This is a genomic window from Nonomuraea sp. NPDC049141, assembly GCF_040648415.1.
Taxonomy (GTDB): Bacteria; Actinomycetota; Actinomycetes; order Streptosporangiales; family Streptosporangiaceae; genus Nonomuraea.
This window is the reverse complement of the sequence record NZ_JBEZDR010000001.1, coordinates 813239-916282: the sequence shown is the minus strand read 5'-3', so window position 1 is coordinate 916282 and position 103044 is coordinate 813239. Positions and strand designations below refer to the sequence as shown.

The 103044-nt window shown below is 69.8% G+C and carries 96 protein-coding genes, 1 other RNA gene and 2 pseudogenes; 45 read left to right on the top strand and 54 right to left on the bottom strand.

Going from position 1 to position 103044, the window contains the following annotated elements:
* Positions 1 to 87: 87 nt before the first annotated feature.
* From AB0B91_RS04215 to AB0B91_RS04170, 10 genes are all read right to left on the bottom strand, one after another.
* Positions 88 to 3147 (bottom strand): hypothetical protein, encoded by a 3060-nt coding sequence (locus AB0B91_RS04215; RefSeq protein WP_358315231.1) that lies wholly within the window; start codon positions 3145 to 3147, stop codon positions 88 to 90.
* Positions 3148 to 3191: 44 nt separating this feature from the next.
* Positions 3192 to 4169: a porphobilinogen synthase gene (gene hemB / locus AB0B91_RS04210; protein WP_358315228.1), complete on the bottom strand. Its 978-nt coding sequence runs from the start codon at positions 4167 to 4169 to the stop codon at positions 3192 to 3194.
* Positions 4170 to 4174: 5 nt separating this feature from the next.
* Positions 4175 to 4984: an aspartate/glutamate racemase family protein gene (locus tag AB0B91_RS04205; protein ID WP_358315225.1), complete on the bottom strand. Its 810-nt coding sequence runs from the start codon at positions 4982 to 4984 to the stop codon at positions 4175 to 4177.
* The gene (locus AB0B91_RS04200; protein WP_358315223.1) at positions 4977 to 6173 is read right to left on the bottom strand and encodes an NAD(P)/FAD-dependent oxidoreductase; all 1197 of its coding nucleotides are present in this window, start codon (positions 6171 to 6173) and stop codon (positions 4977 to 4979) included. Before AB0B91_RS04200 ends, AB0B91_RS04205 begins: the two co-directional genes overlap by 8 nt.
* Positions 6170 to 6895, bottom strand: a complete 726-nt coding sequence (locus AB0B91_RS04195; protein ID WP_358315221.1) for a hypothetical protein — start codon at positions 6893 to 6895, stop codon at positions 6170 to 6172. Before AB0B91_RS04195 ends, AB0B91_RS04200 begins: the two co-directional genes overlap by 4 nt.
* A complete protein-coding gene (locus tag AB0B91_RS04190; protein WP_358315218.1) occupies positions 6895 to 7191 on the bottom strand; it encodes a hypothetical protein in 297 nt (98 codons plus the stop codon). The genes AB0B91_RS04195 and AB0B91_RS04190 overlap by 1 nt, the downstream gene beginning before the upstream one ends.
* Before the next feature lie 98 nt (positions 7192 to 7289).
* Positions 7290 to 7487 carry a hypothetical protein gene (locus AB0B91_RS04185; protein WP_358315215.1) on the bottom strand — a complete coding sequence of 66 codons (198 nt, stop codon included), beginning with the start codon at positions 7485 to 7487 and terminating at the stop codon, positions 7290 to 7292.
* Between the two features lie 52 nt (positions 7488 to 7539).
* The gene (locus tag AB0B91_RS04180; RefSeq protein ID WP_358315212.1) at positions 7540 to 7869 is read right to left on the bottom strand and encodes a hypothetical protein; all 330 of its coding nucleotides are present in this window, start codon (positions 7867 to 7869) and stop codon (positions 7540 to 7542) included.
* 11 nt (positions 7870 to 7880) lie between these two features.
* Positions 7881 to 9476, bottom strand: a complete 1596-nt coding sequence (locus tag AB0B91_RS04175; protein WP_358315209.1) for an MFS transporter — start codon at positions 9474 to 9476, stop codon at positions 7881 to 7883.
* On the bottom strand, positions 9473 to 10249 hold the full coding sequence (locus tag AB0B91_RS04170) for a hypothetical protein (protein ID WP_358315207.1): 777 nt from the start codon (positions 10247 to 10249) through the stop codon (positions 9473 to 9475). The genes AB0B91_RS04175 and AB0B91_RS04170 overlap by 4 nt, the downstream gene beginning before the upstream one ends.
* A 218-nt stretch (positions 10250 to 10467) precedes the next feature.
* Between AB0B91_RS04170 and AB0B91_RS04165 the strand changes: the two genes are divergently transcribed.
* Together AB0B91_RS04165 and AB0B91_RS04160 are read left to right on the top strand one after the other, a co-directional pair.
* Positions 10468 to 11718 carry a Scr1 family TA system antitoxin-like transcriptional regulator gene (locus tag AB0B91_RS04165; protein WP_358315204.1) on the top strand — a complete coding sequence of 417 codons (1251 nt, stop codon included), beginning with the start codon at positions 10468 to 10470 and terminating at the stop codon, positions 11716 to 11718.
* A gap of 165 nt (positions 11719 to 11883) precedes the next feature.
* Positions 11884 to 12717 (top strand): SAM-dependent methyltransferase, encoded by an 834-nt coding sequence (locus tag AB0B91_RS04160; RefSeq protein WP_358315201.1) that lies wholly within the window; start codon positions 11884 to 11886, stop codon positions 12715 to 12717.
* Positions 12718 to 12802: 85 nt separating this feature from the next.
* Here AB0B91_RS04160 and AB0B91_RS04155 read toward each other — a convergent pair whose 3' ends face one another.
* The gene (locus AB0B91_RS04155) at positions 12803 to 13621 is read right to left on the bottom strand and encodes a DUF4253 domain-containing protein (protein WP_358315198.1); all 819 of its coding nucleotides are present in this window, start codon (positions 13619 to 13621) and stop codon (positions 12803 to 12805) included.
* 131 nt (positions 13622 to 13752) lie between these two features.
* Here AB0B91_RS04155 and AB0B91_RS04150 point away from each other — a divergent pair, with 131 nt between their 5' ends.
* Genes AB0B91_RS04150 through AB0B91_RS04140 form a run of 3 tightly spaced genes read left to right on the top strand, consistent with a single transcriptional unit; the run spans position 13753 to position 16471 of the window.
* Positions 13753 to 15276 (top strand): carboxylesterase family protein, encoded by a 1524-nt coding sequence (locus AB0B91_RS04150; RefSeq protein ID WP_358315195.1) that lies wholly within the window; start codon positions 13753 to 13755, stop codon positions 15274 to 15276.
* Positions 15277 to 15290: 14 nt separating this feature from the next.
* Positions 15291 to 15896, top strand: a complete 606-nt coding sequence (locus AB0B91_RS04145) for a response regulator transcription factor (protein WP_358315192.1) — start codon at positions 15291 to 15293, stop codon at positions 15894 to 15896.
* Positions 15887 to 16471, top strand: coding sequence for an HAD-IA family hydrolase (locus AB0B91_RS04140; protein ID WP_358315189.1), 585 nt, complete (start codon positions 15887 to 15889; stop codon positions 16469 to 16471). Before AB0B91_RS04145 ends, AB0B91_RS04140 begins: the two co-directional genes overlap by 10 nt.
* On the opposite strand, the gene AB0B91_RS04135 is transcribed toward AB0B91_RS04140, so the two are convergent.
* Positions 16468 to 17283, bottom strand: a complete 816-nt coding sequence (locus tag AB0B91_RS04135) for a helix-turn-helix domain-containing protein (RefSeq protein ID WP_358315186.1) — start codon at positions 17281 to 17283, stop codon at positions 16468 to 16470. The genes AB0B91_RS04140 and AB0B91_RS04135 overlap by 4 nt on opposite strands.
* A 239-nt stretch (positions 17284 to 17522) precedes the next feature.
* Positions 17523 to 18554, bottom strand: a complete 1032-nt coding sequence (locus tag AB0B91_RS04130) for a TIGR03118 family protein (protein WP_358315183.1) — start codon at positions 18552 to 18554, stop codon at positions 17523 to 17525.
* Positions 18555 to 18774: 220 nt separating this feature from the next.
* Between AB0B91_RS04130 and ppgK the strand changes: the two genes are divergently transcribed.
* A complete protein-coding gene (gene ppgK / locus AB0B91_RS04125) occupies positions 18775 to 19488 on the top strand; it encodes a polyphosphate--glucose phosphotransferase (RefSeq protein ID WP_358315180.1) in 714 nt (237 codons plus the stop codon).
* A 248-nt stretch (positions 19489 to 19736) separates the two neighbouring features.
* Positions 19737 to 23606 (top strand): ATP-dependent RNA helicase HrpA, encoded by a 3870-nt coding sequence (hrpA, locus tag AB0B91_RS04120; RefSeq protein WP_358315177.1) that lies wholly within the window; start codon positions 19737 to 19739, stop codon positions 23604 to 23606.
* Between the two features lie 117 nt (positions 23607 to 23723).
* Here the strand turns inward: hrpA and AB0B91_RS04115 are convergent.
* A pseudogene (locus AB0B91_RS04115) lies at positions 23724 to 23843 on the bottom strand (Uma2 family endonuclease); the annotation flags it as partial.
* Positions 23844 to 23995: 152 nt separating this feature from the next.
* On the opposite strand from AB0B91_RS04115, the gene AB0B91_RS04110 reads away from it, so the two are divergent.
* The gene (locus AB0B91_RS04110) at positions 23996 to 24649 is read left to right on the top strand and encodes an HAD family hydrolase (protein WP_358315174.1); all 654 of its coding nucleotides are present in this window, start codon (positions 23996 to 23998) and stop codon (positions 24647 to 24649) included.
* Here AB0B91_RS04110 and AB0B91_RS04105 read toward each other — a convergent pair.
* Positions 24642 to 24965, bottom strand: a complete 324-nt coding sequence (locus AB0B91_RS04105; RefSeq protein ID WP_358315172.1) for a DUF5709 domain-containing protein — start codon at positions 24963 to 24965, stop codon at positions 24642 to 24644. The two genes, AB0B91_RS04110 and AB0B91_RS04105, sit on opposite strands and share 8 nt — an antisense overlap.
* Before the next feature lie 46 nt (positions 24966 to 25011).
* Complete coding sequence (locus AB0B91_RS04100; RefSeq protein ID WP_358315169.1) at positions 25012 to 26745, bottom strand: ABC transporter ATP-binding protein; 1734 nt, start codon at positions 26743 to 26745, stop codon at positions 25012 to 25014.
* A gap of 70 nt (positions 26746 to 26815) precedes the next feature.
* Here AB0B91_RS04100 and AB0B91_RS04095 point away from each other — a divergent pair, with 70 nt between their 5' ends.
* Entirely contained in the window at positions 26816 to 27235 is a 420-nt protein-coding gene (locus AB0B91_RS04095; protein WP_358315166.1) for a MarR family transcriptional regulator, read from the top strand.
* A 6-nt stretch (positions 27236 to 27241) separates the two neighbouring features.
* On the opposite strand, the gene AB0B91_RS04090 is transcribed toward AB0B91_RS04095, so the two are convergent.
* Together AB0B91_RS04090 and AB0B91_RS04085 are read right to left on the bottom strand one after the other, a co-directional pair.
* The gene (locus AB0B91_RS04090) at positions 27242 to 28321 is read right to left on the bottom strand and encodes an amidohydrolase family protein (protein ID WP_358315163.1); all 1080 of its coding nucleotides are present in this window, start codon (positions 28319 to 28321) and stop codon (positions 27242 to 27244) included.
* A gap of 64 nt (positions 28322 to 28385) precedes the next feature.
* A complete protein-coding gene (locus tag AB0B91_RS04085; RefSeq protein WP_358315105.1) occupies positions 28386 to 29543 on the bottom strand; it encodes a helix-turn-helix domain-containing protein in 1158 nt (385 codons plus the stop codon).
* A 100-nt stretch (positions 29544 to 29643) separates the two neighbouring features.
* Between AB0B91_RS04085 and AB0B91_RS04080 the strand changes: the two genes are divergently transcribed.
* Both AB0B91_RS04080 and AB0B91_RS04075 read left to right on the top strand, forming a co-directional pair.
* The gene (locus tag AB0B91_RS04080) at positions 29644 to 31752 is read left to right on the top strand and encodes a M6 family metalloprotease domain-containing protein (RefSeq protein ID WP_358315102.1); all 2109 of its coding nucleotides are present in this window, start codon (positions 29644 to 29646) and stop codon (positions 31750 to 31752) included.
* 114 nt (positions 31753 to 31866) lie between these two features.
* Entirely contained in the window at positions 31867 to 34344 is a 2478-nt protein-coding gene (locus AB0B91_RS04075) for a tetratricopeptide repeat protein (protein ID WP_358315099.1), read from the top strand.
* Here the strand turns inward: AB0B91_RS04075 and AB0B91_RS04070 are convergent.
* Positions 34325 to 35197 carry a hypothetical protein gene (locus AB0B91_RS04070; RefSeq protein ID WP_358315096.1) on the bottom strand — a complete coding sequence of 291 codons (873 nt, stop codon included), beginning with the start codon at positions 35195 to 35197 and terminating at the stop codon, positions 34325 to 34327. The two genes, AB0B91_RS04075 and AB0B91_RS04070, sit on opposite strands and share 20 nt — an antisense overlap.
* Before the next feature lie 65 nt (positions 35198 to 35262).
* Here AB0B91_RS04070 and AB0B91_RS04065 point away from each other — a divergent pair, with 65 nt between their 5' ends.
* Entirely contained in the window at positions 35263 to 36054 is a 792-nt protein-coding gene (locus AB0B91_RS04065) for a tyrosine-protein phosphatase (RefSeq protein ID WP_358315093.1), read from the top strand.
* A 6-nt stretch (positions 36055 to 36060) separates the two neighbouring features.
* Here AB0B91_RS04065 and AB0B91_RS04060 read toward each other — a convergent pair whose 3' ends face one another.
* Together AB0B91_RS04060 and AB0B91_RS04055 are read right to left on the bottom strand one after the other, a co-directional pair.
* Entirely contained in the window at positions 36061 to 37110 is a 1050-nt protein-coding gene (locus AB0B91_RS04060) for a Gfo/Idh/MocA family oxidoreductase (RefSeq protein ID WP_358315090.1), read from the bottom strand.
* Between the two features lie 20 nt (positions 37111 to 37130).
* Positions 37131 to 38030: a PAC2 family protein gene (locus AB0B91_RS04055; protein ID WP_358315087.1), complete on the bottom strand. Its 900-nt coding sequence runs from the start codon at positions 38028 to 38030 to the stop codon at positions 37131 to 37133.
* Between the two features lie 94 nt (positions 38031 to 38124).
* Here AB0B91_RS04055 and AB0B91_RS04050 point away from each other — a divergent pair, with 94 nt between their 5' ends.
* Entirely contained in the window at positions 38125 to 38517 is a 393-nt protein-coding gene (locus AB0B91_RS04050; protein WP_358315084.1) for an ankyrin repeat domain-containing protein, read from the top strand.
* A 154-nt stretch (positions 38518 to 38671) separates the two neighbouring features.
* Positions 38672 to 39592, top strand: a complete 921-nt coding sequence (locus tag AB0B91_RS04045) for a hypothetical protein (protein WP_358315082.1) — start codon at positions 38672 to 38674, stop codon at positions 39590 to 39592.
* Here AB0B91_RS04045 and AB0B91_RS04040 read toward each other — a convergent pair.
* Positions 39589 to 41700, bottom strand: coding sequence for an ATPase (locus AB0B91_RS04040; protein WP_358315079.1), 2112 nt, complete (start codon positions 41698 to 41700; stop codon positions 39589 to 39591). The two genes, AB0B91_RS04045 and AB0B91_RS04040, sit on opposite strands and share 4 nt — an antisense overlap.
* A gap of 121 nt (positions 41701 to 41821) precedes the next feature.
* Here AB0B91_RS04040 and AB0B91_RS04035 point away from each other — a divergent pair, with 121 nt between their 5' ends.
* Positions 41822 to 41947 carry a hypothetical protein gene (locus AB0B91_RS04035; protein WP_281428821.1) on the top strand — a complete coding sequence of 42 codons (126 nt, stop codon included), beginning with the start codon at positions 41822 to 41824 and terminating at the stop codon, positions 41945 to 41947.
* 44 nt (positions 41948 to 41991) lie between these two features.
* Here the strand turns inward: AB0B91_RS04035 and AB0B91_RS04030 are convergent, their stop codons facing one another.
* Complete coding sequence (locus tag AB0B91_RS04030; protein ID WP_358315076.1) at positions 41992 to 42561, bottom strand: helix-turn-helix domain-containing protein; 570 nt, start codon at positions 42559 to 42561, stop codon at positions 41992 to 41994.
* A gap of 94 nt (positions 42562 to 42655) precedes the next feature.
* Between AB0B91_RS04030 and AB0B91_RS04025 the strand changes: the two genes are divergently transcribed.
* Both AB0B91_RS04025 and AB0B91_RS04020 read left to right on the top strand, forming a co-directional pair.
* Entirely contained in the window at positions 42656 to 43408 is a 753-nt protein-coding gene (locus tag AB0B91_RS04025) for an enoyl-CoA hydratase/isomerase family protein (protein WP_358315073.1), read from the top strand.
* Positions 43409 to 43431: 23 nt separating this feature from the next.
* Positions 43432 to 44337 carry an NmrA/HSCARG family protein gene (locus tag AB0B91_RS04020; RefSeq protein ID WP_358315070.1) on the top strand — a complete coding sequence of 302 codons (906 nt, stop codon included), beginning with the start codon at positions 43432 to 43434 and terminating at the stop codon, positions 44335 to 44337.
* A gap of 47 nt (positions 44338 to 44384) precedes the next feature.
* Here the strand turns inward: AB0B91_RS04020 and AB0B91_RS04015 are convergent, their stop codons facing one another.
* The 3 genes from AB0B91_RS04015 to AB0B91_RS04005 form a co-directional block, all read right to left on the bottom strand.
* Entirely contained in the window at positions 44385 to 45233 is an 849-nt protein-coding gene (locus AB0B91_RS04015; RefSeq protein ID WP_358315067.1) for an ABC transporter permease subunit, read from the bottom strand.
* A 133-nt stretch (positions 45234 to 45366) separates the two neighbouring features.
* Positions 45367 to 48045, bottom strand: coding sequence for a CocE/NonD family hydrolase (locus tag AB0B91_RS04010; RefSeq protein WP_358315064.1), 2679 nt, complete (start codon positions 48043 to 48045; stop codon positions 45367 to 45369).
* Positions 48046 to 48093: 48 nt separating this feature from the next.
* Positions 48094 to 48501, bottom strand: a complete 408-nt coding sequence (locus tag AB0B91_RS04005; protein WP_358023527.1) for a PaaI family thioesterase — start codon at positions 48499 to 48501, stop codon at positions 48094 to 48096.
* Between the two features lie 25 nt (positions 48502 to 48526).
* On the opposite strand from AB0B91_RS04005, the gene AB0B91_RS04000 reads away from it, so the two are divergent.
* The 3 genes from AB0B91_RS04000 (at position 48527) to AB0B91_RS03990 (ending at position 51991) form a co-directional block, all read left to right on the top strand.
* Positions 48527 to 49894 carry a cytochrome P450 gene (locus tag AB0B91_RS04000; RefSeq protein ID WP_358315062.1) on the top strand — a complete coding sequence of 456 codons (1368 nt, stop codon included), beginning with the start codon at positions 48527 to 48529 and terminating at the stop codon, positions 49892 to 49894.
* Positions 49895 to 49904: 10 nt separating this feature from the next.
* Positions 49905 to 50723 (top strand): class I SAM-dependent methyltransferase, encoded by an 819-nt coding sequence (locus AB0B91_RS03995; protein WP_358315059.1) that lies wholly within the window; start codon positions 49905 to 49907, stop codon positions 50721 to 50723.
* Between the two features lie 80 nt (positions 50724 to 50803).
* The gene (locus AB0B91_RS03990) at positions 50804 to 51991 is read left to right on the top strand and encodes a hypothetical protein (protein ID WP_358315056.1); all 1188 of its coding nucleotides are present in this window, start codon (positions 50804 to 50806) and stop codon (positions 51989 to 51991) included.
* Here the strand turns inward: AB0B91_RS03990 and AB0B91_RS03985 are convergent.
* Both AB0B91_RS03985 and AB0B91_RS03980 read right to left on the bottom strand, forming a co-directional pair.
* Complete coding sequence (locus AB0B91_RS03985; protein WP_358315007.1) at positions 51949 to 52974, bottom strand: CopD family protein; 1026 nt, start codon at positions 52972 to 52974, stop codon at positions 51949 to 51951. The genes AB0B91_RS03990 and AB0B91_RS03985 overlap by 43 nt on opposite strands.
* Positions 52971 to 53609, bottom strand: coding sequence for a copper resistance CopC family protein (locus AB0B91_RS03980; protein ID WP_358315004.1), 639 nt, complete (start codon positions 53607 to 53609; stop codon positions 52971 to 52973). The genes AB0B91_RS03985 and AB0B91_RS03980 overlap by 4 nt, the downstream gene beginning before the upstream one ends.
* Before the next feature lie 157 nt (positions 53610 to 53766).
* On the opposite strand from AB0B91_RS03980, the gene AB0B91_RS03975 reads away from it, so the two are divergent.
* The gene (locus AB0B91_RS03975) at positions 53767 to 54525 is read left to right on the top strand and encodes a class I SAM-dependent methyltransferase (RefSeq protein ID WP_358314952.1); all 759 of its coding nucleotides are present in this window, start codon (positions 53767 to 53769) and stop codon (positions 54523 to 54525) included.
* A 27-nt stretch (positions 54526 to 54552) separates the two neighbouring features.
* Here AB0B91_RS03975 and AB0B91_RS03970 read toward each other — a convergent pair whose 3' ends face one another.
* The 4 genes from AB0B91_RS03970 to AB0B91_RS03955 all read right to left on the bottom strand — a co-directional run bounded on the left by AB0B91_RS03970 (position 54553) and on the right by AB0B91_RS03955 (position 58760).
* Positions 54553 to 55506 (bottom strand): diiron oxygenase, encoded by a 954-nt coding sequence (locus tag AB0B91_RS03970; RefSeq protein ID WP_358314949.1) that lies wholly within the window; start codon positions 55504 to 55506, stop codon positions 54553 to 54555.
* A 66-nt stretch (positions 55507 to 55572) separates the two neighbouring features.
* Positions 55573 to 56172, bottom strand: a complete 600-nt coding sequence (locus AB0B91_RS03965) for a TetR/AcrR family transcriptional regulator (protein WP_358314947.1) — start codon at positions 56170 to 56172, stop codon at positions 55573 to 55575.
* Between the two features lie 11 nt (positions 56173 to 56183).
* A complete protein-coding gene (locus tag AB0B91_RS03960; RefSeq protein ID WP_358314944.1) occupies positions 56184 to 57533 on the bottom strand; it encodes a HAMP domain-containing sensor histidine kinase in 1350 nt (449 codons plus the stop codon).
* A gap of 3 nt (positions 57534 to 57536) precedes the next feature.
* Positions 57537 to 58760, bottom strand: coding sequence for a HAMP domain-containing sensor histidine kinase (locus AB0B91_RS03955; RefSeq protein ID WP_358314941.1), 1224 nt, complete (start codon positions 58758 to 58760; stop codon positions 57537 to 57539).
* A 159-nt stretch (positions 58761 to 58919) separates the two neighbouring features.
* Between AB0B91_RS03955 and AB0B91_RS03950 the strand changes: the two genes are divergently transcribed.
* Genes AB0B91_RS03950 through AB0B91_RS03940 form a run of 3 tightly spaced genes read left to right on the top strand, consistent with a single transcriptional unit; the run spans position 58920 to position 62613 of the window.
* A complete protein-coding gene (locus tag AB0B91_RS03950; RefSeq protein WP_358314938.1) occupies positions 58920 to 60086 on the top strand; it encodes an acyl-CoA dehydrogenase family protein in 1167 nt (388 codons plus the stop codon).
* Positions 60083 to 61129 (top strand): acyl-CoA dehydrogenase family protein, encoded by a 1047-nt coding sequence (locus tag AB0B91_RS03945; RefSeq protein ID WP_358314935.1) that lies wholly within the window; start codon positions 60083 to 60085, stop codon positions 61127 to 61129. Before AB0B91_RS03950 ends, AB0B91_RS03945 begins: the two co-directional genes overlap by 4 nt.
* Positions 61129 to 62613, top strand: a complete 1485-nt coding sequence (locus AB0B91_RS03940; RefSeq protein WP_358314932.1) for an AMP-binding protein — start codon at positions 61129 to 61131, stop codon at positions 62611 to 62613. Before AB0B91_RS03945 ends, AB0B91_RS03940 begins: the two co-directional genes overlap by 1 nt.
* Here the strand turns inward: AB0B91_RS03940 and AB0B91_RS03935 are convergent.
* From AB0B91_RS03935 to AB0B91_RS03905, 7 genes are all read right to left on the bottom strand, one after another.
* Positions 62585 to 63718: a C45 family peptidase gene (locus tag AB0B91_RS03935; RefSeq protein WP_358314929.1), complete on the bottom strand. Its 1134-nt coding sequence runs from the start codon at positions 63716 to 63718 to the stop codon at positions 62585 to 62587. The genes AB0B91_RS03940 and AB0B91_RS03935 overlap by 29 nt on opposite strands.
* A 59-nt stretch (positions 63719 to 63777) precedes the next feature.
* A complete protein-coding gene (locus tag AB0B91_RS03930; protein ID WP_358314926.1) occupies positions 63778 to 64740 on the bottom strand; it encodes a YafY family protein in 963 nt (320 codons plus the stop codon).
* 87 nt (positions 64741 to 64827) lie between these two features.
* A complete protein-coding gene (locus AB0B91_RS03925; protein WP_358314923.1) occupies positions 64828 to 65772 on the bottom strand; it encodes a zinc-binding dehydrogenase in 945 nt (314 codons plus the stop codon).
* A gap of 34 nt (positions 65773 to 65806) precedes the next feature.
* Positions 65807 to 67237, bottom strand: coding sequence for an Nramp family divalent metal transporter (locus AB0B91_RS03920; RefSeq protein WP_358314920.1), 1431 nt, complete (start codon positions 67235 to 67237; stop codon positions 65807 to 65809).
* 70 nt (positions 67238 to 67307) lie between these two features.
* The gene (locus AB0B91_RS03915) at positions 67308 to 68090 is read right to left on the bottom strand and encodes a GNAT family N-acetyltransferase (protein WP_358314917.1); all 783 of its coding nucleotides are present in this window, start codon (positions 68088 to 68090) and stop codon (positions 67308 to 67310) included.
* A gap of 5 nt (positions 68091 to 68095) precedes the next feature.
* Positions 68096 to 69142, bottom strand: coding sequence for a membrane dipeptidase (locus AB0B91_RS03910; protein ID WP_358314914.1), 1047 nt, complete (start codon positions 69140 to 69142; stop codon positions 68096 to 68098).
* A gap of 21 nt (positions 69143 to 69163) precedes the next feature.
* Entirely contained in the window at positions 69164 to 70603 is a 1440-nt protein-coding gene (locus tag AB0B91_RS03905; protein WP_358314912.1) for an NAD(P)/FAD-dependent oxidoreductase, read from the bottom strand.
* A 117-nt stretch (positions 70604 to 70720) separates the two neighbouring features.
* Here AB0B91_RS03905 and AB0B91_RS03900 point away from each other — a divergent pair, with 117 nt between their 5' ends.
* The 4 genes from AB0B91_RS03900 to rnpB all read left to right on the top strand — a co-directional run bounded on the left by AB0B91_RS03900 (position 70721) and on the right by rnpB (position 73972).
* A complete protein-coding gene (locus AB0B91_RS03900; RefSeq protein ID WP_358315729.1) occupies positions 70721 to 71518 on the top strand; it encodes a Nif3-like dinuclear metal center hexameric protein in 798 nt (265 codons plus the stop codon).
* Positions 71519 to 71520: 2 nt separating this feature from the next.
* Positions 71521 to 72261, top strand: a complete 741-nt coding sequence (locus AB0B91_RS03895; RefSeq protein ID WP_358314909.1) for a C4-type zinc ribbon domain-containing protein — start codon at positions 71521 to 71523, stop codon at positions 72259 to 72261.
* Entirely contained in the window at positions 72258 to 73517 is a 1260-nt protein-coding gene (locus tag AB0B91_RS03890; RefSeq protein ID WP_358314906.1) for a bifunctional RNase H/acid phosphatase, read from the top strand. The genes AB0B91_RS03895 and AB0B91_RS03890 overlap by 4 nt, the downstream gene beginning before the upstream one ends.
* 59 nt (positions 73518 to 73576) lie before the next feature.
* An RNA gene (gene rnpB / locus AB0B91_RS03885) (RNase P RNA component class A) lies at positions 73577 to 73972 on the top strand.
* 394 nt (positions 73973 to 74366) lie between these two features.
* On the opposite strand, the gene AB0B91_RS03880 is transcribed toward rnpB, so the two are convergent.
* Together AB0B91_RS03880 and AB0B91_RS03875 are read right to left on the bottom strand one after the other, a co-directional pair.
* The gene (locus AB0B91_RS03880) at positions 74367 to 75029 is read right to left on the bottom strand and encodes a VOC family protein (protein ID WP_358314903.1); all 663 of its coding nucleotides are present in this window, start codon (positions 75027 to 75029) and stop codon (positions 74367 to 74369) included.
* Positions 75026 to 75898, bottom strand: coding sequence for a sigma-70 family RNA polymerase sigma factor (locus tag AB0B91_RS03875; protein WP_358314900.1), 873 nt, complete (start codon positions 75896 to 75898; stop codon positions 75026 to 75028). The genes AB0B91_RS03880 and AB0B91_RS03875 overlap by 4 nt, the downstream gene beginning before the upstream one ends.
* 79 nt (positions 75899 to 75977) lie before the next feature.
* Between AB0B91_RS03875 and AB0B91_RS03870 the strand changes: the two genes are divergently transcribed.
* Positions 75978 to 76391 carry a VOC family protein gene (locus tag AB0B91_RS03870; RefSeq protein ID WP_358314897.1) on the top strand — a complete coding sequence of 138 codons (414 nt, stop codon included), beginning with the start codon at positions 75978 to 75980 and terminating at the stop codon, positions 76389 to 76391.
* 213 nt (positions 76392 to 76604) lie between these two features.
* Here AB0B91_RS03870 and AB0B91_RS03865 read toward each other — a convergent pair whose 3' ends face one another.
* Entirely contained in the window at positions 76605 to 77144 is a 540-nt protein-coding gene (locus tag AB0B91_RS03865; RefSeq protein WP_358314894.1) for a hypothetical protein, read from the bottom strand.
* 521 nt (positions 77145 to 77665) lie between these two features.
* Positions 77666 to 78670, bottom strand: a complete 1005-nt coding sequence (locus AB0B91_RS03860) for a WYL domain-containing protein (protein WP_358314892.1) — start codon at positions 78668 to 78670, stop codon at positions 77666 to 77668.
* Between the two features lie 70 nt (positions 78671 to 78740).
* Here AB0B91_RS03860 and AB0B91_RS03855 point away from each other — a divergent pair, with 70 nt between their 5' ends.
* Positions 78741 to 79541 carry a DinB family protein gene (locus AB0B91_RS03855; RefSeq protein ID WP_358314889.1) on the top strand — a complete coding sequence of 267 codons (801 nt, stop codon included), beginning with the start codon at positions 78741 to 78743 and terminating at the stop codon, positions 79539 to 79541.
* A gap of 2 nt (positions 79542 to 79543) precedes the next feature.
* Positions 79544 to 80230, top strand: coding sequence for an alpha/beta hydrolase (locus AB0B91_RS03850; RefSeq protein WP_358314887.1), 687 nt, complete (start codon positions 79544 to 79546; stop codon positions 80228 to 80230).
* 46 nt (positions 80231 to 80276) lie between these two features.
* Here the strand turns inward: AB0B91_RS03850 and AB0B91_RS03845 are convergent, their stop codons facing one another.
* The 5 genes from AB0B91_RS03845 to AB0B91_RS03825 form a co-directional block, all read right to left on the bottom strand.
* Positions 80277 to 81092: a BtpA/SgcQ family protein gene (locus AB0B91_RS03845; protein WP_358314884.1), complete on the bottom strand. Its 816-nt coding sequence runs from the start codon at positions 81090 to 81092 to the stop codon at positions 80277 to 80279.
* Between the two features lie 32 nt (positions 81093 to 81124).
* Positions 81125 to 81925, bottom strand: coding sequence for an alpha/beta fold hydrolase (locus AB0B91_RS03840; RefSeq protein ID WP_358314881.1), 801 nt, complete (start codon positions 81923 to 81925; stop codon positions 81125 to 81127).
* Between the two features lie 41 nt (positions 81926 to 81966).
* Positions 81967 to 82815: a sugar phosphate isomerase/epimerase family protein gene (locus tag AB0B91_RS03835; RefSeq protein ID WP_358314878.1), complete on the bottom strand. Its 849-nt coding sequence runs from the start codon at positions 82813 to 82815 to the stop codon at positions 81967 to 81969.
* Positions 82812 to 83846 carry a Gfo/Idh/MocA family oxidoreductase gene (locus tag AB0B91_RS03830; protein WP_358314876.1) on the bottom strand — a complete coding sequence of 345 codons (1035 nt, stop codon included), beginning with the start codon at positions 83844 to 83846 and terminating at the stop codon, positions 82812 to 82814. The genes AB0B91_RS03835 and AB0B91_RS03830 overlap by 4 nt, the downstream gene beginning before the upstream one ends.
* Positions 83847 to 84001: 155 nt before the next feature.
* Positions 84002 to 84775, bottom strand: a complete 774-nt coding sequence (locus AB0B91_RS03825) for a DeoR/GlpR family DNA-binding transcription regulator (RefSeq protein ID WP_358314872.1) — start codon at positions 84773 to 84775, stop codon at positions 84002 to 84004.
* Positions 84776 to 84933: 158 nt separating this feature from the next.
* Between AB0B91_RS03825 and AB0B91_RS03820 the strand changes: the two genes are divergently transcribed.
* The 6 genes from AB0B91_RS03820 to AB0B91_RS03795 are packed head-to-tail and all read left to right on the top strand — an operon-like array spanning position 84934 to position 90604.
* Complete coding sequence (locus AB0B91_RS03820; RefSeq protein WP_358314869.1) at positions 84934 to 85875, top strand: ROK family protein; 942 nt, start codon at positions 84934 to 84936, stop codon at positions 85873 to 85875.
* A complete protein-coding gene (locus AB0B91_RS03815) occupies positions 85872 to 87131 on the top strand; it encodes an extracellular solute-binding protein (RefSeq protein WP_358314866.1) in 1260 nt (419 codons plus the stop codon). The genes AB0B91_RS03820 and AB0B91_RS03815 overlap by 4 nt, the downstream gene beginning before the upstream one ends.
* A 1-nt stretch (position 87132) precedes the next feature.
* Entirely contained in the window at positions 87133 to 88023 is an 891-nt protein-coding gene (locus tag AB0B91_RS03810) for a sugar ABC transporter permease (RefSeq protein WP_358314863.1), read from the top strand.
* Complete coding sequence (locus AB0B91_RS03805; protein WP_358314860.1) at positions 88023 to 88868, top strand: carbohydrate ABC transporter permease; 846 nt, start codon at positions 88023 to 88025, stop codon at positions 88866 to 88868. The genes AB0B91_RS03810 and AB0B91_RS03805 overlap by 1 nt, the downstream gene beginning before the upstream one ends.
* 9 nt (positions 88869 to 88877) lie before the next feature.
* Positions 88878 to 90137, top strand: a complete 1260-nt coding sequence (gene nagA, locus AB0B91_RS03800) for an N-acetylglucosamine-6-phosphate deacetylase (RefSeq protein ID WP_358314858.1) — start codon at positions 88878 to 88880, stop codon at positions 90135 to 90137.
* Positions 90134 to 90604 (top strand): ATP-binding protein, encoded by a 471-nt coding sequence (locus AB0B91_RS03795; protein ID WP_358314856.1) that lies wholly within the window; start codon positions 90134 to 90136, stop codon positions 90602 to 90604. Before nagA ends, AB0B91_RS03795 begins: the two co-directional genes overlap by 4 nt.
* A 6-nt stretch (positions 90605 to 90610) precedes the next feature.
* Here the strand turns inward: AB0B91_RS03795 and AB0B91_RS03790 are convergent, their stop codons facing one another.
* Together AB0B91_RS03790 and AB0B91_RS03785 are read right to left on the bottom strand one after the other, a co-directional pair.
* On the bottom strand, positions 90611 to 91039 hold the full coding sequence (locus AB0B91_RS03790) for an MmcQ/YjbR family DNA-binding protein (RefSeq protein ID WP_358314854.1): 429 nt from the start codon (positions 91037 to 91039) through the stop codon (positions 90611 to 90613).
* Positions 91040 to 91078: 39 nt separating this feature from the next.
* A complete protein-coding gene (locus AB0B91_RS03785; protein ID WP_358314851.1) occupies positions 91079 to 91741 on the bottom strand; it encodes a GntR family transcriptional regulator in 663 nt (220 codons plus the stop codon).
* 82 nt (positions 91742 to 91823) lie between these two features.
* Here AB0B91_RS03785 and AB0B91_RS03780 point away from each other — a divergent pair, with 82 nt between their 5' ends.
* From AB0B91_RS03780 to AB0B91_RS03755, 6 genes are all read left to right on the top strand, one after another.
* Positions 91824 to 92597, top strand: coding sequence for a sulfite exporter TauE/SafE family protein (locus AB0B91_RS03780; protein ID WP_358314848.1), 774 nt, complete (start codon positions 91824 to 91826; stop codon positions 92595 to 92597).
* Positions 92598 to 92600: 3 nt separating this feature from the next.
* Complete coding sequence (locus AB0B91_RS03775) at positions 92601 to 93977, top strand: amidohydrolase family protein (protein ID WP_358314845.1); 1377 nt, start codon at positions 92601 to 92603, stop codon at positions 93975 to 93977.
* Complete coding sequence (locus tag AB0B91_RS03770; RefSeq protein WP_358314842.1) at positions 93977 to 95221, top strand: MFS transporter; 1245 nt, start codon at positions 93977 to 93979, stop codon at positions 95219 to 95221. The genes AB0B91_RS03775 and AB0B91_RS03770 overlap by 1 nt, the downstream gene beginning before the upstream one ends.
* Before the next feature lie 3 nt (positions 95222 to 95224).
* Positions 95225 to 95929 carry a fumarylacetoacetate hydrolase family protein gene (locus AB0B91_RS03765; protein ID WP_358314840.1) on the top strand — a complete coding sequence of 235 codons (705 nt, stop codon included), beginning with the start codon at positions 95225 to 95227 and terminating at the stop codon, positions 95927 to 95929.
* Positions 95916 to 96827: a polysaccharide deacetylase family protein gene (locus tag AB0B91_RS03760; protein ID WP_358314838.1), complete on the top strand. Its 912-nt coding sequence runs from the start codon at positions 95916 to 95918 to the stop codon at positions 96825 to 96827. The genes AB0B91_RS03765 and AB0B91_RS03760 overlap by 14 nt, the downstream gene beginning before the upstream one ends.
* Positions 96828 to 96951: 124 nt before the next feature.
* Positions 96952 to 97512, top strand: a complete 561-nt coding sequence (locus AB0B91_RS03755) for an AbfB domain-containing protein (protein ID WP_358314835.1) — start codon at positions 96952 to 96954, stop codon at positions 97510 to 97512.
* 213 nt (positions 97513 to 97725) lie between these two features.
* Here the strand turns inward: AB0B91_RS03755 and AB0B91_RS03750 are convergent, their stop codons facing one another.
* The 4 genes and pseudogenes from AB0B91_RS03750 to AB0B91_RS03735 form a co-directional block, all read right to left on the bottom strand.
* Positions 97726 to 98565, bottom strand: a complete 840-nt coding sequence (locus AB0B91_RS03750; RefSeq protein ID WP_358314832.1) for an alpha/beta fold hydrolase — start codon at positions 98563 to 98565, stop codon at positions 97726 to 97728.
* A gap of 86 nt (positions 98566 to 98651) precedes the next feature.
* Positions 98652 to 98858, bottom strand: a complete 207-nt coding sequence (locus AB0B91_RS03745) for a DUF397 domain-containing protein (RefSeq protein WP_358314829.1) — start codon at positions 98856 to 98858, stop codon at positions 98652 to 98654.
* A complete protein-coding gene (locus tag AB0B91_RS03740) occupies positions 98849 to 99127 on the bottom strand; it encodes a Scr1 family TA system antitoxin-like transcriptional regulator (protein WP_358314826.1) in 279 nt (92 codons plus the stop codon). The genes AB0B91_RS03745 and AB0B91_RS03740 overlap by 10 nt, the downstream gene beginning before the upstream one ends.
* Before the next feature lie 88 nt (positions 99128 to 99215).
* Positions 99216 to 99413 (bottom strand): annotated as a pseudogene (locus tag AB0B91_RS03735) (helix-turn-helix transcriptional regulator); the annotation flags it as partial.
* Positions 99414 to 100038: 625 nt separating this feature from the next.
* Here AB0B91_RS03735 and AB0B91_RS03730 point away from each other — a divergent pair.
* Both AB0B91_RS03730 and AB0B91_RS03725 read left to right on the top strand, forming a co-directional pair.
* Positions 100039 to 100545, top strand: coding sequence for a DUF5946 family protein (locus AB0B91_RS03730; RefSeq protein WP_358314823.1), 507 nt, complete (start codon positions 100039 to 100041; stop codon positions 100543 to 100545).
* Positions 100546 to 100728: 183 nt separating this feature from the next.
* A partial coding sequence (locus AB0B91_RS03725) for an IPT/TIG domain-containing protein (protein WP_358314820.1) occupies positions 100729 to 103044 on the top strand: 2316 nt, incomplete at its 3' end.

The window sequence follows — 103044 nt, the reverse complement described above, 5'->3', positions numbered from 1 at the left end:
CTCGGCGACGACCAGCACGGTGGTGGTCTTGTCCCGTACGGCGGAGCGGCCGGCGGACCGGTCCGCCACCACCTGAGGTTCCTGGAGCTATCCGCAGTTCGTCCAGTAACCGCCGCCCTTTCCGTCGGCCACGTACGCTCCCTTGGCGTTGGCCACGGTCCAGGACAGGCGCAGGTTGAGAGTTCCGCTACTGCGGGCGACGCCCGTGGTGTTCTCGCCGTCGCCGCTGGACGTACCGGTCCACCGTACGGTGATCCGCCCGAACTCGGTGGCGGGCGGCCCCGGACACCCGGGCCGCGAGGCGGGCACGCGCACCCGGAACGCGTGCGCGGAGACCGCGATCCCCTTCGACCCGGACACCGCGGTGACCTTGCAGTCACCCGGACAGACCAACCTGAATGATCCGGTACGGCGGGTGCCCAGGTTGATCGACGACGGCGACAGGCTCGCGACCGGGGGATTGGGACCGGGCAGGGCTATCTTCTGCGGCCGGACCTCGCCGGTGGGGGTGTCGCTCATCTTGGATTCCGGCTTGGACGGTGCTGCCGTGGCACTCGGGTCGCCCTTGGCCGACGGGGTGGGCGCGGGGCCGGTCGCCGTCACGCCGGCCGGTGGTGGGACCACCGTGGGGTTGAGCGTGACGTTGGGGCCGTTGGCCGGTGGTGCGGCCGGGATGGTGCCGGTGTTCGACAGGCGGGTGGTGTGCGTCTCGGACATGGCGGGGCGCTGGCGGCTCTGAAGGCCGGACCAGGCGAGGCTCGCCACCAGCATCCCGGCGCCGACGAGCAGCCCCACCGTGGCCACGGACCGGATGGTGAACCGGCCGTCGGGCCCGAAGTCGTCGGGACGGTTACGCCAGAACTCCGAGTCCGGGTCCTCCGGGCGGTCGCGCCAGATGTCCGCGTCCGGCTCGGCGCCTCCTGGGCCGAGGTCGGTGCTGGGGGTCGCGACCAGGAGGTCTCGGTGCTCGCCGCCGGCGATGATCAGGGCGTCACGGTGGGTTCCGGCGGTGGTGAACAGGGCGTCCGGGCGGTTTGTGGTGAATGGCTCGTTTCGGTGGGTGGTGAGCAGAGCATCCTGGCCCGCTGTGCTGAACGGTCCGTTTCGGCGGGTGGCGGGGGTGGAGGTCAGGGCGTTCTGGCGGGTGCCGGTGGTCGCGATCAGAGTGTCCGGACGCGTGCCTGTCGTGGCGAACGGTCCGTCTCCGCGGGTGCCGGGGGCGGTGGTCGCGGCGCCTCGGTGGGTGTCTGGGGTGGGGGTGTCCCGGCGGTTACCGGACGTGGCCGCGTCCCGGTGCGGGCTCGTGGTCGTGGCGTCCCGGCGGCTGCTCGGGGCCGAGGGGGCCGGGCGGCTCCTGGCGGCGGGGGTTTCGCGGCGGGTGCCGCTGGCCGCTACGAAGACGCCCTGCCTGTCGCGGGCGGTGGCCACCAGGACGTCCCGGTGACGATCGCCGAAGGGGTGCCGGCCACGAGGCCCCGCACCGGCCGCCGGACCACGATCGGACGCATCCGGCGGCGCCTGGCCGGTGGACGCACCCGGCACGGGCGGGTCGTCGACGCCCAGCGCAGGTGGCTCGCCGACGGGGGCGCCCAGAGGCGGCCGGTTGCCGACGGGGGCGCCCAGCGTGGGCGGCTTGGCGATGGGGGCGGTCCGAGGTCGCCGGTTGCCGGTGGGCGCGGTCGCCGCGTGCGGGTTGGCCGGTGGCGTGCCCAACTCGTGGCGACTTTGTGCGGGCACTTCAGGCACCGGAGGCCCACCGATGACCAGCCCAGGCAGCCGCAAGACCGGCTGGGGTGGCGGAGAGGTCACCTCAGGCGGCCGCGACACCGGCGCGAACGGTGCCGAGGTCGCTTCGCGCGGCTGCGACACCGGCGCGGATGGAGCCGAGGCGACCTCGGGCGGTGGTGAGTCAGCTGGGCTCGCATTCCGGTCCTGCTGGCGGTTGGTGGGGGCGCCTTGTGGGGGAGCCGCCGGAGCCTCAAACGTGGGGGCGGCCAGGATGCCGGGAGCGGACGGGCCAGTAGCCGCGGCGCTCCGCGGAAGGACGCCGGCAGCGGGTTTCCGGGCGAGCGGAATGGTGGTCTCGTGATCGCGAGGCGCCGGACTCGCGTCCGGGTCGGACCGCTGAAGCGGAATGGCGGCCGGGGCGTCGTGACGAGGCGGGGCGGCGGGTGGCGCGTCGGGTCGGGCCGGAATGGCGTGCGGCGCGTCGGGCCGGGCCGGGGTGGTGGTTGGTCTGTTGTGTCGGGTTGGGACGGTGGTGGGAGCGCGGTGGCTCCTGTGGGGTTTGCGCTCCTGGCCGGCGGCAGCCGCGCCCGCCGCCGGCCAGGCGCTTCCCCTGGTCGCCGCCGTGGGGTCGGCGATCGGGGAGATCAGCATCGGAGCGGCCTCGACCAGCCCCCGAACCTGCACGGGGAACCCGTCCACGCGCCACAGCTCGCCCGCGTCCGGCAGCGGCTGGGCCCACGTCAGGCGGTCGCGCAGCGTGGGTGGAGCGGTGGCGATGGGCAGCTCACGCAGTAATGTGGCCGCCACCACGGCCCGGGGCGCCGCCCGGCACGTGGGGCAGATGGGGATGTGGCGGCTGATGCGGGCTCGGTTGCGCCGCGTGGGCGTCGTCGCCCAGGCCGAGACCTTGGCGGCGAGCTGGCCGCAGCCGTTGGCGGCCCGGGCGGCGATGACGGCGGAGAACCACCGCTCCACCCCGCGGGCCGCCTCGCTCACGATGGACGTCACGTCCGGGGGCGTCACATCGAAGATCACCGCGATCTCCTGATGCGTGAGCCCGTGCCGTACGGACAGGTCGAGCAGCTCCCGCTGCAGGGTGTCCAGCGCGCGCAGAGCCTCGGGCAGCAGGTCCGGCATCCGGCCGGAACGCGACCACGAGCCGGTGCTCGCGGGGCCGGCCACGGTCGCGCGATGCGCCCGGGCCAGCCCGTAGAGCCACGGCCGCACCAGGGAGGAGTCGACGACCCGGTGCGTGTGACCGTGCGCTGACAGCAGCGCTCCGGCGACCGCCAGTTCGGCCTCGCTCTGGGCGAGCTCCGTCCGGCAGTAGTCGTAGAGGTGGGATCCGTACTCGTCGCACAGGTCGCGGATCTCTTCACGTACGTCCTCGGTCAACGTCCGCCACATCACCTGTGCCACCTCCTTCCAGAGCTGCTGAAAGCCGAAGAATCACCGAAGAAGCCTCAGCCGGGTAACTGCTCCGCGATCTCCGTCGCCCAGTAGGTGATCACGCTCCCGGCGCCCGCCCGCCGGATCGCCGTCAGGCTCTCCCGGATGGCGCGGTCGCGGACGAGCCACCCCTGGGCGGCGGCGGCCTCGATCGCGGCGTACTCGCCGGAGGTCTGGTACGCGGAGACCGGCACGTGGACCGCGTCGGCCACCATGCGTACGACGTCCAGATACAGACCCGCCGGTTTGACCATCACCATGTCGGCCCCCTCCTCGATGTCCAGCAGCACCTCGCGCAGCGCCTCGCGGCTGTTGGCGGGATCCTGCTGGGCGGTCGAGCGGGTGCCGGTCAGCCGCGATTCGACGGCGTCGCGGAACGGGCCGTAGAAGGCGGAGTCGTACTTGGCGGCGTAGGCCAGGATCGCCACCCGATCGTGGCCGGCCCGGTCGAGCGCCTGCCTGACGGCGGCGACCTGGCCGTCCATCATGCCGCTCGGCGCCACCACGTGCGCGCCCGCGTTGGCCTGGGCGATGGCGACCTCGGCGTAGGCACGCAGGGTGGCGTCGTTGTCGACGTCGCCGCTCGCGTCCAGGACGCCGACCTGGCCGTGCTCGGTGTATTCGTCCAGGTTGATGTCGCTGATCACCACGGTGGCGTCGCCCACTTCCTTGGCGACGTCGGCGATGGCCAGTTGCGCGATGCCGCACGGGTCCCAGGCGCCGTAGCCTTCGGGGTCCTTCTCGGCCGGGATGCCGAAGATCAGCAGGCCGCCGACGCCCGCGGTGGCCGCGGCCGAGGCCGCCTTGCGCAGGCTGTCGCGGGTGTGCTGGACCTGGCCGGGCATGCTGGGGATCTCACGGGGTTCGTCGAGTCCTTCGCGGACGAACAAGGGCTGCACCAGGTCGGCCGGATGCAGCCGCGTTTCGGCGACCAGGCCGCGCAGAGCGGATGTGCGCCGCAGGCGGCGGGGACGGTCAGCGGGGAAGCTCATGGGTCCTAGCCTCCGATTACCTTGCCGAGGAAAACACGTTCCGCGTGCCTGACAGCATCCGCGGGCGGGAGCCGATACCAGTAGCCGCTGGTGCTGCGCGCGGTGATGTTGAGCCGGCGCAGGTGGCACAGGTGTTCGGCCGTCTTGACCGCCAGCCCGTCCGGGTCGATCACCGGCAGGCCGTGCAGTTCGTGCACGCCGAGGTGGACGAGGATCTCGTTCGGGATGCCTTCGGCGGGCACCAGCCACTGCGCGCCCGCGTCCGCCGCCCGTTTCGCGGCACTGGTGTACGCCTTGAGCAGCGGGCCGAAGTCCTGGGCCAGGGCTCGCTGGACGAGGGTGGTGCCGTCCTCCACCACCTGATATGAGGCCAGGTCGGCGCCCGCCGCCCGGATGTTCTCGGTGATCGGTTCGGCCAGGTACGGGATGAAGCCCAGCACGCCGAGCCGGTGGCGCTCCATGCGCGCCGCCTGCCAGACCGCGTCGCCGTAGCCGATCACGGGGATCGACACGCGTGAGCGGGCGGCGGCCAGCCCGGGGTCCTGCCCCGCGCCGCTGATCCAGGCGGCGCACCCGTCGCGTTCCGCCGCCACGGCCGTCTGGGCGAAGTAGTTGCCGAACAGCAGTCCCAGCTGCCCGTAGCCGACCAGGTGCTCGGGCAGATCGGTGCCGTATGTGTCGGCCGGCAACGTGTGGATCTCCACCTCGGTGCCGGGTTCGGTGATCTTGGATAAGTGCTCGGCGTACAGCTTGTCCAGCAGGGCGGACCGACCCTCGACGGTGTGTTTCTGGAACCAGATGCGCATGTCAGCCATGCCTCACGTGAGATTGATGGGGCCTTGAGCGATCGGGCATCGTGTCGAGCATCGAGGCTTGCGCCAGGTAGGCGCGGGTGGACTCCGGATCGCCGGCGATGGCGCGCAGCCCCGCCATGGCCGCCGCCAGCTTCGTGGTGTCTCGGTCCTGCACACCGGCCACCCGCGCTTCGCTGCGCGGGATCACCCGGTTGACCAGTACGGTGCGCCGCCGCCACGCCCACGCGTCCAGCGCGGCGGGTGCGGTGAATCCGCCGAGCACGGCCGCGAGCACCTGGCCGATCTCGACGGCGTCGTGGATGCCGGCGTTCATGTTCAGGCCGCCGGCCGTGGAGGTCAGGTGCGCGGCGTCGCCGACGAACAGCACCCGCCCGCACCGGTAGTCGGCCAGCACGCCGCGGGCCAGGCTGTACCGGTCGGCCCCGATCACCCGGATCGGCGTCTTCTCGGTGGGCAGGGCGCGGTGCACCAGTTTGGCGATGTTCTGGGGATTGAGCGGGTCGCGGGCGTTGCCCGGGATCCTGATGATGATCCGCCAGTGATCGGGCAGCGCCAGCAGGCTGCACGACTGGCGGGAGTCGCGGACGTAGGTCAGCGGCGCCAGGCCGGGCAGCAGCGCGTCGAGCGGTGAGTCGGTGAAGACCCGCAGCGCCTGCGTCGGATACTCCGAGCGCGGGAACGGCAGGCCGAGCGAGCTGCGCACGGTGCTGTGCGCGCCGTCCGCCGCGACCACGTAGCGGGCCCGCGCCCATGTGCGGCCGATGCGCAGCCGGACGCCCGTGCCGCCCTCGGCGATCCCGTCGACCGGGGTGCCGAAGCGCACCTCCGCCTCCGGGTAGGCCGACAGCGCCTCCAGCAGCAGCGCGGTGAGCGTGGACTGCTCGGCGTGCAGCCGGAACGGGTGCTCGGTCAGGCCGTCGAGGCTGCCCATCAGCATCTCGGCCAGCACCCGGCCCGCCCGGTCACGCCACTGGACCCGCTCCACCACCCGGCCACGGGCGATCAGCGCGGTGGCGATCCCGAGCTCCTCCAGCAGGTCGAGCGTGGCCGGGTGGAAGGTCGAGGCCCGTGACTGCCGGCCGAGGCCCGGCTCGCGTTCCAGGACCGTCACCGGCACGCCGGCCCGCGCCAGCGTGAGCGCCGCGGTCAGCCCGACCGGGCCCGCGCCGACCACGGTGACGCCGTTCATGACCGCCCCTGCGCGACCGGGCGGTGGGGCACCCGGCTGAGCGTGACCGGCTGACCGGTCGCGTGCGCCAGCGCCCACCAGGCGCTGCACAGGTTCGAGGTGAGCAGGATCCGGTCGTTGCCGGCGCCCAGGGGCCCCAGCGCGGGCAGGGTGGACATCCCGGTGCCGCTGAACAGCACCACCGCGTCGGCCGGCAGGCCGGCCTGTTCCACCTGCTCGACCAGCTCGTTCGGCGTGACGGTGTACGGAGAGAAGCCGCCCTGCGCCCGTACCGGTATCACGCGGGTGACGCGCAGGCCCGTCGCCGCCCAGAACCGTTCGGCGAGTTCGGTGAGCCAGGGCTGATACGGCGAGACGAGCACGAACTCCTGCGCCCCGATGTGCTCCAGCGCCTCCCGCGTCGCCAGTGTCGCCGAGGCGAAGGGGATGCCCGCCTCACCGCTCAGCTTGTCGCACCTCTCACGATCCTCCTCGGGTGCGAACAGATATCGCGAGCCGCTGCACGCCATGACCAGTGCGTCGAGCGGCAGGTCGCCGAACGAGCAGATCATCGCGGGCAGGACCTCGTTGTAGGTCTCCAGCCGCTCGGCCAGCGTCAGGCCGGGCCGTACCGGGAAGCGGCTCACGTACATGTCGGCCCGGGACCCGAACAGCCGGGCCAGCTCGGGCTCCACCGATGGATTCGCCGGCGGTACCAGCACGCCGACCCGGCCGCGGCTCATCAGGCGCTCCTGGCTGGATGGTCGAGTGAGAAAGCAGGCAGTTCGAGGGAGAACAGCTCACATAAGGCGTCCGCGTAGCTCTCTCCCAGAGGGGAGTCGGCATGGCTGGTCACCCGGCTGATCGGCTCGCGCAGGAAGGCGTCGACCACCCGCTGGACGGCGTCCTTGATCTCGGCGCGGGCCGCGGCGTCCAGGCTGGGCGCGCGGGAGGCAAGCCGTCCGAGCTCGGCGTCCGCGACGGCGGCCGCCTTCCGTTTTAGTGCTTGTACGACGGGGACGGTAGGCGGCACCGGCACCGTTGGGACCCTTCTGGAGCCATTAGGGCAGCGGTACGAAGCCCCCAGAGCGTTCCCGCCTTCGCCGGCGGTCGCCCGGCGGGCGAGGGTGGCGGGCATCAGCAACCCGACCAAGCCGCGGCCCAGAACGCCGCCTCCCGACGCGCCCGCGCCTCGTCCCAGTCGGTGAGGACGAGCCGGATCTCGCCGCGCTCCACCCCTAGGAGATCCACCGCTGCCCCGATCACGGTATCGGCGAACTCCCGTTGTCTATCTTCTGCCAGTCCTGCCGGGGATTCGACCTGGATGGTGAGCATGAGTTCCTCCTGCGAGGGAGCCTGGGGGGTTCAAGGAACGGCCTGAGAGGAGTCAGGGAAGCTGGTGGAGCGCCTGGTCGATCACGCTGATCGCCTGGTCCGACACCTGCCGGATGTGGCGAAGCCGGTGGACGGTGCGCGCCGTCAGCTCGGGCGGGGTCTGCGGCGGCACGCCGCCGTTGGCGGCCGCCTGGGTGGGGCTGCTCTGACGGGGGCCGCTCTGACGGGGAATGGTCTGTAGCGGAATGCTCTGGGGTGGAATGCTCGCGGGCTGTGTGTCGTCGGTATCGGGCCTGGCACCTGGCGGCAGCACGTGCCGGACGCTGGGCGAGCGCACTTCGTAGGGATGCGGGTACGGCCTGCGGGTCTCGTTCGCGAGCATGATCACTCCTGTCAGCGCTGGTCAAGGGTCCGGAATGCGGACGGGTCTCGGACGCCGAAGCGGGCCAGCTCATGCTCGGCCTCGCTGCGGACCTGGACGAAGCTGTCGCGGAGCTCGGCGAGCAGGCTGCGCAGCAACACCAGCTCCGCTTCCGCTTCTCGCAGGGAGGGACGGCGTGGCCGGTTGCTGGTGGCCGCGACGGCTACGCGGATCAGTGCCGCGACACCGAGCAGGACCGCCACCGCCAGGCAGGCCACCAGCACCGTGGAGAAGCCCGGCATCGGTCCGGCCAGCATGGGATGGTCGACCAGCACCGAGGCGCCGGCCACGCCGATGGCTCCGCCGAGCATGCGCGCGGTGTTGATCGCGCCGACCGCCGAGGCGTACTGGCTGGGGTCGGCGGCCATCGAGCCGACCATGAACGTTCCGGTGGACAGGAAGCCGAACCCGGTGCCCAGCATGACCGCGCCCAACAGGCACCACAGGTTCGGGTGCGGCTGGGCCAGCATCAGCGCACAGCCCGTGCCGAGCATGAGGGCACCGCCATAGATGACGCCGTTGATGCCGATGCGCCGGCTGATCGGTGCGGCCATCGGGCTTGAAACGATCATGGCGATGGAGATCGGGGTGAGCCAGAGGCCGATGGTGCTCGTGTCGAACTCGGCGTTGCGCAGGTAGAGCGGCCCCATGGCCAGCACGACGAAGGATGCGGCTCCGTACATGGAGGAGGTGGCCCCGGCCCACAGGAAGCCGGGACGCCGCCACAGGCTCATGTCGATCGCTCCGGCGCGATGCCGCCACGAGATCGCGATGGCCCCGGCCAACAGCAGCCCGCCGCCTCCCGCGCACGCCAGCGTGCGCATGGAGGTCCAGCCCCACAGGCTGCCCTGGGAGATGGCCAGCACCGCTCCCGCGACCGCGCCGATCAGCAGGACCGCGCCGAACAGGTCCGGTACGCCCTGCCTGGTGCCGCGGTTGCGGGGCAGCGCCGGGGTGAGCATCAGCAGCGCCGCCGCGAGTCCCGCGCCGGGCAGGAACAGGCCGCGCCAGCCGTACTCGGTCAGCAGCCAGCCCCCGCCCCCTTGCAGGGCCAGGGCCCCGATGCCGGACGACGCGCTCCACAGCGCGATGGCTCCGGCGCGGCGGTTGGCGGGCAGCTCGCCGAGCAGCAGCGCCAGCGAGGCGGGGAACATCAGCGCCGCCCCCACCCCCTGGGCCACCCGCCCGGTGAGGAGCAGGGTCCAGGACGGGGCGGCGATGACCGTCGTCGCGCCCAGGCCGTACAGGGCCAGCCCGAGCGCGAGGACGCTGCGCCTGCCCAGCAGGTCGGCGAAGCGTCCGGCGGTGGCGAGCAGCGCCGCGACCGCGGCGAAGTTGACCGTGCTCACCCAGGTGACCTCGGCCAGCGGCAGGGCCGCCGCCAGCGGGTCTCGGCTGAGCACGGGGATCGCCAACGTCGTCGCGGTGCTGTCCGCCATGATGGCGACCACCACCCCGGAGGCGACCAGCCGCAGTACGGCGAACCGCCCCCGGATCCGGCGAGCCGACGGCATCGCGGGCACCACCATGGGACCGGTGACGCCCTCGCGGATGGGCGTCAAGGTCATCGGGCCGACTCCGCGTAGCTGAGTTCGGGCTCGACCGGGGCCGGAACGGGTTCGGCGGGAACCGGCACCGGGCTGTTGTTCGGCACGCTCGCGGCGACGACCCGTTCGGACAGGCCGATGTCGCGGCTGCTCGTGCGGACCCTGGACGGCACGTCGCCGCCGGCCAGCGTCAGGGCGACCTGCGCGGCCAGGGCCAGGTGCTCGGCACAGCGGCGGGCCACCTTGGCCTCCAGACCGGCGATCTGCGCCAGCCTGAGCCGCAGCGGCTCCACGGTAGCGGTGCGTTCGAGCCCGTCGAGGTCGGCGAGTCTGTCGGGCCAGCGCAGCGACCGGCTGAGCTGCGTCTCCACCTCGAGGGTGATCTCGTCGACGGACAGGTCCCGGTCCTTCAGCGGGTTGGCGATCATGACGGCCATGACCGCGGTCTGGTCGAAGTCGGCCAGCCGGCCCCTCAGCGCCGCGGCCAGCATGCGGGCGCGGTGGTGCAGGCAGTCGGCGCTCCAACCGAGCACCAGCAGGCGATCGGCGCCCGCCTCCGTGTGCCACCCGGCGAGCCGCAGCTCGCGGGCCATGCGGTGTTGCACACTCCACCGGTCGGGGGTGTCGTCCACCCAGACCTGTACGCCGCCAAGTGGCAGCTCGGCTACATGGATCACATTCCTCTCTGGGGCCGCCCGAGCGCAGACGCGTCTGATCACGTTCGCCTGCGCGGGCGGGGCCGGATTCTTCGAGAACCAGGAACGGACCTTGGAATCGACGGAATCGACGGTCACGTCCGGCCACCTCCTCGCCGGAGACTCTCCAGAACCCTCCGGCTGTCAAGTCTCAGTTACCACGATCAGTACGATAGTGGGCGCCCCCCGCTCGTTGTGTCAACTGACAGTTTTCGTATACATTGACCTCCCGCTGCGGAGTTTCGCTTCCCGCGGGGCAGGGGACGGCGAGCCAGGCTTCCTTTACGCTGGAGGCTTGTGGCGGCTGGGAGGTACGAGTGGCGAACTTCGCCGAGCGACTCGATCTCGCTCTGAGCAAGCGCGGCTTTTCGGGGGCTCAACTTGCCGCGGCCCTCACCGAAGCCGGCATCCCGATCACGCGCGCCTACGTCAGCCAGTTGCGCACGGGCAAGCAGACCAACCCGACCCTCCAGGTGCTACGCGCCCTCGCCGCCTGCCTCCAGGTGAGCGTGGGCTGGCTGCTGGGCGAGGACGCCGTGGACTCCGGCGCGGTCGAGGAGCTCCAGTTGCGGGCCGCCGCGATCGGCGCGTCCGCCTCCGGGCTCTCCGACGGGTCGCTGAGTGTCCTGCGTGGCGTGATAGGGCTCGCGCGCGCGGCCGAGGGACTGCCCGAGCAGCCGGAGACCACCGCCCCCGAGATCCCCGAGGCCGCGGCCCCGCTGACCGAGCCGCAACGCGAAGCGCTCGGCGACCGCCTGCGCAACCTCCGGCTGATCGCGCGCATGTCGCCGGAGGAGGTCGAGACCTCCCTGGGCCGGGGCGCCGCCGCCATCGGCGCGATCGAGGAGGGCCGCGTCACGCCCGCGCCCGTCACGGTCGAGCGCCTGCTCACCCTCTACGGCGTGACCGCCCCGCCGACCCGCGAGTACGTCCTGTCGCTGGCTCGCGGCGAACGCCCGCCCTCCTGGTACGACGCCGGCTCCGTGCCCGTCTGGATGGCCGCGACGTACGCGCTGGAGCAGCGGGCCTCGCTGATCCGCACCTACCAGACCCAGCTCGTCCCGCCGCTGCTGCAGACCGAGGCCTACGCGCGGGCCGCCATCGAGGTGGCGGGCAACGCCGGGCTCGGCCAGACGTCGGCCGACGCGGCCGTGGGCCTGATCCGCTCCCGCCAGGCGCTGCTGAACCACGGCGACGGCCCCGTGCTCTGGGCGGTGATCGACGAGAGCGTCCTGCTGCGCTCGATCGCCGACCTCCAGACGCAGGCGGCTCAGCTCGACCGGCTGATCGAGTACGCGAAGCGGCCCAACATCTCGCTGCACATCGTGCCGATCGACGATCCGATCTATCTGCCCCGTAGCGGATCGTTCACCATGTGGCGCTTCCCGGAGGCCTTCGAGCCCGATGTGGCCTGCGCCCACGCCATCGACTCCGATGAAGTGATCACCGATGCGACCGCGGTCGAGGCCTATCACCAGGCATTCACCAAGCTGTCGGTCACCACCACCATGGGCGACGAAACCCACGAGTTGCTGTATGCGCACCGTGACCGTCTGACCCATAGATGATCTGACACTTCCCCGCGCCACAACGGGAAATGGATATTTCCCAACAAATATTGCTCTTTCTATTGTCAGATCCGGGCGTTGATGGATCATTGGTATTGTTGGACCAAATGAGTGGGGTCAGTGGGATCAACTTTCTTCCTGGCGAGGGGAAAGGGGCAACACTCAATGCGTCAGCGTGCCATCCGAAATCTGACCAACCTTGACACCACCCGCGCGAGTGTCACCCGAATACTCGACGCCGCCGCGGGGGGAAAGAACCATTTCGAGGTTGACAGTGATGCGGTGCGCCGTTACGACGAGGCGGTTCCGGTCACCGGCTCCGCCGCACGAGCCGTCCTCCGCTACCTGGCACGGGTGGTGAGCCATCTGGCCGGCTCCGGCATCGACCAGTTCCTGATCATCGGCAGTGGCGTGCCCAGCGCGCTGCCGCCCGGACATCAGTTACATGACGTCGCCCGCGACGCCTCGGCCGCCTCTGACGTTCGCGTGGTCTATGTCGAGAACGACCCCATGGTCCTGGCCAGTGCCCACGTCACCATCGAGCGCGTCCACGACCTGGTACGGGTCGTGGAAGGTGACGTACGACAGATCGACGAGCTGCTCGCCGACGAGGTCGTGGCCCGGTTCATCGACTGGGAACGGCCTGTCGGGGTGTTGCTCCTGTCCACTCACAGCCTCAACGACGACGAGCTGGCGTCCTTCGTGATCAAGCGCCTGCGCCACGCCGTCGTGGACGGCAGCTACCTGGGGCTCCTTCAGACCACCTTCGACGGGATCCCCGCCGAACTGCTGCCCGCCATCAACGACCTGCTCGCGATGACGCTGCCGGGACACGTGATCCGCTCGCGTGCCGAGGTGGCGGCCTTGCTGGACGGTCTCGAACTGCTGGAGCCGGGACTGGTGTGGGTCCCGCTCTGGCGGCCCGACGGCTTGGACTCCCCGTGTGCGGACCAGCCGAGTTCGTCGGGCAATTACGGCGCCGTGGCCCGCCTTCCCTGATACGCCCGGCCATGGCGCCTTCGCGGGTGCCCCCCGCGACCGAGGGTCCGGCCCGGTGCACCGGCCGGACCCTCAGGGTCCAGGGCTAGTCCCACCAGAACGACCAGTAATGCCGGCCGATGATCTGCTCGGCGTAACTGTGCAGATCACCCGGCCCCTGGACGACGTTGTCCGGGCAGAAGGTCCAGTGCTCGGCCGCCACGTGCAGCGCGTGCTCGGGCTCGACCGGCGGCGCGGCGACGCTCAGCTCCAGCGTGTTGAAGCCGACGCCGACCACGCGGACCCCGAACCGGTCCTCCCAGCTGCGTACCACCGCCGCCAGCGGCACCATCCACTCGTTGTGGTGCAGCGCCCCCTGCCAGCCCATCACAGCCAGCGCGTCGGCACCTCGGTGCGCGGCGACCAGGCCGAGCGGCAGGCCCCTGGCCGACAGCTCACCGGCGTACCAGTCGGCGACGGCGCCCGGGTCGGCCCTCAGCACCCCAGGCGGCGCCGGGCCCGGACAGAGCGCGCCGAACGGCTCCAGCTCCTCCAGGGCGTCCGGCGGCATCTTGCCGACCCACTCCTGCCACACCTCGGCCATGAACCCCTCGGCCGTGAAGTGCTCGATCATCAGCACCTCGTCCGGCACGACCTGGCCGATCGACCAGGGCTGCGCGGACTCGTCCAGCAGGACGGGCCACAGGCCGCTACGCGGGTGGGCGGTCCGGAACCGCGCCCAGTCAGTGCCCGCCACGGCCTCGTCGCTCATCCAGAACGCTGGCCTGGCCGCCTCGCCCTGGTGCGTGTAGCCGGGATCGGGCCAGACGACGTCGCCCTCGGGCAGGCCGACCGGCAGGAGCCGCCCTCTGCCGCCGTCGGCGAACAGCTGGCACACCTCACGTGGCAGCTGATGATCGTTCATGCCCTACCGTTTCACTACCGAATCCTGTCTCGGAGATGGTAGTCCCGACGGTTGCTCCAGGACTTTTGTCCTGGGCGATCCCGTACAGGCGAATCTTCTGCCGGCCACCCCGTCTTCGAGACGGTGGAGGCATGAAGATTCTGCTAGCGCTGGCCGTGCTCGTCACCGGGTGCGCCGAACCGGCCGTCAGCAAGCCCGGGGCCGTCGCGGATCCGGCGGTCGTCGAGACCGCGTCGGGGGCCGTGCGCGGCACGGTGACCTCGGCGAACCGCCTCTTCCAGGGCATCAAGTACGCCACGGCGGCGCGCTGGGACTCGCCGAAGCCCGTGCCCGCGTGGCAGGGGGTGCGGGAGGCCACCAAACCCGGCGCCCTGTGCCCGCAGGTCGGCACTCCGTACGCGCCGACCAGCAGCGACAACGAGGACTGCCTGTTCCTGAACGTCACCACGCCCGCCGTTCCGGGCAGCAGGCGGCCGGTCATGGTGTGGATCCACGGTGACGGCGCGGTCGGCGCGGGCCACTTCTCCGACGCCCGGAAGCTGGCCGCCAAGGGCGTGGTGGTCGTGACGATCAACTACCGGCTCGGCGTGTTCAGCGGTTTCGGCTACCCAGGGCTGCGTAACTCCGGCACGTTCGGCCTGCAAGATCAGCAGGAGGCGCTGCGCTGGGTCAAGCGCAACGCGGCGGCGTTCGGCGGCGACCCGGGCAACGTGACCGCCTTCGGCATCTCCTACGGCGCGCTGTCGATCGGCGGCCAGCTCTCCTCGCCGGGGGCCAAGGGCCTGTTCCAGCGGGCGATCATGCAGAGCGGCGAGACCCTGATGGACATGCCCGCCAACAGCATGTTGCCGGGCGTGCCCGCCCTGCCGTCGTTCGCGTGGCGGCCCGCCGCCCAGGTCAGCGCCATCGGGGAGGTGTACGCCAAGCAACTCGGCTGCTCGGACCTGGCCTGCCTGCGCGCGCTGCCGGTCAAGAAGATCCTTGAGGTGCCGCAGATCATGAACGCCTTCCAGTCGTACGCGTACGGGAACGACGTCCTGCCCGAATCGCCGGCCGACGCGATGCGGAAGGGGCACACCACCCCGATGCCGGTGCTGGCGGGCACGACGCGGGACGAACACCGGATCTTTGTCGGAATGAATTACGACGTCCAGGGCACCTCTCCGGTTTACCGGCAATTGCTAAAAGATGCGTTCGGAGCGAACGCTGAGCAAATTGCCCGGAAATATCCGGTAAGTCGCTATAAGTCGCCGAGTATCGCTTGGGCTACCGTGTTGACCGATCGTATGTGGGCCCGGTCCACCCATGAGCAGAACGCGCTGCTGGCCAAGAAGGCGCCGGTCTACGGCTACGAGTTCGCCGACCGGAAGGCGCCGATGTTCCTGCCGCTGGAGGCGGACTTCGACTGGGGCGCCTACCACGCGAGTGACCTGCCGTACATCTTCCCGGAGACCAAGGCCGAGCTGTCGCCCGCCCAGGAGCGGCTGTCCGGGCAGATGATGAGCTACTGGACGAACTTCGCCCGCACCGGCGACCCGAACGGCCGCGGCCTGCCCGCCTGGCCGCGCGTCTCCGCCGGCACCCTGTCCCTGGCCCCGGGGGCCATCCGGCCGGTCGACTACGCTGCCGAGCACAAGCTGGCCTTCTGGAAGTAGGCGAAGGAGGCGTCGTGATCAGGGTCATGATCGCTGAAGATCAGGGGATGATGCGCGACGCCCTGGCGCTGTTGCTCGGGCTGGAGGACGACCTGGAGATCGTCGCCCAGGTGTCCTCCGGCCACGAGATCGTACCGGCCGCCACGGAGCACCGGCCCGACGTGGCGCTGCTCGACATCGAGCTGCCCGGCCGCAGCGGTCTCGACGTGCTGCCCGTGCTGCGCGCCGCGCTGCCGGAGTGCGCGGTGCTGGTTCTGACCACGTTCGCCAGGCCGGGCTACCTCAGGCGGGCGATGGAGGCAGGGGCGGCGGGGTTCCTGGTCAAGGACGGGCCGGTGGAGGAGCTGGCCGCGGCGATCCGCCGGGCGGTGGCGGGGGAGCGGATCATCGATCCCGCCCTGGCCGCCGCCGCGCTGAACGCCGGGCCCAGCCCGCTCACGGACCGTGAGCGGGACGTGCTGGCCGCCGCGCTCGACGGCTCCACGATCGCGGACGTGGCGGCGCGGCTGCACCTTTCCGAGAGCACCGTACGCAACCACCTGTCGTCCGCCATCGGCAAGACGAGCACCCGGAACAGGATCGAGGCCGCCCAGTTGGCGCGGCACAATGGGTGGTTGTGATCCCCTTTGACGCGATTCTCTGTGATCTAGATGGAGTGCTCCGCCAGTTCGACCACGCGGTCCAGGCCGACATCGAGGCCCGTTACGGCCTGCCCCTGCGGAAGACCGCCTTCGACCCCGACCTGATCGGCCCCGCCACGCTCGGCCACATCACCGAGGCCCAGTGGATCGAGTCGATCGCCGTCGCGCTGGGCGGCGACGAGCGCGCCCGCCAGGCCGTCGCCGAGTTCGCGGCGGTGCCGTTCTGGGTGGACGAGGAGGTCAGGGCGCTGCTGGCGCGGGCTCAGGAGCAGGTGCCGGTGGTGCTGGTCACCAATGCCACGGACACGCTGGAGGAGCACCTGGACCGGCTCGGACTCACGTACTTCGCCGACGCGGTGGTCAGCAGCGCCCGGGTGGGGCTGGCCAAGCCCGACCGGCGGATCTACGAGCTGGCGGCCGAGCTGGCCGGCGTCGCGCCCGAGCGCTGTCTGTTCGTCGACGACCGGCTGGAGAACGTGGCGGGCGCCAGGGCCCTGGGGATGACCGGCGTGCACTACCGCGGCATCGCCGACCTGACCGCCGTCCTCAGTTAGAAGGGACCCACCAGGTCGCTCACCGGGGCGTCCGCGGCCGCCGTGGTCAGGTCGGCGAAGAAGACCTGCCGGGGCGGCCCGCTGAACTCCCGCTCGCCCGCCCAGTCCCGCAGCGCCTGGATCGCCCGCATGGAGCCGGCCTCGTCGACCTGCGCCGCGGTCAGCCGCACGTACGCCTCCCGATGCGCGGGATCGGCCCGCACCTGGAGGTCGGGGAACCGGCGGCCGATCTCCCCGGCCTGCTCGGCGGGGATGGGCCGGCACCACTCGACCGGCCCGTCGCTGTCGGCGTCGACCTCCCCGTGGAACACCAGGAACGGCGCCCCGCCGATCCCCGGCAGCACGGGCAGCAGGCCGTTCCCGAACCGCGCCACCTGCTCCGTGGTGAACCCGCCGAGCTGGTCGATCGTGACGCTGCGCTTGGCGATCAGCAGCATCCGCTCCGGTACCTCGCGTACCTCTACCTCGAACATCGAACCGCCCTCTCCCGTGAGCCGCTCGACGAGGAAGGCGACGACGTCCCGGCGGCTCGCGTGCTCGGCCTCGACCCGCGCCCAGTAGGCGCGCAGCTCCTCGGCCGCCGCGGCGGGCTCAAGGTCGCAGACGGTCCTGATCCTGGCCAGCGGCATACCCGCCCGGCGCAGCCAGGCGACGAGCCTGGCCCGTTCGAGCTGGCCCGGTTCGTAGAGCCGGTAGCCGTTGATCGGATCGATCCTGGCCGGTATGAGAAGTCCGAGCTCGTCGTAGAGCCGCAGCGCCTTCGGCGAGAGCCTGGACTCCTTGGCGAACGCCCCGATCGTCAGCAGGCCCATCGCCGCCTCCTTCGTCCTGTCACCCTCCACGCTGAGGGTTGCCCCAGGGACAAGGTCAAGCGCCGGCGATATTCGGTTCGGAGAGCACCACTATTTCGCAGAAATGCGTATGGGCCCGCACGGGATGTGTGTTATCCCCGGCCGAGCCGCATAAAAGTCGCACAGCATTCATATAAAAACAAGTGCTTGTTTCCGGCACGGCTCGCGCCTGCCGTGCCGGAAACGCTCAGCGGGTCCGGTCAGTAACTCCCGTACGGGGACTGACTGGACGTCGTCGTCGGCTTGTGCGACGAATGGTTGGTCGGCGTAGGGCTCGCCGACGGCGTGCTCACCTGCGATCCCGTGCCCGCGGGCCGGATCAGGCCCACCAGGCCGTGCTGGGTCTTCTCGATGCCGGCGGAGAACCACAGGGCGTTCTCGCCGCCGGTGGTCGCGGTGCCCTGCTCAAGGTCCCACAGGCCCGGCAGCCAGATCGTCTTGCCGTTGCCGTCGCGCAGCGCGCCCAGGTGGCGGTTGCCGCGGTAAGCGTGGATCGTCCCGTCGCCGAAGTTGCCGACCAGCACCGATCCGGAGTACACGCCGAACTGCTTCGGTGCTGCGACGACGGCCCACGGGGCGTTGAGCCCGGTGCGTGCGATGCGTCCGAGCAGGCGTCCGCTGACGCTGTAGCGGCTGACGAAGCCCTTGCCGGCGCCCGGGATGGACTTGCCGGTCTCGGAGTCGCGCAGGGCATAGGCGACCCAGACGCTGCCACCGCTGAACGTCACGTTGTACGGCTTGTAGTTGGAGGGAACCGCCGAGTCCCTGAACGCCCGGTGAGACAGGGTGAGCTTCTCGAAGTCCGAGTTCCACGCGGCGAGGCGCCCGTTGGCGAAGTCGGCGGCCAGCAGGAAGTCACCGTCATCGGTGTTCACCATCGCGAGGCCCTTGTAGTCGGCGCCCCGGGTGAAGGCCGCGATGATCGCGTTCTTCGGGTCCACCTCGGCGTTCCAGCCGCTGATCGCGCCGCTCGGGCTGGCGAAGATGAACGTGGCGGGCTTGCCCTTGACGGTGAAGCCCTCGCCTGAACTGTTGAACACCTGGCCGGTCGGAGCGCCACCGGGGATGGCCACCTCGGTCGCTTCCTTCTGTCCCGCTCCCGAGTAGACGGTGGCGGAGCCCGTGCCAGTGTTGGAGACCCACAGGGTCTTGCCCATGGCCAGCCCCCAAGGGTTGACCAGTTTAGGATCGGTGACTGCTGCCTTTCCCTTGATGTCGGAAACGAGATTCACGACGTCAAACTTGGTATTCGTCGCTGCCTGTGCGGGGGCGGTGAGGGTCGTGCTCAAGACGACCGCACCAGCGCAGAGTGTGATGATGCGGAACCGCATCCGTGCCTCCTTGTTAGCGCTTGTGGCCGGAGATACGCGGGAGACGCAAGTGCGGTTCAGTAAGGGCCAGAAATAGTGGCCCGGCATGTCAATGAGGCCGTTTCCGGGGGAGTGGAGAGACATGGAAGTTCTGGGCATTGACATCGGTGGATCCGGGATCAAGGGCGCCCCCGTGGACACCGCATCGGGGCAGCTGACGCAGGAGCGCCTGCGCATCCCCACGCCGCAACCGGCCAAGCCGCAGGGCGTGTCCGAGGTCGTGGTGGAGATCGTCAAGCACTTCGGCTGGACGGGCCCGATCGGCGTCACGTTCCCGGGCGTGGTGCTGAACGGCGTGATCATGACGGCCGCGAACGTGCACCACTCCTGGATCGGCGTCGACGCGACGAAGCTCTTCGACGGCGCGACCGTACTCAACGACGCCGACGCGGCCGGTATCGCGGAGATGCGGTTCGGCGAGGGACGGGGCCGCGAGGGGACCGTGATCATGCTGACGTTCGGGACGGGCATCGGCAGCGCGGTGTTCGTCGACGGCGTCCTGGTGCCGAACACCGAGTTCGGGCACCTGCAGATCCACGGCAAGGACGCCGAGCTCCGCGCCTCCGACCGCGCCCGCGAGGAGCACGGCCTGACGTGGGAGAAGTGGGGCGGGCGGGTGGAGGAGTACCTGCGGCACGTGGAGATGCTGTTCTGGCCGTCGCTGTTCGTCATCGGCGGGGGCGTGAGCAAGAAGGCGGACAAGTTCCTGCCGTACGTGCATGTGGACACCCCGATCGTCCCGGCCCGCCTCCGCAACGAAGCGGGGATCATCGGGGCCGCCCTCGCCGTCAAATGATCATCTTCGCAACGCTCCGACCTGGGTGATCAAGAAAGGTGGGGCCGGAGCGCAACCTGATGGGCTCTTCGGGAGTCTCATTAGTGACCGTGGTCGTCCAAGGCGACAACTCTGGGGAGAGTGGGCCCGTCTTGGGCGATCACGGTCAACGATGGGCGCTCGATATTGAGATGCGCACAGCCGCCGCCGTCGGGCAGCATGGGGCGGTTGGCTCCGGCGACGCGGGGCTCAAATATCCTGATAGCAGTATGGGAACCTCTGCGTTGTCCTCTCCACTCACCGAGCTCCAGTCACGCCTGCCCGACCTGATGCCGCGCGACCAGCGGCGACTTCGGCGCAGGCTCGACGGCGTACGCCGGGTGCGCTCCCGCGAGGCCCGGGAAAAGATCACCGCGGAGATCGTCGCCGACGTGGAGCGTGCCGAGCGACGCCTCGCGCGGCGCCGCGAAGCCGTACCAGAAGTGAGCTATCCGGAAAATCTTCCGGTATCCCAGCGTAGGGACGACATCCTCGCGGCCATCCGCGACCACCAGGTCGTGATCATCGCCGGGGAGACCGGATCCGGCAAGACCACCCAGATCCCGAAGATCTGCCTGGAGCTGGGGCGCGGCGTCAGGGGCCTGGTCGGCCACACCCAGCCGCGCCGCATCGCCGCCCGCACGGTGGCCGAGCGCATCGCCGAAGAGCTGGGCACCGAGCTGGGCCAGACGGTCGGCTACAAAGTGCGGTTCACCGACCAGGCGAGCGACCGCACCCTGGTCAAGCTGATGACCGACGGCATCCTGCTGGCCGAGCTGCAGAACGACCGGCTGCTGGAGCAGTACGACACGCTGATCATCGACGAGGCGCACGAACGCAGCCTCAACATCGACTTCATCCTCGGCTACCTGAAGCAGCTCCTGCCCAAACGCCCCGATCTCAAGCTGATCATCACCAGCGCCACGATCGACCCGGAGCGCTTCTCCCGCCACTTCGACGATGCCCCGATCGTCGAGGTCTCCGGCCGCACCTACCCGGTCGAGGTGCGCTACCGGCCGCTCGACGAGGACGACGACCAGACGCAGGGCATCGTCGACGCCTGCCGCGAGCTGGTCTCCGAGGGCCCCGGCGACATCCTGGTGTTCCTGTCGGGGGAGCGGGAGATCCGCGACGCCGCCGACGCGCTCGACAAGGCCGAGTTCCGCAACACCGAGGTGCTGCCGCTGTACGCCCGGCTCAGCGCCGCCGAGCAGCACCGCGTGTTCCAGCGCCACACGGGCCGGCGCATCGTGCTGGCCACCAACGTGGCCGAGACGTCGCTGACCGTTCCGGGCATCAAGTACGTGGTCGACCCGGGGTTCGCCCGCATCTCCCGCTACAGCCACCGCACCAAGGTGCAGCGCCTGCCGATCGAGGCCATCTCGCAGGCGAGCGCCAACCAGCGCAAGGGCCGCTCGGGCCGGACGTCCGACGGTGTCTGCATCCGCCTCTACGAGGAGGAGGACTTCCTCAAGCGGCCGGAGTTCACCGACCCGGAGATCCTGCGCACCAACCTCGCCTCGGTCATCCTGCAGATGACCTCGATCGGGCTGGGCGACATCGAGGCGTTCCCGTTCGTCGAGCCGCCTGACCGCCGTCAGGTACGCGACGGCGTGAGCCTGCTGCACGAGCTGGGCGCGTTCGACGGCCAGGGCGGCATCACCGGCGTCGGCCGCAAGCTGGCCGGGCTGCCGGTCGACCCGCGCCTGGGCCGGATGGTCCTGGAGGCGGAGAAGAACGGCTGCCTGCGCGAGGTCATGGTGATCGCCGCCGCTCTGTCGATCCAGGACCCACGCGAGCGCCCCGTCGACAAGCAGCAGCAGGCCGACGAGAAGCACCGCCGCTTCGCCGACCCCGAGTCCGACTTCCTGTCCTACCTCAACCTGTGGAACCACCTGCGGGAGAAACAGCAGGAGCTGTCCTCCAGCGCCTTCCGCCGCCTGTGCAAGTCGGAGTTCCTCAACTACCTACGCGTACGCGAATGGCAGGACATCTACAGCCAGATCCGCCAGTCGCTCGGCGCCCAGCCCAACAGCGCGCAGGCCGATCCGCAGCAGGTGCACGCGGCGCTGCTCGTCGGCCTGCTGTCGCACATCGGCGTCAAGGACGTCATGGAGAAGCGGGCCCCCGACGGGCGCCGCCCGATCCAGGAATACCTCGGCGCCCGCAACGCCCGCTTCGCCATCTTCCCCGGCTCCGCGCTGGCCAGAAAACAGCCGCAGTGGGTGATGTCGGCCGAACTGGTCGAGACCTCCCGGCTGTGGGCCAGGGTCAACGCCAAGATCGAGCCCGACTGGGTCGAGCCGCTCGCCCAGCACCTGGTCAAACGCACCTACTCCGAGCCGCACTGGGAGAAGAACCAGGGCGCGGTGATCGCGCTGGAGAAGGTCACCCTGTACGGCGTACCCCTGGTGGCCGGGCGGAAGGTCAACTACGGCCGCATCGACCCCGACCTGTCACGCGAGCTGTTCATCAGGCACGCCCTCGTCGAAGGCGACTGGGACAGCCACCACCGCTTCCTCCAGGACAACAGAAGGCTGCTGGAAGAGGTCGAGGAGCTCGAGAACCGGGCCCGCCGCCGCGACATCATGGTCGACGACGAGGCCCTGTTCGACTTCTACGACCAGCGCGTGCCCGCCGACGTCGTCTCCGCGCGCCACTTCGACTCCTGGTGGAAGAAGGTCAGGACCACCGAGCCCGACCTGCTGACGTACTCACCCGAGATGCTGGTCAACGAGGGCGCCGACGTCAGCACCCGCGACTACCCCGACACCTGGCGGCAGCTCGGCCAGCGGATGAAGCTGACCTACCAGTTCGAGCCCGGCGCCGACGCCGACGGCGTCACGGTGCACGTGCCGCTGGCGGTGCTCAATCAGGTCAGCGCCGACGGGTTCGACTGGCAGATCCCCGGCCTGCGCGACGAGCTGATCACCGCCCTGATCAGGTCGCTGCCCAAGCACCTGCGCCGCAACTTCGTGCCCGCCCCCAACTACGCCAAGCAGGTGCTCGAAGGCGTCCGGCAGGGCGGCGAACCGTTGCTGGAGGCCGTGGAGCGGGAGCTGCTCCGGCTGACCGGCGTCCGCGTGCCGCACGACGCCTGGCAGCTCGACCAGGTCCCCGACCACCTGCGCATCACCTACCGGGTGATCGACGAGCGCAAGCGCACGATCGCCGAGGACAAGGACCTCGACGCGCTCAAGCGGCGCCTGGCGCCGCGCCTGCGCAAGACGCTCTCGGCCGCCGCCGACGACCTGGAGCAGTCGGGCCTGCACACCTGGAGCTTCGGCACCCTGCCCAAGGTCTTCGAGCAGGGTCGCATGAAGGGCTACCCGGCGCTGGTGGACGACGGTGACTCCGTGTCGATCAAGATCTTCGAGACGGAGGCCGAACAACGCCGCTCCCACTGGCCCGGCATCCGCCGCCTGCTGCTGCTCAACGTCACCAACCCGGCCAAGTCACTGCTGGGCGGCCTGTCCAACCAGGCCAAGCTGGCCCTGTCCCGCAGCCCGCACGGCGGCGCCGTGGCGCTGTTCGACGACGTGGTGAACGCGGCGATCGACAAGCTCATGCTCGACCTGGGCGGCCCCGCCTGGGACCCGGTCTCGTTCGACCGCCTCTACCAGCACGTACGGGCCCACCTGCACGAGATGTCGGCCGACGTCCTGGCCCGGACGGAACAGATCCTCATCGTGTGGCACGCGGTCGGCACCCGCCTCGACGCCCTCCGCCAGAGCGACTCCACCTCGGACGTCCGCGACCAGCTCGCCAAGCTCGTCTACCCGGGCTTCGTCACCGCGACGGGCCACCGGCGCCTGCCTGACGTGCTCCGCTACATGCGAGCCATCGACCGCCGCCTGACCAAGCTGCCCGAGGAGCCGTGGCGGGACGAGGAGTGGATGGGCCGGGTGCACAAGATGGAGGACTCGTACGAGGACCTGCTGACCCGGCTGCACCCGGCGCGGCGCTCGGACCCGGACGTGGTGGAGATCCGATGGATGATCGAGGAACTCCGGGTCAGCTTCTTCGCCCAGACGTTGGGCACGCCGACACCGGTGTCGGAGAAGCGCATCACGAAGGCGATGGAGCGGCTCACGCCTTGAAAATGGACGTGTCGAGCTCGAAGTCGATCGGAGCCGGCAGGCGGAGCGGGTTCCGACCTCCACGGTGGACGTCGTCCGGTAGGCGCCGTCTCTGATGTCGCTGTAGACGGTGACGGACGGTGGTTCAGCGACCGTGTCCATCAGCAGGTAGATCGGCACGCCGCCGGCCGCGTAGAGGGGAGGCTTCTCTACGCGGTCTCTGAGAGTGCTTCCGGCGGAGACGACCTCGGCGACCATGATCAGCCCTGAGGACAACAGCTCACGGTCGTCCCAGTGGGGGCAATCGGCCGAAAGTATTCCACCCGGCGTGGCAGAACGCACCCCGAACGGCCCCTCATCGAAGGTCGATGAGGGATCCGTACAGTTGGAGGGACTATCCAGGAGGTTTGATGATCAAGGCAGTGGTGTTCGACGTGGGCGAGACGCTCATCGACGAGACCCGCATCTGGTCCCGCTGGGCCGACCGGCTCGGCGTGAGCCGCTTCGTGCTGATGGGTGCGCTCGGCGGGATGGCCGCGCTCGACCGCTCCCACAGCGAGGCGTTCCAGCTCGTACGCCCCGGCATCGACGTGCGGGCCGAGATCGCCGCCTGGGAACGGGACGAACCCCACAGCCTGCGCAACCACTTCGACGCCGACGACCTCTACCCCGACGTCCGCGAGAGCCTCAAGGCCCTGCGAGAGGCCGGGTACCAGGTGATCGTCGCGGGCAACCAGCCGGCCAGGGCGTTCGACGCGCTGGTCGCCATGGATCTGCCCGTCGATTCGGTGCACACGTCCGAGGGCTGGGGCGTGTCCAAGCCCGCCCCCGAGTTCTTCGCCAAGGTGGCCGCCATCGCCGGGCGGGAGCCCGCCGAGATCCTCTACGTGGGTGACCGGCTGGACAACGACGTGCTCCCCGCCGCGCGGGCGGGCATGCGCACGGCGCTACTGCGCCGGGGCCCCTGGGGATACCTGCACGCCGAGCGGCCGCAGGCGCGGGTCGCCGACGTGATCGTCGACGATCTGCCCGCCCTGCTGCCCGCGCTGGAGCGGCTCACCTGAGTCCGTCGTCGGGGTCGACGCGGACGGCACGCTCCTCGGCGGACAGATCGCCGTCGTCCGCACCCCAATCCTCGGCCCACTCCTCGCTGTCCGTGTCCGGCGCCAGCCCCTCGTCGGGCTGGGTGAGCCGGTGCGACTCGCGGGGAGTGCGCTCCCGATCCGGCGCCTCGCGCCGCAGCCGCTCGTCGAGCGTGTCCTCGTGCGCGGGGTCGTCCTCTTCTATGTCATGGCTCATACCGAGGTCATCGGTCCACTCTTCGACCTCGATGCCCTGTTCGTCGCTGTAGCCGTGTCTGTCCGGAGGTTGTGCGGTCATACGCGCTCTCTTACCCCCTGCTAGGTCCCGAACCCCCGTCAGTGGGTCAAACCGGTTCGAGTGGGCGGTCCCGGTCGACCAGGGCGGCGTAGTGGCCCTCCAGTGACATCAGCGTGTCGTGGGTGCCGCGTTCGACGACCCGGCCGTGGTCCAGGACGACGATCTGGTCCGCGTCGCGGACCGTGGAGAGGCGGTGCGCGATCATGATCGTGGTGCGGCCCTCGGCCAGCGTGTCCAACGCCTCCTGTACGGCCCGTTCCGTCTGGGTGTCGAGGGCACTGGTGGCCTCGTCGAGCACGAGCACCGGCGGGTTGCGCAGCAGGGTGCGGGCGATGGCCAGTCGCTGCTTCTCGCCTCCGGAGAAGCGGTAGCCGCGCTCGCCCACCAGCGTGTCGTAGCCGTCGGGCAGCGAGGCGATGTGGTCGTGGATGCGTGCCGCCCTGGCGGCCTTCTCCAGCTCCTCGTCCGTGGCCGACGGCCGGGCGAAGCGCAGGTTGTCGGCGATCGTGGCGTGGAACAGGTACGTCTCCTGCGAGACCACGCCGACCGTCTCGGCCAGCGTGTCGAAGGTGAGATCGCGTACGTCCACGCCGTCGATCGTCACCCGGCCGCCGGTCACGTCGTAGAGCCGGGGCAGCAGGTAGCTGAGTGTCGTCTTGCCCGAGCCGGTCTCGCCGACGACGGCCAGACTGGTGCCTGCGGGGACGGTGATGTCCACGCCGGCGAGCGTGGGCTCCTCGCCGTACGAGAAGTCGACCCGCTCGTAGCGGACCTCGCCGCGGACGCCGCTCAGCGTGCGGGTGCCCGGGTGGATGTCGACCGAGAGGTCGAGGTACTCGAAGATGCGGCCGAACAGCGCGAGCGAGCTCTGCACCTCGACGCCCAGCCGCAGCAGCGACACCGCCGGCCTGAACAGGCTGACCTGCAACGTCGTGAACGCCACCAGCGTGCCGACGGAGATCACACCGGTGTAGCCGACCGCCCAGTAGACCAGGGCGGGCATCGCGGCCATGACGATCTGGATCGACGACTGCCGCCAGCGCCCCGCCATGCTGGACTGCACGCCCAGTTCGGCCAGCTCGTCGGAGGCGTCGGCGAAGCGCTCGGTCAGCTCGGGCGAGCGGCCCATCGTCCGGCCGAGCAGGATGCCGCTGATCGACAGCGACTCCTGCACCATCGACGAGATCACGGCCAGTTTCCGCTGCCGCTCGGAGGTGATGCGGCGGCGTTCGCTGCCGACCTTGCGGCTGATCCCCACGAACACCGGCAGCAGCAGGAGCGAGATCACGGTCAGCCGCCAGTCGAGCGCCAGCATGGCCACGATCGTGGCGACCACGGTGGTCAGGTTCGAGATGAGCGAGGTGGCGGTGGAGGTGACCACCGACTGCATGCCGCCGATGTCGTTGGCGATGCGCGACTGGACCTCGCCGGTCTTGGTGCGGGTGAAGAACGCCAGTGACATGCGCTGCAGATGGCCGTAGACGGAGGTGCGCAGGTCGTGCATGACCCGCTGGCCGACCGTGGTGGAGACCAGCGTCTGCAGGACGTCGAACACGCTGGTGATCACCGCGACCAGGATCATGCCCAGCGCGAGGAGCGCGAGCAGCATGGCGTCGCGGGACGGGATCGCCACGTCCAGCACCTCGCGCAGCAGGAACGGCGAGGCCAGCGAGACCAGGGACGACAGGAGGATGAGTGCGCCGACGACGGCCAGCCGGCCTCGATAGGCGCGGAAGAGTTTGATGATGCGCCGCAACGGCGCGCGGGGTTCCTCAGCCAAGTAGGACTCCTTTTCAGATGCTCCCTCAAACGGAGGTTAGCTCATAATTATTCCGGTAGGCTGTTCCGACATGGAGGACGTGGAGCTGTCGGAGCTCTTGCACCGGGTCAGCCGCCGTCTGCGGCACGGCTACGTTCATCGGCTCGTCCCCCTCGGCGTCAACCCGGGGCAGGCGCGGGCGCTGCGCGCGCTCGCCGACGCCGACCGGCCGCTCAGGATGGTGCAGCTCGCCGACGAGCTGAGGATCGTGCCCCGCTCGGTCACGCCCGTCATCGACGCGCTGGAGCAGGCGGGCCTGGTGCGCAGGGAGATCGATCCGGCCAACCGGCGCTCCACGCTGGTGGTGCTCACGGAGGCGGGCCGCGAGATGTACGAGCGGTCGCGGGAGGCGCGCAGGCAGGCGGGTCAGGACCTGTTCGCGGTCCTCTCCGAGGACCAGCGCGATCAGCTCAAGGACCTGCTCGGAGCAATCGACGGCCAGTTCGGCTAAGTTCGGCTAAGCGCCGCGGGGCGATCCGTGCTCGATGACCGTGCCGCTGATCACCGCGCCGCCGACCACCGTGCCGCCGACCACGGTGGCGAGGCAGGGCGGCCCGCTGAGCAGGGCGGCGTACGGGTAGCGGCCACGGGCGTCGAACACCGCGAAGTCGGCCCGGCTGCCCGGCCCGAGCGAGCCGATCCGGCCACTCCTGCTCGCCATGCCGAGCGCTTGGGCCCCGCCCAGCGTGGCGGCCTCGACCAGCTTGCGATCGAGGCCCCGGGGCCGCGGCCCGCGCCCCCTGGCCTGCTGCCTGATGGACCTGGCCAGGCCGAGCAGATCGGGCACCCGGTCGGCCGAGGCGGGGGCGCGGGTGCCGAAGGCGACGCGGTTGCCCTCGTCCAGGAGCGCGAGCAGGTCGTCGGGCGGCGACGGGCAGAGGGCGGCCACGCTCCCGCGCAGCCGCAGCAGCTTGCGCTCACCGGGATCGAGCGGCCGGCCGCAGGCCACGTGGCAGTGCGGCCCCAGGATGCCCGCCTCGTCGAGCGTCGCGGGCGAGTGGCGGTCCAGGTCGGCCAGCAGCCGCAGGCCGAACGTCCTGGCCAGCACCGCCACGTCCTCCAGCACCTGCGGGTCGGGCGTGTACGCGGCGATGCCCACCGTACGCGGCCGGTCGACCTCGCGGATCGCGGTGATGACCGCGTCGCGCCCGGTCTCCTCCCAGACCTGCTCGGACTCGTACGACACCTCGACATAGGACACCCCGGGCAGCCGGGCCGACTCGGCCGGGTCGGTGACGAGCCCGGCCCGCGCGGTCACCCCGGGTGGCGGCGGAGCGGCGGGGGCGCAGGCGTCCACCAACCCCGCCACGATCATGCCCGGCCAGCGCTGCTCCCGGGTGACGGGGAAGTAGGCGAGCAGCTCGTCCCGGAGCCCCACCTGGAGGACGCGGTCGCCCCGCACGGCGAGCGCGGCGCCGCGCAGCGGCTCGGCGTCGATCGGCAGCACCAGCGGCGCCGAGTGGAGGACGATGGGCGCGGGCGTGCGCCGGCCGAGCTTCGACCTTCGGCCAGATGCGGCACGCTTCGCGGACGGCAAATCGGATCTCCTGTTCTGGAAATCACCCTCTCGGCATTAAACGTGAGCCCGGCCAGCCGTGCAATCACGGACCGGGCCGCGCGTCCCTGGGCCGGTACCTGCCGGAAAGCCGGGCGAGCTTGAGGCTGAGATGCAGGGCCAGCCGTTCGCCGCCGTCCTTCAGGTCGGTGCGGGCCAGCTCCTCCAGTCGCTGCAGCCGGTAGTACAGGGAGGTGCGGTGCAGGCGCAGCGCCCGCGACGTGGCCACCGCGCTGCCCGCCAGATCCAGGTACGTCTCCAGCGTCTCCAGCAGCGGCAGGTGCTGATCGTCGGCGAGCAGCTCCGCCAGCCCCGGATGCAGCTCGTGGTGGGGGAGATGGGTGAGCATCCGGTAGACGCCGAGCCGGGCCCACTCCACCGACCGGCCGAGCTCTGGCACCCGGGCGGCCACCTCGGCCGCGTGCCGCGCCTCCGCGTACGACCCGGCGGCCTCGGCCAGCGCGGGCCTGGCCCGCCCGATCCCGACCACCACCGGGAGCGACATCGCCGCGTGCAGTTCGTCGGCCGCCACCGGGCCGCCCGCGGTGAGCAGCACGGCGTGGTCGAAGCGGACCAGGTGCAGCGGGTGGTGCCCGCTCAGCCGCCGCCGCAACGTGAGCAGCCCCTGCTCCAGCGCCAGCCGGAGCGCCTCGTCCGGCTCGTCCGACAGCGGCCTGGCCACCAGGACGGTCACCGGCTGGGCCTGGGGGAAGGCCCCGGCCTCGATCAGCTGCCTGGCCGAGTCCGGCTCGCCGAGCAGCAGGCCGGTGACCGCCTCCAGCTCCCGGTGCGAGGCCAGCCCCGTGGCCAGGCTCTCGTGGAAGAGCGCCAGGGCCAGGGCGGGCGCCGCCGCGGCGGCCTCGGCGATCTGCTCACCGGACATGGCCGGGCCGGAGTCGATGAACCACAGGAAGCCCAGCAGCCCGGCCTCGTGCCGTACCGGAACGCAGACCCGGGGGAGCAGGCTCAGGTGCGGCGCGCCCGGGACGCGTAACGGCCCGGGCGCGTCGTGGATCCCGGCGGAACGCACCCACTGGCGGACCTCGGGCGTGGAGTGCCGGCGGAGGATCGAGTCGCGGCGGATGTCATCCATCGTGCCGTACTGCTCGCTGTAGGCGACAACGCGTTGCACGCGGTCCTCCAGCAACAGCGGTCTGTCAAGGCGAGCCGCCAGCTCGTCCACGGTCCGCTGGAGATCCGCCACTACGTCACCTGGACATTTCATCGTTTGTCGGAACGACCACTACAGGTCTTCCCTACAACTGATCGATGATCTCCGTCAACTTCGTCTATAACGTCTATCCGTGAATGCCCCCAAGAAGCTGCTGAAAGGTCTGCTGGCGGCCCTCGTGCTGATTCCGATGAGCCTTGTGGCGACCCCGGCTTCCGCAGCACCCCCCACAGACGATCCCGAGTACCCCTGGCGGCAGAACCACTGGCCGCAGACCCAGCCCTGGCAACAGGACGCATCCTCCGACGCCCAGGCACTCCGCGGCCGTCTGACAGGCGGCATCGAGCCGATCGACCCGCAGAACTGGGAGAACCCCGACCACATGACGTGGGCGGACTACAAGAAGGTGCCGGGCACCCAGTGGAACGACCCGGCGGTCAAGGGCTCCAAGCGCACCTTCAAGGGCGCGTTAGTGCTCCTGGACTACCCGAACCAGCCGTTCGTGGTCACCCAGCCCAAGGGCTCGACGATCTACGCCAACCCGAGCGCCGAGGCCCATGACGTGCCCCGCGACCAGGTGGCCAAGTTCTACCAGGACTTCCTCAACACCCCGAACGCCCTCAACAAGGGTCACACCATCCACGAGTACTGGATGGAGGACTCCGGTGGCCGCTACGGAGTCGAGCTGACCGGCTTCGGCCCGTACACGATGCCGGGCAAGGACCACGAGTACGCCATGGAGTTCCAGGGCGGCACCGCCTGCCCGGCGGGCGACACGTGCGACCGGAACCTGCGCACCGACGGGCACGCCGCGTTCATCGGCGCGATCGGCGAGGAGGCCGCCAAGCAGTTCGACTTCATCTTCTACGTGAGCGCCGGCCAGGACGAGTCGTCCACCTGGCAGGAGTTCGGGATGATGAAGTTCCCCACCAAGGAGGACGTGACGGACGAGTGGGGTCCGCCCGACCCCAACCTGCCGAACTGGGCCCAGACCCGCTACGTCGACTGGACCTCCTGGCAGGCCGGCTCCAACTTCTGGCCCAACGCCAACATCGGCGTCGACTCGGTCCAGGCCGAGAGCTCCGGCATGGCCGTCTACGCCCACGAGTTCAGCCACATCATGGGCGTACTGGACAACTACAACAACCCGTACAGCATCCCGGCCCGCCGCGCCTACACCGGCATCTGGGAGATGCTCAGCCGGGGCAGCTTCAACGGCCCCGGCGGCCCGCACTCCCGCTGGCTGATCCCGCCGACCGCCGGCGCGTCCATGGGCGCCCAGCACATGCTGCGCAACAAGATCAAGCTGCAGATGGTCGACGAGCAGAACGTGCTGCGCCTGTCACGCGAGGCCCTCGACGAGTCGGGCCTGGTGAAGGCCAGGGTCATCGCCCGCGAGTCGCAGCCGGGCAAGAACGAGCTGTCGGGCGTCAACATCGCCTTCGACACCGGCGACAAGAGCCCGGCCTGCAGCACGCAGACCAACCCGCTCTGTGACGGCGGCGGCTACGAGAACTACACGGTCGAGGTCGTCGACCGGGTCGGCACCGACTCCTTCACCCCCGACTCCGGTGTGCTCGTGGCCAAGACCAAGAACCAGGACCGATCGCCGTTCGAGTGGGTGATCGACGCCAACCCGCAGGACATCGGGATGACCGACTACGTCATGCCCGACGGGACCAAGGTGCCGATCACGATCGGCGACTACCGCCAGCTGGCCGACGCCCTCTTCCACGCGGGCACCGGCTCCGGCAGCCAGTACGAGTACGTCGACCAGGCCAACCGCCTGCACTTCTACGTGACCGACCTGAAGCGCGGCCGCGACGGCACCCTGTCGTACACGGTCGCGATCCGCTCGCTCGACGGCGCGGGCCCGCAGAAGCGCGGCGTCAAGGTGCTCCCCGCCGCCGGGATCCCGACCGGCAAGGGCTACTCGACCTGCAAGTTCCCGCTGTTCAACACCGGCAAGGCGGCCCCCGCGCAGGGGACGCACCCCGAGGACGTCAGCGCCTACCTCAACTCCGACGTCTACCGGCTCAAGGCCGAGGTGCAGGGCAAGGGCTGGACCGCCCAGCTGCCCAACGCCCTGGCCGCCGTCGACTTCGGCAAGCAGGAGGTGGTCGCGGTCAACGCCGTGCGCGCCTCGGGCGGTGACCGGCTCGCCAAGGTCACGCTCACCGCGACCTCGGAGAGCGACCCCACCAAGACGGTGACGGCCACCTGTCCGGTGATCGGCCTTTAGCAGAAGGGTGGGGTACGGCTGGCGCAGCCGTACCCCATCCGCTTGAATCACCCCCGGAGGGGGTGTTCGTTGACAGGGCAGCTACCAGACAAGCCGCCGTCGCGGCGTAGGAAGGTGCCACTGGCCGCGCCGGTCTCGGCGGGCATCGCGGCCGCGGCGGCCAGCATCCTGGCCGCCTCCGTCGACTGGGAGATCCCACCCGTCGCCAAGGTGAGCGTGACCATGGCGGCGGCGCTCCTGGTCGGGCTGACCACCTGGGCCACGACCGAGGGGCGGTCCAAACGCGAGGCGGCGGCCGAGCCGTCCGCGCGTGCGCCCCACCAGTGGCCGCCCGTCCCCGAGCACTTCACCGGACGCGCCGAGCCGCTCGCGGAGCTGCGGACGGTCTTCGGCGGGCGGCGCAAGTCCGGCGGCGTCTCGCCGCCGCTGGTGGTCTCCGTGTACGGCAGGGGCGGCGTCGGCAAGTCGGCGCTGGTGGCCAGGTTCGGGCAGGAGATCGCCGGCGCGTTCCCCGACGGGCGCCTGTACGCGGACCTGCGGGGCGGCGTCGACGCCCCGGTGCGCCCGGAGGAGGTGCTGATCGGGTTCCTGCGCGCGCTCGGCGTCCGGCTGACCACCGACCCCGGCGGCCTCGACGAGCTGCGCAAGCTCTGGCTGACCTGGACCAAGGACCGCAGGATCCTCATCGGGCTGGACAACGCGCACGGCGCCGACCAGGTCAAACCGCTGATCCCGGCCGAGCCCGGCTGCGCCGTGCTGGTCACCTCACGCCAGCCGCTGTTCCTGAACGGCACCCACGACACCCAGCTCGGCGTGTTCAGCGAGGCCCACGGCGTGGAGCTGCTGGCCAGGCTGGCCGGCGGCGCCAGGGTGGTCGACGACCTCGACGCGGCCAAGGAGATCGTCCGGATCTGCGACTACCTGCCGCTGGCGATCAACATCTGCGGCGGCCGGCTGGCCACCCGCGAACACTGGACGATGAGGCAGCTGGCCGACCGGCTGGCCGACGAGCGCCGCCGCCTCGACCAGCTCGAACTCGCGCAGACCGTCGACAAGAGCGTGCGCGCCTCCGTGCAGCTCAGCTACGACGACTGCACCGGCATGCAGCGCCGCCTGCTGCGCCTGCTGTCCGCGCTCACCTCGCCCGACGTGCCCGGCTGGGTGGCGGGCGAGCTGCTCGACATCTCCGGGCTCGACGGCGCCGACCAGCTTGAGGCGCTGATCGACACGCAGCTCGCCGAGAGCTCGGGCGCCGACCCGACCGGCGCCATGCGCTACCGCCTGCACGACCTCGTCCGGCTGTTCGCCGTCGAGCTGGCCGAGGGGGACGACCAGGACCGGCGCAGAGCCGCCATCGAACGGGTGCTGTCCGGTTACCGCCGCCGCGCCGAGGAGGCGGCCCAGGACCGCTGGCCACAGGACTGGAGCCGTGGCGGGCGCAGCTCCGGCGTCGAGGGGCAGGTACACGCGGCCGACTGGCTCAACGCCGAGCGGCTCTCGCTGATCGCCATGATCAACCTGGCCAGGCAGCTGGAGCTGTGGGAGCTGACCTCGGGGCTGGCCAGGGCGTTCTGCTCGCTATGTCACTCCCTGCGCGCCTACTGGGCCGACTGGCACATCGCGGCCGAGGCCGGCTGCGAGGCCGCCCGGCACACCGGCGACCGGCGCGCCCTGGCCATCGCGCTGCTCGACCGGGCGGCCGTGCAGGGCGGGCTCGGCGGCCACGAGCTGGGCCGGGTGGGTGCCGAGCAGGCGCTGGAGATCTTCACCGAGCTCGGCGAGTCGTGGTGGGCGGCCAGGGCGATGCGGACGATCGGCATGGGGCTGTTCAACGACGGCCACCTCGACCGCGCGCAGGACTTCCTGATCGGCGCCATCACCGCGTTCAAGGGCGAAGAGGACTTCTGGTGGATGGCCCGCACCCAGCGCAACCTCGCCGAGATGCGGCTGGCCCAGCGGCGGCCCGAGGAGGCCAGGGATCTGCTCGAAGATGCCCTGGAGGTGTTCAAGCAGGCGGGCAACCGCTACTCCGAGGCCCAGACGCTGCGTGCCTACGGTGAGGTGCTCGCCGCGCAGGCCCGCGGCAGGCGCCGCGAAGGCGAGCACCGGGCCGCGCTGGAGGGCTTCACCAAGGCGGGCTTCAGCCTCGACCGCGCCGCCGAGATGTTCCGGCAGCGCGGCGAGCTGTGGGAGGAGGCCCGCTGCCTGCGCGCGGCCGGTGAGGTCGGCGACCCGTCCAACGGGCTGCGCGAGCTCGACTTCGTCCGGCGGGCGGAGGAGATCCTGACGGCCCTCGGCGACTCGTGGGGCGTGGCGCGCACCGCGCTGTCGGCCGGCCGGGCCCTGGCCAGGCTGGGCCGGATCGAGGAGTCGGAGCACGAGCTGCGCCGGGCCGTACACGCGTTCGAGGAGCTCGACGACCGGTGGTGGATGGCGCTCAGCCTGCGCTACCTCGGCGAGACGCATCTCGACTCGGGCGGGCCGCACGCGGCCGTCGAGCCGCTGAAGCAGGCCAGGGACATCTACCGCAGCCTCGGCAACGAGGCCGGCATGCGCAGGACGCTGGAGCTGCTCAGGAAAGTGGAGTCCTGAGCAGTTCCCCGGCGGACTGCCGGGCCTGGTAGATGCTCTCCTCGAACAGCTTGCGCACGTGCGCGGCCTGGTCGGCCAGCTCCCTGACGTGCGTACGGGCCAGGTCGTCATGGACCGTCTCGGCGAGGAGCTGCTGGTAGTCCGGCGTCCGCGCGGCCAGCGCCTCCAGCCGATGGTGGGCGTGGAAGACCTTGTCCGCCTTGACCACCTGCTTGGCGTACTTCTCCAGGTGCCGCACCCGCCGCGACAGCGAGGTCCAGGCCGCGTCGAGCGCGGTGGTGTACGGCTTGAACGCGTCCTCCATGCCGGCGGGCAGGTCGCGAGGGATGAGCCGGCGGTGCTCGGCGTGCATGGACGACAGCTTGGCCAGCCGCTGGGCGATCTGCCACACCTCCTCCGGCAACGTCACCCGGTTGTCGATGGTGTCGATCAGCCCTGCCCTGTTCACCTGGGAGTTCAGGATCGCGTCCACCGCGTCCTGGGCGCGGCGCAGCAGCATCTGGCAGGGATAGTCGAGCTCTTCGGGTAGGACGTAGTGGGCGGCGTACTCGTAGGCGAGCCGCAGCCGTCGTTTGGTCGCCCGGCGCGTCGGCTCTACGGCCATCCACCGCATCAACCCGACCATGCCCATCCCGAGCGCGGCCACGACCGCGACGCCCCGATTGGTGAGCGCCAAGATCATCAACAGCAGCCCGGGAAGAACCAGGAGGAGGGCGAGATTGTACGGGGGGTCCATCAGGCGGCCCGCTCTGGCCATGCGGAGGAAATGCGGGCTGGTTCGCAGCTGGAAGGAGATGTCCGGAGGCAGGGCTGGATCTACCACCAGCTGCGGGGGCAAGGCGCGCGGATCCATACAGTTCATGCTGCGTTATGAACCTCGAATCCGCTCATATTTGAGAGACATATAGGGTCTAAACGATGAACGAGATGACGCGATGGATCGATCTGGAAGGCGCCGTCAATGTGCGTGACCTGGGTGGACTCACCACCCATGACGGCGGCGTCACCCGCTACGGACGGATTTTTCGGGCCGACAATCTTCAGGGGCTGACCGACAAGGACGTGTCCCGGCTGGTCGGCGAGCTCAAGTTGCGGCACGTCGTGGACCTGCGCTCCAACGCCGAGGTCGCGCTGGAGGGCCCCGGGCCGCTGAGCCGGATGCCCGAGGTGACGCATCACCATCTGACGCTGTTCGCCGAGGGAGGCAGGCACACCGACGTCGAGGCCGACACCATCGACGGCGACCGGGTGCTGCCCTGGCAGGAGCGTCAGCTTGACGAGGACCTGCGGATGACCGGGTTCTACTACGGTTACCTGCGCGACCGGCCCGACGCGGTGGTGGCCGCGCTGCGGGCCATGGCGCTGAACGACGGCGCGGCCGTGGTGCACTGCGCGGCCGGCAAGGACCGCACCGGGGTGCTGTCGGCGCTCGCCCTGGAGGTGGCGGGGGTCACCCGGGAGGGGATCATCGCCGACTACGAGGCCACCGGGGAGCGGCTGGAGCAGGTGCTGCGGCGGCTGCGGGGGAGCGCCACCTACCGCGACGACCTCGACTCGCGGCCCGCCGACGACCACATGCCCCGGGCGCGGTACATGGAGCAGTTCCTGTCGGTGCTGGAGGAGCGGTTCGGCGGGCCGATCGCCTGGCTGGAGTCGCATGGGTGGACGGCGGCGGACACGGAGGCCATGCGCGCCCGGCTGCGCGAATAGGCTCGATCAGGTCTCTTCGTTCAGCTGGACGACGACGCGCTCGGTCGCCGACAGGCGGGCCGCCTCGAGGACGGCGAGCGCGTCGACCACGCTCTCGGGGCTCACCGGTGGCGGCGTGCCCGCGCGCAGGCAGGACTCGACGCCGCGGTAGAAGTCGAGGTACGCTCCGGGCTCGGTGGGGACCGCGGCATTGGCGTCCTCCGTCCCCAGGAGCCCCCACATCTCCTCGTTCTCCGCGCCGAACCCCGGCGAGTCGGGCGAGATCCCGGCGCGCAGGCGTTCCTCCTGCACGTCCATCCCGTGCTTGACGTACGCCGCCCGCGAGCCGAGCACCCGGAACCGCGGCCCGAGCTGCGCGGCCATCGCCCCGGCCCACAGGTGCGACCGGGCGCCACCGGCGTGCGTCAGCGCGATGAACGTGTCGTCGTCGGCGGCCACCCCCTCGCGCCGGACGTCGCTCTCCGCGTAGACCTCACGCACCGGGCCGAGGAGTTGCAGCGCCTGGTCGACCAGGTGGCTGCCCAGGTCGTAGAGCAGGCCGGCGACCTCCTCGGCACCACCGCTCTCCCGCCAGCCGCCCTTGGGCACCGGCCGCCAGCGCTCGAACCGGGACTCCAGGCGCAGCACGTCGCCGAGGCGGCCTTCCGCGGTGAGCCGGCTCAGGGTGCGGAAGTCGCCGTCCCAGCGCCGGTTCTGGAACACGGTCAGCATCAGGTTCCGCTCGGCGGCCAGGCGTACGAGCCGGCGGGCCTCCTCGGCGGTACGGGCCAGGGGCTTGTCGACCACGACCGGCTTGCCGCGGGTCAGCGCTTCGGTGGCCACCGGCACGTGGGTCTTGTTCGGTGAGGCGACGACCACGAGGTCGCAGCGGTCCCACAGCCCGTCCAGGCTGGGCACGGCGACCGCCCCGTAGCGGGCGGCCACCTCGTCGGCCCGCACGGGGTTGCCGGTGACGACGGCGGACAGCCGCAGGCCGGGCGTGGCGTGGATCAGGGGCGCGTGGAAGAACGCGCCCGCTGTGCCATACCCGACCAGGCCGACCTCGATCTCGCTCATCGGCCCAGCGTAACGCGGGGCTACTCGTCGTCGCGTTCGGCCAGGAAGCGTTCGAACTGGGCGGCGAGTTCGTCGCCGGTGGGCATCGCGGTGGCCTCGGCGATCAGGTTCTCGCGATCGGCGCCGCCGGCGAACGCGTCGTACTGCTGCTCCAGGCCGGTGATGGCCGTGGACAGCTCGCTCGACGCCTGGATCTGCTCCTCGATCTCGGTCGTGGTGCGCTGGGCCGCCTCGCGCAGCGGGTCCATCGGGAAGAGCAGGCCGGTGCCCCGCGTGACCGCCTCCAGGGCGGCGACCGCGGCGTGCGGATATTCGGCCTGCGACAGGTAATGCGGCACGTGCACCGCGTAGCCCAGCGCGTCGTAGCCCTTGGCGCCCAGGCGGAACTCGATCAGGGCGGCGATGCTGCCCGGCACCTGGACCCGGCCGAACGAGCTGGTCTGGGCGTTGATGAGCTCGGGACGGCTGGCGTGCATGGTGATGCCGAGCGGGCGGGTGTGCGGGACCGCCATCGGGATGCCGTGCATCGTCACCATCTTGCTCACCTTCAACTCGTCGGCGAGGGCGCCGACCGCCCGGGTGAACAGCTCCCACTCACGGTCCGGCTCGGGGCCGCTCATCACCAGGAACGGGGTGCCGGTGTCGTCCTTCGCGGCGTACACGGCCAGCTCAGGGCTCTCACACTCGACCCATCGGTCGGTGTCGAAGGTCATGATGGGCCGCCGCGAGCGATAGTCGAGGAGGCGATCCACGTCGAACGTCGCCACGGTCCGGTGCTCCAGCTCCGCCAGCAGGTGGCCCAGCGCGAGGCGTCCGGCACCACCCGCGTCGACGAAGCCGTCGAAGTGGTACAAGAGCACGGGATCGGCCAGCTCGGGCACATCATCTGCGAGCTTGTAGAGATCCGTCGGGTCGAACACGGTTGGACAGCCTTTCCCTAGGTACTCTCACCAGAACCTACGACGAGCCGCAACGATTCCGTGCAGGGCACCCTATCGAGGCAGAATGGGGGGCATGGACGGGGACCCGGAGCTCGAGGAGTTCGCCGGCAGGATGTTCGACCTGGCCAGGGCGGGCGATACGGAGACGCTGCGCGCCTATGTGGACGCGGGTGTTCCGGCAAATCTCACCAATAGCAAAGGTGACACTTTGCTGATGCTTGCGGCTTATCACGGTCACGCCGCCACCGTCCAGATGCTCGCCGAGCAGGGTGCTGATCCGGGGAGGGCGAACGACCGGGGCCAGACACCTCTGGCGGGTGCCGTGTTCAAGAAGGAGTCTGCCGTGGTCAGAGCGTTGCTCGACGCGGGTGCGGATCCGGCGGCCGGAAACCCTTCCGCGGTGGACACGGCTCGAATGTTCGCGAACGACCAGTTCCTTGAATGGTTCCGGCAAATAGCGCCATAGTATGAAATATGGCGAAATGTCCGGGAAGTTATCGAGTGTGGCCTTTCGAACAGTCCATCGCCATGCTGTAAGTGTGGTTACATCTGCGCACTCCTTCAGTAGGCGGCCGCTTCGCATCCCTCCCTTGCCATGCCCGTTCCCGAACGAGATCAACGTGCACGCCACGGAGATCGACTCGGAAAGCCACGCATGGCTGGCCGCCTCGCACATGCTCGCCGGAGCCGACACGATCGAGCACTTCCGGCGCTCAAAGATCGGCCTGCTCGCCGCACGTACCAACCCCACCGTGCCGCGGGACAGTCTCAGGCTGATCAACGATTGGTACAACTGGCTCTTCGCGTTCGACGACGCGTTCTGCGAGGGCGAGCTGATGGGACACCGGGCCGCCGCACTGGCCCGCGCCCTTCCGCCGCTCCTTGAGATCCTCGACGGCCGCAAGGAACCGGACTCCGCCGATCCCTTCGGGCTCGCCCTGAGCGAGCTGCTGCATCGCATTTCGGACACAGCCACGCCTGCTCAAGTGGACCGGTGGCGCATCACGGTAAAGGAGTATCTCTTCGCCCAGATCTGGGAGGCCGCCAACCGCGAGGTCGACCTGATCCCCACGCCCGAGGACTACGTGCTCATGCGCCGCATCACCGGGGCCACCTACACCTGCCTCGCGCTCATCGACGTGGGTGGCGGCTACCGGCTGGAAGCGGAGGAATGGCATCATCCGGACGTGCGCGTGCTCTCCGACCTCGCCTGCGATCTCATCGGCTGGGACAACGACCTGCTCTCGTACGCCAAAGAACGCGGCAACGACAAGGCCCGGCACAACCTCGTCACGGTGCTGGCCACGCACAAGACGCTCACGCTGCAAGAGGCGCTGCAAGAAGTGGCGAAGATGCACAACGACGCCATCGCGGCCTTCCTCGACAGGCGCGCGGCGCTCGACCACTGGGCCTCGCGCCCGGTGCGCAACTACGTGCGCGGCCTCGAACACTGGGTGCGGGGGCACATCGAGTTCTCGCTCGGCAGTGCCCGATACGTCCACGCCTGGCCGACCGACACTCGCTGGCCGCAAGCCGTCTAGCCGAGATCTCCTGGGGCGTCCAGCTCGCCGAGCGCGAGCGCGGACGCCTCATCGAGATCGAGCCGCGTGCCCTCGTTGAAGGCGTCCCGGTAGACGTCCTCGCCCATCGCCTTCTGGCACTCCTTGACGCACTGCTCGTGGTCGCTGGTCATGAACGGCGCGCCGAGCATCGGCAGGCCGGCCGTCTTCCAGTTCTGGTGGAGCGCGCCGAGCAGCCGCGCCGCGAGCGGCGCCTGATCCATGGCGGCGAAGATCCGGGCCGTGGTCTCCAGCACCAGCAGCGTGCCGAGCGTGTCGTGGAAGTGGCGCTTGATCCGCAGCCCCTCACGCGCGCTCTGCAACGCGTCCCCGGCCCGGCCGGTCGCCAGCCTGGGCAGGCACAGCGCCCACTGCGCGTAGGAGCTCAGCCACAGCTCGCCGCGTTCCCTGCACACCTGCAGGCAGTCCTGCAGCAGGGACTCGGCCTCGTAGAGCTCACCTTGCGCCGACAGCACCAGCGACAGCTCGACGATGGCCGGCAGCAGGCCCGGGTTGAGCTCCTTGTTGTCGGTGTTGAACTCGATCGCCACACCCAGCAGCGCGCTGGCCTTCTGCAGGTCGCCCTGTAGCAGGGCCGCCGTCCCCTGCATCTTGGAGGCCAGGATGACCGCCCTGGAGTCGCCGACTCTGACCGCCTCGGTGCTGCACTGCTCGGCCGCCGCCAGGGCGCCGGCGCTGTCGCCCTGGGCGCTGCGGACGTACGACAGGACCCAGAGAGCCTTGCACCGCTCCTTGCTCACTCCCGGATTGGCCTGCAGAGCACGTTCCAGATAGAGCCGGCCTTCGCGTACGAACCCGCAGCAGATCCACATGAACCACAGCGACGACAGCAGGGTCAGCGCCAGCACGGACTCGCCGGGCGTGCGCAGCGCGTGTTCGAGCGCCACCCGGACGTTGTCGTGCTCCTGGCGCATGCGGATGAACCAGTAGATCTGCCTCGGCCCCGACCAGGCGTCCTCGCTGCGCTGCGCCAGGCTCAGGTAGTACTCCAGGTGCTTGCGGCGCATCTGCTCGGTCTGCCCGAGCTTGTCGAGCCACTCCTCGCCGTACTCCGCCAGCGTGTCGATGAGTTTGTAGCGGACTCCGGCGTGGTTGCTCCTGATCAGCAGGATCGACTTCTCCACCAGCCCGGTGACCAGGTCGGTGATGTCCTCGGACGGTAGCCGCTCGTCCGAGCAGACGAACCTGGCCGCGTCGAGCTCGAAGTCGCCCGCGAACACCGAAAGCCGCGCCCAGAGCAGCCGCTCCGCCGGCTCGCACAACTCGTGACTCCATCCGATGGCCGCACGCAGGGTCTGATGGCGCGGCAGCGCCGTACGGCTGGCGCCGGCGAGCAGGCTGAACCGGTCGGTCAGCAACCCGAGGATCTGGTCGACGGACAGCGCCCGCAGGCGTACGGCGGCCAGCTCGATCGCCAGCAGAATGCCGTCGAGACGGCGGCACAGCTCGGCCACCGCCCCGATGTTCTGCTCGTCGAGCACGAAGTCGGGCATCACCGCGCCGGCCCGCAGGCCGAACAGCTGCACGGACTCGTTGGTGAACAGGCTCTCGGTCGGATCGTCGCCCGGCACCTGCAGCGGCGGGACGGGTATCACGTGCTCGTACGGCAGGTGCAGCGACTGGCGGCTGGTGGCCAGCACCTTCAGATTGGGGGCGCGCTCCAGCAGCTCCTCGACCAGCTCGGCGCAGCCCTGCACGAGATGCTCGCAGGTGTCGATGATGAGCAGCATGTCGCGGTCGCCGACCCACTCCGACAGCGACTCCGACTCGGTCCGCGACGACTGGTCGGCGATGCCCAGCGCCGACGCGATGGTGTGCTTGACCATCCCGGCGTCCTGCAACCGGGCCAGGTCGGCGAACCAGACGCCATCCTCGTACTGGGAGCGGATCTGGTGCGCCAGCCGGAGCACCGTGCGGGACTTCCCCACACCGCCGATGCCGGTGACCGTCACCAGCCGGGAGTCGGCGAGATGTCGCTTGAGGTTGGCGAGCAGGCGAGTCCGACCCACGAAGCTGGTCAGCTCCGACGGCAGATTGCCTTCTCGCCGCCAGCCGGTCGGGGTGGCCATGGGCGACCTCACGGGGGATAGACGACACCTGCCTTCGCATCGTACCCTCGCGGCCCTTGGCGGTCCGGGGTTCGCCGTGCGGGCCGGGAATGGGTTTGTCCCTCTGAGTAGCATGTATGCCGTGAGTGAATTTCTCCCGGAGCAGACGGGCGACGACACGGACCTCGGCTGGGGCGATTGGCGCGACTCCCAGGACACCGACCCGGACGCCTTCTACCTGGACGACAAGCCACCCCATTGGGGCTGATCGTCCGCGCTCTTCCGCGCTCTTCCGCGCTCTTCTAGGCGCTTCTAGGCGCGGAGGCCGTCGAGCAGCAGGCTGAGCAGCTGGTCGGCCTGCTCGCACTTCCCGGGTTCGCCCTCGGTGGCCAGAGCGATGGCGTTCACGAACTTCAGCAACTGCCGCACGGTCACATCCGCCCGGATGTCACCGGCGCTCTGCGCACGCTCCAGCAGCGCCGTGGCCGTGGCGAACACGGCCCCCCGGCACCACGACACATCGGTCTCCGTGACGCCCATCGCCGTCATGAGCGACGCGGCCACCCCGCGGTCGGTGCTCCCTTGGGCGACGACCGCCCTGAGCCACTCCACCAGTCCCTCACCCGGCGACGGGGCGGTCAGCAACCCCTCTCCCAGGTGGCACAACGCCGCGATGTGGTCGCGATAGACCGCTTCGAGCAGCGCTTGACGGGTCGGGAAGTGCCGGTAGAGCGTCGCGTTGCCGACGCCGGCACGCTGGGCGATGTCGTCGAGCGGCGCGTTCGCTCCCAGCTCGGTGAAGGCCGCCCTGGCCGCCGCGATGAGCCGCTCGTAGTTGCGTAGCGCGTCCGCCCGCAGCGGCCGGGTGGTCGGTCGTGTCACTTCTCTCCTGCTGTTGCGAAAGTGGGGACTGTCCCCGTATCGTACCTCGAAGCTAACCGGGGAAACTCCCCGTTTAGCCGTGCGGAGGTCGAAGGTGTTGGGAAAGTCCAGCGGAGTCGTGGGCGGGTACGGTCAGCACTTCGTGATGGAGCGGCGAGACGGTGTGCTCCTCCTGCGGATGCACACGGGCGGCGGCCCGGCCGTCATGTCGCTGGCCCTGCACAACGCGTGGGGCCAGGTGTTCCAGGAGGTGGGGAACGATCCGGACACAGAGCTGCTGATCATCACCGGCACCGGCGACTCCTGGATGGCCGGGCTGGAGCCGGGACTGCGCGAGCGGCGGCCATACCGCGAATGGACGTCCGAAGCCCGCTACGCGACCTACTACGACGGCCTCAAGCTGCTGGAGAACCTGGTTTTCTCGGTGGACGTGCCGACCATCGGCGCCATCAACGGGTCCGGGTTCCACCACGAGCTCGCGCTGGTCTGCGACCTCACCCTGTGCACGCCCGCCACGGTCTTCGACGACACGCACTTCCCCGCGGGCGCGGTGCCCGGCGACGGCCAGCATCTGGTCTTCCAGGAACTCATGGGCCTGAAACGCGCCGCGTTCTCGCTCTACACCGGCGCGGGCATCGACGCCCGGCAGGCGGCGGAGCTGGGCCTGGTCAACGAGGTCGTAGACGCCGACCGTCTGCTCCCACGCGCCTGGGAGCTCGCCGAGACGATCATGGCCGCGCCCCGCACGACGCGCCGCCTCACCCACGCCGTACTCCAGCGGCCCTGGAGGCGGCGCCTGGTCGACGACCTGGCCTTCGGCCGTACACACCAGCTGTTCGACGCGTGATCCAGCCATTCGGAGGAGAAAGCATGAACGAGAACATCATCCTGGTCACGGGCGCCACCGGCACCCAGGGCGGCGCGGCGGCGCGCGAGCTGCTGGCCGCCGGGTGGCGGGTCCGGGCCCTCGTGCGCGACCCGGCCGCCGCCGGCGCCCGCGCCCTGGCAGACGCCGGGGCCGAGCCGGTCCGTGGCGACATGGGCGACCGCGCCTCCCTCGACGTGGCCGCCCACGGCGTGCACGGCGTCTTCAGCGTCCAGCCGACCCTGGGCTATCCCGGGACTCCGCCGGACTTCACCATCGGCGACGAGATCCGCATGGGCAGGAACGTCGCCGACGCGGCCGCCGCGGCCGGGGTCCGGCACTTCGTCTACACGTCGGTCGGCAGCGCCGATCGCGACCACGGCATCCGCCGCTGGAAGAGCAAGCTCGAACTGGAACACTACGCCAGGGGGCTCGGTCTGCCGACCACCTTCCTGCGGCCGGTTCGCTTCATGGAGAACCAGGTCGACCCGCGGCTCGGCGTCCGGAACGGCGTCCTGATCGATGTCATCCACCCGGATGTCCCGGTCCAGCTCATCGCCGCCACCGACATCGGCGCCTTCGCCGCGCTGGCGTTCACCCATCCGGACGAGTACCTGGGTGCGGCGCTCGAACTGGCCGGGGACCAGCTCACGATGACCGAGATCGTCGCCGCCATGGAGCAGGCCATCGGGCAGCCCATCGCCTACCAGGCGATCCCCCGTGAGGCGCTCCTGGACAAGGACCCGGACGCGCTCGCGGGCTACGAGTTCGCCAACCACGGGGGCGGCTGGCACGCCGACATCCCCGCCCTGCGCAAGGCACACCCCGGATTGATGGACTTCGCCACCTGGCTGACCCGCGAGGGCACTGCCAAGTTCACCGCAGGGCAACTGCCCGCCACCGCAGGCTGACGACTCCGGCGGCGGTGGCGATACTGTGCCCCTGCGGGGGCGGGACTTTAGCTGACCACGTCCTTGCGGCGGAAGCGGCGGAAGGACACGGCGATCAGGATGGCCGCGTAGGTCACTGACACCGAGGCGCCCTTGGCCATGCCGCTCCAGTCGAGCTCCGGTGCCAGGGCATCGAGCCAGGCCGTGTTCCAGAAGGTCGGCAGGAACTCCCGCAGCGACCCCAGCGCCTCGACCGCCTGCAGGATGGTGCTGACGATCCACAGACCCACGGCCCCGCCGACCGCGCCGAGCGGTGAGTCGGTCATCGTCGAGATGAGGAACGCCAGCGCCGCCACCACCAGCTGGCTGACCAGGGCGTAGCCGATCACGATGCCGAAACGCGGCAGCACGTCGAGCGCCGCGATCGTCTCGCCTGTGCCGGGCACCTGGATGTCGTGCCAGCCGAACGCCAGCGTGCCGGCGAGCAGCGCCATCAGCGGCAGGCAGATCACCGCCGCCGCCGAGTAGCCGAGCGCCACGATGATCTTCTGCCGCAGCAGCCGATCACGCGGCACCGGCGCCGCCAGCAGGTAGCGCAGCGACGACCAGCTCGCCTCGCTGGCCACGGTGTCACCGCAGAACAGGGCGACGGCCACGACCAACAGGAAGCTGGCCGACACCGACAGGGCGAACGCCGCGAAGTTGAGGCCGCTGGCCGTCGCCAGGTCGGAGATGCGCAGCGCCGACTGCTGCTGCCCGCTGGACTGCGGGCCGAACTGGAAGGCGATCACCAGGATCCACGGCAGCGCGAGCAGCAGCCCGAACATGACGAGCGTGCGCCGCCGCTTGAACTGCCTGACGATCTCGACCCTCAACGGCAGCGTGCGCCGAGGCGCGTAGCCGGTCGCGGCGGTCATGAACCCTCCTCGACGACGATCACGACTTCTCCTCGGTGGCGGATCACGATGCACCTTCCGGTCATGGGACCGGTCGCGATGCACTTTGCGGTCAAGGGCGCGGTCGCGACGTACTTCCCGACCGGGAGGGCGGTCACGACTGCTGCCCGATGAGGTCGAGGAACACGTCTTCGAGTCGTGGTCCGTGTCCGTTGGTGGAGACGGCGGCGCTGAGCAGCACCGAGACCGGACCCGCCGAGACCAGGCGGCCCCGGTGCATGACCACGGCGTGGCTGCACGTCTGCTCGACCTCGGCCAGCAGGTGACTGGAGACGATCACCGTACGGCCGTCGCGGGCGTAGCGCTTGAGCACCTCGCGCATCTCCCTGATCTGGGGTGGGTCGAGGCCGTTGGTGGGCTCGTCGAGCACGAGCAGGTCCGGGAGCCCGAGCATGGCCTGGGCGATCGCCAGCCGCTGCCGCATGCCCTGCGAGTAGGTGCGTACGGCCCGATCCAGCGCCTTGCCCAGATCCGCGATCTCCAGCGCGTCGTCGAACCGGGCGTCGGCGGCGGGGCGGCCGGTGGCGGCCCAGTAGAGCTCGATGTTGTCGCGGCCGGACAGGTGCGGCAGGAATCCGGGTCCCTCGACGAACGACCCGAGTCTGGACAGTACGGGTGCGCCGGGCGTCACCCGGTCGCCGAAGATGCGGACCTCGCCGGCGTCGGGCTGGATGAGGCCCATCATCATGCGCATCGTGGTCGTCTTGCCCGCGCCGTTGGGACCCAGCAGGCCCAGCACCTGGCCGCGCTCGACCCGGAACGACAGGTCGTCCACGGCCAGCTCGCCGTTGCGGTAGGCCTTGGTGAGCCCGCTGATCTCCAACGGCACCGCCTCGCCTGGGGGCGGGGCAGCGGTGAACGGGTCGCCGTCCTTCTGGACGTCGGCGGCCTGGCCGTTGTCCGACACCAAGGTGCCGGCGTGGCTGTCGTCCATCTCGACGGTGGTGGACTGGCTGTCGTCCTGGACGGTGGCCTTTCGGGTGAAGGTGGTGCGGCGGCGTGATGGGGTGCGGCCGGTGGCCAGGATGAGGGCGGCCAGGGCGATGGCGGCGAGCGGCATCGTCCACACCCACCATGCCACCCCGGTCGTGGGTGCGGCGAGCGCGGCCACCGTCGGTACGGCGAGGGTGGGCGCGGCCAGGCCGATCCGGTAGGAGGCGGGTTCGGCGGGTGTCGCGTAGCCCATGTCGGTCGTGGTCACCGCCAGGCGCAGCCGGTGCCCGACCGCGAAGCGGAAGTCGACGGCGGGCAGCGTGACCGTGGTCTCCACGCTCTCGGCGCCGTCCGGAATCGTCACGCGCAGCGGCGAGACCAGCCCGGCGGGCAGGTTGGGCGGCTGGGCGTTGTCGGCCACGTCGTAGAGCTTGGCGAACAGCGTCACCTGCCCCTTGCCGTAGACCTTCAGCTTGACCGAGGGGCTGCCGGTGAGCTGGAGCGGCGCGGTGAGCGGCGCCGACTCGAAGGTGGCCACCTGGCCGGGCATGTCGAGCCCGACGCTGAGGTTGGTGGTGCCGCCGCCGCCGAGCAGGCCGCCGACGCCGGGCACCGTGGAGATGGAGGCGGGGGAGCCGCCGGGCGGGTTGGCGATGTTTTGCTCGGGGCCGGTGAGTGTGATCGCGGTGGTGGCGGTGCCGCCGAGGCCGGGATAGGAGGCGGATTCGGGGTGGAGCCTGATGCGCTGGCGGGTGCCCGGGTCGCGGCCGCCGTCACGGGTGACGGTGAACTTCTGCGGGACCGGTGAGCCGTCACCCTTGAGGTAATGGCCGAACCAGCCGGCCGTCTGGTCGTAGAGCCAGTCGACCTCGCCGTTGCCGCCGTCGTGGCCGCCGTCGAACCAGGCCAGGCTCACCGGCGTGCCCGCCGAGGCGATCGCCTTGGCGTTGGCGTCGGCCTGGCCGAGCGGGAACAGCGAGTCGCGCTGCCCCTGGATGAGCAGCGTCGGCGCCTTGATGCGGCCGGCCACCGCGACCGGGCTGGACTTGCGCAGCAGCTCGATCGCCTCGGGCGTGGCCCGGCCGGTCTTGGCGACCTGCTGGTACATCTCGCAGACCGCGGGCAGGAACCGGCCGCACCTGGCCTGCTCGGCCGTCAGCGGCACGGTCTGCTGGGTGAGCGCGCCGAGCCCCTGAGCGGCGCCGCCGCCCTGGACCGGGGCGCCGCGGCCGAAGAAGTAGCCCGCCCACATGCGCTTGAACACGCCGTTGGCCGGGCCCTGGCCGCCGCCGTCGGGGAACAGCGCGTCGGCCAGGTCGGCCCAGGTGATCTGCGGCACGATCGCGTCCACGCGGGTGTCGTAGGCGGCCGTCATCAGCGTGATGGCCCCGCCGTAGGAGCCGCCCGCGATGCCCACGCGCGGGTCGCCGGCCGCGTCGAGCCGGACCTCGGGCCGCTTGGCCAGCCAGTCGATGAGCTGCTTGACGTCCTTGACCTCGTAGTCGGCGGAGTTGAGCGCGATCTCGCCGGTCGAGCGGCCGAAACCGCGCGCCGACCAGGTCAGCACCGCGTAGCCGTCCTGCGCCAGCCGCACCGCCTGCTGGCGCACGCTCTGCTTGCTGCCGCCGAACCCGTGCGCGAGCAGCACGGCAGGCGCCTTCCCGCCACCGGCGGGCGGGAAGAACGTCGCGTCGAGCTCGACCCGCTGGTCATCGGCCGGCCCGTCCACGACGGAGATGCGCTGGTCGAGACCCCGCGCTTCGGGCGCGGACGGCCACACCAGCCACGTCACCACCCCGGCGAGGGCGAGCACCGCGACCAGCGCGGCCACACGTTTCATGCTGGTGAGCCTACTTTCCGCACCTGAGAAACCCCTGAGACGTACGGGTCAGCCCAAGATCGCGTAAACGGTGGACGCCCGCGCGGCCGGCTCGGCGGCTCCGTCGGCCGTCAGCGTGACCTCCGAGAAGGCCAGCGTGCGGCCGAGCTTGGAGATGCGCACGTCGATGAGCAGATCCTGGCCCGCGACCGGCCGCTGGAACGTCGTCGACTGCTGCACCGTGGTCATCGGCACGAACCCGCCCCGCGCCGAGGAGATCGCGATGACCGTGGCGGTGTCGGCGGCGGCCATCATGGCCTGGCCGCACAGCCCGCCGCCCTCCCTGGCCAGCGCGTCGGACCAGGGCAGGCACACCACCGCGTGGCGCTCGCCCAGCTCCCGCACGCGCAGCCCGAGCTGCTGGATCCAGGGCGCGAAGTAGTCGCGCAGAATGGCCTCACCGTCTTCTGGAGTCACCGGCCCATCATGCACGCTGGGAACCATGAGCGAGGAGACGCGGCGAGAGCCTGTGGACAACTTTCCGCCACGGACACCGCCTGTGGAAAACCCGTCGCAGGCCGGCGAGCCGCTGCCGGTGGGTGATGTCTTCTTGCCGTCAACGTACGCGCAGGCCGTACCGTACGAGCTGTACGACCGGCTGCGACGGGAGGCCCCCGTCTGCCGGATTCCGGAGCCGGCGGTGGGGCCCTGGCACGAGGGGCCCGGCTACTGGGGCGTGTTCCGGCACGCCGACGTCAAGCACGTGCTGCGCGCGGCCGGCGACTTCTCCTCCCACCTGGGCGCCACGCAGATCCGCGACCCCGACACCCCCGCCGACCTGGCCTTCGTACAGGCGATGATGCTGAACACGGACCCGCCGGACCACTCCCGGCTGCGCAGGATCGTGGCGGCCGCGTTCACGCCGCGCGCCGTGCGGGCGCTGGAGCGGACGATCGCCGAGCGGGCCGCGTCGCTGTTCGCCGCGGGCACGTGCGACTTCGTGGAGGTCGCCGCCGACCTGCCCGTCTGGACGCTCGCGCACGTCATGGGCGTGCCGGACGAGGACAGGCGGCTGCTGTACGACTGGGCGTCGCGGGTGATCGGCTACCAGGACGCCGACTACGCGGGCCTGTGCACGGCCGACGCCGCGTCGCTCAGCCCGATCGGCCGCCTCGCCTCCGCCGTCAGGCCACGGCTCGAACCGGGCATGAACCCCCGCTCCAGGGCGGCTTTGGCGGACATGTTCGCGTACGCGCACGCCCTGGCGGAGACCACGCACGGCGAGTCGGTCATGTCGGCGATGATGGACGGCGGCCTGACCGAGGCGGAGTTCGAGAACATGTTCTTCCTGTTCGCCGTCGCCGGGAACGAGACGCTGCGCAACGGCATCCCCGGCGGCCTGCTCACCCTCCTCCAGCACCCCGCCGAGCTGGCCCGCCTGCGCGCCGACCCGTCCCTGCTCGGTTCGGCGGTGGAGGAGATGCTGCGGTTCTGGCCGCCCGTCATGGACTTCCGCCGTACGGCCACCCGCGACCTCACGCTCGGCGGCCGGCTCGTCCGGGCGGGCGAGAAGGTGGTCGTCTACCACGCCTCCGCCAACCGCGACCCGTCCGTCTTCCCCGACCCCGACCGGTTCGACGTCGCCCGCACCCCGAACGACCACGTCAGCTTCGGCTTCGGCCCGCACTTCTGCCTGGGCGCCCACCTGGCGCGCGTCCAGTTCCGCGCGGTGTTCACCGAGCTGCTCTCCTGGGACGTCGAGCTCGCGGGCGCGCCCGTCCGGCTCACCTCCAACTTCCAGAACGGGCTCAAACACCTTCCCGTAGGGCTGACCCGCCACCGGGGAAAATCGGTTGACTCCGGCCCCTAGGCTCGGCCGCATGGAGGAGATCGACTACCTGGCCGTCAACCGCGCCAACTGGGACGAACGCGTCCCCATCCACGTGGCCAGCGACTTCTACGACGTCGCCGCGTTCCGGGGAGGGGCCGGCACGATCAGGGAGTTCGAGCTGGCCGAGGTGGGCGACGTGACCGGCCGCGACCTCGTCCACCTGCAGTGCCACTTCGGCCTCGACACGCTGTCCTGGGCGCGGAGAGGGGCCCGGGTGACCGGGCTCGACTTCTCCGAGACCGCCGTGACCGAGGCCAGGGAGCTGGCCGAAGACGCGGGGATCGGGGCGCGGTTCGTCGTGGCCGACGTGTACCACGCGGCCGAGGCGCTGGGGGAGACCTACGACATCGTCTACACCGGCATCGGCGCCCTGGTCTGGCTGCCCGACCTCACCAGGTGGGCGCGCACGGTGGCGTCGCTGCTGCGGCCGGGCGGGTTCCTGTATCTGGCCGAGTTCCACCCCTTCGCCGACATCCTGGACGACGAGACCGGGACGACGGTGACTCACGACTACTTCCACCACGGCCCCCAGGTGTGGAAGTTCCCGCACACGTACACCGGCTCCGAGGTCCTGGAGAACGACACCTCGGTCCAGTTCCAGCACGGCATCGGCGAGGTGGTCAGCGCGGTGGCCGCGGCCGGGCTGCGGGTGGAGTTCCTGCGCGAGCACGACCACACGCTCTTCCGCCGCTTCGGCACGCTGCGGCCCGACGGCCCGCGGTATCGGCTGCCCGAGGGCAGCCCGGCGGTCCCGCTCATGTACTCACTGCGCGCCTCAGCGGGCAGCGGACCGTCTGTGACGGCCTGACCCGGAACCGCTCATACCAGGCAGATCACGAGGGACCTGGGCGCATTGTTCCCGAGGCAAGGCATCGTAAGATTTCCGCCGTGAAGGCTCCCGCAATCATCAAGACCGCCGCCGACTGGGCCTTGCCGTACTGGACCCGGGGGCAGGCGGGGCGCGAGACGCCGCCCGACCTGTTCAGGGTCCTCTACTACGGCTGGCTGGTGGCGCTCACGTTCAAGCTGCTCGGCTCGGCCTGGGACGTCTCGTGGCACTTCAAGTGGCTGCGCGACGACCTGGCTCCCCCTCACCTGCTCAACTCCGCCGGTACGGCCCTGGCCCTCGCCCTGACCGTGATCCACGGCTACACCGGCTACGGCGTGGACAAGGCGGCGCTGCGGCTGATCCAGTGGGGCACCGGCGTGTTCCTCGTCGCTGTGCCGCTCGACCTGATCAACCACCGGGTCAACGGCCTGGACATCACCTCGTGGAGCCCGTCCCACCTCATGCTCTACACGGGCACGTTCTTCATGATCGCCGGAGTGATCCGCGGCTGGTTCATGGGCGCGCCGCCCGGCAGGGAGCGCACGGTCATGCTGGGCGCGTTCTTCGCGTTCTTCCTGGAGAACGTGCACTTCCCCGAACAGCACCAGGAATACGGCATCCTGTCGATCGGCGCCTGGGACAACGGCGCCCCCTACGCCGAAGACATCCTGCTGCGGTTCGCCGCCGACCAGATGGGCCGCCCGGTCGACCGGGTGATGATGACCGGCTTTTCCCTCCCGGTGCCGGGTTACCTGTATCCGGTGTACGCGGTGGTCGCCGGGGTGACCGTGCTGGTCGTGGCCCGGATGATGATCGGCAGGTTCGGCGCGGCGACGCTGGTGGCCGCCTCGTACGTGGGGTTCAGGACGGTGGTCTGGCCGATGCTGACGTTCACCGGCTTCCCGCCGTCCGCGGTGCCGTTCTTCCTGGTGATCGGCGGCCTCTGCGTGGACCTCGCGTTCGCCGTGCGGCTTCCCTCGCGTGGTCTGGCGCCGGTGCGCGCGGTGCTCGGGGCGGCCGCGGCGACGGCCGCCGTCTACGGTGCGCTGGTCGCGCAGAGCTCGATCATGGGTCAGGTGTACGGCACGCTGACGGGGCAGAAGGGCCTGCTCGGCGCGCCGCCCCTGGTCATGACGTCGGCCGTCTGGGCCGGGCTGGGACTGATGGCCGCCTGGCTGGCCTGCGAGTGGTTCGCGACGCGAAGTCAGCCGATGGAGGCCCGGGTGATCGCCACCGCCACGCCGTAGGCCAGCCCCATCAGGGCGACCTCGGCCGCCACCCAGCCGACCACGGCCGTGGGCTCGGCCCGGCGGATGAGCGGCATCAGCCGGAACCGTACGTGCGCGGCCAGCGGCACCACCAGCGCGGTGAGCATCAGCTTGACCACCACCAGCACCCCGTAGTGGCTGGTCACGATGGCGCCCGGCAGTTCCACGCCGGGCGTCAGCGCCATCGTGCCGAGCCCGGTGATCAGCCCTGACAGGCCGACCAGCAGCAGGCAGACGGTCGCCATCCGGGAGAAGCGCGGCAGCGCGACGGCCAGCAGCGACGGGCGCGGCGCGACGAACACCGCCGTCGCCACCAGCCCGCCCGCCCACGCCGCCGCGCCCATCACGTGCGTCTCCATCGCGATCATGATGGGGTCGTGCCAGACGGAGTTGACCGCGTGACCGGTCACCGGAATGGGCAACAGGCCGAACAACGCCACGATGATCCGCAGTTCGGCGGGCACCTTCTCGCCGAACCGCACCGCCATCAGCCCGATGCCGGCCGCCATCAGCGCGCACGCGGCGCTGAACAGCAGTCCCTGGCCGGTGCCGACGCCGTCGACGTAGGCGGCGATCATGCCGACAGTGGGCAGGCCGCCCGGGTTCAGCTCGGCCGTCTGGAACACGATCGTCAGCAGCGCGCAGACCGCCCACGCCCACGCGGCGGTGACGGTGAGCGGCCGCGTCCTGCGCAGGACCGGCTCGGTCAGCTCAGGCGCGTCGAATCCGAGCAGCTTGGGCACCAGACTCAGCCCGACGACGGCCACGGCGGCCAGGTCGAGCAGCACCCGTACGACCGGCAGCCCGTACGCCACGATCGGCCCCGGCATCGGGATGCCCGGCACCGCCTCCTGCGCGGTGAACGTGCTGGCCGCCACGGCCGCGACGATCGCGCACACCGCGAACGCCCCGACCACCCAGCGCCCGCCGGCCCGCGGCCTCGGGGGAGCGGTGATCGTCACGCGTCCGTCCTCTCGCCGCCGCGCGTGTCACCGTCGCGGTCGCCGGTCGCCACACGGCCCGCGCCCCCGCCGACGCGTGTGTCGCCATCGCGCGTCTCGCTCTCGGGCGCCGGGGTGCGGGCGCGGCGCAGGGCCACGGCGGTGCCCGCGGCCAGCACCAGCAGCGCTCCCACGATCCAGACGACGGCCATCCCCGCCCCGCCGTTCGCCGCCGCTTCGGCGGCGTCGGCTCCGGACGCGTCGGCTTGGGCCGGGGCCTGCGTCACGGCCGTGGCGTCCGCAGCGAGGTTGAAGCTGATCTTGCCCGTGACCGGATGCCCGTCGGCCGACAGGATCCGGTAGCCCACCACATAGGCCCCGCCCGCCCGCAGCGGTTTGACCTTGACCGACACCTTCTCGGCGGCGACCTCGGCCGATCCGTCGGCCCACGCCGTCCCGTCGGCCCCGGTCACGCCCACCTGCGCGTAGCCCTGGCGTACCGCCTGGTCGAAGACGAGCGTGATCCGCGCGGGCGCGGCGGTCAGCGTCGCCCCGTCCTTGGGGTCGCTGCCGACCAGCACGTTGTGCGCCTGCGCCGGGAGAGCGACGCCCACCCCGGCGACCGCGAGCAGCACGATCACGAAGAGCCGCCTCACGAACACCTCCAGTTTCGCCGCCGGGCGGGCCGGTGAACCGTGCCCCACAACATGACCCCCAACTCGTCGCCGTCGGAACGCCGCCGAATGCCTCGCCCTCAGACGAGGACGCGGGAGGACCCGGCGATCGTTTCCAGAACCCGCATATCGTCTCACCATGACGAACCTGTTCGGCGGCGCCGCCCCCTACTACGCCAAGTACCGGCCCGGACACGGAGAGGCCGCCATCGACTGCCTGGCGCGGGCGTTCGGCCCCAAGAGCCGGGTGCTCGACCTCGGCTGCGGCCCCGGTACGGTGGCGATCCCGCTGGCGCCCGCCGTGCGCGAGGTGATCGCCGTGGACCCGGACACCGACATGCTGGCCGAGGGCGAGCGCGTCGCCGCCGGTACGCCGGACATCCGCTGGCTGTCCGGCGACTCCACGACGCTGGCCGCGTTGCCGCCCTTCGACGACGTCGTCATGGGCAGGTCGTTCCACTGGATGGACCGCAGAGCCGTACTGGCCGAGCTGGACCGGCTGCTGCCGCCGGACGGCGCGGTGGCCCTCATCGGGCCGTCGCGCGACCCGGGCGAGCAGCCGTGGGAGCCGGTCGTCCGGCCGGTGCGCGCCGCGTTCGCGTCGGACGAGCCGCTGGCGGCCGGCTCCTTCCAGGCCACCGGGGAGCACCCCCACGACGTGCTCGTGGACTCGCCGTTCGACCGGCTGGAGTCGAGCCTGTTCGAACAGCGGCTGAGCTGGGACCTCGATGCCGTGCTCGGGTTGCAGCTGTCGTACTCCTACACCACTCCCACCAAGCTCGGCGACCGGATGACGGAGTTCACCGACGCGGTCAGACAGGTGCTCATCGCCGACAACCCGTCGGGCGTGTGGGAGGAGCGGGCGGTCACCGAGGTGCTGATCGCCCGCCGCTCCTGAGCCGCCCGCCGGGTCGCCAGGGGACGGTCACGCCCAGATGCCCATGACCTGCCAGATCCGCCTGGTAAGCGCGTTCACCAGGCCGATCTCGGAGCACAGCTCGCGGGTCCTGCCGACCGAGTCGCGGATCTCCCGCTTGGCCGCCGGGTCACGCAGGTACACCTCGACCACCACGTCACGCGGGATGGCGAACCGCCTGATCATCGGCCCGGGCGGCGCCAGCATGATCCTGGCCATGATCCCCAGGATGATCGGCGAGGCGACACCCAGCATGAGCCGCCGGTACCGCGGCATCCTCGGCACCCGGTCGCGCAGGTAGTGCCGGGCGAACGAGATGTGCCTGGCCTCCTCCGCGATGTGGATGCGCATGATCGTCTCTTCGAGCGGGTGGTGGACCTGGTCGTCCTTGAGCACCTTGCGCTGGACGTGGTCGATCGGGTCCTCGCCGCCGAGCACGAACACGAAGAACAACTCGGTCGAGATCAGCGGGATCCAGGGGGCCACCTGCGCGAGCAGGCTGAGCGGCCCCGGCATGCCGCGCACCGGGAGCTTCGTTCGGTTGACGAACTCCTGGAACATCATCCCGTGATGTCCCTCTTCGATGGTCTCGTGGTAGACGTAGCGGAATTCGGGGGACCCGTTCGGCAGCCGGTAGGCGTAGTTGAGCAGGCCCCGTTTGAGCAGGTTCTCGAACTGCAGCCCGATCTTCATCGCCGTGGCCACCCGCCACAGCCCGATCCTGGCCCGCGTCTCGGGGGAGCGGCCGCGGTACCACGGATGGCCGCCGAGCTTGTCGACCTCGGGCAGCTCCCAGCGGGGATCGGTCTGGTCGACGAGGAACTCCGGATCGTCCCAGGGGATGTCCTTGTACGGCTCCCAGTGCTTGTCGACCGACGCCTTCGAGAGGCGGGCGATGACCGCCTCGTAGGTGCTCCGGTCGTCGTTCTCCCTGGCGGCGGTAGAGCTCGGTGCGCGTGTCATCGCCTGCTCCTCTCCTCGCCCGGTAATTGTACGAAGCATCTAATAAGAGAGGAAGAGTGAGGTGGATCACAGATCGTCCGGGCTTATGCCCACCTCGGCAGCGGCCGTCCTGCGGACGAGCTGGGTGGCCCAGCGGCGCGTCACGACCCTGGGATGGACGTGGATCTGGATGGCCAGCCCGTCGTGCAGCGCGAAGATCCGCCAGGTGGACTCCTCGGGATCGGGGCAGACGAAGTCGCCCGACGCCACGCCGGCCTCGATGATCCCGCGCAGCACCACCCTGCCCCGCGTGTCGAGCCGTCGCGAGGTCTGCTCCAGCTCCTTGTTCCGCATGGACTCCGCCCACGCGTCGATCCACAGCCGCCAGCCCTCCGCCGAGCCCGCGGGGGAGGAGCGCCGCAGCAGGAAACGCAGTTTTTCGCGCGGGGGGCTCGACGAGCGCTCGATTTCGTCCAGAAGATCGAGATGGATCCGAGCGGCGTAGGCGAACGCCTGCGCGAACAGCTGATCTTTGGTCTCGAAGTGGTAGAAGAGCAGTGCCTGGCTCACGCCGGCGGCCCTGGCGATGTCGACCGTCCTGGTATGCCCGAACCCCTGCTCGGCGATGACCTCGCAGGCCGTCTTCAGTAAATCCTCGCGCCGTAATCGGCTGAAACCCCGTGTCACAGCGGGCCACTTTAACTACTAGCCCGGGGGATTTGTAGGACAAACCGGGCACCGGTGTCGGAATCTTCGACCGTGAGAGTACCACCGTGCGCTTCGGCGATCTCGCGGGCGATGGACAGCCCGAGCCCTGTGCCCCCGTCTTCGCGGTTGCGTGAGGTGTCCAGCCGGGTGAACCGGCGGAACACGATCTCGCGCTGGTCCGGCGCGATCCCCGCGCCGTCGTCCTGGACCTCCAGTACGGCCCCGCCGGGCCGCTCGTCGACGGTCACGGTGATCGTGGACTCGGCGTGCCGCTCGGCGTTGTCGAGCAGGTTCGCGAGCAGCCGGCTCAGGCGCATCCGGTCTCCGGTCACCACCACCCCCGCACGCAGGCGCCGCACCACCCGCTTGCCGGGCGCCCTGCGTACCAGCTCCTCCTCGACCAGCTCCGCCAGGTCCACGCCGACGCCGACGCCGGGCGCGCCCGCGTCGAGCTTGGCCAGCGTCAGCAGGTCGGCGACGATGGCCTGCAGCCGGTCGAGGCTCGCCAGCAGGGCCACGGAGGTCCGCGGCCAGTCGGCCTCGTCCGGATGGAGCATGGCCTCCTCGATCTGGGTGCGCATGGCGGTGATCGGGCTGCGCAGGTCGTGCGAGGCGTCGGCGGCGAACCTGCGCTCCTGCTCGACCGCGTGCTCCAGCCGGTCCAGGGTCTGGTTCACGGTCCAGGCGAGGTCGTCGAGCTCGTCCCGGTGCGGCAAGGGCGGCACCCGGCGACCCAGGTCCGTGGCGGTGATCTCGGCCAGCTCGGTCTTGATGGCCGTGACGGACCGCAGCGCCCTGGTCACCGTCATCCAGGCCACGTAGGTCGCGATCGCGGAGAGCAGCAGCACGGAGAGCAGCACGCCCAGCATGTAGAGCGGGCTGATGTACCAGGGGACGACGGGGGTGTAGGCGTAGACCATCCAGCTCGTCGCGCCGACCAGCGTCCGGTACCCCACGGTGATCAGGCAGTCCCCGTCTGGTACCCGCGAGGTGCAGACGACGGCGTCCACCCGATTGTCGTCGCCCGTGGACGTGTCTGTGGTGAGCGGTGGCTGGCCCAGCAGCTTCGGACTGGCCTGCCGCACTATGCCCTGGTCGTCGACCACCTGGATGAGGTCGACATCCTCGGTGATCACTATCGGCCTGACCTGCTCCGGCGCGGTCCGCTGGATGGCGAGCGAGACCCGGTGCGCCGCCTTGGCCGCGTGCTCGGTCTCGTGCGCGGCGACCAGGGCGTGCGCGAGCGGTGTGACGAGCACCGCGATGAGGGAGTAGCCGGCCAGCGTGGACAGCAGCGCGGCCGCCGTCAGCCTGCGCCGCACCGACCATGTGACGAACACCCCTCAGCCCTCCGTGATCGGGAGCCGCATCACGAATCGGGCGCCGCGGTCGGAGTCCTCCAGGGTCAGGGTGCCCGCGTGGGCCAGCGCGATCTCGCGGGCGATGGCCAGTCCGAGCCCGGTACCGCCGGCGTCGCGGTCGCGCGCGGCGGCCAGCCGCGTGAAGCGCTGGAACACGACCTCCCGCTGGTCGGGCGCGATGCCCGCGCCGTCGTCGAGGACTTCGAGCACGGCCAGCCCGAGGTCGCGCCGTACGGACACCACGACCTGGGACTCGGCGTGGCGCTCGGCGTTGTCCAGCAGGTTGGTGAGCAGGCGGGCCAGCTGGAGCCGGTCGCCCATGACGGTCACGCCCGGTCGCAGCGTGGTGATCACCGGCTTCGACCGTCGCCTGGCCGTCTCGGCGCCGGCCAGCTCGGCCAGGTCCACGGGCTCGCGCTCGGCGGGGGCGCCCGCGTCGAGCCTGGCCAGCGTCAGCAGGTCGCCGACGATGGCCTCAAGGCGGTCCAGGCAGCCCAGCAGCGCCACCCCGGTCCGCCGCCAGTCGGCGTCGGCGGGGTACAGCATGGCCTCCTCGATCTGGACGCGCATGGCGGTGATCGGGCTGCGCAGGTCGTGCGAGGCGTCGGCGACGAACCTGCGCTGCCGCTCGACCGCCTGCTCCAGCCGGGCGATCGGCGTGAGGGTCCTGGCCACCGCCCGCGACACCCCGAACCAGGTCAGCGCCACCAGCGCGAGCGAGTCGCCGCCCAGGAACCCCAGCACGGCCGGGTGGACGTAGCGCGGCACCATGGCCCTGGCCGCGTAGACCAGCCAGTCGCCGTCCCGCTCGTAGACGCGCAGGACGACCAGGATCTCGCACCGGCCGGGGAAGTCGGGCAGGTCGCACACGACCTGGGTACGGCCGGCGTTGTCGCGGTCGGGCGTCAGCCGGCTCATGGGCGGACGGCCGGTCAGGTTCTCCGTCGTGGACACCACGCGCCCGGCCGGGTCGACGACCTGGATCCCGTCCACCTCGCTCCTGATCCGCGCGGGCAGCTCGTCCCGCTTGACCAGGTGCACGACGCGCAAGGCGGCGGTGAGCGCCTCGTTCGTGCGGTATTCGATCGCCGTGGTGCGCACCGCGTACAGCACGAACGCGCTCACCACGACGCACAGCAGCGCCATGGCGACGCTCGCGAACAGCGTCAGCCGCGCGCGCACGGACCGCCCGAACCGTGTGACCACACCTTTCCCCCCGGAGATCAGCCGATCACACTAAGTCACCCCCATCCTAATTAACGGAGATTCGGCGACAAATCAGCATAAAACGCCGCCCGAACGGCGCTCTATGCGTGCCGCATTCGGCTGGTTAGAGTAAGTGAGCACTGATGCCAGGGAGACGATGTGAACCTTGATGAGTATCGGCGTACCGCCAGGGCCTGGCTCCTCGACAACGCCCCGTCCGGGGAGCCCCCCGAGGGCGATCCGGTCGCCAGGGCCAAGGACTTCATGGCCAGGCTCTACGACGCCGGATACTCCGGCATCACCTGGCCGGCGCGCTGGGGCGGCCAGGGGCTGACGCAGGCGGAGGAGCGCGCGTTCGCCGCCGCGGCCCGCGACTTCACGTTGCCCACGTACGTCTTCTCGATCGGCCTCGGCATGACCGGCCCGACCCTGGTCGACCGGGGCACCGACGAGCAGCGCGAACGCTTCCTCCGGCCACTGCTGCGCGGCGAGGAGATCTGGTGCCAGCTCTTCTCGGAGCCGGGCGCGGGCAGCGACGTGGCCAGCCTGCAGACCAGGGCCGTACGCGACGGCGACGGCTGGATCGTCAACGGCCAGAAGGTCTGGACCTCGGTCGCCCACCACGCCGACTGGGGGCTGCTGCTGGCCCGCACCGACGTCGAGGTGCCCAAGCACAAGGGCCTGACCATGTTCGTGGTCGACATGCGCCATCCGGGCGTGACGGTCCGGCCGCTCAAGGACATGACCGGCCGGGCCAACTTCAACGAGGTCTTCTTCGACGACGTCCCCATCCCCGACGAGCACCGCGTCGGCGAGGTCAACGACGGCTGGAGCGTCGCGGTCACGACCCTCCTGCACGAGCGGCTGTCCATCTCGGCGGGCGTCGGCATGGGCTCGGGCAAGGACGACCCCACCTCACTGGCGGCGCTGCGCCAGGTGGTCGACACCGCCGACCCGCTGGTCAGGGACGAGCTCGTCGAGCTGCACATCCGCACGCGCGCGCTCGCGCTGTTCAACCAGCGCCTGTCCCAGGAGACCAAGGCGGGGATCTTCCCCGGCGCCCGCGGCAGCGCCGCCAAGCTGCTGCTGGCCGAGCTGTACATGTTCCAGGCGGACCTCGCGACCCGGCTCGTCGGGCCCGAGTCGGTCGTCGGCGGCCACCCGCTGGCCCACGCGATCTCCCAGGCCCCGGGCATGTCGCTGGGCGGCGGCACCAACGAGATCATGCGCAACATCATCGGCGACCGGGTGCTCAACCTGCCGCCCGAGCCCCGGGTGGACAAGACCGTGCCGTTCAAGGACCTGAAGGTGGGGACACAGGGGTGAAGCTCGTACTCAGCCAGGAGCAGCAGGAGCTGCGCGCCGCCGTCCGTTCGTTCCTCGCCGCGGCCTCGCCGCTGCCCAAGGTCCGCGACGGCTACGACCGGGAGGTGTACGCGCGGCTCAACGGCGAGCTCGGTCTGTCCGGGCTGATCGTCCCGGAGGAGTACGGCGGCGCGGGCGCGGGCTTCGCGGAGCTGGCCGTCGCGCTGGAGGAGACGGGCGCCGCGCTGCTGCCCGGGCCCTTCCTGGCCACGGTGTTCGCCACGATCGCGCTGACCCGGGTGCCGGACAAGGAGCTGCTGACCGGCATCGCCGAAGGCCGCGTCGTGGCCACCCTCGCCCAGCCGCCGGCCGACTCCGATGTAACCGTCTCGGGCGAGCCCGGCGGTGGGGTGACCGTGCGCGGCACGCTGGCCCAGGTGCTGGGCGGCATGGAGGCCGACGTCCTCGTGGTGCCCGCGCTGACCGGCGACGGCGTGGTCATGACGGCCGTCGACCTGACCGCGCCCGGCGTCACCAGGACCGCCCTGGAGACGCTCGACCTGACCCGCGGCCAGGCCCAGGTGACCTTGGACGGCGCGCCGGGCCGGGTGATCGGCCCGGCGGCGCCGGGCGTCGGCGACCGGCTCGCCGTGGCGCTGGCGGCCGAGCAGCTCGGCGTGCTGCGCGCCGCGCTGGACGCCATCGTCGCCTACGCCAAGATCAGGGTCGCCTTCGGCCGGTACATCGGCTCCTACCAGGGGGTCAAGCACAAGCTCGCCGACATGCACTGCAAGCTGGAGCAGGCCGAGTCGATCGTCCGCTTCGCCGCCTGGGCCGCCGACGAGTCGCCGGGCGAGCTGCCCGCCGCCGCGGCGCTGGCCCAGGCGTACGTGGGGCGGGCCTGCTTCGAGGTGGCCCGCGACCACCTGCTGCTGTACGGCGGCATCGGCTACACCTGGGAGCACGACGCGCACCTGTTCTACAAACGGGCCAAAGCCGACGAAGTGCTGCTCGGCCCGCCGCGAATACACCGGGCCCGCCTCGCCGACCTGCTGGAGCTGTGATGGACATCAACGGCCTGCCCGGCTTCTACGCGATCGCCTCCGCCGACCCCGACCGGCTCGCGGTCATCGACGTGGACGGCTCCCGGACCACGTACGGCGAGCTGCTCGCCCGGGTCAACCAGGTGTCACACGGCCTGCGCGCCCGCGGGCTCGTCGACGGCGACGTGGTGGCCGGCGTGCTGCCGAACGGCCTCGACGCGGTGATCATGATCATGGCGACGGGGCAGATCGGCCTCTACTACGTGCCGATCAACTGGCATCTCACCGAGGCTGAGGTGGCCTACATCCTGGACGACTGCGACGCCAAGATCGTGGTCACCGCGAACGGCCACGTACCCGGGAGCGAGATCGGCACGGCCGGGCTGGCCGAGGGGCAGCCCGCGGACGCGCCCGGCGGACGGATGGCCGGGGCCGTCATGTGGTACACCTCCGGCACCACCGGCTTCCCCAAGGGCGTGCAGCGGCGGCTGTCCGGAGCCGAGCCCGAGGCGCTCGTCCCGCTCTACGTGTGGTTCCTCGGCGAGATCGTGGACCTGGTGCCCGGCGAGGCCGTGCACCTGGTCACCTCGCCGATGTACCACTCGGCGCCGTGCGCCCACACGCAGTTCGCGCTGCACCTCGGCCACACCGTGGTGATCACGCCGCGCTTCGAGCCGGAGAACATCCTGGAGCTGGTCGAGCGGCACCAGGTGACGAACGCGATGATGGTGCCGACCATGTTCCACCGGATGCTGCAGCTGCCCGCCGAGGTCAGGGCGCGCTACGACGTGTCGAGCCTGCGCCAGGTCGTCCACACCGCCGCCGCCTGCCCGGTGGCGGTCAAGCGGGGGATCATGGAGTGGTGGGGGCCGGTGCTCTACGAGTACTACGGCTCGACCGAGTCGACGATCGCCTTCTCGGTCAAGCCGCACGACTGGCTGGAGCGGCCCGGCACGGTGGGCCGGCCGGCGCCCACGTTCGAGGCCAAGATCCTCGACGAGGCCGGGAACGAGCTGCCGCCCGGTGAGCCGGGCATGATCTACGTCAAGTCCAGCCTGGGCACGTTCGAGTACCGCAAGGACCCGGCGAAGACGGCCGCCAGCATGCGCGGCGACTGGTACACCCCCGGCGACATCGGCTACCTGGACAAGGACGGCTTCCTGTTCCTGTGCGACCGGCGCACCGACCTGATCGTGTCCGGCGGGGTCAACATCTACCCGGCCGAGATCGAGGCCGCGCTGCTGGAGCACCCCTCCGTGGCGGACGTGGCCGTCATCGGGGTGCCCGACGAGGAGTGGGGGCACAGCGTGGTCGCCCTCGTCCAGCCCGTCGCGGGCGTCACGGGCGAGGCCGAGCTCACCGCCGAGCTGCTGCGGCACTGCGAGCCACGGATCGCCCGGTTCAAGCACCCGAAGGTGATCGAGTACCGGGACGCGCTGCCCCGCACGCCGACGGGGAAGCTGTCCCGGTCCAAGGTCAGGCAGGAGTTCCTGGACGCGCGGTGAAGACCAGCTCGTCGGAGTAGCGTGCCCCGTCCGGCCCGTCGCCCAGATAGAAGCGGGTCGACAGCGTACGGTCGGCCGTGTCGAACACCGTGCTCCAGATCGTGCGGAACGGCATGTCCCTGTCCGGCCCCACCTCGGCCAGGCTCTTCCGCAGGTCGTCCGGCGACATGGTGGCGCCCTTGCTCCGCTCGTACAGCGAACGCAGCCGCCCGAACGTCTGGAGGCTGGCCTCGGTGTCCGGGGGCAGGTTCATCGGGTCGGGGTTGAGATGCAGCAGGTGGTTGGTGACGCAGAGCGGCGCGTCGCCGAACTCGATGATGTGCTCCTTGCCGTCCGTGCCCCGCTCCCACACGAACGCCCCGCCGTGCGCGTCGGCGACGAGGTAGTGCAGCGGCGCGCCGTGGTCGTACTGCTTCGCGCCGAGCAGCGCCTGCTTGGCCTGCTCCACGTTCTCGCAGGTGTCGACGACGAACCTGGGCAGCTGCACGCTGTTCAGCCCGACCTGCGGCAGGGGGTTCTGCGGTGGCGCGGCGGTGACGATGTCGGCGATGAGCAGCATGACGACCAGGCCGGCCTCGTTGACGCCGTCCATGCAGCCGTCGAGCTCGTTCATCGTGATGACGGTCGAGGCCAGGCCGGTGTCGGGCACCGTGGTGATCACGTACGGCCTGGCCGCCATCGGCAGCTCGCCCGGCCGCGGCGCCTGGCCCATGATTTCGCTGATCGTCGCGGTGAAGAAGTCGTAGTTGCGGCCCACCCGGCCGTGGCCGTCGGTGCTCGCGGACGGCGGGCACCACAGCGCCGAGCAGCCCGAGCCCGCGGGCGCGTAGCTCAGCCCGTCAAGGGCCAGGTCGTCCTGGTCGGGGTCGAGGCCGAGCGCCGCGGCGGCGCCGTCCATGCGGGCGTGATGCTGCGGCCAGTGCCGCTCGAACCAGGTCCGGCGGGCCCGGTTGACGGCGGGGTCGAGGGGCCTCGGCGCCCAGCCGAGCCGGCGGGCCTCTTCGGTGAGCGCCCGGCCGATCTCGGCCTGGCTGCCGTGGAGGGTCAGGTGCCGGACGAGCTGGAAGTCGTCCCGGCCGCCGGCGATCTGCGTCATGTTCTTCATGTTCGCCAGGCTGCCGCCGGCCGCTGACCGTTCTCCTACCGTCCGCTGACCATCCCCGGTCAGCGGGGTCCGCGTACGGCGCGGCGGTAGCGCTCCGACAGCCGCAGGACGTGCTCGGCCAGCTCAGGCGGGTCGAGCACCTCGAAGTCCACGCCGATGAACCCGATCCACACGGCCATCCCGTGCAGGTCGTCGCCGCCCAGCCTGGTCAGGCAGGTGGCCTCGTCGACCGGCTCGATCTCCAGCCCCAGCGGCAGCCGGCGCATCGCCTCAGCCGGACTGTGCAGCAGCACCGTCGCGTGGTAGCGCCACATCGCCGTGTTCACGCCCTTCTCCACGTACGCGGCCACGTCACCGTCGCCCGGCAGCTCGCGGGGCGTGAACCGCGGCCCGGTGGCCGGTACGCGCGGAACGACGCGGTCCACCCGGAACGTCCGCCAGTCCTGCCGCTCGATGTCGTAGCCGACCAGATACCAGCGGCCGCGCCGGTGCACGAGCCGGTGCGGCTCGACCTCGCGCAGGGCCGAGGAGCCGTCGTGGCCGGTGTAGTCGAAGCGGAGCCGTTCGTGGTCGCGGGCCGCGTTGGCGATCGTGGTCAGCACCTCGGGCGGCACAGACGGGCCGCCGCCGGGGATCTGGACCGTGTAGGTGTTCAGGGCGTTGACCCGGCGGCGCAGCCGCGACGGCAGCACCTGCTCCAGCTTGGCCAGGGCGCGCACGGAGGTCTCCTCGATGCCCTGGACGCCGCCGCCCGCCGCCCGGCCGAGCCCGACGGCCACCGCCACGGCCTCCTCGTCGTCGAGCAGCAGCGGCGGCAGCGCGGCCCCCGCGCCGAGCCGGTAGCCGCCCGCGACGCCCGGTGTGGCGTGCACCGGGTAGCCGAGGCTGCGCAGCCGCTCGATGTCGTTGCGGATCGTCCTGGTCGAGACCCCGAGCCGGGCGGACAGCTCGGGCCCTGACCACTCCTTGTGCGCCTGGAGCATGGAGAGCAGCTTGAGCAGGCGGGCCGAGGTGTCCAACATGCCTGCCAGTCTGCCCGCTATCGCGGAAAGTTTCGTTCCGCATTGAGGACGATCTCGCCGCGCGTCGGCGGTGCGCTCCAGCGGAACCTACTCGGCGGTGACCAGCAGCACCGCCTTGCCGACCAGTTCCCTGGACGCCAGCGCGGCGTGCGCCTCGGCCGCCCGCTCCAGCGGCACGGCCAGGCCGATCACCGTGGTGAGCCGGCCCGCCGCCGTCTCGGCCATCGCCCGCTCGGCCAGCCGCCTGAAGCGCTCGGGCGTGAACTGGACCTGCTCCATGCCGACCAGGCGGACGTCCCGCGCCTCGGCCTCGCCCGGATCCACCTGGGCGGTGGAGCCGCTCGGTACGCCGTACGCGAAGAACGTCCCGCCACGCACCACCAGGTGGAACGCCGCGCTCCCGACCTGGCCACCTACACCGTCGAACACGACGTCGAAGCCGCCTGTGAGCTCGTCATAACCGAGCGTCGTGGTCGCCCCGAAACGTACCGCCGCCTCGCGCTTGGCCGGGTCGTGGGCCGCGGCCGTGACCTCGGCGCCCGCCGCGGCGGCCAGGCGTACCAGAGGCAGGCCCAGCGCCCCGCCCGCGCCCGTGACCAGCACCCGGGCACCCGGCTTGAGCTCGGCGGCGTCGATCAGGCTGAGCGCCGCCGGACCCACCTGGATCAGCGCGCCCGCCGCGCGCCGGCCCACCCCGTCGGGCACCGCGACCAGCGTGTCCACCTCGGCCACCGCCCGCTCGGCGTACCCGCCGGAGGGGAGGAGCGCGGCCACCCGCTTCCCCGTCCACGCCGGATCGACTCCCTCGCCGACGGACAACACCCGCCCGGCCACCCCCGTGCCGGGCACGAACGGCGGCTGGAGCGGGAACCACTCCTTGCCCCATCCCGCCCGCAACTGCGCGTCGATGGACATCACATCCACGACCGAGACGCCGATCACCACCTGCCCCGGACCCGCCACCGGATCCGGGGCCTGCTTGACCGCCAGCACCTCGGGACCGCCGAAACCTGTCACCTCGACAACGTTCATGGCGCCGAGTCTGCTAGCTCAACCTCGGTTGAGGTCAACCGAACAGCTTCTGCGCCTGCTGGATCACCGTCAGCACGGTGAGCGTGCCGAAGAAGGCGATGGACCAGACGAGCGCGCCCAGCCGATACGACCTGACCTTGATGGCCGCCGGCAGCGACCCGCGGTTCAGCACGATCAGCAGGATCGAGTAGACGAACATCATCACCGCCGCGAAGCTGGCCGAGAACACCAGCAGGATCAGCGGCTGGTCGAACCCGAGCAGCAGGATCGTGATGCCGATCAGGACCATCGCCCACACCACGATGAAGTACACGCGGTTCACGGACACGGCCCTGTCCCGCAGGTAGACGGTCTTGATCGTGTCGGAGGCGAGCCGGGAGGTGTAGTCGACGATGCCCATGGCCGAGGCGAACAGCGACAGCGCCCCGATCACCCAGAACATCACGCCGAACCACGGTCCGATCTCCGCGTTCAGCGCCTCCCCCTCGACCTTCAGGAACCCGATGCTGTTGGCCAGCCCCGGCTTACCGAACACCGTGGAGTAGGCGAGCATCGACATCAGCGCGATCGTCAGGAACGACACCAGCGCGAACGTCGACAACTGCTCGACGTTCGCGAAGCGCCACCACTGCCGCCACCGGGCCAGGTTCTCCTTGGTCGGCGCGAACTGGAAGCCGGTCGACGCGGCCGCCTCCTCGTGGCCGGTGACCGGGCTGACCAGACGCGGGACGTACAGGCCCATGCCGAAGCCCTTGTCGCGGATCCAGTTGCTCTGGCACAGGTTCTGGCCGCCACCCGCGCCCGCGTAGGCGATCGCGCCCATCAGCAGCGCGAACTCCAGCGGCGGCACCGGGAACCGCGCGTCGACGGTCAGGCCCTTGCCCAGCGCGACCCAGCTCTCGGCGTTGATGGCGAACAGGATCGCGACCACCGCGAGCGTCAGGACCAGGGCGATCTTCACGAAGATCACCCGTTCCAGCAGGATGTAGATGACGGGCGCCATCGTGAGCCCGATCGCGATCAGCAGCAGCATGCCGATCGCGATCCAGCGCACGCTGCCCTCGCCCGTGCCGGTCAGGTAGGTCATCATCGTGGCCGACGTGGTCACCCAGCCGGGCCACAGGTTCGAGCCGAGCGTCATCAGGACGAAGACGAGGCCCCAGTGCTTCCACATCCTGCTGAAACCGGTCAGCGCGGTCTCGCCGGTGGCCAGCGTGTAGCGCTCGATCTCCATGTTGAGGAACCACTGGGTGATGATGCCGATCGCGGCGCCCCAGACGAACACCAGGCCGACCTGGGAGGCGATGTACGGCCAGAGGATGAACTCGCCGGACGCCAGCCCGACCCCCGCGCCGACCAGGCCGGGGCCGATGATGCGCCAGGTTGATCGGGGAGGGTCCGGCAGATCGCGGACGGTGACGGACGGGAGGACTCGTGTGGGAACGGTCGGTGTGAACTCCGCCATGTCGATCTCCTTGCGTCGACGCGCGTAAGCATCACATTACATAGATCTGTAACGTTGGTGGAATAGCCGGTCAACCCTTCTCCAGCACGTATTCCCCGTCCTCGGTGAATCCCGTGACCCGCGCGCCCGACCCCATCAGCCCGCCGAGCACCTCCCGCACCGCCAGCCGCCACGCACGGGCCGCCCCCGGGTCCTCACGGCGCAGCGTCTCGATGTCGTACGGCGTCCCGACCAGCACCACCGGCCCGTCCGCAGGGCCGATCACCGGCCGCGGCCCGCTCACTTCCACCCCCCGCGTGTACGGCCCGGCGGACGGCTCCGGCGGCGGCTCCGTCAGCCGCCAGACGGCGAGCAGCCGGTCGGACGCGTCGCCCTCGTTGATCGCGTCGGCCATGACGCCGTAGAAGTCCTCCAGGTAGCGCTCCGGCCGGGCGCCCAGTTTGGTCAGGTTGAACCGGGCGTTCCTGCGTACGAGCGGGTCGAACGTCCAGGTGATCCTGGCCAGCCCGCGCTCCACGCACCAGGCCCGCTGGTGCAGCTTGAGCGCGTAGCCGATGCCGCGCCCGATCGCCGCCCCCGTCACGTGCGAGTGCAGCGTCCGGTCCGCCGCCAGGAAGCCGACCGAGGCCCCGACCAGCCTGTCGCCCTCGTACGCCCCGGCCACGTAACCGCCCGTGTGCGCGAAGCCGATCATCAGCTCCACCGGCACGGGCGCGTTGCGCGGGTCGGGGTGCCAGATGTCGTCGTACAGCCGGTAGACGTCCTGGAACTCGTGGATGTCACGCAGCTCACGGATCGTCACACCGGTCTTCTCGGCCGCCTCACGGGCGGCGGCCGCTTCCGCACTCGTCATTGCGTCTACCTACCCGCCACCTGTCGGACCAGCCGTTCCGTGAGGAACCGGTGCACGTTGCCGCCGATGATCTTCGTGACGTCCGCCTCCGGCAGGCCGCGCTTGAGCAGGCCCTCGGTGACCATGGGCAACCCCGCCGGACCCTCCAGACCGGGGATCGCGGACTTCGGGTCGAGGCCCTCGATGAGGTCGCTCTCGCAGCAGGGCGGCGTCAGCTCGTCCATGACCTCGCGGATGAAGTCGGGGCCGAGCCCGACGTGGTCGATCCCGGCTACGTCCGCCACGTGCTCGATGTGGTCGAGCAGCCGGTCGAGCGAGATGTCGGCCGCGCGGTCGGTGAGGAACGGCGCGAAGAAGTTCACGCACACCACGCCGCCGGTCGCCGCCACGCCGCGCAACTGGTCGTCGGTGAGGTTGCGGTGATGGTCGCGCAGCGCGCGGGCCGCGGAGTGGGTCGCCATGACCGGCTTCGCGGCCAGTTCCAGCACGTGCGCGACGCCCGGCGCGCCCAGGTGGGAGATGTCGAAGACGATGCCGAGCCGTTCCATCTCCCGCAGGGCCGCGACGCCGTGCGAGGTCAGGCCGCCGCCGGTGGCGTCCTCGCCGCTGCCGTCGGCCAGCGGCGTGCGCCCCCAGTGCGCGATCGAGGCCACCCGCACGCCCAGCCGGTGGACGGTCGAGATCAGCTCCACGCTCGCGTCGAGCCCCGGCATGCTCTCCAGCGCGATGACCAGCGCGATCACGCCGTCGCCGAGAGCCCGGTCGATGTCGCCGCCGTCGAGGCAGATCCGCACCCGGTCCGCGTTGCCCTCCGCGAGCACGTGCGCGCACTCGATCATGCGCAGGGTCTGCCGCAGGGCGCCCTCGGGGCGGTACTGGTCGTCGATGAAGACCGGCAGCACCTGGAGGTTCACGCCGCCCGCGGTGAGTTGGGGCAGCCACCGCTCACGGAAGAACGAGGCCCACAGCGCGGGCGGCCGGGCGGAGACCGCCATCAGCAAGTCGTTGTGGGTGTCGGCCACGACAGCGCGCTCATGTAGGGGGAACGTCATGCTTGGGACCGTATCGCGGCTCTAGGAGGAGCCGGCCGGACGGTAGGCGGTGCGCGGTGGCCGGGCAGTCAACCGGCGGTAGAGCGTCGTGGGGCCGGGCCAGTTGTTCGTGACGCGGCCGTCCGCCGTCTTGTACCAGCTCCGGCATCCGTTGCCCCACACCATTCGCGCCATCGCCGCGTCGAGCTGCCTGCTCCACGCCGCCATCGCCGCGGGCCGCACTTCGATCGGCCCCTGCTCCGACAGGTACGGCAGGCAGGACATGATGTGGTTCACCTGGCATTCGATCATGAAGATGATCGAGTTGTGGCCCAGGTTGGTGTTCGGCCCGTACAGCAGGAACAGGTTCGGGAAGTCCGGCACCGAGATGCCCAGGTAGGCCTCCGCCCCGCCCTTCCACCGCTCCCGCAGCGACTGGCCGCTCCGCCCCGTGACCTCCATCGGCGCGAGGAACTCGGTGCTCCTGAACCCGGTGGCGTAGACGATCGTGTCGACCTCGTACGGTCCCTCGGTGGTCTCGATGCCCTTCGGCGTGATCCGGACGATCGGGTCCGTCACCACGTCCACGTTCGGCCTGGTCAGGGCGGGATAGAAGGCGCTGTCGATGACGACCCGCTTGCAGCCCGGCGGGTAGCCGGGGGTGAGCTTGGCGCGCAACGCCGGGTCGGGGACCTGGTTCCGCAGGTGGTCGAGAGCGCGCTTCTTGAGCAGGCCGACGCTCCAGCCCTGGGCCAGGGCGGGGTAGAGGGTGCCTTCGGCGTACCGGTAGATCCACTCGCGGTAGGCGCGCTGGAGGCCGGGGACGAAGCGGAAGGCGAGCCTGGTCAGGGGGCCGAAGGTGGCGTCGGGCTTGGGGATCACCCAGTTGGGGGTGCGCTGGAACACCGTCAGGTGCTCGGCCTCGGCGGCGACGCGCGGGATGAGCTGGGCGGCCGACGAGCCGTTGCCGATCACCGCGACCCGCCTGCCGGTGAGATCGTGGTCGTGGTTCCAGCGGGCGGAGTGGAAGGACGTGCCCGCGAAATCCTCCATTCCCGAAATGTCGGGTAGGCGAGGGCGGTTGAGCTGGCCGACGCTCATGACGACGAGGTCGAAGGTCTCGGTGGCGCCGGCCGTGCTGACCTGCCAGTGGGAGCCGTCGAAGACGGCCCGCTCGACCTCGCTGCTGAAGCGGATTTTTCTCCTGACACCGTATTTATCAGCGCAATGCGTTAAATAGGCGAGAATTTCGGGTTGTTCCGGGTAGCGGCGGGTCCAGCTCGCGTACTTCTCGAACGAGTAGGAGTAGAGGTGCGACGGGATGTCGCAGCCCGCGCCCGGGTAGCTGTTGTCGCGCCAGGTGCCGCCCAGGTCGGCCGCCTTCTCGAAGACGGTGTAGGAGCGGATCCCGGCCCGTTCGAGCTGGATCGCCATGCACAAGCCGCCGAAACCCGCTCCGATGATCGCGACCCTGGGTGCCATGGCGTCCTCCGCGTGTCAGGATCCACTTACGGTACGCCGAACCTCGTTCGGACAACACCCTTCGCCGCTCACGTACCCGGGCCGCGCGGCCGGTAGTCTGCGCAGGTGGCTGGAGCAATGCTGGCGGATGTGATCGTGGAGCTCGAGGCGGCCTACCCGCCCGCCCGGGCCGAATCCTGGGACGCGGTGGGCCTGGTCTGCGGAGACCCGGAGCAGGAGGTGCGGCGGGTACTGTTCGCGGTCGACCCGGTGGCGGCCGTCGCCGAGGAGGCCGTCGAGTGGGGCGCCGACCTGATCGTCACCCACCATCCCCTCTATCTGCGCGGCACCACCAGCGTCGCCGCGACCACACCCAAGGGCCGCCTCCTTCATAAGCTGATAAAGAACGACATCGCCCTCTATACGGCCCACACCAATGCCGACGTGGCGAACCCCGGCGTCTCCGACGCCCTGGCCCGCGCCGTCGGCCTGACCGGCGAGCTGGTGCCGCTGCGCCCGTTCCCCGACGACCCGGGGCGCGGGCTCGGCCGCATCGGCGACCTGCCGTCGGAGATGACGCTGGGGGAGTTCGCCGAGCGGGCCGTCGCCGGACTGCCGGAGACCGCGCACGGCATCCGCGTGGCGGGCGCGCTGTCCCGCCGCGTCGCGCGCGTGGCCGTCAGCGGGGGAGCGGGCGACTCCCTCCTCGGTACGGCGCGCGCCGCGGGGGTGGACGTGTTCCTCACCGCGGACCTGAGACACCATCCGGCCAGCGAGTTCGTCGAGCAGGGCGGGCCGGCGCTGATCGACGCCGCGCATTGGGCCACCGAGTGGCCATGGCTCGACAGCGCCGCGTCCATCCTGGGTTCGAGTGGCGTTACCGTTGAGACGCGCGTCTCCGCCACGGTCACCGATGCTTGGACAAGAGGATATTGATCATGAAAGCAGCCCCTGAGGCCCAGAAGCGACTGCTCGACCTGGCTGACCTGGACTCCGTGGTCGACCGGCTGGCGCACCGCCGCCGTACCCTGCCTGAGCTGGTGGAGATCGACGAACAGTCGAAGCGATACGCCAAGCTCGTCACCGACGTGATCGAGGCCGAGACCCAGGCCGGCGACCTGGCCCGCGACCAGGCCAAGGCCGAGAACGACGTCGAAGCCGTCCGCAGCCGCGCCGACCGCGACCAGAAGCGGCTCGACTCCGGCGCGGTCAGCTCGCCGAGGGACCTGGCGAGCCTCCAGTCCGAGATCGTCTCTCTGCAGAAGCGCCAGGGCGACCTCGAAGAGGTCGTTCTGGAGATCATGGAACGCCGCGAGGCGGCCGACACCAAGGTCGTCGACCTGGTCGCGCAGCGCGACGAGATCGCCGCCACCCGCGCCGCCGCCGAGGACCGCCGCGACGCCCTGCTCGCCGACATCGACAAGGAGGCGGGCGAGGTCCAGGCCCAACGCGCCGCCGTCGTCGGCGACATCCCGGCCGACCTGCTCACGCTCTACACCAAGCTCAAGGATCAGTACTCTGTCGGCGCCGCCATGCTCAGGGGCGGCCGGTGCCAGGGCTGCAAGGTGGCCCTGTCGATCGCCGAGATGAACCGCATCAAGGCCGCGCCGCACGACGAGGTGCTGCGTTGCGACGAATGCCGCCGCATTCTCGTACGTACTCCCGAGTCGGGCCTGTGACCTCCTACATCGTCGAAGCGGACGGCGGCTCGCGCGGCAACCCCGGGCCCGCCGGCTACGGCGCCGTGGTCATGGACGCCGCCGACCGCCAGGTGCTGGCGGAGGCGGCGGAGGCGATCGGCGTCACGACCAACAACGTGGCCGAGTACCGCGGGTTGATCGCCGGGCTGACGGCGGTGCTCGACCTGGGGGGCGAGGGGGCCCCGGTGGCGGTACGCATGGACTCCAAACTGGTCATCGAGCAGATGGCCGGCCGCTGGAAGATCAAGAACGAGGGCCTGCGCCCGCTCGCCCTGGAGGCCGGCAAACTGGCCAGGCGGCTGCGGGTGACGGAGTGGACCTGGATCCCGCGCGAACAGAACCGGCACGCGGACCGGCTGGCCAACGAGGCGATGGACGCCGCCGCCAAGGGGCTGGCGTGGCGGGCGGGCGGCACGGCCGTACAGGCTGAGCCCCGTACCTCCCCGCGATCCACCTCGAACGGCTCGGCAACCGCGACCGGCTCGGGAACCGCTCCCGGGTCGGGGACCGCTACCGGCTCGGGAACCGCGACCGATCTGTCGGCCCCGTCCGCTTCGCTGGCCACCGCCCAGCAGCGGAGCCAGCCGAGCAGCGGGACCGGGTGGAGCCCGCCGACCCGAGTGGCGACGTCCCTGCTCCTGCTGCGCCACGGCGAGACCCCGCTGTCCGTCGAACGCCGCTTCTCCGGCCTCGGCGACGCCGAACTCACCGCCAACGGCCTGGCGCAGGCGGCCGCGGCCGCCGAGCGCCTGTCCCGCGACCCGTACCGCCTGGACGTGATCGTCAGCTCCCCCCTCAAGCGCGCCAGGCAGACCGCGGAGGCGGTCGCCCAGCGCACGGGGCTCGGCGTGGAAGTGGACGACGACCTCAGAGAGGCCGATTTCGGCGCCTGGGAAGGCCACACGTTCACGGAGGTCCAGCGCGGCTGGCCCGCCGAACTGGCCGCCTGGCTCGCCGACCCCAACACCGCGCCGCCCGGCGGCGAGAGCTTCGAGGCCGTGGCCCAGCGCATCCAGCGAGCGCAGGAGCGCCTGGTCGAGCGGTATGAGGGCCGGACGGTGCTCATCGTGTCGCACGTGACGCCCATCAAGACGCTGCTGCGGTTCGCGCTGATGGCGCCTCCGGTGACGTTGTACCGCATGCACCTGGATCTGGCGTGCCTGTCGCTGGTCGAGCACTACGCCGACGGCCAGGCCGTGGTGAAGTCCTTCAACGACACCTCCCACCTACGCTGACCTCCTGCACCTGTCGACCGGCTGATGATCTCCGCAGGTTTGATAACCTTCACATCAGACGAGCCGGCCGGGCGGCCGCGTCGGGCCCTTCGCGGGCCCGCCGAGGAAGGTCCGGGCTCCACAGGGCAGGGTGGTCGGTAACGCCGACCCGGGGCGACCCGCGGGACAGTGCCACAGAAAGCAAACCGCCTCCCGATCTTTCTGGAGGTAAGGGTGAAACGGTGGTGTAAGAGACCACCAGCGCCCACGGCGACGTGGGCGGCTAGGTAAACCCCACCCGGAGCAAGGTCAAGAAGGGACGCTCTCCGGAGCGTCCCGCGCGCGACGTTCGAGGGCTGCCCGCCCGAGCCGCGCGGGTAGACCGCTTGAGGCCGCCGGCAACGACGGCCCTAGATGGATGGTCGCCCCTTCGTTTCGACGAAGGACAGAACCCGGCCTACAGGCCGGCTCGTCTTACACAGCCCTCTGACTAGGGGCTTGGGTTCTTTTCTCGTTGTGAGATGCGGCGGAGGCGTCCCACCTCACCCCGAGCGAGACGAAGCGGGCCAGCTACCGGCCGCCGTGGGTGCGTGACCCTCTCTTCCGACCCGCGCCCCGAACGGACTGGTGCTCTGTCGAAGACAGGCGGTCATCCGGGTCGTCCCGGGGGCCCACCGGGTCCGGCCGTGTCGTCGTGTGGCGCGCGTTCCATCTTCCGTACGTCGGGGACGGTGAGGACCAGGGCGGTCGCGGCCACGATGGCGCCGGTCGCGAACCACAGCGTTCGATCGAGGCCGAACCGGTCCGCGTCGCGACGCCTATGCCCGGGGATCCGAAGACTCTCGGCTGTACCTCTATCCAGAGCTTGATCTAGGGGGGCGGGTCTCCTGCCTTCTCTCCCTTGCAGAGGATTCCCTCTTGCTTCGGAGCTTCGGGCGCCTTTCCTGGGGCGCTCTTCTGCTCGCAGTAACTACGCGTGTATCCGCTCTGCTTCGACTTGCACCACAAGCACTTCTTGTTCTTTCCTTCCAGCCACTTGCATGGCTTGGTCTTTGCGGAAGCGCAGCTGGTGAGGGCGCGTTTGAGGGCCTTGACTCTCGTCACCTCGCCCGCGGACCACGGCTGGGTGAACCGCAGCATATTGCCGGAGGGATCGAGGAAGGCGCAGTCGCGGACGCCGTTGGGCTGGTCGATCGGCTCTTGCATCACTTCGGCGCCCGCTGCCTCGATGTGCTCGAAGGTGGCGTCGCAGTTGTCGGTCACGAAGACAAGACGGCCCAGTAGGCCCTCGATCGGCGGGACACCCAGGTCCGCGCCGGGCGATTCGAGGAAGATCTGTACGTCCGGCTGCGACGGTGGGCCGACGCGCACCCACCGCGTCCTCTCGAATTCGCCGTCATCGCGTACCTCGAAGCCGAGCACGTCACGGTAGAAGCCGAGCGCCTCGTCCACGTCGTGGACGGCGAGAGCGCAAGACGAGAGCTTGAGGTTCATGCCGCTCACGCTGCGGATCGGTCGGGGAGGTCGGCTCATCCCCGCTCCTTGTCGTCGGCGCGAAGAAAGACGATGTCGAGGTCGCGGAGCCGGTCCGGGTCGGTGTCGATGGCGATGTAGGTGATCTTCCCGTCGCTGATGGTGAACGTGAAGACGGCCTTCGGCCGGCCGCGGTGCGACCAGACGGCCGCCGGAACACCATCGACCAGAGCGAGCCGGGCGGCCTGAGCCCGTCCGGCGAAGAAGGCCGCCACGGCATGGCCACCGCGGATCTCGACGGCCACGGCGTCCGGATCGAGCAGTTCGAGCAGGGCGGCGAAATCTCCCTTTCGGGAGGCGGCAAGGAAGGCGGCGACGATCTCCCGCTTCGGGGAACGCGCGGCGTCGGATGCCCCCGCCGCTCCCTGCACCCGCCGCCGGGCCCGGCTGGCGAGTTGTCGAGCGGCCGTAGGGGAGCGGTCGATGATGGTGCCGATCTCGCCGAACGACACAGCGAAGACGTCGTGCAGGACGAACGCGAGCCGTTCGGCGGGAGTCAGCGTGTCCAGCACCACCATCAGCGCGACACCGACCGAATCGGCCAGCAGCGCCTCGTTCTCGGGGTCGGTCTGGCCAGCTGGGCGGGTGCTCGCGTGCGGCGTGGCCGGCTCGGGCGGCAGCGCCCCGGCCGGGTCCTCACGCCGGCTACGGCGTGCCTCGAGCATGTTCAGGCAGACCCGGGCGACGACCGTGGTCAGCCACCCGGCCGGATTCTCCACCTGGCCGGTGTCGGCGCGGCTGACCCGCAGCCACGCCTCCTGCACCGCATCCTCGGCCTCGCTGGGTGAGCCGAGCATCCGGTAGGCCACCCCTTGTAAGCGGTCCTGGTGCTCGGTGAACCGCTCGTTCAGCCAGTCCTGCTCGATCATCGGTCACGTTCCTTCGTCTCGGCCTGTCATATCCATTGACCGGCGAACCCACGCCAATGTGACACGGAGGAGATAAGGCATGAAAGCGCACGTGAGCTCGATCCTGCTCGGCGTCCGGGACCTGGAGCAGTCCAAGCGGTTCTACACGGAGGGCCTCGGCTGGAAGGTCCAGCAGGACTACGGCATCTCGGTGTTCTTCGAAGCGGACGGTGGCTCGCCCGTCGGCTTCTACGGCCGCGATGGCCTGGCCGATCAGGTGGGCACGAGCCCGGAAGGCAGCGGCTTCAGCGGATTGGTCCTCACCTACGTTGTCCGCAGCGAGGCACGGGTCGACGAGATCATCGCGGAGGCCGAGAAAGCTGGCGCCACGATCCTCAAGCCCGCCGGCGCCCTGCCGTGGGGCGGGTACGGCGGCTCCTTCGCGGACCTGGACGGCTACATCTGGAGTCTCGCCTACAGCGCCCAGGGAAAGAACCAGCCCTACGCGGAGTGACAGCGTCTTGAATTCTCTGTGGTTCCCTGAAGGACTCAGGTAACTCGGACAGGCGTGGCCTGGGCCGCTCCCGTGCTCGATGAGCATGAGTACGGGAGCGGCTTTGGCGTGGTGGAAGCCTGTGCGATGGTGGGAATACCTGTCACGGCATCTCACCGGCCCGACGTGACAGGTATCAGCGCCCGGCCACCGGCATCGAAGTAAGGTTCGAAACTAGGATGCGGGCATGACCCCGTCGTCGTTGGGCGGCGGGGTCGAATCACAAGGCGCCCACCACTGCTCGCCGTTGAATTCCGGTAGGCGGCGAACCGAAGAGGGAGACCGCTTCGATCGAGCAGGGTATGTGGTCCCTTTTGTGTCTTTGCGGCCGATTAGCGTGGATATGGCGGTCACATCCGCGGACGTGTACGCGGTGCGGGCACCAGAAATAGACATATCGGCGGCCTCGGCTAATGCCCTCAACCTGTAGGGCTCTGGCCGAACGAACTCCCTGGCGTATGCGATTATCAGCCGCATCTGTTGCTGTATATCCCTTTTTTGCGCGGCGAGCTCGTTGAGCTTCGCCAGGACAGGATCTTCTGAGGCGGAGGCGCGTGCCGCCATCATCAGGTCCGCTGTGATCGTGCGTCGCTGCTCTCGTAACGCCTTCAGGCGCGCCTCGTACTCCTTTGAGTCTTCGCCTGCGTCGATGGCGATGTTCGGGATGAGGATCTTGGCGAGTTCGTGTGCGATTTCTTCCACGCGGTGCAGCATCCATCAGAGAGTGCGGAGATCGCAAGAACTTCTTCAATATGCACGCGGGGTGCGGGCCTCCGGGGAGAAATATTCCCCACCCGGAGATGTGCTCTCTCCCTCTCCGGTGGACAGAAGCGCGCTTACGGTAGTAATCGCATTTCGGCGCTGAATGATCTTGTGTAATTCTCGGGGTGCTCGCAAGGCGAGCGGCCCTTCTGTCTGTAGCAGAAAGGCCGCTCTCGCGGGTCCTCGATACATTCGTGCGAAGGGAATCCGCTGTGAAGAGACTACTCGGAAGGCGTCACGAGCCGGAAGCGATGGAGCATGAGAAGGGCAAGCAGCCGCTCCCTCAGAGATGGGTGGTCATTTTATTCGCTTCTCTGGTCGGGGGGACGATGACCGGCTCATCTGCCGACTCGTCTGCGGTTGGTGTCGCCACAGCTCTCACGATCGCCGGCTTCTTACACTCCGTAATGGGATAGCGCCCGTGCTCCCTGCCCTTGTAGCCATATGGCCTTACAAGGGCAGGGGGATCGTCGTCAGGCGTGCCCTGGGTCGGCCGAGTTCTTCGATGGCGCTGTCGGGGGCTGGTCCGCCAGGGCGGCCGCGAAACGGGCCGCGAGCGTCGCGACCGCGGCACGGAGTTCCGGGCCGCCGACGACGCGGAAGGCGAACGGCACGGTCGCCAACCACTCCTGTGCGTACATTGCCGGATTGTTCGTGCTGCCGACGAGGACGCACCCTTCTCCTGATGATTCGAGCCGTCCCATGGGAGGCCGGATCCACGGGGCCACCTCAGCCGGCGGGGCGTCGAATACGACGTGAGTGGGGAACTCCCACCCCGTGCCCAGGTTCTCCTCCAGCGCTGCCACCGGGTCGAGGCCGTCGGGCGGCTCGAACTTGTGCGCGGTCTGCTGGACCGCGCGGACCCGGTCGACCCGGTAGGTGCGGATCGCGTCCGCGCGATGGGAGTGACACAGGAGGTACCAGCGTCCGTGGCGGGCGACCACCGCCCAAGGATCCACCTCGGCCGCCCATTCATTGCCGGGCTGGCTTCGATACGTGATCAGCACGCGGCGTCGGCTCGCGATGGCGGAGACGAGTGCGCTGGTGGTGGCGGGATCTGGGCGGGCCGAGTGCCGATCGGGCGCAGCCGACGCATGCTCTCGCAGCGCGGCCGCCTGCCGGCCGACGCTCTCGGGCAGTGCCCGGATGACCTTGCCCAGGGCCGAACCGACGAGGTCCTCGACGTCGGTGGCAGCCGGCTGGCCGTCGAGCACCGCCATGACCAGATGAAGCGCCTCGGCCTCCGTGAAGACGACCGGAGGCAACCTCGTCCCGCGCCCGAGCCGGTACCCGCCGTAGGGCCCGCGGGTTGACTCGACGGGGATGCCCGCCTCTCGGAGGATGCCGACGTACCGGCGCGCAGCCCGCTCCGTGACTCCCAAGCTCGCGGCGAGTTCGTCGGCCGTCACGCCGGGGCGGGTCTGGAGGATCTCGATGGTACGCAGAGCTCGTGCGGTGGGGCTGAGATCGGTCGGCACACGAGCAGGTTAGGCGGTCACGTGATGAACCGGAAGTAGAACGTCCGGAATGGGTCCTAGCCTGAGCTCCATGACCGAGTTCCGCGAGCAGGACCTCGCAGGAGCACGCTTCGAACGCGTGAGCCTCCGGGGCGCCGCCTTCAGCCGGGTGTACCTCAACGATGTCCGCATGCAAGCAGTCGACCTCACCGGCGCGCGGATACGCGGCGCTCTGTTCAACGCGAGCCGCCTGCGCGGCGTCGAGCTGGTCGACGTCGAGATCAGCGGCGAGCTGAAGAACGTCGTCGTGAACGGGGTCGACATCGCACCGCTCGTCGAGGCCGAGCTGAATCGCCGCATGCCCGAACGGGGGAAAATGCGCCCCGACGACACCGATGGGTTCCGTGAGGCGTGGGCGATCCTGGAGCGGCTGTGGGAGGACACCGTCGCGCGGGCGAGTACGTTTCCCGAAGCGACGCTCCACCGCAGCGTGGATGACGAGTGGTCCTTCATCCAGACCCTGCGGCACCTCAACTTCGCCGGCGCCGCCTGGGTGGGCCGGATGATCCTCGGCAACGTCGCGCCGTGGCACCCGTTGGACCTGCCGTGGGACGAGGCGCCCGGGTGGGACGGCATCCCGTGGGATCGCGAGGCACGACCCTCGCTCGATGAGGTGCTCACGATTCGGCGCGAACGCCAGGCGATGGTCCGCCACGTCATGACGTCACTCACGGACGAGCAACTCGCCTCTGAGGTCACTCGCACCGAGCCCGGCTGGCCCCGGATGGAGAGCTTCCCCGTCAAGGAATGTCTCCGCATCGTCCTCAACGAGGAATGGGAACACCGGCTCTACGCCGAACGTGACCTGACCTCCCTGGAGAAAGGAAATTAATCATGGACATCCTGCTCATTGGCGGCTTGTGGCTCGACGGATCCGCATGGGACGACGTCGTGTCCGCGCTTGAGCCGCTCGGCCACCGTCCCGTGCCGATCACCCTCCCGGGTCAGGGTGACGGATCCGCGTCCGCCACGCTCGACGACCAGGTGGCAGCGGTGCTGGCCGCCGTGGACTCGGCGGCCGAAAAGCCCATGGTGGTGGGGCATTCCGCCGCCTGCACGCTGGCTTGGCTGGCCGCTGACGCGCGACCGGAGCAGGTCGCGAAAGTCGCCCTTGTCGGCGGCTTCCCGGCCGCCGACGGCGCGCCTTACGCCGACTTCTTCGAAGTGAAGGATGGCGTCATGCCCTTCCCCGGCTGGGGTCCGTTCGAGGGGCCGGACTCCGCTGACCTTGATGAGGAGGCCAAGCGAATCATCGCGTCCGCTGCGATCCCGGTCCCCGAGGGAGTGACCAAGGGCGTGGTGCGGTTGACGGACGAACGACGGTTCGACGTCCCGGTCGTACTTGTGTGCCCCGAATTCACCCCTGCCCAGGCTCAGGCGTGGATCGACGCCGGCGACGTGCCCGAGCTCGCCAAGGCCAAACACCTTGAGCTCGTCGACATCGACTCGGGCCACTGGCCGATGGCCAGCAAGCCGATCGAACTCGCCCGGCTCCTGGCCGCGGCGGCTGCCGAGGTCTGAGGGGCGGACCTGTCGATTACCACCCAGAGCGCGATGGCGGGGCTGGTCAGGCGGCGCTTTGTGCTCGTGCCGCTTTTACGAAGTCGGCTGCGCGGGCCGGGTCTACGGCGTTCCAGGTGTGGCCGTCGATCTTGAGGTCGCTGCCGACGATGCAGCCGTCCGCTATGGACAGGAACTGGCTGATCGTGTCCCGCCGGGCACCGGTGTTGAGGAGGACGGGCACGTCGGCCGGTGTGGCGTCCCGCACGGCCCGTACGGTGGAGAGGTCTGGGCCTGCGCCGGCCATGGGACCGGACACGAGGATCGTGTCGGCGAGGCTGGATACGACGGCGGAGCGAGCCGTTGCCGGTGCCTGGCGGGTGCCGATCGGGGAGGCGAACTCGGGTGTGATGTTCATGAAGATCGCGAGGTTGTCGGCGTGGAGCCGGCGGCGTTCGCGAAGGGTGTGGGCGCAGTTCGTATTCCACAGTCCCATGTCGGACTCCCACACGCCGGTGGTCACCTCGCGGATGAAGTCTGCCTCGCATGCGACGGCGGCCGCGAGTGCGATGCGCGGGTCCCAGAGGAAGTCGACGCCGATGGGGAGTCCGGGCGGGCGGCATTCGGTGACGATGCGGGTCATCACCGCCGCGGACTCCGGCCCGGCGTTGAGTTCGTAGGGACGGTCGTTCTCGTTGCAGAAGAGGATGGCGTCGAAGCCCGCGTCGACGAGGATCTCCACGTCTCGGCGGACGTGGCGGATCATTCCCGCGATGCCCGCACGATCGTCGTACAGAGGGGTCCCGGGCAGGGCCGGCACGTGAGCCATGGCGATGAGCGGTTTGGTGTCTGATCCGAAGATGGCGTGGAACCGGGAAGGCATGAGGTCTGGCCTTTCGTGTTGAACTGGGTGCTTCACGACGATGCGTTGTCGAGGGACTGGCCGGCCACGGCCGTGATGATCGCGGCGGACTCTGAGATATAGCGATCATCGTGCGCGGACTTGGGTGGGACGACGTGCAGGGCGGTCCCGCACGCGCGGGCCCAGTGGCGGGCGATGGTCAGTGGGTGCAGCGGGTCGTGCCGGGTGCCGATGATGGTGGCTGGTGGGCGGATGCGGCGCAGATCGGCCAGGTCGGCGAACGGGGTGGACAGCGGCATGTGTTCGAGGCGAAGGCGTCGTTCGGCCGCGTGGGGGGATTCGAACTGATCCATCAGGCTGTCCGCGGCGGTTTCTGATTCCGTTCGCACGGCGCGGTAGACGGGAGAGCGCGCGAATTCGGCCGCGGCGGCTGCGCCGTCCCGGGTCGCGAGAAGTCCCGCGATGGTCCTGAACGCCCGCAGGTGGGGAGGGTCGGCCTGGTCCTCCCAGGCGGGCCGGATGAAGACGAGTCCGGCGAGGGCGTCGGGAGAGTGAAGGGCCAGCGTGGCGAGGACTCCCGCTCCCATGGAGATGCCGACGCCGATGAGCGGCGGCTGTATCGCGCGGGTGCGCAGCAGAGCTGTGATGTCGGCGCTGAACCGCTGGAAGGTGAAGTCGCTCGCGTCTCCGATCAGCGGGGTCAGACCGTGGGCGCGCATGTCCGGTATCAGCAGGTCGCAGGGGAGCCTGGCCAGGTGCGGCAGGAACGGGTCGAACTGCGTGGTGTCGCCGCCCAGCCCGTGCAGCAGCAGCATGGTTCCCGAAGCCGGTGCGTCAGGCCGTCGTAGCGTCACATGGGCCACCTCGGCATAGCGGTTTGACGAGGCTGCCGCGCTCATGTGTTCCTCGCTGCGTGCAGGCGGTCGCGCAGGTACCGGCCGGATCGGGAGGCGTCGTCCTCGGTGGCGTCCTGGATGATGAGCGGCACCGCTCGGCCGAGTTCGAGGGTGCGGCGGCAGATCATCGTGTAGTCGAGATCTCCACGACCGAGGGGTGCCGGCCCGGCGGCGGTGAGGTCCTTGGCCTGCAGGCCGATGATGTGCTCGCCGAGCAGGTCGAAGGCCTCGTTGACGATGTCGTCCTGCCGGTGGATGGTCTCCGGCGCGACCAGGTTGCCGGGGTCGAGGACGATGCCGATGTGCCGGGCGTCGGATCCCAGCTCGCTGATGAGCCGGTGGGCGCGCTGCGCGGAGTCGACGACGTTGGCGGCCTCCGGCTCGATGCCGAGCTTGATTCCCGCATTCGATGCCGCCTCGAGCAGGGCATCGAGGGTGGAGCGCAGGTCGGCCCAGGCGGCGGTGGAGCGATTGTCCGGGTGGCCGGTCCACATGTCGCCTGTGTTGAGTGTCCCGCTGCACAAGGTGACCGCGGTGACGCCGAGCAGCGGCGACATTTCGATCAGCCGCGCCGCCTGGCGGGTCTGCCGGGACCGGCGGGCTCGATCGGGGTGGATGATGTTGTAGGTGGCCGACAGTCCCCAGACGGTGACGCCGGCGTCACGGAAGTCCCGGCCGACGGCGGTGACGGCGTCGAGGGAGACATCAGGTGCGAGCGTCGGAAGGGCGATCGCCGAGAAGTTGAACTGGGCCAGGCGGAAGCCGGCCTCGGCGACGGCGGTGGCGACCTTGCCGGCGGTCGTCCGGGGAAAGGTGCGGGCGAAAATGCCGACTTCGGGAAGCGTCATGTGTGGGTCACCGGCCGGTCGACGGCGTCGCGGATGGCGTCGACGATCCTGAGTGCCTCGATGCCGTCGGCGGCGGTGGGCTCGGCGCGCGTGCCGCGGAGGATCGCGCGGGCGAAGGCCTCGATTTGGCGCTCGTAGGGGTCGCTGTCGCCGAACACCGGCTCGGTGTAGGCCTGGGTGGGCTCGTCGAACACCCTGACCGAGCTCGGTTGCCTCGTGAACGGGAAGGGGCAGCGTAGCCGGACGTGGCCGGCGTCGCCGTAGAGGTCGAACCCTTCGGACCATTCCGCGTGGACGCTCGCCGTCACCTCCAGGCTCAACGCGGCCCCGTCGCGGTATCGGCCCAGGGCATGCCAGCTGTAGTCGCGTTCCCCGTGGGACAGGACCGCGCTGTGGATGGTGTAGTCGCCTGCCAGATAGCGCAGCAGGTCGAACGTGTGGATGCCGTGAGTGGCCAGAAGATGTTCCGCGCGGTGGATCGCCTTGTACTCCAGCTCTCGCGACCGCACGGCCGGATCGACGATCAGCGGAGGGAACAGGGTGGTCTCGATCGGCTCGCGAAGTCTCGACATCACGCGGTACCAGCCGACGACGCTGCGCAGGGGGCCGATCCTCGCGACCGCTTCGGCGGCGTACTGGACGCCGGGGTCGAACCGCTTCATGCTCGCCACCTGCAGTTCCAGGCGAGCCGAGTCGGCCAGGTCGCGCAGGTGCTCGGCCTCGGCGACGGTGGTGGCGAGGGGTTTCTCGATGATGACGTGCTTGCCTGCCCGCAGTGCCTGCTCAGCCACCTGGGCGTGGAATCGGTCGGGAACGGCGATCAGCACGGCATCGACCGGCGCAGCGAGCAGGTCGGCGACGTCGAGGAAGGCTCGGGCGCCGTAGCGGCTCGCCATGGCGTCGGCCAGCGTGGCGCTGCCGTCGCACACCGCTGTGAGCTCGACGTTCTCGGCTTTGGCGATGGCCGGTAGGTGTGCGGCTTGCGAGATGCGTCCGCATCCGATGACGGCCAGACGAATGTGTTCGGACACGATGTGGGGTGGTCTCCTCCGGTACACGGCCCAGCGGTCTACAGCGGCCCGGCTGGGTTCAGTGATGGGCTCTGTCGCCACAAGAGCACAACATGCACGGAAGCGTGCGTCAAGCGGCATGATATGTGCATCTTAGGATGCGCGTTCCAGAAAGGTCAGCCGTCGGTGAGGGAGACCGTGCGCAGCTGAGATCCGTAGAGCGCGCGCTCATCGTCGGCGATCCCGTCGTCGGTGATGAGCAGCGAGATCGCGTCGAGGCCGCAGACGGTCATCAGGGCGCGCTTGCCGAAGCTGGGGCTGGCGGCGATGACGGCGACCTGCTGGGCGGCGTGGAGCATGGCCTGCTTGACGGGGAGTTCGACCATGTTGATGTTCGTGATGCCGGCCTGATGGTGCACCGCCTCCGCGCCGAGGAACGCCCAGTCGGCGTGCAGCCGTTCGAGCTCCGCGACCGTGGACGGGCCGACCAGCGTGTACGCGGTCTCGATGGGGGATCCGCCCGTGACATGCACGCGCACGGTCGGATCGCCGGCCAGGCACACGGCGATCATCAGATCGTTGGTGACGACGAGGACCTCCTTCTTCTGGCGGCGCAGCGCGAGGGCGAGTTGGTATGTCGTCGATCCGCTGTCCAGGATCACCGACTGGCCGTTCTCGATCAGGTCGGCCGCGGCGTTGGCGATGGCGACCTTCTCCGCCTGGTTCGCGGTCCGACGCACGTCGTAGGGGACGTCGACGGCGGCGGCGGGCTCGGCCGGCAGCACTCCGCCACGGGTGCGCTTGATGAGCCCGGCTCGCTCGAGATGGGCCAGGTCGCGCCGGATCGTCGAGCCGTCGACCTCGAACTGGTGCGCAAGCCCACCGGTTCCCACGTACCCCTCCAGCCGCACCTGCTCCAGCAGGGCGCGGCGGCGTTCCGCAGATCGCATGTGATCCTCCTAGCGTGCACGGGAAACTGCACGCATCATACTTCTTGACGCACGATTCATGCCTGAGTCATTCTCAGTTGCACGTAAGTGTGCATTTCGGTCACGCCGAGACGGAAGCCGATGGGCTACCCCGTGGCGGACCGTCAGGAGGGGAAGCAATGGCTGGCGCATGGGTGATAGGCGTCGACGTCGGCGGCAGCAAGGTCGCCGCCGGGCTGGTGGACGAGGAAGGCCGGGTCCATCGCCGGATGTCCTTGCCCACACCCTGCGTGCACGGACCACCGGCCGTCATCAGCCTGATCGCGGACATGTGCCGTGAGCTCGGCAACGGTGCGGCCGACCGATGGCTGTCCGTCGGCGTCGGCAGTCCCGGTGTCGTCGATCCCCATAGCGGCACCGTCACCGCCGCCACCGACACCTTGCCCGGCTGGCAGGGCACCGATCTTGCCGGCGACCTCGCGAAGGCGATGGGCTCGCGCGTGGTCGTCGGGAATGACGCGAACGCTTTTGCCCTGGGAGAACACCTCTATGGAGCCGGACGCGGCGTATCCGATGTCATGTACGTCACCGTCGGGACGAGTGTGGGCGGCGCGCTCGTACTCCAGGACCGGCTCCTGACCGGCGCGCACCACCGCGCCGGCGAACTCGGCCATTTCCCGATCTTCGAGGCCGGCCACCGCGTCTGCAGCTGCGGACGCGCCGGACACCTCGAGAGCGCCGCCTCGGGACCGGCGATCGCCGCCGCGTACGCCCGCCTGGCAGGTGACGGCACGCCCCGCGACCTGAGGGAGGTGGCCGAGCGCGCACGTCGCGGTGACGCTGCCGCGGTCACCGCGCTCACCCAGGGGGCCGAGGTTCTGGGCAGGACTCTCGCTGGTCTGGCCGGGGCGTTCGACCCGCGGCGGGTCGTGGTCGGCGGCGGCGTCTCCCAGATCGGTGCCCGCTACTGGACGCCCCTTCGCGACGCCTTTCACAACAGCGCGCTGCCCGTCTCACCGGCGGTGGACATCATGCCCGCGGCGCTTGGCGACGATGCCGGCATCGTCGGCGCCGCCGCACTCACCGTCCACAGCCTCGATATGACCAGGAGGAACCGATGAAGAAGAAGAGCATCGTCGCACTGCTCGCCACAGGTGCGGCCGGATTGCTGCTCGCCGGGTGCGGCGGCAGGGGAGCCACCAATGCCGCGTCCGGCGGCGGTGACGGCGTGAAAGAGCTGAGGGTCGTCATCGCCGAGTACAGCAAGGACCACACGAAGACGTTCTGGGACGCGTTCGCCAAGAAGTACGAGGCGCGGACAGGCGTCAAGCTCAACCTGCAGATCGTCAGTTGGAACAGCATCGACCAGCAGACCAGCACCATGATCCAAAATGGCAACCCGCCGGACATCCTCAACCTCAACGCCTACGCCAGCTACGCCAAGGACGGGCTGCTCTACCACTCCGAGGAGGTGCTGCCGGCCGCGACCAAGGCCGACCTCATCGACGCCTTCGTCCAGAGCGGCACCTACAACGGCAAGATGTACGGCTTCCCTGATCTGTCGTCGGCCAGGGCGATGTTCTACAACAAGGGCCTGTTCCGGCGCGCCGGAATCTCCGCACCCCCGAAGACCTGGGACGAGTTCGTGTCGGACGCGCAGAAGATCGCGGCGCTCGGCGACGGCACGGTCGGGTACGCCGAACCGCTCGGCCCCGAAGAGGCGCAGGCGGAGTTCTCCATCTGGGCCTTCAACAACGGCGGCGCCTGGAAGAGCGACGGCACATGGTCGATCAACTCCAGCAAGAACATCGAGACACTGCAGTTCCTCAAGGACCTGTCGACGAAGTACAAGGTCACCCAGAACAACCCCGGCAAGACCAACCGGACCGACGGCGCGTTCGCGCTCTTCTCCTCGGGCAAGGCCGGCATGGTGGTCGGCTTGTCCCAGCTGTCCACCGGCTTGGACAAGGAGGAAAAGGTCGACTACGGGGTCGCACCCATGCCCACGAGGGACGGCGGCGTTCCGCAGACCTACGGCGTCACCGACTACCTCATGGCCTTCAAGAAGAACGGCAATCAGGACGCGGTCAAGAAGTTCTACGAGTTGTACTACCAGCCCGACCAGGTGAACACGTGGATCAAGGCCGAAGGCTTCCTTCCCGTGACCGAATCCGGGCTGAAGATCTTCGCGTCTGACCCCGCCCTGAAGGTCTATCTGGACACGTTGCCCAACATCCATCTGACCCCCACCGACGATCCGACGTGGGACAAGGTCAAGCTTGCCGTGCAACAGCAGATCGGAGCCGCGGTAGCGCCAGACGGGAACCCCGCCGCCGTGCTGGGCGAGCTCCAGAAGACCGCCGAGACGGGTGGCTGAGGTGAGCCGCCGCCACGTTCCGGCGCTCGCCGCGTTCCCCTGGCTCGGGGCGGGGCTGCTGTTGATCGGCGGCGTCGTGCTCTATCCCGTCTACGAACTGGTACGAGCGTCGCTGTCGCATTACTCCATTACCGGGCTGCGCCTGGGCGACGCGGGCATCGACAACTACCTCCGCGTTCTCAAGCAGCCGGCTCTGGGCTCCGTCCTGGCCAACACCGCGATCTGGGTTTTCGGCGTCACCGCGCTGACGGTCGCCATCAGCCTGGCACTCGCCCAGTTCCTCGCCAAGGAGTTCCCGGGCCGACGTGTCGTTCGCTGGTCGGTCATCGTGCCATGGGCCGCCTCCCTGGTGATCACAGGACGCCTGTTCACCCTGATCTACGACTACTACCACGGCATCCTCAACCGGCTGCTGATGGACCTGCACCTCACGAGCCGGCCGATCGACTTCCTCGGCGACGATCGATGGACGATGCCCTCGATGATCGCCGTCGGCGTGTTCGCCTCGGTCCCGTTCAGCACGTACGTCCTGCTCGCCGGACTCAACGGCATTCCCGGCGACGTGTTCGAGGCGGCCAGGATCGACGGTGCGGGTGCGTGGACGACCTACCGCGCCGTCACCCTGCCACTCCTGCGCCCCGCGCTCGTCGTCACCGTCGTCCTCAACATCATCTATCTCTTCAACTCCTTCCCGATCATCTGGACGCTCAACGAGCGCAACCCCGGCTTCACCCACGACACGACCATCACCTTCATGTACAAGCTCGCGTTCAAGAGCGCCGAGCACGACGTCGGCCAGGCCGCTGCCGGCGGCATCTTCAACGTGCTGCTGATCCTCGTCGCCGTCGTCGCCTACCTACGCGCCGTCAAGTGGCAGGAGGCCGGCACCTGATGACCCGACTGACACCGATCGGCAGGAAGCGGATCCGGCACTACGTCCTCGCCGCCGCCGGACTCGCCGTCGCGGCGTCCTTTCTGGCGCCATATGTCGTCATGGCGCTGGACTCACTACGGCCGAGTTCGGAGGTGCTGCAGTCGCCGGCGACGTTCTTTCCGAGGAACTGGACGTTCGACGCCTACCGCGAGATCGCCGGCGACGCCCGTTTCCAGAACTGGCTGAAGACATCGCTCATCGTCGCCGCCGCCTCCACGATCGTGGTGCTGCTCGTGTCGGTTCCGGCCGCCTACTTCACCGCCCGTCATCGCTTCCCCGGCCGACCGGCGTTCCTGTTCCTGGTGCTCGTCACGCAGATGTTCTCGCCCACGTCACTCGTCGTCGGCCTCTACCGCGAGTTCTTCGAACTCGACCTCGTCAACACCTATCTCGCGATCATCGTGACCAACGCGGCCTTCAACCTCGCGTTCGCGATCTGGATCCTGCACGGGTTCTTCGCCTCGATCCCGCTCGAGATGGAGGAGGCGGCGGAGCTTGACGGCTGCGGGCGCGTCGCGACGCTCCTGCGCATCATGCTGCCCCTGGTCAAGCCAGGCGCGGTCACCGCGATCACCTTCACCTTCATCGCGGCGTGGAACGAGTACGTGGTGGCCCTGACCCTCATGCAGGACGACGACAAGAAGCCGCTCACCGTGGGGATCAGCTCGTACGTGACCGGCTACGAGCAGCATTGGGACCAGCTCTTCGCCGCCTCCATCATCGCGATCGTGCCGGTCGTCATCCTGTTCACCGCGATCGAGAAACACCTTGTCGGCGGTCTGACCGCGGGCGCGGTCAAGTAAGGGGAACCCATGCGGACGATTTTCGCCAGACATGCGATCGCCGAAGGCCGCGAACAGGCATCGGTGTCCCTGACGATCGAGGACGGCCGTTTCACCGAGGTACGGGAGTCCAGTGAGCCCGCGGGCGCGGACTTCGTGCTGAACGACGGGATCCTGATCCCAGGCCTGATCGATCTCCAGGTCAACGGCTACCACGGCACGGATCTCTCGCACGCCGACGGTGCCGGCTGGCAGCGGATCGCACGCCGGCTACCCGAGACGGGGGTGACGGCTTTCGCGGCCGCGTTCGTGACCGCGCCCGTACCGACCTTGGCAGAGGCCCTCCGCCGGTGCGGCAAGGCGATGAACGCGCCGACGTACACCACACAAGCACGCCTGCTCGGCGCGCACCTCGAAGGACCGTTCCTCTCACCGGCGCATCCAGGCGCTCACGACGCCGGCTTCTTCCGCGACCCCGAACCCGGACACATCCGCGCCCTCCTCGACGCCGCGCCTCCCGGGACCCTCGCAGTGATCACACTTGCTCCGGAACGGCTACATGCGCTCGCGGCGATCGAAACCCTCGCCTCGGCCGGCGTCCTGGTCTCCATCGGGCACACGGATGCCAACGCAGCGGAGACACGCGCCGCCGTCGACGCGGGCGCACGAATGGTCACGCATCTGTACAACGCGCAACGGCCATTCCATCACCGCGACCCCGGGGTCATCGGCCAGGCCCTGGTAGACGCTCGCGTATCTGTCAGCTTGGTCCTCGACGGCCATCACATCAGCTCCCAAGCCGCGGCAATGGCCTTCGGAATGGCGGGGGAGCGTCTGGTTCTCGTCACCGACGCCGTGGCGGCGGCGGGCATCGCACCGGGCCGATACCGGCTCGGCAGTCGATCCATCCACGCCGAGAAGGGCCGCCCGCCGACGCTGGCCAACGGGGCGTTCGCCGGATCGACGCTGCGTTTGGACCATGCGCTGGCGAACGCGGTTCAACTGGGCCTGCCGCTGCTGGACGCGGTGGCGGCCACGACATCACGCCCAGCCGATCTGCTCGCCCGCCCCGACCTCGGACGCATCGAGGTCGGCGCGCATGCCGATCTGGTGTGGCTGAACGACAGTCTCGAGACCAAGGCAACGTGGGTCGGCGGAGAACCAGCGTTCGCCATCCCCGGTGCCCTGGCGGGAGGAAGACCGAATACTCCGACGAGTTTCCAAGGAAACGAGACCATGTGTCACCATCAACCACCCAGCACGTCCCAGCCTCCAGGGGGTGCGGCATGAACCTGCGGAACCTCACCGCCGCCACATCGGCCTGGGCCAGGCTCAAGGCACTCGTCGGCCACGTCGAGAAGCCGCTCCCTGTGCCCGACTTCGATATGGCCACATGGCCGCTGCCGACCGGCCGCTCCTGTGTTCGCAGGGCGCGACGATTGACCCGCGTACAGCTGACCGACTGGCATTTCCACCGTCACAGCAAGAGCGCTGAACTGCTCGTCAGCGCACTGATCACCAAGGCGTTCCAGCATGGGACGGGACCGATCCGGCTCACCTTGTGGTCGATGGACGGCACGCTGCGCTGCGAGGTCGAGGACGCTGATCCGTCCCTCCCTCGCACCTGCCATACCGGCCAGAGTGATGAACAAGGCCAGTGGCTGAATCTGATCGACCAGTTCGCCTGCTGCTGGGGCACCACACCGACCGCTGCCGGCAAGGCTGTGTGGTTCGAGTTGTCGGGGGGAGTCCTGTGAGTGTGATCAGGCCGGGGGATGCGCGCGGAGCCAGACCGCCGCTCTGCGCGCTGACGCGCGGGACAGCCACGCGTCCTGGACCACCTCGGCCAGCTCGTTCCGGGTGAGCTCACCGATCAGAGCGGCCCGCAGGAGCACCGACGAGTGCCCGTTGAAGTGCGCGGTGGTGAAGAACGGCGACGCCTCGTCCTGAACCAGCGCCTGCTTGTCCGCCTCGGACTCGACCCAGAAGACGATCACATCCGCATAGCGCTCCCCGGTGTCCGGGTCCACCGCGTCCGGCCGTGGGGTGCGGAAGAAGATGAACGACTTCCGGCCCACTTGGTAGACCGGGTTGCCGCCGGTCCCGTACTCGACGGTGACGTGCGGCATGGCCAGGGCCAGCTCGTGCACGTCCTCGACGCGGGCGGGCCGGGTTCCGTCATCGTCAGACACGGCTCCAGCGTAGAACCGTTCATCGCCTGCGAGCAGATCTCACGTGGCCGGACGGTACGCGCGACCGGCCGCCTCGATGTGGGTCTTGGCCGCGCGGCGGGCGGTTTCCGGGTCTCCGGCGCGGATCCCGGCGACGATGGCACGGTGCTGCTCGGTGATCGCACCGGCCCAGTGTGGGTCGTCCAGATTCGCCACGGTCGTGACCGCGATGCGGTCCCACACACGGTGCAGGGCATCTTCCAGGAAATCGTTGCCGGCCGCTGCTCCGATGGCGCGGTGCAGGGCCAGGTTCGCGTGCGCGGAAGCGCGGGCGTCCCGCTCCTTCACGGCGGCTTCGACCTGGTCCACGGCTTGGTCCAGCGCGTTGACCTCGGCGGGGGCGAGCTGACCCTCTGCCTGCCGCTTGGCCGCCAGCTCCGCGGCCAGCGCCTCGAGATCGGCGCGTAGCACGAACAACTGTTCCGCCTCCGCCGAACTCAGCGCCGCGACGGCAACCCCTCGGGCGGCCGGGATGACCAGCCCTTCGGCCAGCAACCGTCCGATGGCCTCGCGCACCGGTGTCCGGCTGACTCCCAGGTCCGCGGCCAAAGCGGTCTCGGTCAGCCGCTGGCCGGGCGCGTAATCGCCGGCTGAGAACCGGTGGCGCAGTGCCACGTACACCGCGTGGGCGCTGCCGGGCTGGGAGTCCGAAGAGATCGCCATTCGCTCAGCATACACTGCATGCAATCCCATCGAACGTATCCTTGACATGCATTGCATGCAGTGGATACTTAGTATCCGAAACATGGACGTGAGGTTGAGGAGAGCCGTGCTGGAGCCCCTGCGATTGACCATCCTCGCCGCGGCGGGCTTCCTGGCCGGTGCCGTGAACGGGGTCGCCGGCGGCGGCTCGTTGATCTCGTTTCCCGCGCTGCTGGCCTTGGGCTACCCGCCCGTGGCGGCCAACGTCACCAGCTCGCTGGCCGCCCTGCCCGGCTACGTGGGCGGACTGCTCGGCTACCGCGACGAGCTGCCCGCGGTCGGTTCGAGGGTCCGGCAGCTTACCCTGGTGAGCGTCGCGGGCGCGGCCTGCGGGTCGGTGGTCCTGCTCATCTCGCCGGCGGAGCAGTTCAGATCCGTCGTCCCGGTCCTGGTCCTCGTGTCGGTCTTCGCCCTGGCGTTGCAAGGCGTGCTGGCTCGGCGTCTCGACCAGGCGAAGGCCGGCGGCGCGGGACGCGGGCTGCTGATCGGTCAGTTCGCGGTCTCGATGTACGGCGGCTACTTCGCCGCGGGGCTCGGCGTGATGATGCTCGCCGTCCTCGGCACCTTCGTGGCCGGGGACCTGCACCGGCTCAACGCCCTCAAGGGCGCCCTGTCACTGCTGGTCGGGGTGGTCTCCGCGGTGTGTTTCACCATGTTCGGGCCGGTGGAATGGGGTCCGGTGGCCGTCATGTCGCTCGCCGGTCTCGCCGGTGGCCGAAGCGGAGTGGTTCTCGCGCGGCGCGTACCGCCCCGCTACCTTCGCTGGCTCATCGTCGGCTTCGGTCTCGTTTTGTCCATCGCACTCTTCGTAAGGTAACCAATGCGCCAACGACACGACCTGCTCATCGTGGGCACGCACGTGATTTCGATGGACCCGGCCATCGGGGACATTCCCTGCGCCGACCTCCTCGTCCGCGACGGTCAGATCATCGACGTCAGCCCGCACGACGCTGGCCGCGAGGCCGACGACGTGCAGATCATCGACGCGGCCGGCACAGTGACCCTTCCCGGCTTCGTGGACACACACTGGCACCTGTGGAACTCGCTCCTGCGCGGCACGGTCGGTGACCGGCCGGGAACGGACTACTTCACGGTCAAACGCGCGCTCGCGCCGCACTTCGAGCTGGACGACTTCTACTGGGCCGCCCGTTTCGGGCTGGCCGAGGCGATCAGCGGCGGCATCACCACGGTGCACAACTTCGACCACAACGTCCGCGGGCCTCAGGACGCCGATGCCAACGTACGGGCGCACCTGGACTCCGGCCTGCGCGGGCGATTCTCCTACGGACCCCCTGACTCGGCCGCGTCCGCCACGACGAACGACCTGGACGATCTGGCGGCACTGCGGGCTCGCTGGCCAGGCGACCGTCTCGACGGGCGGCTGGACTTCGGCGTAGCCCTGCGCGGTCCCTACCGGACACCGCCGGAGGTGTACGAGCGCGAGTGGGCGACGGCACGGTCGCTCGGCCTGCCGATCACCATGCACTGCGACCGGTGCCTGCGGGAGGAAGGCTGCCGCAGCTGCGGCCTGGTCCGCCTCGAAGAGCTCGGGCTGCTGGGGGCGGACGTGCAGATCGTCCACGCCGTTCATGCCAGCGGGCAGGACATCCAGGCGCTGGCCCGTACCCGGACCCGGGTGTCGCTGAGCCCGATGACCGAGATGAGGACCATGGGGTTCCCGTTGCTCACGGAGCTCCTCGAAGCCGGCGTGCAGGTCTCGCTCTCCCTGGACACGCTCGCCATGCCGACCAGCGCGGACATCCTCGGGCACCTGCGTACGATCGTTTCGGTCGAAGCAGCCCGTACCGGCTCCAGTACGGTCACACCGCGCAGGTTGCTCCAGCTCGCGACGATCGACGGCGCCAAGGATCTCGGACTGGACGACCGCGTGGGTTCGCTCACCCCCGGCAAGCGCGCGGACATCGTGATCCTGCGCTCGACCGACATCAACCTGGTCCCTTCCGGCGATCCGGTCGAGGCGCTGGTCTACACGGGCCAGATCGACAACATCGACACCGTCATCGCCGACGGCCGGATTCTCAGGCGACACGGACGGCTCGAACCCGCCGACGACGCGGAGAACCCCGTCCTCATGGCCGCGACCCGCCGCGACGCCCTGCTGCGCAGAGCCGCGGCGGCCGGCGACTGGCCCGCCCACGACACCCCACCAAAGCCCGCAGATCAAGGGAATCCATGATGAGCGCCACCCCCCACCCCATCCTCTCCTCGGCAAGGCAGACCCTGGCCCCCAGAGCCGCGGTCGCGATGTTCGGCCTGCTGCTGCTCGCCTACGCCGTCAACGCCATGGACCGCATGGTCTTCCCGATCCTGCTCGTCGACGTGCGCGGCGAGTACGGCTTCAGCCTCGAAGCAGCCGGTTTGCAGGCCACCGTGTTCGCCATCGGCATGGGCTTGGCGGGCCTGCCCGCCGGACGGGTCCAGCGAGTGCTCGGACGCAAACGGACGATCGTCGCCGGCACCGTGCTGTTCTCGCTCGCGACCGTCCTGACCACCGCGTCGATCGGGTTCACGGACATGCTGCTGTGGCGCGTGCTGTCCGGCGTCGGCGAGGCGCTGCAACTCGCGATGATCATCGCCGTGGCTTCGAGCGCGTTCCCGGCCCGCCGCGGCGTCGCCATCGGCAGCGTCAATGTGGCCTTCGCCGCCGGGTCGGTCATCGGCCCGTCACTCGGCAGCAGCCTGCTCGAGAGCCACGGCACCTGGCGGTCGCCGATGCTCGCGTTCGGCGCCGTCGGCATCGCACTCGCGCTGGCCATCGCGGTGCTGGTCTCGCCGCGGTTCACCGAGGCCGACTCGGTGGCGGGCTCGCCCCTGCATGCCGGGGGCGCCGGCACGCTCCTGTCCCGTAACCCTCTCGTGCTCGCCGTCATCGTCGCGCTCTTCGGGCTCGCCGATTTCGCGTTCATCGGGCTGTATGCCAGCTATCTCCGTGAGCAGCTTCACTTCACCCCTGGCGGGGCCGGCTTCGTCATCGGGCTGTCCGGGCTGGCGGCGTTCGCCTCACCGCTCGGCGGCTATCTCGTCGACCGGTGGAGTCCGCGGGTCGTGCTGCCGGCCCTCAACCTCGGGGTCGCGGCGTCCGGATGCGCGCTGTTCCTCGGCTCCGGCTCGACGGCCTGGCAGGCGACCTTCTCGTTCCTGTTCGGGCTCTTCGCGAGCAGTGGCATGTACGTGGCCGCGGCCGGCTACCTCGTCAAGTCCGTCAGTGGCGAGAACGTGAGCCGCGCGGCCGGGCTGTTCGTCACCTGCATCTATGTCGCCGCCGGGGTCTCCGGGCTGCTGTTCAGCCGCCTGGTCTCGGCCACCGGCTGGACCACGGCGGGCATGGTGCAGATCGTCGGTTTCTCGGTGCTCGGCGCCGTACTCGCTCTCGCTCTGCGTCCGCACCTGTTCAGCAAGACCACGACTGAGGATCACTGAAACATGATGCTGTGGCAACCCACCCAGACCGCTCTCCCCGTTGCCGGAAGGCCGGAATCCTTCCCCGTCCGCCGCGTCTACTGCGTCGGCCGCAACTATCTCGACCACATCCGTGAGATGCGGGAGGGCAGCGAACGCGACAACCCGTTCTTCTTCCAGAAGCCGACGGACGCCGTCGTTCCCGACGGCTCCGCCATCCCTTACCCCCCGCAAACCGGCGACCTGCACTTCGAAGGGGAACTGGTCGTCGCCATCGGGGCCGCCGGGTCCGACGTCAGCCCGCAGGACGCGCGGGGGCTCGTCTTCGGGCTCGCCGCCGGCATCGACCTGACCCGGCGCGACCGGCAGCGTGACTGCCGCGACCTGGCGCAGCCCTGGGAGGCCGGCAAGTCCTTCGACCACTCGGCGCCGTGCGGCACCATCCTCCCCGTCGAGCAGGCGGCTTCCACCCTGTCGGGGGAGTTGCTGCTGACCGTCAACGGTCAGCAGCGGCAGCACACGAGCCTGGGGCTGATGATCTGGAACGTTCCGGAGATCATCAGCCACCTGTCTCGCTCCTATCGGTTGATGCCCGGTGACCTGATCTACACCGGAACGCCGGCCGGAGTCGCCGCCGTGCGCCCCGGCGACCGGATTCGCGTCGAGATCACCGGCCTGCCCGCCCTGACCGTGACCATCAGTGAAGGAGACGACCATGCGTCCCAGTGAACGGCTCACCTACGACCCCATCGAGGGCCGCGCCAGGCTTGCCCTGCCCAAGGGTGGGCGAATGGTGGTCTGGGTCATCGTCAACGTGGAAACCTGGTCCGACACCGATCCCATGCCCCGGACCGTCCTCACTCCGCCGGCCGGCGGCATCCCGGCACCTGACGTACCGAACTGGGCCTGGCACGAGTACGGCAACCGCGTCGGCTTCTGGCGCATGCTCCGGTCGCTGGACCGCCAGGGTGTGCGAGCCTCCTTGGCGATCAACGGCCAGGCCGTCGCGGATTACCCGCAGATCGCGCAGGCGGCGCGAGCACGCGGATGGGAGTTCATCGGCCACGGGTTCACCCAGAAGAACATGCAGAAGGTCGAGGACGAGCGGGCCGACATCCGGGCCACCACCCGGGCGATCGAGTCCGCGATCGGTGTCCGGCCGCGGGGCTGGCTGGGCCCCGGCCTGACCGAGACCTGGGAGACCCCGGACATCCTCGTCGAAGAGGGATACGAGTACGTGTGCGACTGGGTGCTGGACGACCAGCCGGTCGAGCTGGCGACCCGGACGTCGCCGATCGTCAACATTCCCTACACCCAGGAGTGCAACGACGTCGCGATGATGCTGATTCAGCACCACCCGGCTCGTGAGTACTTCCAGCGGGCGGTCGACCAGTTCGACCAGCTGTACCAGGACTCGGCGGAGTCCGCCCGGGTCATGGCGCTGGTCGTGCACCCGTACATCATGGGAGCGCCGCACCGCCTGAGGTACTTCGAGCACGTTCTGCAGCACATCCGTGCCCACCAGGACGTCGAGTTCTGGACCGGTGAGCAGATTCTCGACTGGTACCGCCAGGCCCGGCCCGCACCACTGTCATCCCCGGAGCACGAGTCCCTGGTCGTGAGTTAGAGCTGGGTGTCGTCATCGGCCCCGCCTGCCGAACACTTGAGCAGGGGTCTACTCATGCCCGGAGAGACGCCGCCGCCCAAAGATGGCACCAGTAATCAGCCGATTCTAGAAAAAAGGTGATTTCGTGGTGCTCTCTCTCCCCCACATTTCATGGCGCAAGTTCGTCCTGGCGGTCGTGGCATGCGCCATCGGAGTGACCCTGTTCGTGCCCACCGCCGCCAACGCCGCGAACTACAACATCTTCAAGCCGCTCAACATCCCCGGGTACTGCATACGGCATGCCTACTTACTCGGCGAGATCTCACCCTGCCCTACCGGCTCTCCCTATGGGGACTTCGCCTTCGAGCAGGTGCCGGGACTGGCGAGCGATCGCACCAGTAACACGAGCGGCCTCATCTCGTTCGAGTCGCGCAATTTCCCCGGCTGGTATCTGCGGCACGAGTACGGCCGGATCAAGCTCGCCCCACGGCCTGCCTCCACTGATCCGTCGTACGACCTTTTTGTCAGGGACGCTTCGTTCTACCGCAAGCCCGGACTGTCGGGCGTGTCCGGCGGCGTGTCCTACAGGTCGTTCAACTTCCCCACGCAATGGCTGCGCCATTCCGACTACCACCTGTACATCTCTGAGCAGACCTCCTGGAACCTCGCCAACGACGCGACCTTCCAGGTGATCGGGGTCCCGTAAGGCCCTGGCGTGCGGGCGGCCCCGGTCTCCTGGAGACCGGGCCGCCTGTGGCCGTCACACGCCGGTGGGAGTTTCACCAGTTCGCGGCAAGTCATCTAGTGGTCAGCCGCTGCGGGTCGGGGCCAGCGTGGCCAGATACCCTCGGAAAACCACGGTCACCTCCCCGCGCTCACCTCGTCATCAGCGGTACTGAGTGAGGAGTCAACTTTTACCTCAGGCCCGGAGGAACTCGGCGATTGGCTCGGCCTGGCCGAAGATGGCGTGACCGACGTCGGGGAGCAGGATCACGGTCGAGTGCGGGATGCACTCACGGACGCGCCGCGCGGTCTGGTGGGAGTCGAACATGGCGTCATGGCCACCGACGATGACGAGTACGGGCATGGTGAGGCCGCGCAACGCGTCGTCGGGGAATACCGGGAGCTTCTCCCTGCGCGGGTTGAAGTGCGTGAACGTCAGGACGACGGCGTCGAGCGCCTGCCGGTCCTTCTCCCCGTCCAGTCCTGCGACAGCCATCGCCGACTCGCGCACTCCGCCGCGTCGGAACGGGCGGGTCAGCAGGGCCTTGAAGATCCAGCCGACCTTCTGCCGTCCCACGCCGCCTGGGCACATCACGGCCAGGCGGGTCACTCGTTCTGGACGGCGGATGGCGTAGTCCAGGACCGTCCAGCCGCCGAGGGACGTGCCGACGAACGCGGCGTTGGTGATCCCGAGCCCGTCCAGTACGTCGTCCAGCCAGAGGGATACGGCGTCGGAGCCCAGGGCGGGGCGCGAGGGCGCGCTCAGGCCCGGCTCGCCGACGAGGTCGACGGCGTACGTGCGGAAGTGCTGAGACCAGGTGACGATATCTCCTCGCCACATCGACGTGTTCGCGCCCGAGCCGTGCAGCAACACCAGTGGCGCCGCGTCCTGCGGGCCGGAGGCGAGGACGAAGGTCTCGCCCTCGCGAGTCGGCACCCGTACGTGCTCGGCGGGAACCGGCCAGGCGTCCAGCAGTTGCCGGTAGTGGTCGCGGAGCTCGCGTCCACCGGCCTCGGACTTGTAGATCATGGTCATGGGGACCACCTCCTTGGCCACAGTGAAGGCCTTGTCACCGTGTCAAGGTCAAATGGGGTCACGCCACGAGATCTGCAGCTGCCGTATCAGAGCGGAGTGTCGAAGTCGCCGGCTTTGAGGCTGTTGACGAATGTCTTCCAGTCGGTGGGGGAGAAGAGCAGTTTGGGGCCGTTCGGGTCCTTGCTGTCGCGGACGGCGACCACTCCGGGAAGGTTCATGGCGACTTCGACGCACTGGCCGCCGTTGTCCGAAGAGCGCGATGACTTCCGCCATACGGCGGCGCTCAGGTCCATGCGCGTCTCGCTTCCTCGATCATCTTGAGGGATACGCGCTCAGGATAAGCCCATAGCCGTATCGCCTCATAGCGCTGCCAAATCGAGGTGACAATGTCATGGTCCGTCGTGATATGCGCCTGCGTCGGCGAGTCCGAACTGACGACATCGGGCTGGTTGTTCGGGAGCTTGGCGATCATAAAGGCCCCTGCCAGGCCCGCAACGCATTCCGGATCGACGACCTGGACGAAGACGGCAGGTCGCTGGGCCAGTAGGCTCGATCTCCTCAACCCAGTTCCGGAACCAGATCGGGCTGCCGGACTGTGCGGTTATGCTCTGATAGAGCCGAGTGAAGGAAACGCCCTCGGCCGTACCGAAGAGCAGGTCCAGGCGCTCGGCGTCGGACCGCGACGGTGTGCGGGTCGCCTTCTCCAGTCTGCTCACCTGCGTCTGTGTACACCCGAGCCGAGCCGCCACGGCGGCCTGCGACAGCTCCGCGGCCTCCCGTAGCCGCCGCATCTCGGCGCCGAATCGCACGCGAGGGGACCCTGGATCGAGAGACGGCACAACATTCATGACATTTCCTCTCTAATCAGAGAAAAACGGAAAGCCTCTTGGGCCGACGACACCATTTAAACCACGCCTGACCAGTGGTTGTCATTATGCGTGTTGTCTTGGCTTGGTGACCCGGCCGCGGACTGGATGCCAAGAAGTCATGCTGAGCGCAGTCCATCAATTTCTATGGCCTGGAGAGAAATGACGGCGCGTGAACAGTACGATAGATTCGACCACGCCAATGCCGCCGACATCATCGCGGCGGAGGTGAACGTGTGAAAAGGCCTCTTCATGACTCGCCCCGAGTGGCATTCACGAACGCGCCACATGTCATCTGGCGCAAGGAATTCCCGGCGGTGGAGATATCCGTTCCCGAGGCCCGCGCCTGGGCGGGTTCCGTGCTGTCCGTCGGTGGCCCGCCATCGTTTCTCGACGACGTGCTTCTCCTGCTGAGTCGTACGCGTCCCGACGCTCGACGACGACGGAGGCCGGGGCCTGTGGCTGGTGGAATCGCTCGCCGAGGAAGGGGGATCCTGCCATGACGAAACCGGCAGGTTGGTCTGGTTCCGGCTGGCCGAATGATGCTTGAGCCTGACGTTACGTCACGCCCTAACGTAGGAAACGTCAAGATCAGGAGTGTCTTCCGATGACCAACTGTCCCGGGTGCGGGCTGGTGGCCCCGGCCACCGGTGGGCCGCTCCCTGACGAGCGCGGGGCGTCGGCCGAGTGCTGGGGGCGCTACGGTGAGTTGCTGGCGCGCTCGTACAGCGTCGCCGAGTACCGCCACGTCCACCAGTTGGTCGTGGACTCCTACATCGCGCAGCACCCCGGCGGCGACAGCCGACGGGAGGTTCAGAGTTTGGCCTTGTGCTTGATGACGCTGTGCCTGTTCGTCGAGGACGACGCCGACCCGCGCGAGGGCCCGGCTCTGCACAAGCAGATGATGGCCGACCGTCCGGACTACTTCCACTGGCTGCGGCCACCGCCGCTGCACGGCCTGATGACCGTTGTCGACGTACTCGCCGCCCGTGAGGTCGCCGAGCATGAGCGACTGGTCTGGGCCTGGGGTCGCGACGTGTGGAGGGCCTGGGCGCCGCACCACGCCACGATCCGCGGGTGGAACATCCGGGCCCTGTCGAAGCCGGGGGCCTGAGCGTGGACGCTCCTCCGGCTTCCCGAACCGTGCCATGCCGAGCGAGGCTGAGCTCGGGTGTCATACAGCTTGGTCTGTGATCATTGACGGCGCTTTGTAATGATCATTATGGTATGCCCGGGTTGATCATAATTTGAACCGGGGTGTCTCATGCGGGTGATCGCGGGTTTAGTCGTCGCTGCCTTGGTCGCTTCTCTGGGGCCGCCCGCACCACCCCGAACCACCACAGTCCCGGTCGCCGCCACGACGCAGGTGCAGGCCGCGAAGGAACCGGCTGCCAAGCAGCAGGCGCCCGCGCAGACCGCCGACGTGTCGTACGCGCACGACGCCAACGGTCGCGTGACCGGTGTGTTCGCCCAGCCGGGGGACGGTTCGAAGATCAGCCATGATCCCGCGGGCAACATCACCGAGGTCCGCGATCTGCCCGCCGGTACGCTGGCGGTCGCCCAGATCTCCCCGCCCAACGCCACTCCGGGCACCTCCGTGACGGTCTACGGCACCGCGTTCGGCACGGACAAGTCCGCCGTGACGGTCTCCTTCGGCGGCACCACCGCCGCCCCCAGCGCCGTCACCGACCACACCATCACCGTGACGGTCCCCGGCGGCGCCGCCTCGGGCGACGTCACCGTGACCATCGGCGGTAAGTCCGCCGCCTGGAAGGGCTTCAAGGTCACCGGAACCCGGGCCAAGCCCGGGGTCTCCCTGGCCGGCATCACGGTCGGTGACGTGGGAGCCGAGGTCACCGTGCCCGGCAGCGGGTTCGACGCGGACAGGATCCGCAACATCACCTCGCTCAACGGAGCGAAGCTCCAAGTAACGCAGGCCACCACGGGCGGCCTGAAGGTCAAGCTGCCGCCGGGCCCCGCGTTCGGGCACGTGAAGGTGGTCAACCCCGGCGGCAGCGCGGTCTCCGCCGGTGACGTGGTCGTCCCGCCCGCGCCCTACCTGGCCGCCAACATCGGCACGGGTGGCGCGGTGCGGCTGGCCCAGAACACCCTCACCGCGGTCCAGGTCGGCGCGGCGGAGCAGATCGCGTTGACGCTGTTCGAGGTGGAGGCCGGCCAGCGCGCCATGCTCTACATGTCCGGAAAGACCTTCTCCGGCTGCCTGCCCATCACCGTGTACGGCCCCGATGGGACCTCGCTGCACAGCGAGAGCGTGTGCACGAGCACCACGTGGGAATGGGAGTTGCCGGAAGGCTCGAAGGCCGGGACCTACGCCGTGCTGCTCGACCCGCAGGACGCCCAGACCGGCAAGGTGGACGTCCTGGCCTCCGCCACCGCCGACGCCACGGCCCAGCTCGCCCTGGACGGGGCGCAGGGGTCCCTCACCACGACCCTCCCCGGCCAGCAGGCCGCCTTCACCTTCACCGGAACGGCCGGCCAGCGGGTCTTCACCAAGCTCGGCATGCCGACCGGCACGAAGGCCTGCGACGTGGCCGCCAGCGTACGCGCCCCCGACGGCACCGAGTTGGTGAAGGACACGTGCGTGTACGCCGTCGACTCCTTCCTCGACACGGTCACGCTGCCGGTGGCCGGTACGTACCGTGTGGCCGTCGATCCCAAGGGCCTGATCGCCGGCACGTACAAGGCGGCGGTGATCGGCGTGCCCGCCGACGTGGCCGTGCGGACCTCGCCGGACGCCGCCCCGTCCGACGTGGCGATCGTCAAGCCGGGCCAGAACGGGACGGTGACCTTCACCGGTACGACGGGGCAGCAGATCTTCACCAAGCTGACCGTCCCGCCGGGCGCGCCCAGTTGTGCGCTGGACGTGCGGCTGTTCAAGCCGGACGGCACCGAGATGTTCCGGAGCACCTGCCTCTACCAGGCGGCCGAGTACTTGGACACGGTCACCCTGCCGGCGGACGGCACCTACACCTACAAGGTCAACCCGAAGGACGCCTGGACGGGCACTCCGACGCTGCAGGTGCTGAACGTGCCCGCTGACGTGGTGGTCGCGACCTCGCCGGACGCGGCCCCGGCCGCGGTGGCGATCAACAAGCCGGGCCAGGGCGGGGCGGTGACGTTCACCGGTACGGCGGGGCAGCGGATCTTCGCCAAGCTGGCCGTCCCGGCGGGTACGCCCGCCTGTGGCCTGGAGGTGCGGCTGCTCAAGCCGGATGGCACCGAGCTGGCCAAGGACACGTGCATCTACCAGGCGGCCGAGTACATCGACACGGTCACCCTGCCCACCGACGGCACCTATCGGTTCACGATCAACCCGAAGGACGCCTGGACGGGCACTCCGACGCTGCAGGTGCTGAACGTGCCCGCTGACGTGGTGGTGGCGACCTCGCCGGACGCGGCCCCGGCCGCGGTGGCGATCAACAAGCCGGGCCAGGACGCCGCAGTGACGTTCACCGGCGCGACGGGGCAGCGGATCTTCGCCAAGCTGACCATTCCGGCGGGTACGCCCGCCTGTGGCCTGGAGGTGCGGCTGCTCAAGCCGGATGGCACCGAGCTGGCCAAGGACACGTGCATCTACCAGGCGGCCGAGTAC

Excerpts from the sequence above, each read along its gene's own strand:
- AB0B91_RS04010 (WP_358315064.1), bottom strand. The coding sequence starts at position 48,045 with ATGAAACGTGTGGCCGCGCTGGTCGCGGTGCTCGCCCTCGCCGGGGTG.
- AB0B91_RS03760 (WP_358314838.1), top strand. The coding sequence starts at position 95,916 with ATGCGTCCCAGTGAACGGCTCACCTACGACCCCATCGAGGGCCGCGCC.
- AB0B91_RS03935 (WP_358314929.1), bottom strand. The coding sequence starts at position 63,718 with ATGAAGAACATGACGCAGATCGCCGGCGGCCGGGACGACTTCCAGCTC.
- AB0B91_RS03730 (WP_358314823.1), top strand. The coding sequence starts at position 100,039 with ATGACCAACTGTCCCGGGTGCGGGCTGGTGGCCCCGGCCACCGGTGGG.
- AB0B91_RS04070 (WP_358315096.1), bottom strand. The coding sequence starts at position 35,197 with ATGGATCCGCGCGCCTTGCCCCCGCAGCTGGTGGTAGATCCAGCCCTG.
- ppgK (WP_358315180.1), top strand. The coding sequence starts at position 18,775 with ATGGAAGTTCTGGGCATTGACATCGGTGGATCCGGGATCAAGGGCGCC.
- AB0B91_RS03835 (WP_358314878.1), bottom strand. The coding sequence starts at position 82,815 with ATGACGCTTCCCGAAGTCGGCATTTTCGCCCGCACCTTTCCCCGGACG.
- AB0B91_RS03920 (WP_358314920.1), bottom strand. The coding sequence starts at position 67,237 with ATGGCGGAGTTCACACCGACCGTTCCCACACGAGTCCTCCCGTCCGTC.
- hrpA (WP_358315177.1), top strand. The coding sequence starts at position 19,737 with ATGGGAACCTCTGCGTTGTCCTCTCCACTCACCGAGCTCCAGTCACGC.
- AB0B91_RS04020 (WP_358315070.1), top strand. The coding sequence starts at position 43,432 with ATGAACGAGAACATCATCCTGGTCACGGGCGCCACCGGCACCCAGGGC.
- AB0B91_RS03750 (WP_358314832.1), bottom strand. The coding sequence starts at position 98,565 with ATGACCATGATCTACAAGTCCGAGGCCGGTGGACGCGAGCTCCGCGAC.
- AB0B91_RS04015 (WP_358315067.1), bottom strand. The coding sequence starts at position 45,233 with ATGACCGCCGCGACCGGCTACGCGCCTCGGCGCACGCTGCCGTTGAGG.
- AB0B91_RS03815 (WP_358314866.1), top strand. The coding sequence starts at position 85,872 with ATGAAGAAGAAGAGCATCGTCGCACTGCTCGCCACAGGTGCGGCCGGA.
- AB0B91_RS04110 (WP_358315174.1), top strand. The coding sequence starts at position 23,996 with ATGATCAAGGCAGTGGTGTTCGACGTGGGCGAGACGCTCATCGACGAG.
- AB0B91_RS03855 (WP_358314889.1), top strand. The coding sequence starts at position 78,741 with ATGACCGAGTTCCGCGAGCAGGACCTCGCAGGAGCACGCTTCGAACGC.
- AB0B91_RS04040 (WP_358315079.1), bottom strand. The coding sequence starts at position 41,700 with ATGGCCACCCCGACCGGCTGGCGGCGAGAAGGCAATCTGCCGTCGGAG.
- AB0B91_RS03970 (WP_358314949.1), bottom strand. The coding sequence starts at position 55,506 with ATGACACGCGCACCGAGCTCTACCGCCGCCAGGGAGAACGACGACCGG.
- AB0B91_RS03975 (WP_358314952.1), top strand. The coding sequence starts at position 53,767 with ATGACGAACCTGTTCGGCGGCGCCGCCCCCTACTACGCCAAGTACCGG.
- AB0B91_RS03785 (WP_358314851.1), bottom strand. The coding sequence starts at position 91,741 with ATGGCGATCTCTTCGGACTCCCAGCCCGGCAGCGCCCACGCGGTGTAC.
- AB0B91_RS03870 (WP_358314897.1), top strand. The coding sequence starts at position 75,978 with ATGAAAGCGCACGTGAGCTCGATCCTGCTCGGCGTCCGGGACCTGGAG.
- AB0B91_RS04205 (WP_358315225.1), bottom strand. The coding sequence starts at position 4,984 with ATGGCTGACATGCGCATCTGGTTCCAGAAACACACCGTCGAGGGTCGG.
- AB0B91_RS03925 (WP_358314923.1), bottom strand. The coding sequence starts at position 65,772 with ATGAACGTTGTCGAGGTGACAGGTTTCGGCGGTCCCGAGGTGCTGGCG.
- AB0B91_RS04175 (WP_358315209.1), bottom strand. The coding sequence starts at position 9,476 with ATGACCTTGACGCCCATCCGCGAGGGCGTCACCGGTCCCATGGTGGTG.
- AB0B91_RS04150 (WP_358315195.1), top strand. The coding sequence starts at position 13,753 with ATGAAGATTCTGCTAGCGCTGGCCGTGCTCGTCACCGGGTGCGCCGAA.
- AB0B91_RS03875 (WP_358314900.1), bottom strand. The coding sequence starts at position 75,898 with ATGATCGAGCAGGACTGGCTGAACGAGCGGTTCACCGAGCACCAGGAC.
- AB0B91_RS03805 (WP_358314860.1), top strand. The coding sequence starts at position 88,023 with ATGACCCGACTGACACCGATCGGCAGGAAGCGGATCCGGCACTACGTC.
- AB0B91_RS04065 (WP_358315093.1), top strand. The coding sequence starts at position 35,263 with ATGAACGAGATGACGCGATGGATCGATCTGGAAGGCGCCGTCAATGTG.
- AB0B91_RS04180 (WP_358315212.1), bottom strand. The coding sequence starts at position 7,869 with ATGCTCGCGAACGAGACCCGCAGGCCGTACCCGCATCCCTACGAAGTG.
- AB0B91_RS03915 (WP_358314917.1), bottom strand. The coding sequence starts at position 68,090 with ATGACGAGTGCGGAAGCGGCCGCCGCCCGTGAGGCGGCCGAGAAGACC.
- AB0B91_RS03845 (WP_358314884.1), bottom strand. The coding sequence starts at position 81,092 with ATGCCTTCCCGGTTCCACGCCATCTTCGGATCAGACACCAAACCGCTC.
- AB0B91_RS04135 (WP_358315186.1), bottom strand. The coding sequence starts at position 17,283 with ATGGGCCTGCTGACGATCGGGGCGTTCGCCAAGGAGTCCAGGCTCTCG.
- hemB (WP_358315228.1), bottom strand. The coding sequence starts at position 4,169 with ATGAGCTTCCCCGCTGACCGTCCCCGCCGCCTGCGGCGCACATCCGCT.
- AB0B91_RS03880 (WP_358314903.1), bottom strand. The coding sequence starts at position 75,029 with ATGAGCCGACCTCCCCGACCGATCCGCAGCGTGAGCGGCATGAACCTC.
- AB0B91_RS03900 (WP_358315729.1), top strand. The coding sequence starts at position 70,721 with ATGCTGGCGGATGTGATCGTGGAGCTCGAGGCGGCCTACCCGCCCGCC.
- AB0B91_RS04160 (WP_358315201.1), top strand. The coding sequence starts at position 11,884 with ATGCGTCAGCGTGCCATCCGAAATCTGACCAACCTTGACACCACCCGC.
- AB0B91_RS03865 (WP_358314894.1), bottom strand. The coding sequence starts at position 77,144 with ATGCTGCACCGCGTGGAAGAAATCGCACACGAACTCGCCAAGATCCTC.
- AB0B91_RS04200 (WP_358315223.1), bottom strand. The coding sequence starts at position 6,173 with ATGAACGGCGTCACCGTGGTCGGCGCGGGCCCGGTCGGGCTGACCGCG.
- AB0B91_RS03770 (WP_358314842.1), top strand. The coding sequence starts at position 93,977 with ATGAGCGCCACCCCCCACCCCATCCTCTCCTCGGCAAGGCAGACCCTG.
- AB0B91_RS04000 (WP_358315062.1), top strand. The coding sequence starts at position 48,527 with ATGAGCGAGGAGACGCGGCGAGAGCCTGTGGACAACTTTCCGCCACGG.
- nagA (WP_358314858.1), top strand. The coding sequence starts at position 88,878 with ATGCGGACGATTTTCGCCAGACATGCGATCGCCGAAGGCCGCGAACAG.
- AB0B91_RS04185 (WP_358315215.1), bottom strand. The coding sequence starts at position 7,487 with ATGCTCACCATCCAGGTCGAATCCCCGGCAGGACTGGCAGAAGATAGA.
- AB0B91_RS03820 (WP_358314869.1), top strand. The coding sequence starts at position 84,934 with ATGGCTGGCGCATGGGTGATAGGCGTCGACGTCGGCGGCAGCAAGGTC.
- AB0B91_RS03895 (WP_358314909.1), top strand. The coding sequence starts at position 71,521 with ATGAAAGCAGCCCCTGAGGCCCAGAAGCGACTGCTCGACCTGGCTGAC.
- AB0B91_RS03775 (WP_358314845.1), top strand. The coding sequence starts at position 92,601 with ATGCGCCAACGACACGACCTGCTCATCGTGGGCACGCACGTGATTTCG.
- AB0B91_RS04195 (WP_358315221.1), bottom strand. The coding sequence starts at position 6,895 with ATGAGCCGCGGCCGGGTCGGCGTGCTGGTACCGCCGGCGAATCCATCG.
- AB0B91_RS03910 (WP_358314914.1), bottom strand. The coding sequence starts at position 69,142 with ATGACGTTCCCCCTACATGAGCGCGCTGTCGTGGCCGACACCCACAAC.
- AB0B91_RS03795 (WP_358314856.1), top strand. The coding sequence starts at position 90,134 with ATGAACCTGCGGAACCTCACCGCCGCCACATCGGCCTGGGCCAGGCTC.
- AB0B91_RS03825 (WP_358314872.1), bottom strand. The coding sequence starts at position 84,775 with ATGCGATCTGCGGAACGCCGCCGCGCCCTGCTGGAGCAGGTGCGGCTG.
- AB0B91_RS03930 (WP_358314926.1), bottom strand. The coding sequence starts at position 64,740 with ATGTTGGACACCTCGGCCCGCCTGCTCAAGCTGCTCTCCATGCTCCAG.
- AB0B91_RS04050 (WP_358315084.1), top strand. The coding sequence starts at position 38,125 with ATGGACGGGGACCCGGAGCTCGAGGAGTTCGCCGGCAGGATGTTCGAC.
- AB0B91_RS03745 (WP_358314829.1), bottom strand. The coding sequence starts at position 98,858 with ATGGACCTGAGCGCCGCCGTATGGCGGAAGTCATCGCGCTCTTCGGAC.
- AB0B91_RS04155 (WP_358315198.1), bottom strand. The coding sequence starts at position 13,621 with ATGAACGATCATCAGCTGCCACGTGAGGTGTGCCAGCTGTTCGCCGAC.
- AB0B91_RS03995 (WP_358315059.1), top strand. The coding sequence starts at position 49,905 with ATGGAGGAGATCGACTACCTGGCCGTCAACCGCGCCAACTGGGACGAA.
- AB0B91_RS03780 (WP_358314848.1), top strand. The coding sequence starts at position 91,824 with ATGGACGTGAGGTTGAGGAGAGCCGTGCTGGAGCCCCTGCGATTGACC.
- AB0B91_RS04060 (WP_358315090.1), bottom strand. The coding sequence starts at position 37,110 with ATGAGCGAGATCGAGGTCGGCCTGGTCGGGTATGGCACAGCGGGCGCG.
- AB0B91_RS04105 (WP_358315172.1), bottom strand. The coding sequence starts at position 24,965 with ATGACCGCACAACCTCCGGACAGACACGGCTACAGCGACGAACAGGGC.
- AB0B91_RS03940 (WP_358314932.1), top strand. The coding sequence starts at position 61,129 with ATGGACATCAACGGCCTGCCCGGCTTCTACGCGATCGCCTCCGCCGAC.
- AB0B91_RS03905 (WP_358314912.1), bottom strand. The coding sequence starts at position 70,603 with ATGGCACCCAGGGTCGCGATCATCGGAGCGGGTTTCGGCGGCTTGTGC.
- AB0B91_RS03850 (WP_358314887.1), top strand. The coding sequence starts at position 79,544 with ATGGACATCCTGCTCATTGGCGGCTTGTGGCTCGACGGATCCGCATGG.
- AB0B91_RS03765 (WP_358314840.1), top strand. The coding sequence starts at position 95,225 with ATGATGCTGTGGCAACCCACCCAGACCGCTCTCCCCGTTGCCGGAAGG.
- AB0B91_RS04095 (WP_358315166.1), top strand. The coding sequence starts at position 26,816 with ATGGAGGACGTGGAGCTGTCGGAGCTCTTGCACCGGGTCAGCCGCCGT.